We start from the raw sequence: 112,201 nt of genomic DNA on the forward strand, positions 1-112,201 counted from the left end.
ACCGGTCGCCGTCCCACTCCGCCCGGATCGGGACGGACGCCGTACCGCCGCGGCGCACGGCCTCGGCCGTGAACTCGGCCGGGGAGCCGCCGGCGAGCAGCCGGCCGCGGACGGAGATCCGGTCCCAGCGCAGGTCGAAGGCGATCAGCTCGGCGCCGAGCCGGGGGCCGGTCACCTTGATCATGGACTGGCCGTCCACGGACCGCATGGGCCGGAAGACGGCGCCGGAGGAGGGGCTGGGCGGCGAGGAGAGGGTGGGGCCGTCCGCCGCGTAGGCGGGCGGGGCCGTGATCCCGAAGCGGGCCTTGCGGCCCTTGGTGTCGGATATCTCGACCGTGAGACGCCACACACCGTCCGTCAGCCGCGGGCCGGAGGCCTCCGGGGCGTCGTGGCGGGCGTGCCGCAGCCCGGTCGTCGCGGTGAGCAGGACCGGGCCGTGCGGCGGGGACTCCAGCTCCATCGCGACGATGTGCCGCTGGTCACGCCGCTCGAATATGAGGAACGCCTCGGCGACTTCGCCGGACCGCCGGGGCGAGGGCACGGCGAGGTTGAAGGTGCGCCCACCGAGTACGGAGAGGTGTACGGGCTTCAGGGTCGGGCGGGCCCGCCCCCTTGTACCCAGCGCCGGGACCGTGTTGATCCGCTCCACGCGACGGCGGATGCGGCCCGCCGTGCGCCGAGCGCGCTTGACCGCCCCCACCGCATGGGACAGCAAGGTTTCACTCATGGCGCTCCAACATCTTTCCTGTGCCGGGCAGGCAGGACGGCCCGCTCAATTCTGGTGACCCATGACCACCACTAGAATGCGGAGAAATCCCGCTGCGTCCCACTCTCCGAGCGGCACTGTGACGGGTTGCATTTCCATGGGGTTTTCTTGACTCTTACCTCGCGCATGGGTTTCCTTTAGCTCTGCATGATATGCGACGGTGGGGTTCACCGAGGAGCAGGGATGAGGCGCAGCACATCGTGACCGTACCGTCGCTGAAGCAGGAGACGGCCCCCGCGAAAGCGGCTGCCGCGCCGGTCGGCGGAACCGGGCGTCCCAACGCCGAGGGGTCCGCTCTCGTCGGCGTCTACCGCAAGGTGATGCCCACCCGCCTGCGCCGCGTGGTCGCGGCCCGCTACTCCCCCGAGACCCGCCGCCGCATCAAGCAGTCCATCGGTTCCGGCGGCGTCGGCCAGATGCCCGGCAAGGTGCGCGGCGCGAGCCTCGCCACCCTGCGCCGCTCCCTCGTGGCCAGTTCGGGCGCCCAGGTCATATCCGTGGCCGGACGCCCCCGCATAGCCTTCGTCGACGACGGCCTCTCGCCCGAGAGCGCCCGCCGCGCCGGGCTCGGCGCGGTCACCGCGGCCCTGGACACAGCGGGAGTCGACTACTTCTGCGTACGCAACCAGGACCGCCGGGCCACCACCGTCGCCGTCGCCGCCGCCGACCGCGCCCGCGTCGTCACCGCCCTCCAGGAGCTGAGCCGGACGCTGCCGGCCTACTTCGGCCCCCGAGGCCCGGAGAGCCGGCGCATCGTCCCCGCCTACCAGCCCGCCAACTGGCGCCGGTTCGGGCGCGCCCGCACGCTGCGCCTGTTCTGGTACCGGACCGACCCGGGCCGGCACGTGGTCCTGGGGCCCGAGCACGGCTGCGACATCGAGTTCTGGGCCGCCGAGGGCGACCGGCTGGTCGCACCGCGCCGCAACTCCATCACCGAGTCCGTGCCGGCCGGCCGGCTCTCCGTGGAGGTCCCGGTGACCACCTTCACGGCGCCCTGGGGCACCCACACCCCCACCGCCATGACGGTGCGCACCCGCCCCGAGTTCACGGCCACGCTCCCCCGCGACATCTCCTTCCCCATCGACGTCGTCTACACCTGGGTGGACGGCGCCGACCCGCAGTGGCTGCGCCGCCGGTCCCGGTTCACCGGCGCCGACTACCACGCCGAAGCGGCGAACGCGGCGCGCTACGCCAACCACGACGAACTGCGCTACTCCCTGCGGTCGCTGGCCACGTACGCCCCCTGGGTGCGCACCATCTACCTGGTCACCGACGACCAGACCCCCGAGTGGCTGGACACCACCCAGCCCGGGATCAAGGTCGTCAGCCACCGCGAGATATTCGCCGACCAGTCCGCGCTGCCGACCTTCAACTCGCACGCCATCGAGAGCCAGCTGCACCACATCGAGGGCCTCGCGGAGCACTTCCTCTACTTCAACGACGACGTGTTCCTGGGCCGCGAGATGGCCCCGGGCGGGTTCTTCCTCGCCAACGGCCTGACCCAGTTCTTCCCCTCCCCCGCGCTGGTGCCCCTCGGCCCGCCGTCCACCGACGACGTGCCGGTCTCCATCGCAGGCAAGAACAACCGCGCCCTGATCCAGGAGCGCTTCGGCACCACACCGGTACAGAAGATGCGGCACGTCCCGCACGCGCTGAGCCGCGCCGTCCTGGCCGAGATCGAGGACGAGTTCGCGGAGCAGCACCGGGCCACGGCCGCCAACCGGTTCCGCAGCCCGCAGGACATCGCCATCCCGTCCTCGCTGTACCACTACTACGCGTTCCACACCGGGCGGGCACTGGCCGGCGACCTGGAGTACGTGTACATCGACGTCTCGCTGCCCAACGCCGGTCACCGGCTCGACCGGCTGCTCCTCGCCCGCGACCGGGACGTGTTCTGCCTCAACGACACGCTGTCCACGGAAGAGGACTTCGACACCAGCACCAGGCTGCTGAAGCCGTTCCTGGACTCGTACTTCCCCATACCCAGCCGGTTCGAGCGGCCCGCGTAACCACGAGAGAAGTTCCGTGACCGTACGACCCCCCAAACGGCGCACCGTTGTCGCCGGTCTCCTCGCCCTCGCGGCGGCGGGATGCACCACCGACAGCCACACCGGCACAGACGGCAAGAAGCCCGCCCCGAAGGCCCCGGCCCCGGGGCGGGCCGCCGTTCCCGCGGGGAAGGACGGTATGAGCGGCGCGCGGATCATGCAGATCGTGGCCCATCCGGACGACGACCTGTACTTCATGAACCCGGAGCTCCAGCAGTCGATCAGCGACAACGACCGGCTGGTCAGCGTCTACGTCAACTGCGGTGAGAGCTCGGGCGTCAACAAGGTCCCCGGCGAGAAGACGCGCCCCAAGCCGGACGTCCCGGGGTACGCGGGCGCCCGGCGCCAGGGCCTGCGCCAGGCGTACGCCCTGATGGCCACGGGCAAGGAACAGGCGCCCTGGACGGTCGAGGCCAAGGCCCTGCCCGACGGCACGCTCGTCGAGGTGGACACCCTCAAGGGCCACTCCGGCATCCAGCTGGTCTTCCTCGGCGTCCGGCAGCACTCCACGGGCGGCAGCGGCCCCAGCAACGCCCTTCCGGTGCTGTGGTCCGACCCGGCCACGTCCACCAGCACCCTGGCCAGCACCGGCTCCCCCGTCACCTCCTCCCACGAGGTGACCCGCGAGAGCCTCATCGCCAACCTGGCCGCGCTGCTGAACGAGCACAAGCCCACGCTGGTGCGCACCCTGGACCCCGACCCCGACATGCAGGTCCACGACTCGAAGAACCGGCCGCACCACGACCAGCCCGGTTACTCCGACCACCCGGACCACACGGCCGCAGCTCTCTTCGCGTACGCCGCCCTGGAGCGTTACAAGGGGCCCGGCGAAGGCCGTTCGTACTCCGTCGTGAGCTACCGCGGCTACTTCAACGAGCGGTGGCCGCACAATCTGCCGCGCCAGATCCAGCGCGCCAAGGCCGACGTCCTCAACGCCTACGGCGGCGCCCCGGACCGCTGCGACTTCGTGGCCGGCTGCGGCGACTACGACGTCGGCCAGGACCGCTCGTTCGGCCCCGGCTGGCTCCAGCGCACCTCCCAGCGCCAGCCCACCGCCGGGCCCCGCGTCCAGCAGGCCCCCGACGGCCGGCTCACCGCGTTCGGCGTCCTCGGCGGGCAGGCCGCCATGTGGCAGGAGTCCGCGCCCGGCAGCGGCAGTTGGGGCAAGCCCACGCTGCTCGGCGGCGACGGACTGCTGCCCGGCCTGGCCGCCGTCCTCACCAAGGACGGCCGCTGGCAGCTGTTCGCGCAGCGCGTCGCCGGTCTCGGCGCCAAGGCCGAGGAGAACCTGCGCGAGCTCGTCACCACCGAACAGCAGGCCGCCGGCGGCGCGTTCCGCGCCTGGACCTCGCTCGGCAATCCCGAGAAGGACCCGGAGCGCGGCCGCCGCGTGGGCGCCCCCGTCGTGGCCCTCGCCGGCGACGGCACCCTCCACCTCTTCGCGCGCAACTGGTCCAAGGGCGTCTCCACCCGCCGCCGCGGCGGCGACGGCACCTGGACCGGCTGGCGCGACCTGGGCGGCGCCGAGGTACAGGAAGGCCTGACGGCCGCCACCGACACCAAGGGCCGCGTGCACGTCCTGGCCGCCGCGCACGACACCGTCCACCACTGGACGCACGAGAAGCCCGGCCAGGAACTCGCCCTCGTCGCCACCGGCCTGCCCGCCCCCGCGGACCCGCCGACCGTGCTGGCCCGCCCCGACGGCTCGCTGCTCCTGGCGTTCCGCGAGGCGAAGACCGCCCGCCCCCAGCTGTACCGCAGCTCCACCGACGGCGGGGCCTGGACCGACGCGAAGCTCGACCTCGCGGGCCGGGGCTACGGACCGCTCACCCTCCACCCGCTCCGCGAGGGGGTGCTGCTCGCCGCCCGCAACAACGACGGCGGCACCAGCCTGGCCACCCTCGAAACCAGCGGCACCCCCCGCTGGACCAGCATCAAGGGCGCCGTCGTCGGACAGGCGGCCCTGGCCACCGACTCCGCCGACCGCCCCTTCCTCGCCCGCCTGGCACCCGACGCGACCCTCGCGACGAGCGCCATCCCACAGAACAGCCGATGATGACTACTCAGGCCGTCTCTCCCCACATACCCGCCCAAGCCGCGGCGCCGGCCGCCGGCCGCCCCGCCCGGGGCGGGCGGCTGTACACGCTCGACGGGCTGCGCCTGGTCGCGGCACTGATCGTCGTCGCCTTCCACTTCATCGCCTTCGACGACTGGGCGACGCCGCTATGGGGCAAGTCCACCTCCGCGATCTTCCCCACCGCGCACCCGATCGCCTCGTACGGCTGGCTCGGCGTTCAGCTGTTCTTCCTGATCAGCGGCTTCGTGATCTGCATGTCCTGCTGGGGACGCACGGTCAAGGACTTCGCGATCTCCCGGGTGATCCGGCTCTACCCCGCGTACTGGTTCGCCGTACTGCTCACCGCCGGCGTGATGCTCTGGTCCCACGGGATGAAGCAGACCGGGTACACCCCCACCAAGATCCTGTCGAACCTGACGATGCTCCAGGAGCCGATGGGCGCGGGCGACATCGACCCCGTCTACTGGACGCTCTGGACCGAGCTGCGCTTCTACCTGCTGTTCGCGATCGTCGCCGCGCTCGGCGTGACCTACCGCCGGGTCGTCGTCTTCTGTGGCATATGGCTGCTGATGTCCGTACTGGCACCGCACTCGGGCATCGCCCTGATCCAGCTCATGGCCATGCCCGAGTCCGCCCCGTTCTTCGTCGCGGGCGTGGTGATGTTCCTGATGCACCGGTTCGGCACCAAGCCCGAACTGTGGCTGCTGCTCGGCACGTCCTGGCTGCTCGCCCAGAACCAGCTGCCCAGTCTGATGAAGACGGCCGAGGGCTCGGTCAAGCACCAGCTCTCCTGGACCGTCTGCCTGGCCGTCATCACGCTGTTCTACCTGCTCGTCCTGGGCGTGGCCCTCGGCCGCCTGCGCTTCTTCAACCGCAAGTGGCTCACCACCGCCGGCGCCCTCACCTTCCCGCTGTACCTGCTCCACGAGGAGCTGGGCTGGGAGATCATCCGGCGCCTGCACACCGACATCGCGCCCTGGCCGCTGCTCGGCGGCATCCTCGCGGTCATGCTGATCGCCTCCTGGCTGGTGCACCGCTTCGTCGAGCGTCCGAGCGCGAAGGCCATGAAGAAGTGGCTCACCGGAGCGGGCCCGGGCGCCGGCCGGCGCTGAGGGGCCCGGGAGGCGACGTACGCGACGTACGCGCCGGGGCGGGACGGGAAACCGTCCCGCCCCGCACTCGTTCCCGCACTCGTTCCCCGCACTCGTTCGGAGCAGTCGGCGCCCCGCGCGCCGTCCGGCGAGAATGGGGCCATGACCAGCGACAGCGATGTGACCCCCGGCGACGTGACCCCCGACTGGCCCGACTGGGAGAAGCGGTTCCGCGCACCGCGCGTCGGGCTGCCCGACTGGGCCGAGGACGCCCCGGACCGCGCGCTCTTCGTCTCCAACGCGACCGGAACCTTCGAGCTCTACGCCTGGGACCGCGCCACCGGCGAGCAGCGGCAGGCCACCGACCGCCCCAACGGCACCACCGACGGCACCCTCTCCCCCGACGGCGAGTGGATCTGGTGGTTCTCCGACACCGACGGCGACGAGTTCGGCACCTGGGTGCGCCAGCCCTTCGCGGGCGGCCCCGACGAGCCGGCCACCCCGGGGCTGGAGCCCTCGTACCCCGCCGGGCTGGCCATCGGGCGGGACGGCACGGCGGTCGTCGGGCGCTCCACCGACGAGGAGGGCTCCACGATCCACGTCGTACGCCCCGACGGCTCGGCGCCCGCCGAGATCTACCGGCACCGCGAGTCGGCCGGCGTGGGCGACCTGTCCCGGGACGGGACCCTGATCGCCATCGAGCACACCGAACACGGCGACGCGATGCACTCGTCCCTGCGCGTGGTCACCCTCGACGGGACCACCGTCGCCGAGCTGGACGACTCCAGGGCGGGCACCGAGGAGCTCGGCCTGGAGGTGCTCGGCTTCGCGCCCGTCTCCGGCGACACCCGGCTGCTGATCGGCCACCAGCGGCGCGGCCGCTGGGAGCCGATGGTGTGGGACGTGGCCTCCGGCGCCCAGGAGGACCTGGCGATCGATCTGCCGGGCGACGTGAGCGCCGAGTGGTACCCGGACGGGTCGGCGCTGCTCATCGCGCACGGCTTCGAGGCGCGCAGCGAGCTCTGGCGGTACGACCTGGCCGCGCGGGAACTCGTCCGCGTGGACACGCCGCCCGGGACGGTCTCGGGTGCGACGGCGCGGCCCGACGGGACGGTGGAGTACCAGTGGTCCTCGGCGGCCGAGCCCTCGGCCGTACGGTCCACCGCGGGCGGGGTCGTCCTCGATCCCCCCGGGTTCCGGCCGCCGGGCTCGGTGCCGGTGGAGGACGTGTGGGTGGAGGGCCCGGGCGGGCGGATCCACGCCCTCGCGCAGCGGCCGGTGGGCCACGGCGACGGCCCCTTCCCGACGGTCTTCGAGATCCACGGCGGGCCCACCTGGCACGACAGCGACGCCTTCGCGGCGGCCCCGGCGGCCTGGCTGGACCACGGCTTCGCCGTCGTCCGCGTCAACTACCGGGGCTCCACGGGCTACGGCCGCGCGTGGACCGACGCCCTCAAGCACCGGGTCGGGCTGATCGAGCTGGAGGACATCGAGGCCGTCCGGGAATGGGCGGTGGCCTGCGGCCTCGCGGACCCGGCGCGGCTGGTGCTCTCAGGTGGCTCCTGGGGCGGATACCTGACGCTGCTCGGCATCGGCATGCGGCCCGAGGCCTGGGCGGTCGGGCTGGCCGCCGTACCGGTGGCCGACTACGTGACCGCGTACCACGACGAGATGGAGGCGCTGAAGTCCCTGGACCGCACCCTCTTCGGCGGCACGCCGGAGGAGGTCCCGGAGCGCTTCGAGGTGTCCTCGCCGCTCACCTACGTGGACGCGGTGAAGGCGCCCGTGCACATCGCGGCGGGCGTCAACGACCCGCGCTGCCCGATCCGGCAGATCGAGAACTACGTCGACCGGCTGGCCGCGCGCGGGGCGGTGCACGAGGTGTACCGGTACGACGCCGGGCACGGTTCGCTCGTCGTGGAGGAGCGGATCAAGCAGGTCCGGATGGAGCTGGAGTTCGCGCTGAAGCACCTGCCGCACTGAACCCCGCCAGGAACCCCGCCAGCCGTTCCCCGGTGCACCCCCCGTACGGTGGTGGGGTGCACCGGTTTCTCCTGACCCCGCGCTGGTGGGGGATCAACGTCTTCGTCGCGCTCGGCGTCCCCGTCTGCCTGTTCATGGGGTCCTGGCAGCTCGGCCGGTTCGAGGACCGCGTCGACAGCCACCGCGAGGCGAGCGCCGAGCGGCCCGCCGACCAGAGCGCCGCGCCGCTGGACTCACTGCTTCCGGTGGACAAGCAGACCTCGGGACGGCTCGCCTCCGCCTCCGGCGAGTACGGCGAACAGCTGCTGGTCCCGGAGCGGACGCTCGACGGGAAGTCCGGCTTCTACGTCCTGACCCTGCTGCGGACCGACTCCGGCAAGGCCGTTCCGGTGGTCCGGGGCTGGCTGCCGGGGGCGCCGGACGCGGGCCGGGCCCCGGCCGCGCCGACCGGGCGGGTGGAGGTCACGGGCGCGCTCCAGGCCTCGGAGAACTCCAGCACCAAGGGCGTCTACGCGGCCGGCGGTCTGCCGGCCGGGCAGCTCGGGGTGATCGGGGCGGCCTCGCTGGTCAACATCGTGCCGTACGACCTGTACGACGCCTGGCTGACGGTGCAGAGCCCGGCGGACGGTCTGACTCCGGTGCCCGCGCGGGCACCGTCCAACACCGGGCTCGACCTGAAGGCGTTCCAGAACCTCGGCTACACGGGCGAGTGGTTCGTCTTCGCCGCGTTCGTGCTGTTCATGTGGTTCCGGCTCTACCGGCGCGAGGTCGAAACCCTCCGGGACGCCGAGGCGGGCCTTCTCCCGGACGAGGCGAACGCGGCGGACGCTCCGGGAACTCCGGCCGAGACCACGCCGGACCAGGCCGCGCGCGCCCGCTAGGGGGATCCCACCAGATGGAGGCCGGGGGGCACCTTCAGCCTCGCCGGCGGCACCTTCAGCCTCGCCGGCGTTTGAGGCGCGGGTCCGGGCGGAGCCCGGTGCCCGGCGGAGCCGGGTTCCCTGGCATCCCGCCGAGGTCGGCCGCGCCCACCGGCGGGTTCCGGCGTAGCCGGCGGCCGGCATGTGGGCCGCCTGGGCCCGCCACAGTCGCCCGGCCAGGGCTACGGCTTCGGCGCGTCCAGCGGGATGACGCCCGTCCGGTAGACCGTCCCGCCGCAGGCGCTGGGGATGGTGGTCTGCGTGGTCGGCGCGCCCGCGACCGGCGTGTGCGACACCGCCAAGCCGTTCGGGTCCGGCGAAGGCGCTCCGCCCGTCTGCGGATCCGCGGCCGCGTCCGTGCCGGCGGCGGCGCCCGTCTCGACGGACCCCGACTCCGCGCCGGTGCCGTCCGACGGCTTCGCACCCGGGTCCGGGCTCGTCGCCGGACAGGGCTCACCCGACGGAACCCAGGCGAACTGGACCTCGTACGCGGAGTTCGGCGCGAGCATCAGCACCGGCACCTCCGCCGCCGGCTCGGTCAGCAGCCCGCTGGCCGGGTCCCCGGCCCGGTGGCCCACCACGCCCACCGCCGAGGAGGGGCCGCCGGTCGCGGGACCGGGCGCCACCGCCGCCGTCACGGAGTCCGGGCCGGTGACGGCGCAGCCCTTGCCCGAGACGTTGGTGACCTTGAAACTGCCGAACACCTTGCCGTCGGCCTCGGGGGCGCGGGCACTGGCCCGCACGCCCAACTGCGCGGCTCCGCACCCGGGCACACCCGACGGCACGACCGGGGGCTGCGGGTTCGTGCCGGTCGCCGCGCCGGGGCTGGGCTGCCCCGCCACCGCGCCGCCGCTCGGGGAGCCGGCGGCCTCGGGGTCCGGCTGCGCGCCGGCGCCGTCCGCGTCCCCGCCGCCCTTCCCCGGGGGCTTCGTGGAGGTCGGCGCGAGTCCGCCGGAGCCGTTCTGGTGCGGGTCGGAGTCGGCGCCGTGCTTGCCGGCCTGCTCCTGCCCGTGCCCGGCGATGGCCGAGTGCCCGGCCTCGGTGCCCTCGGCGCCCGTCAGACGCATGGCGGCGGGGACCGTCGTACCCGCCAGCAGCGCGACGGCGGCGGCGCCGACGAGCACCCGCCGCTTGCGCGCCCGGCGGGCGGGGACGGCGTACCGCAGCCGCTCCAGCGCGCCCTCGGCGGGCTTGATGTCCTGGACGGCGCCGCTGAACAGGCTCCGCAGCGCCTGCTCCTCGCGGGCCCCGGCGTCCTCGCGGGCCCCGGCCTCGGCCTCGGCGTCGTCACCCGGCGGGTTCTTGTGGTCGTCCCTCATGATTGCGCAGCCTCCATCGCCACCCGCAGCGCGGCAATGCCCCGCGATCCGTACGCCTTCACCGAGCCGAGCGAGACGCCGAGCGTCTCGGCGACCTGGGCCTCCGTCATGTCCGCGAAGTACCGCAGCACCAGTACCTCACGCTGGCGACGCTGGAGTCCCCGCATCGCCTTGATCAGATCGTCCCGCTCCAGCAGGTCGTAAGCGCCCTCCTCGGCACTGGCCATGTCCGGCATCGGCTTCGACAGCAGCTTGAGGCCGAGGATCCTGCGGCGCAGCGCGGAGCGCGAGAGGTTGACGACGGTCTGGCGCAGGTACGCCAGCGTCTTGTCACGGTCCCGGACCCGGTTGCGGGCCGAGTGCACGCGGATGAAGGCCTCTTGGACGACGTCCTCGCAGGACGCGGTGTCGTCGAGGAGCAGCGCGGCGAGTCCGAGGAGGGAGCGGTAGTGCGCCTGGTAGGTCTCCGTGAGGTGGTCCACCGTCGTGCCGGCCACCACGGCCTTCTCCGCCTTCTCCGCCTTCTCCGCCTTCTCGGCGGTGGCCGCCCGGGCGTTGCTCCCGTCGCCTTGCGAGCTATCGCGGGGCGAGGGCACGCGGCCGCCCCGGATCGGTACCACGGACAGCGGCGGGACGGGAGAGGCGCCGGCGGGCGGGACGGGCATGATCACCGGGAACCCGCCGGGCACACGCGAGCCCACGCGAGAGCCCGGGCGCGACGGAACGATTCCGGAGCGCGCCGGTACAACGGCGATGTCGAGCAATGCCTCGGCCACGCCAGTTGGACACGCGTCCCCCCGTCAGGGTTGTACGCGCGAGGCAGAGTCTCCAGCAATATCCCCATTGCCCTCATGCGTACCCGCTCTTCCCGATTGCCCCGTCTTTCGAGACGGCAGTCGGGCCATCACCTTGATCAAGGGATCGACACCGATCCTACAAAGTGAATTACGCGTTTTCGACTGCGATCAGTTCCGAGATCTGAGTCGCGTTCAGGGCCGCGCCTTTGCGGAGGTTGTCGGCGCACACGAAGAACTCAAGGGAGCGGCTGTCGTCGAGCGAGGCCCGCAGCCGCCCCACCCAGGCCGGATCCGTCCCGGCCGCGTCCGCCGGCGTCGGGAACTCGCCCGCCGCCGGATCGTCCACGAGGACCACCCCGGGCGCCGCCTCCAGGATCTCCCGGGCGTGCGCGGCGTCCACCTCGTTCTCGAACCGGGCCCGGACCGTCAGCGAATGCCCGACCAGCACCGGTACTTGTACGCAGGTCACCGCCACCGGAAGGTCCGCCAGCTCCAGGATCCGCCGGGTCTCCGCCCGTACGGCCAGCTCGTGCGAGGACCAGCCGCCCTCGCGCAGCTCACCGGACCACGGCACCACATTGAGGGCGAGCGGGGCCGCGAAGGGGCCGGTGTCCTCGCCCACGGCACGGCGTACGTCCCCGGGCTTCTCCCCGAGGTCGGTCCCGGCGACCAGCGACAGCTGGCGGCGCAGCGCCTCCGAACCGGCCCGGCCGGAGCCGCCCGCCGCCTGGTACGAGGAGACGGCGAGGTCGGCCAGCGCGTACTCGGCGTGCAGCGCGCCCAGGGCCGCGATCATCGCGGCGGTGACGCAGTCGGGGCCGGCGACGATCCCGCGCGGCCGGATCCGTACGGCGTGCCCGTTCACCTCGGGCACCACGAGGGGCACCTCGGGGTCGTCCCGGAAGGCGGCCGACTGGTCGACGACCACGGCGCCGCGCGCGGTGACGACGGGGGCCCACCGGGCCGAGACCTCGGCCGGGGTCAGGAAGAGCGCCACGTCGCCCACCCCGAGGCCGTCGAAGGCGTCCTCGGTGAGGGCCAGCACCTCGGTCTCCACCCCGCGCACGGCCAGCACCCGGCCGGCCGAGCGCGCGGAGGCGATCAGGCGTATGTCGCCCCAGACGTCCACCCGCTGGGACAGGATCTGGAGCAGAACGGAACCGACTGCCCCGGTCGCCCCGACCACGGCGAGCGCCGGGCCGGAGGACCGGTCGGCGGTCATCGTCCGGTGCCTCCGTAGACGACGGCCTCGTCGCTGTCGGAGTCGAGGCCGAAGGCCGTGTGCACGGCGCGGACCGCCTCGTTGACGTCGTCCTGGCGGGTCACGACCGAGATCCGGATCTCGGAGGTCGAGATCAGCTCGATGTTGACGCCCGCGTCGGACAGCGCCTGGAAGAACGAGGCGGTGACGCCCGGGTTCGTCTTCATGCCCGCGCCGACCAGGGAGATCTTGCCGATCTGGTCGTCGTAGCGCAGGGATTCGAAGCCGATGACGGCCTTCGCCTTCTCCAGGGCCTCGATGGCCTTGTGGCCCTCGGTCTTGGGGAGGGTGAAGGAGATGTCCGTCAGGCCCGTGGAGGCGGCCGACACGTTCTGGACGATCATGTCGATGTTGATCTCGGCGTCCGCGATGGCGCGGAAGATCGCCGCGGCCTCGCCCGGCTTGTCCGGAACGCCGACGACCGTGATCTTGGCTTCGGAGACGTCGTGCGCGACTCCGGAGATGATGGCGTGCTCCACCTGCGCGTCCCCTTGCGGATTCTCGTTGCTGACCCAGGTGCCCGGCAGTCCCGAGAAGGACGAGCGGACGTGGATCGGGATGTTGTAGCGGCGCGCGTACTCGACGCAGCGGTGCAGCAGCACCTTGGAACCGGAGGCCGCCAGCTCCAGCATGTCCTCGGAGGAGATCCAGTCGAGCTTCTTGGCCTTCTTCACGACGCGGGGGTCCGCGGTGAAGACGCCGTCGACGTCGGTGTAGATCTCGCAGACCTCGGCGTCCAGCGCGGCCGCGAGCGCGACAGCGGTCGTGTCGGACCCGCCACGCCCCAGGGTGGTGATGTCCTTGGAGTCCGCCGACACGCCCTGGAAGCCGGCGACGATGGCGATGTTGCCCTCGTCCAGCGCGGTGCGGATGCGGCCCGGCGTGACATCGATGATGCGCGCTTTGTTGTGGACCGAGTCGGTGATGACGCCTGCCTGGCTACCGGTGAACGACTGGGCCTCGTGGCCCAGGTTTTTGATCGCCATGGCCAGCAGGGCCATGGAGATCCGCTCTCCGGCGGTCAGCAGCATGTCGAATTCGCGCCCGGCAGGCATCGGGGATACCTGCTCGGCGAGATCGATCAGCTCGTCCGTCGTGTCGCCCATCGCGGATACCACGACGACCACCTGGTGGCCGTTCTTCTTGGCATCCACGATCCGCTTGGCGACGCGCTTGATGCCCTCGGCATCCGCTACGGAGGAGCCTCCGTACTTCTGCACGACAAGGCCCACGTGCGCTCCTCGCTCAGTCCGTTACTGCGGTCAGTCACGCAGTCTAACGAGCGCCCGCCATCCGACCGCCACGTACCACATCATGAGACATTCTGTTCGTCCCATGATCACGCCCAGTCGGCGTACTCCTTGAGCCTCTCGGTCTCCAGCGTGACCTTGACCGGCTCGGGCAAATCGATCACCGCCCCGAAGGGCCGGGCCGTGATCGCGCGGTACTTCCCGCCCTCGGGCTCGGCATGCACGACGACGGAGAGGTTTTCCCGGTCGATGAGCAGATAGACGGGAATCCCGGCCTGCGCGTAACCCTCGGGCTTCTCCAGCCGGTCCCGTGCGTCGGTATCGCGATCGTGCGAGGTGACCTCGACCGCCATGAGCACACCGGTCGGATCGATCCAGTCCCCCCGGCCGACCAAGTGCTCTTCCGGCACGAGCACGGCGTCGGCGCGCGCCCGGCCATTGCGGTAGGCCTCGACCTTGAGCCCCTGCTCCCCGTACAGCTCCAAGTCCGGACGCTGCCGCATGCACTGCTTCAGCAGCCACATGACGATCGTCTGGTGATTTCCGTCCGGCACGGGCTTGACCTGCACCCGTCCCCGGATGAACTCCAGCCGCACCAGCCTGGGCGCGTTGCGGGCGAGTTCTTCGAATTCCTCGGTGGACATCTGGGCGTGCACGTTCACGCCCGGCGCTTCGGAGGGAGGCCTGCGGCCGCGCGGAGGCCGTCCGCGAGGGCCGGGACCTCCGCCTCGGCGGGCTGGTCGGGGTGGACGCGGGGCCAGTCAGAGATCGAGATTGCGGAGAGGATCTTCTCCCAGTCTTCGTCATTCGGCACCGCGCTATCGTCGCCGTCGCCCTCCAGGCATTCCTCGCAGAGGCCGTTGACGATCTTCGACGTCTGCTCGGTCTCCTCGCAGAACATGCACATCAGCAGGGACTGCTCGACGGTCTCGGGCGCGGGAGTGGGCTTCGGGGGCATCTTGTCCTCCAGTCGTTTGCGGATGAGCGCCGCCGGGTTGTGCAGCGGCTTGGGAAGTCCAGCGGTCAGGGCGTGCGTGAGCTGCCCTACGTCACACCCGCGCTCCAGCCACTCGGCGGCCAGCGGCGTCAGCGACGCGCAGTCGGCGGCGGACAGGATCGCGTCGGGGTCGGCTTCCTTGAGCTTGGCGAGGGTCCGGTAGGCGGTGGTCTCCTCCACGGGCGGAACCTCGGCAGCCCCCATGTCGTCCCCCGGCGCGGGTGCTTCGGTGCCCTCCCCGGGCCCGGCGGCCACCGGCACCAGCCGGGCGCCGACCGAGCGGCAATAGGCCCGCCACCAGTCGTCGTTCCGCACGGTCCGGGAGAAATACGTACGGGTCACCCAGCGCGAGCTGCCCTCGCGGACCACGCGCTCCTTGAGCCGTCGGAGGTGGCCGGCGACGGTGAGGTTCTGGAGCACGCCGCGCGTCCCGGCCTGGCCGATCCCGGGGATGTGCGCGGCCAGCGTCTTGTGGTCCATCGCGGCGCCTTCGGGCAACCAGTCGATAAACGCGGCGAACGCGGCTTCACACTTGGTCAGATGTCCGAAATCTTCGGCCGTGCGGGCCAGTTGGCCGGGCGCCTCGCGCTTTCCGAAACCGGGATTGGCCATCGGGTGCGCTGCGGAGGGCATGACAGGGATAAAGTCGGCAACAGCCACGAGATCACGTTCCTGATCTTGAAGGTCAGACCCCGGCACGGTGTTGGTAGCACCTGTCGGGGTCGCTTTATATGCCGAACGCTAGACCCTCCACCACGCCCCGTGTCAAGTCGGTCACGAATAGTCATCTCGGCTGTCATGAACGGACGTTGGGTTGGGTGGTTGGGTTTTAACCAACCACCCAACCAACCAACCCAAAAGAGAGCTCGGGGCTCGGAGCTCAGAGCTCGGAGCTCAGGAACGCCGCCCAGGGGGCACCCGTGAACACCAGTTCCGGTCCGGCGACGACCTTGGAGTCCCGGACGTGAACGGCGACGGGGCAGGCGGCGACCTCGACGCAGTTGTCACCCTCGGCGTCGCTGTAGCTGGACTTGCGCCAACCGAGGGCGACTTCGACGCAGGCGCCGCCCTCCGAGTTGCTGTAGCTCGACTTGAACCACCGCAGCGCAGGACTCATAACTGATCCACCATCCGCTTGATAAACAGGGCGGATTCTTCCGCACCGAGGGACTCCGCGCGGATCATGCTAAGTCGCTCAGTGTGTGAACTCACCACCTCCGGATCAGCGGTCAGCTGACTCACCGAAGGACCCTCCGTGAAGGCCAGGCGCTCGTGCTCGCGCGTCTCCAGCAGCACCATCGGCCCGAGCACAGCAGCCGGAATGACCCGCTCGAAGGGCAGCACCTGGAGAGAGACATTCCGGAGTTCCCCCATTGCCAGCAGGCGGACCAGCTGCTCCCGATGTGCCTCCCGTCCGCCCCACTCGCAGCGCAGCGCCGCTTCGAAGAGCACGAAACTGAGATTCACCGGCGGACTCCCGTAGAGGAGTGACTGCCGCTCAAGCCGGGCAGCCACCCGCTCCTCGACGGTGCCCTCGTCGAGCGTCGGGCAGTGGTTCCCGATCAGCGCACGGGCGTGGTCCTCGGTCTGCAACAGGCCCGGGATCAGCGCGACCTCGTACCACCACAGGCTCCGCGCCTCCCGCTCCCGCTGCATGAAGTCCTGCGCCCGTGCGGGGAACTTCTCGCGCCGCAAATAGCCCGCGGCAGCGCTCAGTAGGCCCTCCGCCTGGCACAACGCGTCGGCCGCGTCCAGCAGTTGCGGCGTCGGCATCCGCACGCCCTGCTCCATCGCCTTGATGGTGTCCGGGGAGTAACGGGCGGCCCTGCCCAACTCCTCGCGGGTCACGCCCGCCTTCAGCCGCCAGCGCTTGAGCTGGTCACCGGCGTAGCGCCAGGCGGGAGGTACAGCGGGATTCGGGACTGACACAGCGGCCACCTCCGGCAGCTACAGCACGCTTTGTATCCGCTCGGTCACTGTCGAGCGTAGACCCGGCGCGCCAGGCTACGGGCATGAACCGCACACGTCGGCCCGATTGGGTCCCCCTCCTCGGCCACCAGCTGCACCGCACCGGCATCCACTTCGACGCCGTACGCATTCAGGGCGTACGCGGGGAGGCGGTGGCCGCGCAGCTGATCGAGGCGACCGGCGGGCGGGCGGGGCCGGTCGTGTGCGAGGCCAGCGGCTTCCGGTGGATGTACTTCCTGCTGCCGCCCGGGACCTCCCGGACGTACGCCTGGCCGCTCGGCGTGCAGCGCTTCGGGGCCGGGCAGCGGACCGTCGCCTACGTCGGCGTACCCGCCCTGGACGGAAACACCTGGCCGCTGCTGTGGCAGTCGCGGCCCTCCGCCCTGGCCCCCTTCGTGGACCCGGAGGCCCTGCACGCCCTCCTGGCGCCGGAGGCGGGCGTTCCCGCCCCCGTGTGACACGTGACGCGAGGCCGTCCGGATCAGGCGGGGCTCGGGCGGCGGCGGCCCAGTCCGCCGAGTTCCTGGGCCATGACCTGTCCGGCCTGCTCCGCGAGGTCGTCCTCCGCCAGGTCCTCGTCCGTGTCCAGGCCGTCCAGGGCGGCCAGCGGCTGGTCCAGCCGTACGTGGGCCACCAGCGACTGGAGGGCGCGCAGGGTGGCCGAGGCCGTCGGGCCCCAGTTGGTGAAGTACGAGAACTGCCACCACCACAGGGCCTCGGTGGTCCGGCCCGCCCGGTAGTGCGCCAGCCCGTGCCGCAGGTCCGCCACCACGTCGGCCACGTCGTCGGAGATCCGGTGCGCGACCGGGGTCTTGCGCGGCTCGTACGGGTCGAAGACCTCGGAGTACACGTCGACCGGTTCCAGCATGTACGCGAACCGCTCGCGCAGCTCGTCCACGTCCTGCTCGGGGCCGCTGTCGGGCTCGTAGCGCTCGTCGGGCAGCACGTCCTGGTACGCGCCCAGCCGGCCGCCCGCCAGCAGCAGCTGGGACACCTCCAGGAGGAGGAAGGGCACCGCGCTGTCCGGGTCCTCGCCCTTGGCCACCTCGGTGACCGCGACGATGAAGGACTCGATCTGGTCCGAGATCTGGACGGCGAAGTCGTCCGGATCCTGGCCCAGGGCGTGCAGCGTTGCGTCAGACATCGAGAAGTCGCCTTCCTTCAAAGGCCCGCCCGAGCGTGACCTCGTCCGCGTACTCCAGATCTCCCCCGACGGGGAGCCCGCTGGCCAGGCGGGTGACCTTCAGGCCCATGGGCTTGATCATGCGGGCGAGGTACGTGGCGGTGGCCTCCCCCTCCAGGTTCGGGTCCGTGGCGAGGATCAGCTCGGTGACCGTGCCGTCCGCGAGGCGGGCCAGGAGCTCCCGGATCCGCAGGTCGTCCGGGCCGACGCCCTCGATCGGGCTGATCGCGCCGCCGAGGACGTGGTACTTGCCCCGGAACTCGCGAGTCCGCTCGACCGCGACGACATCCTTCGGCTCCTCGACGACACAGATGACCGTGAGGTCGCGGCGCGGATCGCGGCAGATGGTGCACCGCTCCTCCTGCGCCACGTTCCCGCAGACCGCGCAGAAGCGGACCTTCTCCTTCACCTCAAGCAGCGCGTGCGCGAGGCGGCGGACGTCGGTGGGCTCGGCCTGCAGGATGTGGAAGGCGATCCGCTGCGCGCTCTTGGGCCCGACGCCGGGCAGCCTGCCCAGTTCGTCGATCAGGTCCTGGACCACGCCTTCGTACAACGGACTGCCTTCTTTCGCTGTGGATTGTGTAGGTGGGAAGTACTAGAAGGGAAGCCCGGGGATGCCGCTGCCGCCGCCGAGCCCGGCGGTCAGGGGGCCCAGCTTCTCCTGCTGGAGCGCCTGGGCATTCTCGTTGGCGGCCTGCACCGCGGCCACCACCAGGTCGGCCAGGGTCTCGGTGTCCTCGGGGTCAACGGCCTTCGGGTCGATCACCAGCGCCCGCAGTTCGCCGGAACCGGTCACCGTCGCCTTCACGAGGCCGCCGCCCGCCTGGCCCTCGACCTCGGTCTGCGCGAGGGCCTCCTGGGCCGCCGCGAGATCCTGCTGCATCTTCTGGGCCTGCTGAAGCAGCTGCTGCATGTTGGGCTGGCCACCACCGGGAATCACTGGTATTCACTCCAATGCCGTCAAACGCTTGGTCAATCCGAGCCTACGTGCTCCCCGCGCGGCGCGCCCTACGCCGAGAGGACCAACTCTTTCGAGTGAGCGACGGGGCGTGCGCGTACCTGCTGGGGACCTCCTTGCGAGCGGAAAACCGGGGATTCGCCGCCCATCGCTCGTCAATCGAAGGTAGGAAGGGCATGCGCATCATTGCGCACACGCGCACCACCACACGTCAGCGCAGGCAGAGGGAGTGCCGGGTGAGCCAGCCGGAGATGCAGCCCGAGGGGCCACCCCGGGATCCCCGGGAGGAGGGCGGCGGACCGATGGCGGCGGGCGATCTGACCGGTGGGCCGTTCCCCCTGGGAGACTGGGGCGAACCCGCGGAGCGGCTCGACGAGCTCTACCGGCGGGTCGAGGCCGACGCGCTGCGCACCGCGGAGTGGTACCTCTCCGACCGGGCGTGGAAGCGCCGCGGCGCGCGGATCCTGCGGGCGGGGGCGGCGGGGGGCGCCGTCATGGGCGCCGCCATGCCCCTCCTGGAGCTGACGGGCTCGGTCCCCGGGGCGGCCTCGTACGGCTACCTGTCCCTCCTGCTGGGCGCGGCCTGCCTGGCCTGCGACCGGTTCTTCGGGCTGACCTCGGGCTGGATGCGGGACGTGGCGACGGCGCAGGCGGTGCAGCGCCGCCTGCAGACGTTGCAGTTCGACTGGGCCTCGGAGAACGTACGGGAGGTCCTGGGCCCGACGGAGGGCACGGCGAGCGAGGCGGCGGAACGCTGCCTGACGGTGCTGCGGCGCTTCTCGGAGGACGTGACGGAGCTCGTCCGCTCCGAGACCGCGGAATGGATGGTGGAGTTCAGCTCCGGCCCCGCACCGCTGGTGATGCAGTCCCTGGGCGCCACCACCGGCCGCACGGACGCCGGCATCCCCCCGTCCCGCTTCCCCCTCCCCCCAGGCACCCGCCCCAACATGCCCCGCCAACGCCCCCCAGAACAACCCCGCTGAGCCCTTCCTGACGCGCCGCTCGCACCGCTCGGCCCTTGCGGACCTCCCCGGCTTCACGCCGCTGCGCCGAACTCCGTCCGGCGGGGCCGGACCTCCCAGCTCCTCTGCCCCACACCCAGCCCCGCCGGCGCTCCCTTCCAGCCCCGCCGCCCCACCCAGCCCCGCCGGCGTTTGAGGCGCGGGGTCTGGGGCGGAGCCCCAGGTCCTTCCAGCCCCGCCGGCGTTTGAGGCGCGGGTCCGGGCAGAGCCCGGGAAACGGAGAAAGGGCGGGGCGGGGACCAGCTCCGCGCAGCGGCCCCACCCCCGCCCCACCGCACCGGCACCCGCACCGCCACGAACCCAGGGCACCGGCCCCGGCCCCGGCAGGGGACCCGGCAGCGACCCGGCAAGGGCAAGGGCACGGGTCAGCTGAAGATGATCATCGACCCCTGCCCCAGACTCCGCGTAGCAGCCGCGTGCAACCCCAGCCACACATGCCGCTCCCGCGCAAACGGACTGTCGTCGTACGGAATCGGCCCCGCCGACTCCTCCAGCGACGTCGGCCGCCCCGGCGGCACCGGCGCGGCCGGCGGATTCCCCGGGTCTATCCCGATCGCGGGCGCGACGAAGGCCAGCTCCCGCAGCAGCCCCTGCGCGGACCCGAGCGGCCCGCCCCCCGCCAGCAGCTCCTCGTTGGCCAACGGAACCGCGAAGTCCACCGGCACGTACGCGCCCGCGTGGTCGTAGTGCCACACCAGGTGCGACTGCTGCGCCGTGGCCTCGAACATCTCCAGCAGCTGCTCGTAGTCGCCGCCCAGCTCGTCCACCGGCGTCACCGGCAGCCCGCAGACCTGCAACAGGTACGCCCGCCGCAGGAAGTGCAGGGCGTCGTAGTCGAAACCGGCCACCGGGGCGACGTCCCCGGACAGCCCCGGCATGTACGCGAACACGGGCACCGACGGGAGTCCCGCCTCGCCCAGCGCCTTGTCGTACGAGGCGATCTCTTCCGCGAAGGGATTGTCGGGGCTGTGGCACAGCACATCGACAAGGGGGACCAGCCACAGGTCACAGGCCACGCGGGCTCCGATCAGTCGTTGCCGCCGATCGGGCCAGCGTAGTGCGCCGAACACCCTCCGCGAAGGGCTGCGCAAAACCCGACCGGTCCCCGACCCTGGCCCCGGTCTCAGAGCCCGCCGGCCCAGTCCAGCGCGTGCCGGTTGTACGCCTGCACCAGACGGCGTACCTCTTCCGGTTCCGCCCGCGTCACCGCCTCCACCAGCTCGCGGTGCCCGTCCCAGAGCCCGTCCCGCATCAGCTGCGGATCCCGCTGGAGGTGCGGCACGGCGAAAGCCCAGCACTGCACCCGGATCCGGTGCAGGAAGTCGGAGATGTACGGGTTCCCGACCAGGCCGCTCAGCTCCCGCCAGAACCGCAGGTCGTAGCCGATCAGCACTTCGAGCGAACCGCTCCGCACGGCCCGCCGCGCCTCCTCCGCCCGGCGCCGCACCGACACCAGCATCTCGGACGCCCCCGGCGAGACCCCGCGCTCGACGAGCTTGCGGAAGATCCCGTCCACCACCAGGGAGCGGGCCTCGATCATCTCGACGAAGTCGGCGACGGAGAAGACGCGGACCCGGAACCCCCGGTGCTGGACGGATTCCAGCAGCCCCTGGGCCGAGAGGTCCACGAGGGCCTCGCGTACCGGGGTCGCGGAGACCTCGTACTGCTCGGCGATCTGCCGGACCGAGAACTCGGTCCCCGGAGGCAGGCGTCCCGCCAGCACCTCGTCCCGCAGCGCGTCCGCGATCTGCTGGCGAAGTGTGTTGCGGGTGACAGCGCCGCTGCCTGACATCGGGGTCCGTCTCCTGTCGTAGGACTTCGGACACCTTAAGGCCAGGCAGCGAGGCTGAAACCGATCGATATACGACCGCTATACGACCGCTATGCGGCCGATGTGCGACCGCCATGCGGACAAACTGCCCGTTATCCGGCGACGGCGTGCCGGTCCGCGACCGTCAGCGCCGCGTCGAGGAGCGCCAGGCCCTCCTTCGCCTCCGCCTCGGTGACGGTGCACGGCGGGACCACGTGGGTGCGGTTCATGTTGACGAAGGGCCACAGGCCGGACTTCTTGCAGGCCGCCGCGAACTCGGCCATCGGCGCGTTGTCGGCGCCGGCGGCGTTGTACGGGACGAGCGGCTCGCGCGTCTCCTTGTCCCGTACGAGTTCCAGCGCCCAGAACGTGCCCAGACCGCGGACCTCGCCGACGGAAGGGTGCCGCTCGGCGATCTCGGCGAGCCCCGGGCCGATCACGCTCTCCCCGACGCGGGCGGCGTTCTCGACGATGCCCTCCTCCTCCATGACGTTGATCGTCGCCACGGCGGCGGCGCAGGCCAGGGGGTGACCGGAGTACGTCAGTCCGCCCGGGTAGGGGCGGGTGGCGAAGGTCTCGGCGATGGCGGCCGAGATCGCGACGCCGCCGAGCGGGACATAACCGCTGTTCACGCCCTTGGCGAAGGTGATCAGGTCCGGGGTGACGCCCCAGTGGTCGGCGGCGAACCACGCGCCGGTCCGCCCGAACCCGGACATGACCTCGTCCAGGACGAAGACGATGCCGTGGCGGTCGCAGAGCTCGCGCACGCCCGCGAGGTACCCGGCCGGCGGGGTCATGATCCCGGCGGTGCCGGGCACGCTCTCCAGGATGATCGCGGCGATGGTCTGCGGACCCTCGAACGCGATGGTGTCGGCGAGGTGGGCGAGGGCGCGGGCGCACTCCTCGGCCTCGGTGGTGGCGTGGAAGGGCGAGCGGTAGAGGAACGGGCCCCAGAAGTGCACTACACCGGCCGCGGCCGTGTCCGAGGGCCAGCGGCGCGGGTCGCCGGTCAGGTTGATCGCGGCGGCGGTGGCGCCGTGGTACGAGCGGTACGTGGACAGCACCTTGGAGCGGCCGGTGTGCAGCCGGGCCATCCGTACGGCGTTCTCCACGGCCTCGGCGCCGCCGTTGGTGAAGAAGATCTTGTCGAGGTCGCCGGGGGTGCGCTCGGCGATGAGGCGCGCGGCCTCGGAGCGGACGTCCACGGCGAAGCCGGGGGCCAGGGTGCAGAGCGTGGCCGCCTGCTCCTGGATGGCGGCGACGACCTTGGGGTGCTGGTGCCCGATGTTGGTGTTCACCAGCTGGGAGGAGAAGTCGAGGAAGCGGCTCCCGTCGTAGTCCCAGAAGTACGAGCCCTCGGCCCCGGCCACGGCGAGCGGGTCGATCAGGGCCTGGGCGGACCAGGAGTGGAAGACGTGAGCGCGGTCGGCGGCCTTGACGGTCGCGCCGGTGACATGAGGGGTCATGCCGTCACGCTAAAAGTGCGCAGGTGGAGAGGGATATCGGCGGACTGTATGGGGGTCGGGCACCGCCCTCGGCACTCTGTCTGCGCGACGCACTCCCTGAGGGACATTGACAGCATCCTGCCCACATGACAGCCTTCTGTCATACCGGCGATCTGCCGACCTGCCGATCTGCCGACCTGCCGATCTGCCGACCTGCCGACCTGCCGACCTGCCGACCTGCCGATCTGCCGACCTGCTGATCTGACGCTCTGGAGGCGAGCACCCCATGAGGAGCGAGACCCCGCGCAAGCCCGTCCACCTCGCGGTCTACGACACGTACGCGGACTGGGAGACCGGCCACACCACCGCCCACCTGACCCAGCGCGGCCACACCGTCCGTACGGTCGGCTTCGCCGCCGGAGCGCCGGTCACCACCATGGGCGGCGTCCGCATCCAGCCCGACCTGGCCCTCGCGGAGCTGCGGCCGGAGGACTCGTCCCTGCTGATCCTGACGGGCGCCTCGCTGTGGGACACGAGCGAGGAGCTGGCGCCGTTCGCGGCGAAGGCGAGGGAGTTCCTGGCGGCCGGGGTGCCGGTGGCGGCGATCTGCGGAGCCACGGCCGGACTGGCCCGCGAGGGCCTGCTGGACGACCGCCGGCACACCAGCGCGGCCTCCTTCTACCTCGCGGAGCAGCCCGGCTACGGGGGCGCCGAGCGGTATGTCGAGGCCGACGCGGTCACCGACGGCGACCTGATCACGGCGGGCCCGACCGAACCGGTGGCGTTCGCGCGCGAGGTCTTCGCCCGCCTCGGCGTCTACAAGCCGGACGTCCTGGACGCCTGGTACCGCCTCTTCCACGACTCGGACGCGAGCGCGTACCCGGTGCTGATGGCGGCGTCGGAATCCGGCGACGCCTGATGCCTGAGCCGTTGTCCCTGAGGGAAAAGCAGGACCTGCTCAGCCGGACGGCCCTCGGGGTGTTCCGGCTGAACGGCCAGTTCCTCGCCGTCTCCGAGGAACTGGCCAAACCGGCCGGGCTGACCGCGGCCCGCTGGCAGGTGCTGGGCGCGGTACTGCGGGAGCCGCTGCCCGTCGCGGGGATCGCCCGGGCCATGGGCATCACCCGCCAGAGCGTCCAGCGCATCGCCGACCTGCTGGCCGCGCAGGGACTCGCCGAGTACGTCCCGAACCCGGCCCACCGGCGCGCGAAACTCCTCCGCCCGACGGACGCGGGCCGCGCCGCGATCGCCCGCATCACCCCGGGCCACGCCACCCTGGCCACCCGCCTGGCGGCAGAACTCGGCGACACGGCCTTCAGGGAAGCCACCCGCGCCCTGGAACGCCTGTCCGCCGCCCTGGACACCTTGTCGCAACCACCCGCACCCCCACCCCCCAGCCCCGCCGGCGCTTGAGGCACGGATCTTTCAGCCCCGCCGGCGTTTGAGGCGCCGATCTTTCAGCCCCGCCGGCGTTTGAGGCGCGGGGCGCGGGGCGGAGCCCCGGAGGCGCGCCCGCAGGACACGCACCCGGCCCAGCCATATCGGGATGGCCGAGACCCGCTCAACCGTCCACCCCCGCCACCCGTCTTCCCCCGCGGAGCAACCCGCCCTCCGAGGGGGAGGACCCGCCATGGAACCACCGCACCCCGACCCCGACCCCGGCCCCGGCCCGGGAAACGGCCACCCCCACCCCGCCACCACCGCGTTCCTCCTCGCCGTCGCCCTGATCGTCGCCATCGCCGCCTGCGGCTCCGTCTACGCCGTGATGACCGGCGAGCGGCACGACCCCCGCACACCCCCTCCCACCCCACCCCCCACCCCGTTTGTGTCGAAGTCAATAAGCCTGCAAGCAAAGCTTGTTGAGCCACGCACCCCCATCGCACACTGCGGCACATGGAGCCGTTGAACGTAGTGGCACGACTGTGGGAGCGGATCGAGGCACGCGACTGGGACGGCGTGGCCAAGCTCATCGCCGAGGACGCGGTCATCGAATGGCCGGTGAGCGGCGAGCGCATCGTCGGACGCGCCAACTTCATCGCCGTGAACAGCGACGACTGTTACACGGACGAAAGACCCGTCGAACTGCTCCGCATCCTCGCGGACGGGGATCACGTCGTCACCGAGGTGGAGATACCCCGGGACCACGTGGTCTACCGGGCCGTCTCCCTCTGGACCGTGCGCGAGGGGGAGGTCGTAGGGGCCAGGGAGTACTGGACCAGCCCGGGCCAGGACCCGGCTCCCCGGTGGCGTGCGGGCTACGTCGAGCCCCTGGTGGCAGACTGAGCCGCGTGCTCACGCAACTCATCACCGCGACGGGGATATTGGCCCTTCTGACCCTCGTCCCGGGTCCGGACATGGCGATCGTGACGAAGCGCGCCGTCTCGCGCGGCCGCGCCGACGGTCTGCGCACGGTCGGCGGGATCGGCCTCGGCCTGCTGCTCTGGGGCACCCTCACCGTGGCCGGACTGGCGGCGCTGCTCGCCGCCTCGGCCGAGGTGTACCTCGTGGTGAAGCTCGCGGGAGCGGCGTACCTCGGCTGGCTCGGCATCCAGGCCCTGCGAGAGGCGGGCGCGGACGCGCCCCCCACCGACTCCGGCACCAGCGCAAAGACCGGCGCAGACGGCAACGCCTGGCGTACCGGCCTCGTCGCCAACGCCCTCAACCCCAAGATCGCCGTCTTCTACACCGGCCTGCTGCCCACCCTCGCCCCGTCCGGCCTCCGCCCGGCGGCGGGCATGGCCCTCCTCGTACTGGTCCACGTACTGCTGACCCTGGTCTGGCTCGGCTCGTACGTGTACGTCCTCTCGCGCGCCCGGCACTTCTTCGCGCGCCCGCGCGTTCGCCGGACCCTGGACCGGGTGACGGGCGTGGTCCTGATCGGCTTCGGCATCCGCGTGGCGACGGCGGCCTCGTAGCGGCGGCGGCCTCGTAACCGCGGCGTTCAGCCGGCCAGGGCGTCGAGCTCCTCCCCGATGGCCGCCCGCACGGCGTCGTGGCGGGGGCTCAGCGCGTGCCGGTCGCCACGCCAGTACTCCACCTCCTCGTACCGCCAGACCGGCAGCCGGACGAGGTCGGCGGGCTCCCAGTCGTAGCGGGGCCAGATATGGGCGTGGAGATACGGGTCGGTGTTGCCCAGGATCTCGATGTTCACCCGGCGGAAGGCCGGGTCGAGCCGCGCGCAGGCCCGCTCGACGGCCTCGGCCAGCCGCTCCATGTCGGAGAGGTACGCGACCCTGCGCGGCCGGGGCAGCTCCGACAGCCGGGTGACGGCGGGATCCCCCGTCAGCAGCACCGAGTACCCCGGCAGGAACTGCCGGTCCCCGATCACCGCGAATCCGGAGCCGAGGCGGCGCATCACGGTCGGGTTCTCCCCGCGGTGCGCACTGCCGATGCGGTCGCGACGCCAGTCGGTATCACTCATCCCGGGACCGTAACCGACGGCGGCGGTCAGGGGCAGGTCTCACCGACCTTGACCGTGTTGAACACGAGCTTGCTGCTGGGGTCAGCCTTCGTGCCGGCGGCCGGAGTCTGCGAGCACACCTTCCAGTTCCGGTCCAGAACCTGCATGCGGCTCTGGCCGGTGGCGTCGGTGGAGCCGAGGAGGTAGAAGCCGGCGGCCTGCGCTTCGTCCTGGGCGGTCTGGAGGATCTTGCCGACCATGTTGGGCACGGTGGCCTGGGCGGCGGGGACCGGGGCGGCGGGGACCGGGGCGGCCGGGCTCGCGGGTGCGGGCGCGGCGGGGGCCTTGCTCGCCGGGGCGGGGGCTGCGGAGGACGGAGCGGCAGGCTGGGTGCTGGGGGTAATGGGGGTGATGGGCGCGGGCTGGCCGGTGCTGTTGCCGGCCTGCGGGTTGCAGGCGGTGAGGGTGAGGATGCCCGCTGCGGTGAGGAGGGTGACGGTGCGGTGTGTGCGCATCGCGCCACTGTGCCGGGGCGGGGAGGGTTGCGTGGTGCCAGTGACCTACCTGTGACGCGCGAAAGCCCCGCGCGGTGGCGGCGGTTGCGGCGAACCGGCCACGAACAGGCCGACCCTGACTCTCAGGTAACCCCTGTCATACCTGAGAGCTACAGGGAAAGGCGGCTCCCCAGCGTGACGCCGACGATGGGCGGTGATCCCTAACTTCGGTACCAGAGACGAACACCCGAGCACCCCTCCGGACCGAAGGAACACACCATGCCCCGTGCCCGCCTGCGCCGCACCCTGCTGGCCGGTCTCGTCGCCGCAGCCGTCGTGTTCCCCGTGTCCGCCGCCTCCTCCTCGCCCAACACCCCTTCCCCCGAACCCGTTTCCTTCGGCGCGCACACCCCGCCCCAGGCCCGGTACGCCGAGAACCTCGCCAACCTCGGCGAGGCGGCCCGCATGGCGCAGGACGCCGGCCGCACCCGCCGGGCCGCGAAGCTGCGCGCGATGGCGGCGGGTACTCCCGGCGCCCCGGAGTCGGGCGGGCCGACGCCGCGATTCCTCGCCATCGACGGCCGCGGGAAGGGCCGCGCCATAGAGGTGTTCGGCGATCTCGACACCGCCGACCGGGTCACCGTCCTGGTCCCCGGCTCCGACACCACGCTGGACACCTACCAAAGGTTCCGTGCCGGGGCTGTCGCCCTTCAGCAGCGCCTCCAGGCCGAGCATGCGCGCTCCGCCGTGGTCGCCTGGCTCGGGTACGACACCCCCGGCACGGTCAGTACGACCGTCCTGACCACCGGTCGCGCCGATGGCGCCGCCTCCGAACTGTCCCCGTTCCTCGCGTGGCTGGGGAAGGTCACCCCGCCCGAGGCCCACCTCTCCCTCCTCTGCCACTCCTACGGTTCTGTCGTCTGCGCCCGGACCGGGACCGGCCCCAAGGTCACCGACGTGGTCCTGTTCGGGAGCCCGGGCACCGGGGCCGCCGACGCCCGTGCGCTGCGGACGGGCGCCCGCGTGTGGGCCGGGCGGGGCAGCGCCGACTGGATCGGGCGCGTCCCGCATGTCCGGGTCGCCGGCATCGGCTTCGGTACCGACCCCGTCGATCCCGCCTTCGGGGCACGGAAGTTCGCCGCCGGCAGCGCCGGGCACAGCGACTACCTCAAGCCCGGCACCGCGTCCCTCGACAGCCTGGCCCGCATCGTCCTCGGCACCGCCGCAGCGACCACCCCCGCACAGGAGGCCTCTCATGCGTAAGCTCCGCGCCCGCTGGTCCGCCCTCGCGGATCGCATGGACGCCGCCACTCCGGCGGAGCGGGACCGCTCGGTGGACGCGCTGCGGGCCCTGGCGATTCTCGGGGTGGTGCTGGGCCACTGGCTGGTCACCGCGCTGACCACCGCCAACGGCGGTCTGAGCGCCACCAGTCCGCTGGCGTCCATGAGCTGGCTGGCGCCGGTCTCGTGGGTGTTCCAGACCCTGGCCGTCTTCTTCCTCGTCGGTGGCCATGTCGGGACCCGGAGCCACGAGTGCGCGCGGGCGCGCGGGGTCTCGTACGGCGCCTGGGTCCGGCAGCGGCTGAGCCGGCTGTTCCGTCCGGTCGCCGCGGTGCTCGCCCTGTGGGCCGTCGCGACGGTCGGGATGCTGCTCGGTGGCGTGGAGCTGGACACGGTCCGGACCCTGCTCAAGCTCGTCCTCTCCCCGCTGTGGTTCCTGCTGGTGTTCGCGGCGCTGACCGCGGCCACTCCGCTGGTGGCGCGCCTGCATCCGGTGTGGCCGCTGGCGGTGGTGGCGGGTGTGGACGCGTGGCGGTACGGCTTCGGCGGGCCCGAGTGGATCGGCTGGGTCAATGTGGCGGCCGGCTGGCTCGTCCCCTACACCCTGGGGGCTGCCTGGTCGCGCGGGGCGTTCACCCGGCGGGCCCCGGCCGCGCTGCTGCTCGGCGGGGGCACTGTCGCCACCGCCGCGCTGGTCCTCTGGGGCGGATACCCGGCGTCCATGGTGGGTGTGCCCGGGGAGCCGATATCGAACCTGAACCCTCCGACGCTGGCCGCGGTCGCGTTCGGCCTGGCCCAGTGCGGGCTGGCCCTGCTGGTGCGCGAGCCGCTGGCCCGGGCCGTGCGCCGGCCGAGGGCCTGGGCGAAGGTGGCCCTGCTGAACCTGTCTGCCATGACGGTCTTCCTGTGGCACCAGACCGCGATGATGGCCGTCACCGCCCTCGGACTGCTGGCCTCCTTCGACCTTCCCGGACTGCACACCGTGCCCGGCGGTCCGGAGTGGATAGCCGCCCGGCTGGTGTGGCTGCCGGTGTTCGCCGCCGCCCTGGCGGTCTGCTGGGCCGCGTTCCGCGCGTACGAGCGGGGCAGCCGCCCGAAGCAGGAAGGCGCCACCCGCATCGTCACCGGCTCCCACCACCGGGCGCCCGCCCCCGCCGAGGAGATCACCCATGCCTAGGCTGGAGGCCGTGAACGAACAGAGCGACTCCCCGGTTACCGCGCTGCGCGGCCTGGCCCGGGAGCTGGTCAGCCTGGAGCGGGATCCGCTCCCCCGGATGTCGCGGCCGCGCTGGCTGGCCTGGCTGCCGCATGTGGCCGTCGGCTACGCAGCGGTACTGTCCTGCGCCCTCACGGCCGAGCAGCTCGGGGACCACTACGACATCACGGGCGGCCCGGTCGCGGCACTGGCGGTCCTCACCGGTGTGTCCATTGTGCTGGGGTTGTTCCGGCCGCTCGCCGGCTGGTGGCTCGGCCTCATCGCCGCGGCCCTGGTCGCGTGGACCATCCACGGCCACGTCGGCCAGGGGCAGTCCTGGCCGTGGACACCCGCCGGGGCCTTCACGTTCGCACCACTGATCCTGCTGGTAGCCCTGCGGGTGCCGCCCCGGGTGACGGTCGGGGTCGTCGGCATCTCGATCGTCTACTCCGGGCTGACCGAGGCCTCGTTCAGCCCACCGGGCAGCCAGACGGTGTTCGCGGGCGTGGCCCTCCTCTTCGGCTTCGTCGGCCTCCTCGGTTACGCGCTCCGCGCGACCCGTCTGGCCCGCGGCAAGCTCGTCGAGCAGGAGTCCCTCACCGAGGAGGAGCGCGCCCGTCGGACCCTGCTGGAGGAGCGCAGCCGGATCGCCCGCGAGCTGCACGACGTGGTCGCCCACCACATGTCGGTGATCTCCATTCAGGCGCAGGTCGCCCCGCACCTCGTGGAGAACCCGTCCGAGGAGCTCAAGGAGAACCTGGCCGGCATCCGGGAGAACGCGCTGGAGGCCCTGACCGAGCTGCGCCGCGTCCTGGGCGTGCTGCGCTCCGAGAACCCCGACGATCCGGCGAACCCCCACCACCCCCAGCCCACCCTCGCCGAGCTGGACGGCCTCGTCGACAACGTGCGCGGGGCCGGGCTGGAGGTCACCACCGAGATCGCGGGCATCCGGCGGCCTCTGACCCCGGGCGTCGAGCTCACCGCGTACCGGATCGTGCAGGAGGCGCTGAGCAACTGCTTGCGCCACGCACCGGGTTCGCGGGTGGAGGTCGGCATCGCGTACGGGCCGCGCGAGCTGCACCTGTGCGTCGCCAACAGCGCGCCGACCCGGCCGGCCCCGCCGTCGCCCGGAGCGGGGCACGGGCTGCTGGGGATGCGCGAGCGGGCGGGCATGCTGGGGGGCGAGCTGGCGGCCGGCCCGCGCCCCGACGGCGGTTACGAGGTGAGCGCCGTCCTCCCGATAGATCCGCAGGGGACCACCTCACCCGCCGCGGGCCCGGGTTCAGGCCCCTCCCCCGAAACGAAGAAGGACACATGAGCACCCCGATCAAGGTGATGATCGCCGACGACCAGATGATGGTCCGGCAGGGCTTCACCGTGCTCCTCAACACGCAGCCCGACATCGAGGTGGTCGGCCAGGCCGTGGACGGGGCCGACGCCGTGGCCAAGGTCGCCGAACTCTGCCCCGATGTGGTCCTGATGGACATCCGCATGCCCGGCATGGGCGGTATCGAGGCCACCTCCGTCATCACCGGCGTCCCGGCCTCCACCGTGAAGGTGCTGGTGCTGACCACCTTCGACCTCGACGAGTACGTGTACGAGGCGCTGCGCGCCGGGGCGTCCGGGTTCCTGCTCAAGGACGCGTCGGCCGAACAGCTCGCGGAGGCGGTACGGGTGGTCGCGGCCGGTGAGGCGCTGCTGTCGCCGAACATCACCAAGCGGCTTATCACGGAGTTCTCCCGGATGGGCGCTCCCCGGGGCCCGTCGAAGGCGCGGCTCGGCGAGCTGACGGAGCGGGAGACGGAGGTGCTGTCGCTGATCGCCCAGGGCCTGTCCAACGCGGAGATCGCGGGGCATCTGATCGTGGCCGAGCAGACGGTCAAGACCCATGTGGGCCGGATCCTGGTGAAGCTGGGCCTGCGGGACCGCACGCAGGCGGCGGTGTTCGCGTACGAGACGGGGCTGGTCCGTCCGACGGGCTACTGACTGGCCCTCGTAGTACTTGAGAGGGATGCGGGGAAATCCCCATCAGCGGCGACGCGGATGACGGGGCGGCGGACCTACGGTTCTGTATGTGAGCGAGACGACCACCGGGGGGACAGCCCGGACACCGGAATTCAGAATGGCCTCGGGATTGATTCAGACCCTGCGCCATGACCTCATCGACGATGCCTTCGCCTATCGGCCGCTGCCGCCCTCGGAGGGCGAGGGCCGACTGGCCCGGCTGCTCCCCAAGGGGATACGCCGACATGCCATATGGCGCGGTCATGCCGCGGTGGTGGCGCTGGCCGCCTTCGTCGTGATGTTCACGGGGGCCACGCAGTACACCTTCATCGGTCCGGTGGGCCGGCTCGCCACGGGGCTGGTGGCGGCGGCCCCGATTCTGATGACCTTGGTCCGGCCGATCGCCGCGTGGTGGGCGGCGGTGGCGATGACGCTGCTGCTGGCCATTCTGAACGGCCCGTCGATGACCTGGCCGTGGACTCCGGGCAGCTTCGTCTCCTATATCGCGGTGACGGTCCTCGTGACCCTGCGGACCGGGCCGAGGGTGGCGGCATGGATGTGGTCGCTCACCTTGGTGATCGGCCTCGGATTCTGGGTGCTGTTCGGCGACAGCTACGGCGTCAACTTCGCGCAGATGTCAGTGGCCTCGGCGTTCGCCCTGGCCATCGCGAGCAGCATCCAGATACGGCGGCACGCGAAGGCGGAGGTCTCCGCGCAGCAGGAGGTCACGGCCGTCGAGCGGGACCGGCGGACGCTGCTGGAGGAGCGGACGACGATCGCCCGGGAGCTGCACGATGTGGTGGCGCACCACATGTCGGTGGTGGCGATCCAGGCGGAGGCCGCGCCGTACCGGGTGAAGAACCCGCCGCCGGAGCTGGAGGCGGCATTCGTCACCATCCGGGAGAACGCGGTGGCGGCCCTGACGGAGTTGCGGCGGGTCCTGGGCGTGGTGCGCTCCTCGGACTATGAGGCGCCGGACGCCCCGCAGCCGACGCTGGCCTCGCTGGACGGGCTGCTGGCCAACGTGCGGGAGGCCGGGCTGAGTGTGGAGAAGACGGTGACGGGCGCGGTGCGGGAGCTGCCGCAGGGCGTGGAGCTGTCGGCGTACCGGATCATCCAGGAGGCCCTGAGCAACACGCTGCGGCACGCGCCGGGCGCGGCGGCCGAGGTGGAGGTGTCGTATGTGCTGGGCGGCCTGGGGATACGGGTCGTCAACGGCGCGGCGACGGGGGATGTGCGGCCCTCGCCGGGCGCGGGGCACGGGCTCACCGGGATGCGGGAGCGGGTGGCCATGCTGGAGGGGGAGATGACAGCCGGGGAGACGGCGGCGGGAGGATATGAGGTCGCGGTGTTCATACCCGTCCGCAATCGGCCCGAGCAGAGGGACGAGCCGGCGGAGGGGGCGGAATGACGATCAGGGTACTGATCGTCGACGACCAGATGATGGTCCGCGAGGGCTTCTCGGTACTGCTGAACGCGATGGACGGCATCGAGGTGGCGGGCGAGGCGGTGGACGGCCGGCAGGCCATCGCGCAGGTCGCGGCCCTGAAGCCGGATGTGGTGCTGATGGACATCCGGATGCCGGAGATGAACGGGCTGGAGGCGACGCGGGAGATCGTGGCCGCCGACACGGACGCGAAGGTGCTGGTCCTGACGACCTTCGACCTCGACGAGTACGTGTACCAGGCGCTGCGCGCCGGGGCCTCCGGGTTCCTGCTGAAGGACGCATCGGCCCGCCAACTGGCCGAGGGGGTACGGGTGGTGGCTTCCGGCGAGGCGCTGCTGGCTCCCTCGGTAACCAAGCGGCTGATCTCCGAGTTCTCGAAGCTGTCGGAGTCGCCGAAGCTCGCGGACCCGGCGTCCGTGGGGGAACTGACCGAGCGGGAGACGGAGGTGCTGGTGCTGATAGCGCAGGGATTGTCCAACGCGGAGATAGCGGACCGGCTCATCGTCGCGGAGTCCACGATCAAGACGCACGTGAGCCGGATCCTGGTGAAGCTGGGCCTGCGGGACCGCACGCAGGCGGCGGTGTTCGCCTACGAGACCCGGCTGGTGACGCCGGCTTGACCAAGGAGGGCGCGGTGGGGGCCTGACCGGCTGGGGGCCGCCTGGACCCTTAAGGTGCCGGGATGGGCTTTGATCCGTGGGATGCCGAGTTCGTAGCCGATCCGTACCCCGCCTACCGGGAGTTGCGGGAGCAGGGGCGAGCCGTATGGTCGGAGGCGACCGGCCAGTGGCTGGTGCCGCACTACGCCGACGTGAGCGCGCTGCTGCGCGACCGCCGGCTCGGGCGGACGTACCTGCACCGCTTCACCCACGAGGAGTTCGGGCGGGAGGCGCCGCCGCCCGAGCACGAGCCGTTCCACGTGCTCAACGGGAACGGGCTGCTGGACCTGGAGGACCCGGCGCACGCGCGGGTGCGGCGGCTGGTGGCGAAGGCGTTCACCCCGCGCACGGTGGAGCGGCTCGTGCCCGCCGTGGAGCGGATGGCCCGGGAGCTGGTGGCGCGGCTGGTGGCGGACGGGGGCGGGGATCTGCTGACCGCCGTCGCCGAACCGCTGCCGGTGGCGGTGATCGCGGAGCTGCTGGGGGTGCCGGAGGCGGACCGGAAGCTGCTGCGGCCCTGGTCGGCGGACATCTGCGGGATGTTCGAGCTCCGGCCGGACGAGGAGACCGCGCGCCGGGCCGTACGGGCGAGCGTGGAGTTCAGCGACTATCTGCGCGGGCTGATCGCCGAGCGGCGGGGACGGCCGGGCTCCGATTTGATCTCCGGTCTGATCGCCGCCCACGATGAGGGGGGCCGGCTCAGCGAGCAGGAGATGATCTCCACCTGCGTGCTCCTGCTGAACGCCGGGCACGAGGCCACGGTCAATACGACCGTCAACGGATGGTGGGCGCTGTTCCGCCATCCCGGCCAGCTGGCGGACCTCCGGCGGAATCCCGAAAAGTTGTCCACAGCTGTGGATGAACTCATGCGCTACGACACACCGCTCCAGATGTTCGAGCGCTGGGTGCTCGACGACATCGAGATCGGGGACACCGCGATCCCGCGCGGGGCCGAGGTGGCGCTGCTGTTCGGCTCGGCCAACCGGGACCCGGCGCGCTTCGCGGACCCCGACGTTCTGGACCTCGCACGGGCCGACAATCCGCACCTGGCCTTCGGGGCCGGTATCCACTACTGCCTGGGCGCACCGCTGGCACGGCGGGAGCTGGAGGCCTCGTTCGGCGCCCTGCTGGCAGACGGAGTCCCGCCACCGCGGCTCGTTCGCGAGCCGCGGTGGCGGGACGGGTACGTCATCCGGGGGCTGGAGGAACTGCTCGTGGAGTTCTGAGCGCCGCCTCGGGCCGTGTCGCCCGCTACCCCGCCCGCTACGTCGCCAGGTCCCGGCGGCGCAGCGCGGCCAGGCCGGCCGCCAGCAGGGCCGCCGCCAGGGCGGTCAGTGCCGCCGCCGGGGGCCAGGACAGGGCCTCCGCGCCCGGCAGTTTGGGCAGGTGGGCGAAGGGCGACAGGTCCATGACCGCCTGCGGGAGTTCCAGCGCCGGGCCGACCCAGCCCAGGGCCAGCGAGACCCCCGCCACCGCCCAGGCGACGGGGGCGAACCTCGGGGCCGCGCCGTGCAGGAGGGCCGCGAGGGCGCCGATCACCCACACCGCCGGGAGCTGGGCGAGCGTCGCGCCCACCGCCCCGGCCGCGCCCGCGGCGGACCCGCCGTGTCCGGCGCCCAGGCCGAGTCCCGCCAGCAGCAGGATCAGCGCCGAGCCGCCGTAGGCGACGGCCAGATGACCGCCGGCCCAGCGCAGTCGGCCGACCGCGTTCGCGAGCAGCGGTTCGGCGCGCTGCTCCGACTCCTCGCCGCTCAGCCGGAGCACCGCCGAGACGATGTACAGGGCGGCGACCAGGCCGAACATCCCGGCCATCGTGGCGAGGAAGGCGTCGGCGAGCCCGCCCTGCCCGCCCTGCCCGCCCATGCGCTCGATGATCTCGCGGGTCTTCTCGTTGTCGCCGACCAGCTCGGTCGCACCGTCCGTCATCCCGCCGAACACCACGCCCGCGACAAGGAATCCGAGGCTCCAGCCGGTCAGGCTGCCGCGCTGGAGCCGCCAGGCGAGCGCCCCGGCCGAGCCGAGCCGGCCCTGCGCCGGGCCCGGCCGGGCCGGGAGGAAGCTCATGCCCACGTCGCGGCGGGCGGCCAGCGCGTACGCGGCCGCGGCCTGCGCCGTCACGGCCGCGGCGAACAGCGCGAGCACCCACCAGCGTTCGGCCGCGAAGGCCCGTACGTGCTCCAGCCAGCCCAGCGGCGAGATCCAGGTCAGCGCCGAGGCTCCGTCGGGCGTGCCCGCGTCCCCGGCGGCCCGCAGCACGAACGCCGCGCCGATGAACGCTCCCGTGAGCCCCTTCGCGAGCCGGGCGCTCTCGGTGAGCTGCGCGGCCAGGGCGGCCAGCGCGGCGAACAGCATGCCGGTGGCGCCGATGCCGAGCCCGAGGGCGAGCGCACCGCCCGTGCCGCGCCCGGCGAGGCCGGTGGTGACGAGGAGGGCGACCAGCGCGTTGGCGGTGAGGGCGGTGAGGAGGGCGGCGGTCAGCGGGGCGCGGCGGCCCACCATGGCGGCGGAGAGCAGTTCCTGACGGCCCGACTCCTCCTCCTCGCGGGTGTGCCGGACCACGATGACCAGGCTCATGATCCCGGCGAGCAGGCCGGCGAAGAGTCCGCCCCGCCATGCGGTCAGGGCGCCGATCGAGTCGCCGAAGACCGGCCCGTACAGGGCGCGGAGCGAGCCGTTGGTGGTCATCGTGGCCAGCAGGCGGGCCCGTTCGGCGGGCGTCCCGTACACCGATTCGAGTGAACCGGGCAGGCTGAGCACCGTCATCGACACGACCAGGATCCAGACCGGCATGATGACGCGGTCGCGGCGCAGCGCGAGGCGCAGCAGGGCGCCGGTGCCGGCCAGTTGGTTCGACGTCACGCGGTTCCTCATCGCGACGCGCCCGCCTTCGCGGTCGTGTCGGCGGCGGCGGCGTCCGCGTCGTCGGCGTAATGGCGCAGGAAGAGTTCTTCGAGGGTGGGCGGGGTCGAGGTCAGCGACCGTACGCCCGACTCGGTGAGGGAGCGCAGTACGGCGTCCAGCTTGTCGGTGTCGGCCTGGAGGCGGATCTTGTGGCCGCGCACGTCCACGTCGTACACGCCCGGCAGGTGGGCGATCCCGTTCGGCGGGCCGGCGAGTTCGGCGCTGATCGACGTACGGGTGAGGTGGCGCAGATCGGCGAGGGTGCCGGTCTCCACGGTGCTGCCCTTGCGGATGATGCTGACCCGGTCACAGAGGGCCTCGACCTCGCTGAGGATGTGCGAGCTCAGGAGGACGGTGCGGCCGGCGGCGCGGGCCTCGACCACGCAGCTCCGGAAGACCTCCTCCATGAGCGGGTCGAGGCCCGAGGTGGGCTCGTCGAGGATGAGCAGCTCGACGTCGGAGGCGAAGGCCGCGACGAGGGCGACTTTCTGCCGGTTGCCCTTGGAGTACGTACGGCCCTTCTTGGTCGGGTCGAGTTCGAACCGCTCGATCAGCTCGGCCCGGCGGGCGCGGTCGAGGCCGCCGCGCAGCCGACCGTAGAGGTCGATGACCTCGCCGCCGGAGAGGTTGCGCCACAGCGTGACGTCCCCGGGGACGTAGGCGACGCGGCGGTGGAGCGCGACGGCGTCGGCCCAGGGGTCGCCGCCGAGGAGTTCGGCGGTACCGGAGTCGGCGCGCATCAGACCCAGCAGGACGCGGATCGTCGTGGACTTGCCGGCGCCGTTGGGGCCGAGGAACCCGTGGACCTCGCCGGTGGCGACCGAGAGGTCGAGGCCGTCCAGTGCGTGGGTGCGGCCGAATGCCTTGTGGAGGCCGGCAACGCTGATTGCCTTCATCATGTTTCTGAACGTACGTTAGTTTCATAAATTTGTGAAGCTTGGAAACCCCGTAAAGTACGGGGGTATGGATGTGGGTATGGACGTGGACGTGGACGTGGAGCGGAACGAGGAAGCGGTCTCACGCTTCGTGGAGCGGTTCGCCGCGCAGCTGACCGAGGCGGGCATGCAGCGCATGGCGGCCCGCGTCTTCGCGCAGCTCCTCGCCAGCGACGGCGGCGCGATGACCTCGGCGGAGCTCGGCGAGGCACTGCGGATCAGCCCGGCGGCGGTCTCGGGGGCGGTCTCGTACCTGACGCAGGTCAGCATGGTCAGCCGGGAGCGGGAGCCGGGCTCGCGGCGGGACCGCTACGTCCTGCACAACGAGCTCTGGTACGAGACCTTCACCCGGCGGGACCAGATCCTCACTCAGTGGGAGAAGACCCTCCGGGAGGGCGCGGCCGGGCTGGGTACGAACACCCCGGCGGGAGCGCGCGTCGCGGAGACGGCGGCGTTCTTCGAGTTCATGCAGGGCGAGATGCTGCGCATGATGGACCGCTGGAAGGAACACAAGGCGACGCTCGACCTCGGGTAGACCGCACGGGGCCGGGGGCCAGGGGCCGGAGAGGCCGGGGACCGGAGAGGCCGGGGACCGGAGAGGCCGGGGACCGGAGAGGCCGGGGGCCGGAGAGGCCGGGGACGGGAGAGGCCGGGGACGGGAGAGGCCGGGGGCCGGAGGGGCCGGAGCCCTGGAAGCCCAAGCCCCGGGAAACCCCCTGCCCCTGCCCCGGCCCCCGGCCCGGGCGTCAGCGGGGCAGGGTCAGGCTCCAGGCCGCCGGGCGCAGCGTCCAGGTACGCCGCCGGATGGGCCCCGTCTGCGCGTGGTCCGCGCGGTAGCGGAAGTCCGAGCCCGACACCGTCACCGTGGCCGCCCGCCGCGTCACCCGGCGGGCGCCGGACAGGCGGATCACCACCTCCGCCGGCGCGCCCGGCTCCCGCGTCGTCACCGAGACGTCCTCCACCTCGTGGTCCACGTCCGCCAGGACCGCCCCGTCCGCCTCCACCCGCAGCCGGTGCGCCATCCGCACGGTGGCACCCCCGGCGGGCGACAGCAGGGTGCGCAGCAGCGACCGACGTACCGTCCTCGGCCCCAGCGGCGGGATGAGCAGTCCGCCCAGGACCACCCCGTCGCTGTCGTCCACCAGCAGGTCCCGCGCGTGCACCGCGCCGTCCAGGGCCGCCCGCGCCGCCATGACCGCCGACAGCGGGACGCCCAGGGACCGGGCCAGGCCGAGCGAGCCCACCGGGCCGACGGGGATCAGGGAGAGCGCCTCCTCCCCCGACAGGTCCCGGGACCGGTGCAGCAGGGTCACCGCCCGCACGAGCGCCCCGTCGTCCCCCACGATCACCGGCCTGCGATGACCCCGGCGGGCGAGCGCCCGCGCAAATTCCTCCGGCGAGTCGGGCAGGCAAATCTTCGCCGCCGCCCCGGCTGACAACACATCTTTCGCGATCCGCACAGACTCGCCGTCCAAACGGCGGGCGACCGGGTCGACGAGCACGAGCAGGCCGCCGACCGGCGCGCCCGCATGGCTCATGGTGGGCTCTGGAGCCGACACCTCGGTCCTTCCTCGGGTAGCATCTTTGTGCAAGAGGCCCTTGCGCTATTGCGCCAGGGCCTTCGTCTATTCCGGGGTACCGGTCCGACGGCTCAGCCTGCGGTGTACATCGTCGTACGCCCCCTGACCTTGGACATGCCCCATCCGGAAGAGGTGTACGCCTGTGCCCGCTCTTGTGCTGCTCGGAGCTCAGTGGGGTGACGAGGGCAAGGGAAAGGCCACCGACCTGCTCGGTGGATCCGTTGACTATGTAGTGCGCTATCAGGGCGGCAACAACGCCGGCCACACGGTTGTCGTAGGCGACCAGAAGTACGCACTGCACCTTCTCCCTTCCGGCATCCTCTCCCCCGGATGCACCCCGGTCATCGGTAACGGTGTCGTGGTCGACCCGTCCGTACTGCTCTCCGAGCTGCGCGGTCTGAACGAGCGCGGAATCGACACCTCCAAGCTGCTCATCAGCGGCAACGCGCACCTCATTACGCCGTACAACGTGACGCTGGACAAGGTCGGCGAGCGTTTCCTCGGCAAGCGGAAGATCGGGACCACTGGTCGCGGCATCGGCCCGACCTACGCGGACAAGATCAACCGCATCGGTATCCGCGTCCAGGACCTCTACGACGAGTCGATCCTCACCCAGAAGGTCGAAGCGGCGCTCGAAGGCAAGAACCAGCTGCTCGCGAAGCTGTACAACCGCCGCTCGATCGACGCCGCGCAGATCGTCGAGGAGATGCTCCAGTACGCGGAGCAGATCAAGCCGTACGTCGCCGACACCACCCTGATCCTCAACAACGCGCTGGACGAGGACAAGGTCGTGCTCTTCGAGGGCGGCCAGGGCACCCTGCTCGACGTCGACCATGGCACGTACCCCTTCGTCACCTCCTCGAACCCGACCGCCGGCGGCGCCTGCACCGGTACGGGCGTCGGCCCGACGAAGATCAGCCGCGTCATCGGCATCCTGAAGGCCTACACCACGCGTGTGGGTGCGGGTCCGTTCCCGACCGAGCTGTTCGACCAGGACGGCGAGGACCTGCGCCGCATCGGCCACGAGCGCGGCGTGACCACCGGCCGCGACCGCCGCTGCGGCTGGTTCGACGCGCCGATCGCCCGCTACGCGACCCGCGTGAACGGCCTGACGGACTTCTTCCTCACCAAGCTGGACGTGCTCACCGGCTGGGAGGAGATCCCGGTCTGCGTCGCGTACGAGATCGACGGCAAGCGCGTCGAGGAGCTCCCGTACTCGCAGACGGACTTCCACCACGCGAAGCCGATCTACGAAAACCTCCCCGGCTGGTCCGAGGACATCACGAAGGCCAAGACGTTCTCGGACCTCCCGACGAACGCCCAGGCGTACGTGAAGGCCCTGGAGGAGATGTCGGGCGCCCCGATCTCGGCGATCGGCGTCGGCCCCGGCCGCACCGAGACGATCGAGATCAACTCGTTCCTCTAGGCGCGGTTGCAGGACCCTGAAGGGGTGAGGCGCGGAAGCGCCTCACCCCTTCGTCGTACCTGGTCACAGGCCTTTTTTGGCTGTTGCAGTGTGGTGACACAGCAGCGATGGTTCCAAGATCGACGGTGGGCGAGGATAAGCACATCGCAGCGGCCCGGGGGGAAGAAAAACACCGGCCGGGAACGACACACCGCACCACACCGCACCACATCGCACCGCCCGGCCCGGCGCTCTGCCGAGGCCACGCCTTCTCCGCCTTTCGGCACCTTCTCCGTCTTTCTTTCTTTCTCGGCCTGCTGCCCCGCCCGCCGCACGCCCTTGTTGATTCCTTGGGGGGAGTCCACCATGTCCGCTCGCATCGCCAACCGCCGTCACCTTCGCTCCGCGGCCGCCACCGCCGTCGTCGCCGCCGTCGCCGGTACCGTCCTGATGCCGCTGTCGGCCTACGCAGCGTCGGTGGAGGACTCCAGGCCCGTGCTGCGGATCGCGCTGGGCGCCCCCGTCCCGAGCGGCCCGCTGACCCGCGGCGGTGCGACCGAGACCTTCGACCTCACGGTCTCGAACCCCACCGCCAAGGCCGCCCCGTTCCACCCGTGGCTCCTGGGCAACGTGGGCAGCCCGATCTCGCTCAAGAAGAGCGACGTCGTCTTCAAGGTCGAAGAGGTCAACGCGCCGGACACCGAGTCCTTCATCGGGCAGCAGGACGGCGGCTGGCAGGGTCTGTTCTTCCCGGCGGGCAAGGAGATCTCCGAGGGCTTCGAGGTCCCGGCGAACTCCAAGCTGACGTGGAAGGTCACCATCGGGCTCGGCGAGAGCTACCCGACCAACAGCAACGCGTTCGAGCTGCGCGCCGCCACCACCTCCCGAGAGATCGCGCCGGGCGGCGGCGCCTCCCTCACCTTCAAGGCCACCCCCTCGGCCAAGCCGGCCGAGCCGGCCACGCTGAAGACCCACTTCGAGAACAACGGCTCCTGCGACGGCACGAACGACGAGAGCCTCTGCAAGCAGCTGACCCTCTGGTACAAGCACGAGGGCGGCCCGTTCACCTCCGACCTCGTCACCCGCCTGACGGTGAAGGTCCCGAGCGACGTCAAGCACCCCGACACCCAGGTACGCGTCATGATCGACGGCAAGTGGACCGACGTACGGCCGGACCGCAACGGCGACTTCATGCTGCCCCTCATGCCGAAGGACTTCCAGGGGATGCCGGGCGACCTGTTCGCCCTCCAGGTCAAGCTCGGCCCCAAGACGCAGATCACGAAGCCCACCCTCGTCACCCTGCAAGCCGGCGTCGCGCTGGACGAGAACAAGCCCGGCCTCATCTCGACCACCACCACCGACTTCAAGCTCGCCCCGGCCAAGCCGGCCACCACCAAGCCCGCCAACCCGACCGCCCAGCCGTCCGCGACCGCCTCGCCGACGAAGACGTCCGCGTCCTCATCCTCGTCCGCTTCCTCGTCCTCTTCCTCGTCCATCACCCCGGTGACCGCGCCCGCCGGCAACACCCCCAAGGCCACGGGCTCCCTCGCGCACACCGGCTCCGACTCCCGCACCGGCCTCTACTCCGGCCTGGCCGCCGCCCTCATCGCCCTCGGCGCGGGCATCGCCTGGCTCGGCGCCCGCCGCCGCGCCAGCAGCACCCGCGCCCGCGTCTGACCCTGACCCGAGCCGACGCGGGCCCTCCGACACGCCTCTGCCCCGCCGAGCTGACGCCCGGCAGGGCAGAGGCGTGAGGTGCGTGCGGTGTCAGTTGCCTACGGCGTCCGGGGTCAGGTTCCGCAGTACGACATGGTCCGGACGTATCCGCCGAGGTTCTCGTCGTCGGAGCCGAGGACGGCCTCGGCGGACCCGGGCAGACACTCCACCGCCTCGATCTTGTACTGCGGGAAGGTCCCGAGCACGGTCGCGGGCGCCGCGAGGGTGACCCGTACCCGGCCCGCCGCCGACACGTTCACCCGGCCCGCGTCGCTCACCGCGGAGTCGAACGGGCCGTCGTCGCCGGCGTCCGCCGCCGAAGTCACGATGATCCGGCCGGAGTCGGTCACCGAAATCTCGGAGATGTGCCGCGCGCCGTCGTCGGTGGGGTAGGGCGCCCGGTAGGCCCGGCGCGTCACAGCGCCGAACAGCGGCTGCCCCCACGAGGCGAACGTCAGGGGCGCCGCGTAGAGCGTGGCGGGACGGTCCGCGCCCGCTCCCCGGTCCGCCCACAGGGCAGCGAGTTTCCCGTTCTGGGCGACGAGCGCGAAGCTCTCGAAGTCGTCCCCCTCGCCGATCGCCGGCAGCGGCGTGTAGTCGACGACCGTGGCCGTGCCGCCGGTGACCTTCAGGCGGTAGACGATGCCGCGTCCGGTGAGCGCCAGGTACTCCCCCGGCATCCCGGGGATGGCCTCGATGGCCTCCAGGTCAACGGGCTCCGCGCCGTCCCAGGTGATCGGGGAGATGCCGTCGGAGCCCTCCCAGTGGGTGATCCGCGACAGACGCTGCTGCCCGGTCCGCTTGTTGTCGTGCACGACCAGCACGTGCACCCCGGCTCCGTCTCCGGTACGGCCCTCGTACGCGAGGCCGCCGCGGTGAGCGAGGCCATACGCTGCAACATCGGGAGTTCCACTGGGGTCGCTCGCCTTCTCTTGCCGGCAGACGCGAGGTCACGCGCCGGCGCCAGGCTATTGATCATGCTGAGCGCGCCCCTACCCCCGCTTAGCCCATCCGGCGGAGCGCACAGTCGCACTCGGCGAACACGCGCGCACGGCGCAACGCGGCACAACACCCGTCCCGGTTACCGGTTACCGGTTACCGGTTACCGGTTACCGGTTACGGGAGGTCCGTGCGGCCCAGCCGCTCCGGGCGGGCCGGTACGTCCCCTTTACTGGCCCCTGGATTCATTGGGCCGGGCGGGTTCGAAGGGCGGGGTTCCATCCGAACGGAAGCAAAAGGCTGAGGTGTTGGGGCCGCCCGCCAGTCAAGGGTGTTCACCGGTCCGCCCCGTCCCGTCAAGGGCGCTCGCTGCGCTCGCGTCGCTTCGCGATGGCCTTCGGCCACCCTTGACCGGCCGCGCCGGCCCGGCAGGCATAAACGCCTGGCGGGCAGCCCCAACAAAGGACGCCCAGGGGGGACCTGTTCCCGCGTCCGGCGTCGCGTCATGCCAACCCCCCGCTGGGCCGCCCCAGATCGCTACCCGCCTGCGACCAGCTTGGCGGCTGCAGCCCGTCTGGGGGTGGGCGAGGGCGCCGAAGTTTTTTTCCTGCTCGCGGTCACACTTCCGTGCGGCCATCCGTCAGTGCTGTGAGGACCACAACCTGAGGGAGAGCAGCCATGACGAACACCACCACCCCCCGCATGCCGAACCCCATCGACCTCGTCCCCGAGCTCGCTGATGTCAGCGCCAGCCTCTTCCGGGCCACCGGCAACCGCTCGGTGCCGCGCGCCACGATCAGCCTTCTCCAGCTGCGCGCCGGCCAGATCGTCGGGAACACGTACCTGACCGTCCTGCACTCCAGCTTCCTCCGCAAGGCCGGCGAGTCCGAGGAGCGCATCACCGCCGTCGCCTCCTGGCAGGACGCCCCCTACTTCACCGAGGCGGAGCGCGCCGCGCTCGCCCTCACCGAGGCCGTCCTCCAGCCCGCCCCGCACGGCACCGAGCGCGTCACCGACGAGCTCTACGCCGAGGCCGCCAAGCACTACGACGACAAGGCGCTCGCCACCCTCACCATCGCGATCGGCCAGGTCAACTTCTTCATCGCCCTCGCCGTCATCGGCAAGCCCACCCCGGTCAGCTCCCTCGCCGACCAGCAGTGGGACTGAGGCGTAGGACACCGCCCCGGCCGCTTCACGGCCGGGGCGGTGTGTGCGGGTCAGTGGACCCCGACGACCTGGAAGTCCCAGTTGCTCGTGGTGTCGATCCAGGCGGTGCGGGTGGAGATGCGACCGCCACCACAGTTGTTGTAGCTGTACGCGGTCACCTGGACGGAGTTCTTCCACCACCAGCCACCCAGCGGCGTGGACGAGTCCGGAGTCACGTTGAAGCAGTGCCCCACGGTGACGCCGTTCTGGTTGGACCGTTCCTAGTCAGTGATCAGGAGTGAGTCTTGGACCCACTGCCCGGCACTGCGCGCATCCCGAACGGTTTTGGATGCACTGGTCGCCCGCGTTCTCTGAGTTGTCCCCGTTCGGGCACGTGCATCGTGTGCACGCTCCGTGACGGGGTGGCGGGTTCCCTCACGCCCTCGGGTACCCGGTCCGGCCTGGACGGTCCGATGCCCACGACGATCGCTCTGGTCGTCGCGGGGCGGTGCCGTCCGTCGCCGGATCGGGTGCCCGAGGGCACGTCTGCCAATCGCGACCGAGGCCGCGTCATGGCGAGTCATCTTGCGAGTCTTGGTGGTGAGGGGCTTGCGCCAGTGCTCGTCGCCCCACATCGACGTGTATGCCGGGTCCACGGCGACAATGCTGAGGCCGGCCTCGGCGGCCATGGAGACGAGTCGGGCCTTGAGCTTGCCGGTGGGGATGCCGGAGATGATCTGCCGGAACCGCTTCTTGCGGCCGTGCTTCTCGCGGGTCTTCTCGGCGGTGAAGTCAAGGTCCTCGATCGCGATCGCGGCGACGCCGACCCGCTTGGCCCAGTGCACTACCTGGGCGATGGCATGCCGGATCTGCGCGTCGCGGTGGTCAGCGGTACCGGACAGGTCGTAGAAGAAACGTCGGGGTTCGCCCATCGGGTTGCCGTGGGCATCGAGTGGCGAAGTGGTCGGCGTTCGTATCGACACCGATCATGCCCTTGGTCCGCGCCGTCTCCAGCGGGAGCGTCTGGACCACGGGACGCTGCCAGGATGCGGTCAGGTACCAGCGCCCGCGCGGGGCGTCGTAGTGGACGCGGTAGGCGACAGCCCGGTTGGCGTCGATACGGTCCCGCCATTCCTGGCCCCGGTGCTGGAATCGCACCTTGGAGGCGAGGATGTACCGGCCGTGCCCGCTGTTGGCCAGGTGCGCCAGTGGCGCGGGGAGCTTGATGGAGACTTCCCCGTCCGGGGTGACGCGGATCGTCTCGTTCCCGTACCGCTTGCCCGACTCGCCGTCGGCGGCGAGGAACCAGCGTTCGGCCTCCCAGCGTTCCCGCCATTCGGTCTCGGTGAGCTGCGCTTCGGCCAGGTTGTGCCGGGTGTTGAGCAGGCGTCGGCCACCGCGCACGACGTGCACGACGCCGTTCTCCCGGTCAGTACGAGCGACGTCGAGACGGTGCTCCAGAGTGTGCAGGCGACGCGACTTGTGGAACCACTCGCCCTTCGACCGGTATCCGCCCGGAGCCCGCTTGCTGCCCTTCTCCCCGATCGGCCGAGACAGCCGCTGCTTCAGCGTGCGGACACCGGCCTCAAGGTTTTGGATGTACGCGAGCTGACAACGGCGGGAGAGCGCCCACTGATCGTGGCTGGCCTTCGTGATCGACCCGGCCCAGCGCGACGACGATGCGGCGGTCAGGCCCTGCTTACGGGCAGCCCACCTCTGCGCCTCATGGTCGTTGCCATCCGCGCAGCGGACCGCCAGGTCGAGGGACGCCAGGTGTCCAAGGTGCTCACCCACAAGCCGCAACACCTTCTCGTCCTGGGGCGTGAGGTGCCCCAGGCGGTCGCGGATCGCCACCCCGGATGGGCCGAGGGCCACGAACGGCGCGTCGATGGTGCGGAGCTGCTTCTTCTTCGGCTGCTCAGTCATCGGCAGCCGCCGCTTCCAGAGCCTTCTTCGCCCGGTTCTTCGCAGAGCGGCGGCCGTACAGGCGGGCACAGAAGGAGGTCAGTACCTCAACCATGTCCCGTACCAGGTCGTCTTCGGCTTCGCCCTCGTTCAGGACCACCAGGCGGCGGCCGGTCGCGGACAGGGCGGCTTCGACGAGTTCGACGTTCATCCGGCCCGAGGCGGTCCTTGTGCTCCACCACCACAGTGGTCACCGCGGGGTCGGCCAGCAGACGACGCGCCTTTGCCCGGCTGCCGTTCATGCCCGAGGCGATCTCGGATTCGACCCGCACCACCCGGTGCCCGGCCTTCGCCGCCCACTCGGTCAGCCGGGCAACCTGACGTTCCAGATCCTGCTTCTGATCGTGGGAGGAAACGCGGGCATACAGGCCTACGCCACCCGTCACGGCCGGTGACGAGTTCGCCTCGACGTTGACCAGGATCGTGCGCGGCCCCACTCGTTCCGCAGGGACCGGCAACGCGCCCTCACGGAACCAGCGATACGCGGTCTGCGGATGCACACCCTGCGCCTTCGCCCACTCCTTGAGGTTCATGCACCCGACCGTAACGACACTCACACAAATGCACTATCACTCACACGAGCGAACCAAAGGACCAATAGTGCCCAACCCCTTGATGTAGACCGACTGGGTGCCCATGCCCGTGGGCGAGCATCGAGGGGGATCATGAGACGGATCTGGGTGCTGGTCGCCGTACTGGCACTGCCGCTGGCGTTCGCAGGCTGGGTGGCCTGGAAGTTCATCACCGGCATGACGGACGGCACCCCAACCCGGCGATCGGTCGCGTGCGCGGAGGCCATGCTCTACGCGGACCAGAGCCAGTTGCCGACCGGTGCGCACGACGCCACATGTGAGGTCATGACCTGGCTGGACACGACCTACGACGTCACCTTCCGGATCAACCGCACCGACCTCGACACCTGGCTGGCTTCGGCCTTTCCCGGCACGGAGCTGACTTCCGACTTCTGTCATCCCGACGCCGTTGACGCCGCCCGCAGAGGGTGGCGCGGAGGCGATCGACATCACCGTGGCGTACGAGGAAGGGGACACCGCCTTCGTGCACTTCCGGCCCTTCGACGTATGAAGCCCCACGGACGGGCGGCGGACGCCGATTGGCGGGGAGCACGTAGCGATCGTGGGCGGCTTATGCCCAGCCCCTGACGGGCTGCAGCCGCCAAGCTGCTAGCAGGCGGGTAGCGATCTGGGGCGCCGCGACACAAAGGGTGCGGGAGGGGACGGCGGACGGTACAGGCGGTCGTGTCGCCCTGCCCGCTCCCCCCTCCCCCCGGGGGACCGGACAGTCTGTGGCATTCCGGGGCGGTGGTCGGGGTCAAGGGTGGCCGAAGGCCATCGCGTAGCGACGCGACCGGAGGGAGCGCCCTTGAGGCCGGCCGCCGACACGGGAGGACACTCGGACTGACCGGGCGTCCGGGGGGTCCTGTGCGACCCCGGGTCCTGGGACCCCGTTCTCTACCCCGAACAGCCGGGCGTGCGGCTCGCGTGCGACGCCCCGAGTGCCTCGCGCGCCGTGGTGGGCCTCCGCCGGTCGTGTCCTCGACCGGGCCACGATCAGTCGGTCGGACCTGCCGCCGAGCGCTTGGGAGCCCCGCGCACTGTCAACTCCTCTCCGCCTCCCCGATCAAGAGACGTGCCGGACTGCTGGCAGCACTCGCCGCCCTGCTGGCGGCTCCGCCGGCCGTCGCGGGGCAGTCTCGGGCGCAGACCCGGGCCCGGGTCCTGGAGGGTGAGGAGGTCCGCCTCCTTCCCACCGAGCAGCGCGTCGTCGCCCTCACGTTCAACGCCGCCTGGAACGAGGACGGCCTCGACAGCGTCCTGACCGTACTGCGCGGCCATCGCGCCCCGGCGACGTTCTTCGTCACCGGCCGGTTCGCCGAAGCCCACCCCCAGGCGCTCCGCGCCATCACCGCCGCCGGGCACGGGATCGGCAACCACTCCCACAGCCACCCCGACTTCCGGGAGATCACCCGTCGGGAGGCCGAGCAGGAGATGGACCGCGCCGATCAGGCCATCCGCGTCGCGAGCGGCTCCACCCCCGCGCCGTTCTTCCGCTTCCCGTACAGCGAGACCACCGAGCAGGGCATCGCCGCCGCCAATGCCCGTGGCTGGACCAACGTGGAGTTCACCACCGACACCCGCGGCTACGTCGGCACCGAGGGCGGCATGACCACGGCCGAGGCCGTCACCCGCGTGGCCGACACCTTGACCCCGGGCCAGATCGTGCAGATGCACGTGGGCACGCCGGAAGGACGCGGCGACGTCATCGACGCCCTTGCCCTGCCGGGCATCATCGACCTCGTCCGCTCACGCGGCTACGAGATCACGGATCTCCGGACCGCGTTGGCCTCGCCGCCGGGGCCCCTCGAAAGGGGCCCCGGCCGGCGAGCCGAAACGGCTTAGTCGCTGTCACCCGGCTTGACGTCGGTGAAGGCGGTGTCCGTGTTGTTGTCCTCGTTCGGGTCCGCGTCGTCGCCGAACACCTTGGCGGTGTTCTTCACGGTGGTGGGCTCCAGAACGTTGGCCGCAGTGCCGGTCACTTCGATCTCCACGCGGTCGCCCTTCTCCAGCGGACCACCCGTGCAGGAGAGGAGGCCGTCGGTGATCTGGCACCCTTCGGTCGGCGTGGTGGGCGACAGGATCTTCGCCGGCAGGTCGTCGATCAGCGACCAGCCGGAGGAGCGGACCTTCCCGTCGTTCTTCCCGTCGTTCTTCCCGTCGTTCTTCCCGTCGTTCTTCCCGTCGTTCTTCCCGTCGTTCTTCCCGTCGTTCTTCACGGTGATGCGGTAGGTGACTGCGCCGCCCACCTCGACACTCTTGGTGCCCTCCTTGCGCACCGCCAGGTCGGCGGACGAGTCGAGGAAGCAGGAGGTGGCGTCGAGGTTCGTCGCCGGGGTCGTGGTCTGCGTCGAGAGCACGATGAACCGCGGGTTGGAACCGGTCGCATTCTTCACGTGTACCCGGATGAGCTGTCCGGAATTGCGGAAGAATCCGAGATCGCCATTCCCGTACGTGAAGACGCCGCCGAAGTCCTCACCTCCCGGAAGAACACCCGGGAAGAAGTCCACGCTCTCATTGGCGATGTCGATCCGCGTGATGGCGCCGTCATCGGTCGAGCCCCACAGGAATCCGTCACGGAACGCGATGTCGAAGACGTCGAGTTCCGGGTCGGCCAGCTCCGGGACGTTGATGACATCCGTGACCGAGCGGGAGTTGACGTCGATCTGATAGATCTCCCCCGTATCGTCGGCCAGGACGTAGTAGTTGCCCTCGTCGTCGAACGTTCCCGAGATGTAGAGGGCGAGCGGCAGACCGGCAATGGCACCAAGGTTGGTGAAGTCTCCATTGCCGTCGAAGCGAACCAGGTCGTTGTTCGCGTTGCCGAACGTGGTCCCGTAGAGGAAGCGATCGCGCGGGTTCACTCCGATGGCGTTGTAGAGGAACGGTGTGGGGTCGCCCAGTGGCGTGAACTGGACCGTTCCGGGCCCTCTGCCGGCGGTGTAGAGCTGGTTCGGGTCACCGAACGAGACGTAGACCTGCCCGTCGCACGCAACCCCGTTCCCGTCGGGGTGCTTCTGCGCGACAGCCGCCGCAGGGGCCGGGACGGCACCGGCCGGTGACGCCGGCAGGCTGGAAGCGAGCCCTGCGACGATACCCACCGCGCCCAGCGCGGAAAGCGCGCGCAGCCGCCGCTTTCCGTGGTTCGGCCTCTTTGTTCCTCGAATCACGAACATGCACCTTTCACGCTCAAGGCGGACAGGGCCCCATGACGGAGCCCCTCAGTGTGTGCCGGATGTGACGGACAAAGATCAGCACAAGGGTTGTCGGGTCGGATATCACGGCTCGGGCCTTGGAATGGATTTCGCCCCAATGCACGCAGGACACAGCCTGCGCCATTTCTTTCAGATCATCAGAAAGTTGGCCCGGTCGTGCCCATGCCAGTGCATGACCGCGCGTCGAGCGGGCTGAACGGGCCGCCAGCGATAGGTTCAGGCGCCATGGCTGAACCCATTTATTACGTTGACCGCTCGGACATCCGCGAGGGCGAGCTCGCGGAGGTCAAGAGCGGGATGCGCGACCTGGCCGCGTTCGTCGAGGGGCGCGAGCCACAGCTGATCGCCTACCGCTTCTACATCGACGAGTCCGAGTCCACGATGACGACCGTGGCCGTACATCCCGACTCGGCGTCGATGGAGCTCCACATGACGCTCGGTGGACCCAAGTTCCGCGCGTTCGGTGCGCTCATCCGCATGCGATCCATCGACGTGTACGGCCAGCCGGACCCAGTGGTCGTGGACCAGCTCCGCCAGAAGGCCGCGATGCTCGGCGGAGGCACCGTCACCCTCCACACCTTGCAGGCGGGCTTCAGCCGGAGCGTCGGCTGAGACCCGCCCAGCCGGCGAAGTCCGCCCAGGCGGTGGGGGCCACCGCGAAGGCCGGGCCGAGGTTCTTGGAGTCCCGCACGTGCACGGCGTGCGGGCACTCCGCCACCTCTACGCACTGGCCACCGCTGCTGTCGCTGTAGCTCGACTTCCGCCAGGCGTACGCCACCTCGACACAGGCTCCTCCGGCGTCGGTGCTGTAGTTCGACTTGAACCACCGCAGGGTGTTCGTGCTCATCTACGCTCTCCTAATCAACTGCTCGATGAAGTCCAGTGATTCACGAGGCCCCAAGGCCTGTGCGCGGATCTTCGCATACCGCTGCGAGTAGAGGTTTACCTTCGCCGGGTCGCTGATCAGCATGCTCTCGTCCTGTTGCTCCATGTAGACGAGCCGCTGATGGTGAGGGGTTTCGACGAGAGTCAACCCTCCGCCCGTGCCCGCATGCTCACCGGCCAATCCGCAGTCGAGCCGCAGAACCTGAACGGTGACATTACGCCGTCGTGCCAGCTGCGCCAGGTGGGCGAGTTGGTCGCGCATGATGGCCTTACTACCGATGTCGCGGATCAGCACCGACTCGTCGACGATGAACTCGATGAGCGCCATCGGGTCGCGGTCGAAGAGCGCTCTCCGTGCCATGCGCCCCTCAACGAGCTCTTCGATCCGCTGCTCTGAAAGAACGGGGAAACCACCGGCAAACAGCGCACGAGCGTAGTCCTCAGTCTGGAACAACCCGTTGATCACCCGCGACTCGAACAAGTACAGGATGAGGGCCTGCTGTTCCAGGTCGAAGAAGTCCTGGAAGTGGGGTGGGAACTTGTCCTTCTGGACGAGCTCCCGAGCCACCTCGAAGAGTCCCATCCCACCGCCGATCACCGCCTCCAGCTTGATCAGCATCTCGTCACTCGCAGGCTGCGCACACGTCTCCACCGCGCTGATGGCGGCAGCCGAGTACCCGAGCATCGCGCCGAGTTCCTTCTGCGTCAGCCTCTCCCGCTCCCGGAACGCCCTCACCAGGTGCGCGACCAGACGGGTCGCTCCCCCCGCCGTCGCCTTGTTGGCTGCCTTGGCCATGCAGGACACCACCCCACTCAACCGGACTCAACCGAACACAACCAGCGCAGCCCGAATTTCTACCGTTTCGGCGGTCGAGTCAGCGCTCTGGAAAACGGTAGACCTGACCCATCAACCTGATCTCATGAACACCGAAAGTGACGCCCCCCACACCCCCAGCTGGCTCCCCACCACCGGTATCGGAATCCGCAAGGCAGGAGTGCTGTTCGACGCGCTACGCGTGGACGGTGACACCGGACGGAACCTCGCCGATCTCCTCGTCACGCTCACCGGCGGTGATCCCGGGCCGATCCTCACCCAGAGCAACGGCCGGCGGCCCGTCTACTTCCTGATTCCCGTCGGCAGCGCCGCGTACCGGATCTGGCCGCCCGGGTTCACCCGGCTCACCTCTGGGCCGCGTCGGGCCACGTACATCCCCGTACCCGCCCTCGACGGGGCCTGGCCCCTGGCCTGGCGCTGCGCGCCCACCGCCGAGGACCGGTTCGTGCACGCCCTGCTCCTGCACCGCGCCGCCGGGCTCTACCAGGCCAGTTGCGAGATCTCCTCGCAGACCACCGCGCACGCGTCCGCCGCCGGGTCGATCAGCGGGAAGTGGCCCACCCCGTCCAGCAGCGTCAGCCCGACCAGCTCGCCCGCCTGAGCCGCCGCGCCGACGTACGCCTCCGCCACCTGTTCCGGGACCACGATGTCCTCCCGTCCCTGCACGATGGCCGTGGCGATCCCCGTCGGCAGCAGCGCCGCCGGATCGGCGTACGGCAGCCGCCCGGCGAAGTACTCCTTCCCGCCCAGCAGTTGCCCGGACGCCCCGCCGCAGACGCCCAGATCCTCCGCCACCGTGAAGTCCGCGATGGGGGCCAGCGCCACCACGCCGCGCAGCCGCGGCGGGGAAGGCAGCCTCCAGCCGGCCGGAGCGTCGGGCGGCAGGAGGTGCCGGGCCGCCGCCCACAGCGCGAGGTGGCCGCCCGCCGAGTGGCCCGTGACGACGACCCTGCGTACATCGGCCTGCGGCAGCGCGCTCCCCGCCAGCCCGGGAAGGGCGTCCATCGCCGCGGCCACGTCGTCGAAGGTCTCGGGCCACCGCCCGGCGATCGGGCCCTCCGCCGCCTCCGCCCCCTGGCGCGGTACGGAAGAACTCCCCCGGCGGTACTCCACATTGGCGACGGCGAAACCCCGCCGGGCCAGGAAGTCCGCGAAGGGGGTGACGTGCTGCCGGTCGTACGGGGCGCGCCACGCGCCGCCGTGCAGCAGGACCACCAGCGGGACGGCGGCCGCGTGGGAGGGGCCGCGCGGGGCGTAGAAGTCGACGACCTGGTCGGGGTGTTCCCCGTACGCGGCGCTCACGTCGGGCTCGACCGGCGGATGGGAGAAGGCCGAGGCGGCCTCGGCGGCGTCCCGTTCGACTGCGGGGTCCGTCATCGGCTCAACCTCTCGGTAACGCGTGGGACAGGGGGTACCGCAGGGACACTTGTTCCGGTGTTCCGGCAGAGCGGGACCGTATCAGGCCGGAACACGCCGTTCCGTGGCGGGCCGGGCGGGTTCGCGGGCCCGACGGGGGGCGCGGACGGGCCCGGACGGACGCGGGCGGAGCCCGTAGGCCCCGCCCGCGCCGGTATCACTCCGCATCACCCCGTGAGGTGACGTTTCGCCGCTACGTCACCCGAAAATGTGACCCAGTGTCCGGGCGGCACGCTCCGCATCGGCGAAACCGACGTAGAGCGGGGTGAAGCCGAAGCGCAGGATGTCCGGGGCGCGGAAGTCCCCGACGACGCCGCGCGCGATGAGCTCGGCCATGATCTCGCGGGCGTTCTCGGTGCGCAGCGAGACCTGACTGCCGCGCCGGCCGTGCTCGGCCGGGGTGACCGACTCGACCTTGCCCTCCGGGACGTACGCCGCGACGCACTCCAGGAAGAAGTCCGTCAGCGCGAGGGACTTGGCCCGGACGGCCTCGACCGACACGCCGTCCCAGGCGTCGAGCGCGGCCTCCAGGGCGAGCATGGACAGGATGTCGGGGGTACCGACCCGGGCGCGGACCGCGCCGTCGGCCGGGGTGTAGCCCGTGGTCATCGCGAACGGGTCCGCGTGGCCGTTCCAGCCGGGGAGCGGGGAGTCGAAGGCGGCCTGGTGGCGGGCGGCGATGTAGAGGTACGCCGGGGAGCCGGGTCCGCCGTTCAGGTACTTGTACGTACAGCCGACCGCGAGGTCCACGGAGTGGGCGTCGAGGCCGACCGGGAGGGCGCCCGCGCTGTGGCAGAGGTCCCAGACGATGATGGCGCCGGTCGCCCGGGCCGCCTTGGTGAGGGCGGGGAGGTCGTGGAGCCGGCCGGTGCGGTAGTCGACGTGGTTGAGGAGGACGACGGCGGTGTCGTCGTCCATCTCCTCCGCCGCGGCGGAGGGGTCCACGGGGACGACGCGCAGGCCCGTCATCCTGGCGGCCGACGCGGCGATGTAGCCGTCGGTGGGGAAGGTGTTCCCGTCGACCAGCATCCGGGTGCGGCCGGGCGGCGCGAGGCGGGCGGCGCCGACGAGGGCCTTGAAGAGGTTGACGCTGGTGGAGTCGCCGACGACCACCTGGCCGGGGGCCGCGCCGATGAGGGGGGCGAGCTTGTCGCCTATCCGCTCGGGGGCGGTCCACCAGGCGGACTCGTCCCAGGAGCGGATGAGGAGTTCGCCCCACTGGCGGTGTACGACGTCGGCCGTGGCCGCCGCGACGCCGGCCGGGAGGGCTCCGAGGGAGTTGCCGTCCAGGTAGACGATGCCGTCGGGGAGGGTGAAGCGGTCGCGGAGTTTGGCGAGGTCGTCGGTGGCGTCGAGGTGCGCGGCCCGCGCCTGGAGCCCCTGGAGCCCGGAGGTCGTGTCAGACATGGCTGCGCGCCGTCCAGAGCTCGGGGAAGACGTTCTTCTGGGCGCGCTTCTCCAGCCACGTCACGCCCGCCGAGCCGCCCGTGCCCGTCTTCGCGCCCATCGCGCGGCGGGTCGCGACCAGGTGGTCGTTGCGCCAGCGCCAGATGAGCTCCGCGACGTCCGTGAGGACCTCGCCCAGGCGGTGCAGGTCGTGCTGCGCGTCCGGGTCCGCGTACAGGGCGGTCCAGGCGGCCTCGACCTGCGGCGACGGCTCGTAGCGCTGGGAGAGGTCGCGGTCCAGGACCTCCGCGGGGATCGAGAAGCCGCGGCGGGCGAGGAGGCGCAGGACCTCGTCGTAGAGGCTGGGCTCCTGGAGGGCCTTCTCCAGTTCCGCGTGGACGCGGGGCGCGCCCCGGTGCGGGACCAGCATCGAGGCGGACTTCTCGCCGAGCAGGAACTCCATCCGGCGGTACATCGCCGACTGGAAACCGGAACCCTCGCCGAGGGCCGCGCGGTACTGGTTGAACTGGCCCGGGGTGAGCTGGGCGAGCGGGCGCCACGAGGCGTTCAGGGCTTCCAGTTCCCGGAGGGAACGTTTCAGCGCATCCATCGCCACCTGCACGCGGTCCTCGCGCAGCGCCTTGGCGGCGGTCTCCCATTCGTGGACGATGACCGTGAACCACAGCTCCATGACCTGGGTCGTCACCAGGAAGACCATCTCGCCCGGGTCGTCCGAGCGGAGGTGCTGGAGGTGGGTGAGGACATCCGCCTGGACGTAGTCCTCGTACGGGGTCGTGCCATCGAAGTCGAGGTTCGGGGTTTCCGAACCGGCTCCGGAGGCATCAAGGTTTTGCGACATCGCTGTCTCCTCGACACGTGCTTCCGGGTAGCGGTCCGCTCCTTCCGGTTGGGTAAGTGGAGCCCCGGTCCCCTGCCCGCATCATAAACACGACAAGGCGGAGCCCTCTAGAGCACCGGGCTGGAGCACCTGGCTGGAGCGCCGGACTGGAGACCGGGCTGGAGACCGGGCCTGGGCGAACGGCCCAATGGCAGACTGGCGCCATGAACAGTCACAGGAACCTGCTGGGCGGACCGGACCCGACGTACCTTCAGGAGAACGAGGCGGCGTACGCCCTCTTCCAGGAGAAGACCGGCGCGCCGGCCGAGGTCGCCGCCGCCTTCCCCACCTTCTCCCTCGCCTGGGCCGCGCTGGCCGAGGAGGCCTTCGAGGCCGGCCGTGTGATCGAGTCGTACGCCTACGCCCGTACCGGCTACCACCGCGGGCTGGACTCGCTGCGCCGGGCAGGCTGGAAGGGCCACGGCCCGGTGCCGTGGGAGCACGAGGCCAACCGCGGGTTCCTGCGCTGCCTGGCCGCCCTCGCCCGCGCGGCCGGCGCGATCAAGGAGACCGAGGAGGAGGAGCGCTGCTGGCAGTTCCTCAAGGACAGCAGCGAAGAGGCTTACACGGAGCTCAAGGGCGTCCAGGGCTAACCAGTCCTTCGGTCCCCTTCCGGTCCCCTTCGCCTCCCCGGTCGGCGCCGGCCGGGGAGTTGGGTGAGTCCGTCAGGTTTCGCGTACCGCGGGGTGTGTGCGGCGCACCACCCCGCGGGGGGACGGCGGTGTCCAGCCGGATCGCCACGGCCGGGACCACGATGTTGGGCATCACATGCGTGTACAGCGCCGCGACCTGCTCGTCCAGGTCCAGATCGAGCACCTGGGACATCATGTTCAGCCCCGCGTACGCCCCGACGATCATGCGCGACGGCACCACCGGGTCCACGTTCGGCAGCAGCTCGCCGCGTGCCTTTGCCTCCGACAGCACGGCGACGTGCAGGTCGATCCACGCCTGGTACGGGCCCACGTGGTCCAGGGTCGCCCGCCCGGCCTTCTCTTAGCAGGACACGGCAAAGAGGCCCGCAGGTCCGTGACGGACCTGCGGGCCTCTTCGGGCAGCGGCTCTTACTTCAGCTTGGTGCCGGTGGAGCGCAGGTCGGCGCAGGCCACGGTGACGCGCGCGGCCATGCCCGCCTCGGCGGACTTGCCCCAGGTACGGGGGTCGTACTTCGACTTGGTGCCGACCTCGCCGTCGACCTTCAGGACGCCGTCGTAGTTGCGGAACATGTGGTCCGCGACCGGGCGGGTGAAGGCGTACTGGGTGTCGGTGTCGAGGTTCATCTTCACGACGCCGTTCTCCAGCGCGGTGGCGATCTCCTCGGCCGTGGAGCCCGAGCCGCCGTGGAAGACGAAGTCGAACGGGGACGCCTTGCCGTACTTCTCGGCGACACCGGCCTGGAGGTCCTTGAGGAGCTCGGGGCGCAGGACGACGTTGCCCGGCTTGTAGACGCCGTGCACGTTGCCGAAGGAGGCGGCCAGCAGGTAGCGGCCCTTCTCGCCCAGGCCCAGGGCCTCGGCGGTGCGGATCGCGTCGTCGACGGTGGTGTACAGCTCGTCGTTGATCTCGTGGCTGACGCCGTCCTCCTCGCCGCCGGTCGGGGTGATCTCGACCTCAAGGATGATCTTCGCCGCGACGGCCTTGGCGAGCAGTTCCTGGCCGATGGCCAGGTTGTCGGCCAGGGTCTCGGCGGAGCCGTCCCACATGTGCGACTGGAAGAGCGGGTTCAGGCCGCGGGCCACGCGCTCGGCGGAGATGTCGAGCAGCGGACGGACGTAGCCGTCCAGCTTGTCCTTGGGGCAGTGGTCCGTGTGCAGGGCGACCGTGATGTCGTACTTGGCGGCCACGACGTGGGCGAACTCGGCCAGGGCGACGGCGCCGGTGACCATGTCCTTCTTGTACTGGCCACCCAGGAACTCCGCACCACCGGTGGAGATCTGGATGATGCCGTCGCTCTCGGCCTCCGCGAAGCCGCGCAGCGCAGCGTGCAGGGTCTGGGACGAGGTCACGTTGATGGCCGGGTAGGCGAACTTGCCTGCCTTCGCCCGGTCGAGCATCTCGTTGTAGACCTCGGGGGTTGCGATGGGCATCTGTCCGCTCCTTGGATGTGCGGGGAGTGTGCTTATTGCGGGCCCTGACCTGGGGGCGACGTCACCGTCGCGCCCATCTTTCCAGACTCCGCCCGACACTCCACCCCCGTCTGCGCCCCGGATGGCGTGAACCGGGCGGAGCGTTTCACGTGAAACACTCCGCCCGCCCATAAAAGCGCAGGTCAGGGCCGACTCAGGGAGGTCCGGGACCTTCGCCGCCAGTTGGTTCGGACCATGTCCGAGGGCCGGACACCCCGCCCGGCGGGGGGCTCAGGAGAGGCCCAGGTCCTGGAGGTGGTAGCCCGTGAGGTACGGCAGACCGGCCTCGGCGATGGCGTCGGACGCCCCGCGGTCCACGATCGTGGCGACGGCGACGACCTCGCCGCCGGCCTCCCGGACCGCCTCGACGGCGGTCAGCGGGGAACCGCCGGTGGTGGAGGTGTCCTCGACGACCAGGCAGCGCTTGCCCTTCACGTCGGTGCCCTCGATCCGGCGCTGCATACCGTGCGCCTTCTGCGCCTTGCGGACGACGAAGGCGTCCATGCGCTCCCCGCGTGCGGCGGCGGCGTGCAGCATGGAGGTCGCGACCGGGTCGGCGCCCAGGGTCAGGCCGCCGACGCAGTCGTAGTCGAGGTCGGCGGTCAGGTCGAGCATGACCTGGCCGACGAGCGGGGCCGCCTCGCCGTCGAGGGTGATCCGACGGAGGTCGATGTAGTAGTCGGCCTCCCGGCCGGAGGAGAGGATCACCTTGCCGTGCACGACGGCCTTGTCCTTGATCTGCTGCAGAAGCGCATCGCGTACATCACTCATGGTCCTGAGCTTAATTGCGCGCTAGCCGAGCCGTCGCCAGGTCCACGTCGTGGAGATCTCCAGGGGATCGACGGGGGTGACCAGGCGCGGGTGGGTGTTCAGCCCGTTCGGCGGGCCGGACTGCGGCTCCACGCAGAGGGCCTCGGGCTGCTCGTCGTAGATCACCACCCATTCCTCGCGGCTGGTGATCTTCAGTTCCAGCGCGCCGGGCCAGGTGAGAGTGACGTCGACGCCGTCGGGCATGCCGAAGCAGTCGTCCCAGGGGCCGGGCTTGGGGTCGATGCGGTGGCCGGTGGGGAGGTGGTCCGCGCCGCGCTCCTCCTGCCACGCGGGCTCGAAGTCGAGCCGCGCGTCCTCGCCGGTGCCGAGGTTGCGGCGGAACCAGGGGTGCCAGCCGGCCTGAGCCGGGAAGGAGTCGCCGTACGTCTCGACGGCCATGGAGAGCGTCAGTCCGTCGGCGGTCAGCTCGAAGCTCTGGGTGACCCGGCCGGTCCACGGCCAGGGGTCGGTGAGGTCGAAGAAGAAGGCGGCCTCGGTGTCCGTGAGCCGGGCCCGGCGCCAGGCGGTGTCGCGGCCGAAGCCGTGGATGGCGTGCGGGGGGTGGTTGACCGGGAGCTGGTGGACGACCGCGCCGTCAAGGAACCGCCCGTTCGCGGTGCGTCCGCACCAGGGGACCATCGGGAAGACCCCGAAGTGCGGGCCGCGGCGCAGCAGCTCGGTCCCGTCGACGCGCAGACTGCTGATCCGGCAGCCGTTGTCCTGGTCGATCCTCAGCTCGGCCCCGCCGGCCCTCAGTTGCGTACTCATGTGATCGAGATTAGGCCAGCGGGCGGCCGGCTCGGCCGGACAGGGCCTGAGCGGCCTCGGGGAGACCGCTCAGTGGCGGCGGCGTAGGGCGCGGCCCAGGACGACCGCCGAGGCGATCGCCAGGGCGGCGGCCGGGGCGATCCAGCGCAGGTTCTGGCCGGCGGTGGTGGCGCTGGGCGCGGGGACCGGGGCGTAGCGGCCGCGCGGGGGTGCGTGGTCCACCTCCTCGGCGCTGCGGCCGATCATGGTGCGGCGGGCGTGGGCGGCCTCGGCCGGGGGGCGCGGGGTGCCGCCGAGCTCGTCGAAATCGCCCTCCAGGAAGGGGTCCAGGGACGGGGGCGGCACCTCGGTCTCGAACACGGAGGCGATGATCTCGTCGGTGTCCTCGGCGTCGGTGTCCTCGGCGTCGGCCGCCTCCGCCTCGGCGACGGGGTCCGGCGCGGCCGCGGCGGCCAGATGGGCGGCGGCCCGGTCCAGGAGGCGGCGTACGGCGGTCTCGGTGGCCCCCGGCTCGAAGGCGGCGGCCCGCCCGTCGGCGGTGGCCCCGGCGGTGATGGCCAGCCGGGTCCCGTGCCCCTCCGGGGTCAGCCGCAGGGTGAGCGCGAGCTTGACCGTCCCGCTGCCCCGGATCTCCGTCCCCTCGCCGTCGACGGCGAACCGGTCCGGGTCCCGCTCGGTGACGGCCAGCGCCCCCCGGTAGGTCACGGTGTGCCCGCCGACCCGCAGCTTCAGCCGGCCCGACAGGGGTCCGGACGCGGCGTCGGCGTCCTGCTGGAGTCCCGGCACGCAGCGGGCCACCCGGGCGGGGTCGCGCAGCACGGCGCGGAGGCTGTCGACCGGTACCGGAACGAACACCTGATGCTCCATGCGGCCGAGCCTACCGACGAGTCGTGCTCCCGCGCCCGGTCCGGCGCGAACCACTTCGCTCCGGGCCCGGCGCCACTGCTGGGGCTCCGCCCCGGACCCCGCGCCTCAAACGCCGGCGGGGCTGGATGTGGCTGGCGTCGGCCCAGAAGTGCGCGCAGCGCAACCCTGGGCCCGGCAGGCTGGATGCGCGCCGCGCAATTTCCAGCCTCGCCGGCGTTTGAGGCGTGGGGGTCCCCCCGGACGGAGTCTGGGGGAGGTAGCTGGGGGAGAAACCCGGCTCCGCCGGGCACCGGGCTCCGCCCGGACCCGCGCCTCAAACGCCGGCGAGGCTGGATGTGGCGACGAGGAGGCTGGATGTGGGGCTCAGGAGTATCGCGGGTGCGGCAGTGTGGATGGGGGGAGGTCCGGGACTCTGGTCCGTTCCGCGTCGCGGGCCGCGTCTCGTAGGGATCCCGTGGACAGCGAGCGCAGCGCGGGGGTGTCTCGGTCCACGCGCAGTTCCGGGACCCGGCCGCGGGCGGCCAGGACGAAGCCCCAGTCCCGCGGCGGCACGGTGCCGGAGCCCTGCGCCCGGTCGGGTCCGGCGGCGAAGCCCGAGAGGCGGCCGCCCGCGCTGTACGGGGCGGTCCGCAGCCCGGCGGCGCGCAGCGTCGACTCGACCGTCCAGTACGTCTGCGGCCGGGTCGCCAGGGGCCCCGCGTGCACCGCGAGCCGCCCGCCCGGGCTCAGGGCGCGCGCGGCCAGCCCGTAGAACTCCTGCGAGTACAGCTTCGTGCTCGGCGTGATGCCCGGGTCGGGGAGGTCGGAGACGATGACGTCGAAGCGGTCCCGCGCGGCCGGCCCCCGCAGCCAGCGGAACGCGTCCTGCGTGACGACCCCGAGGCGCGGGTCCTCGTACACCCGGCCGTTGAGCGCCGACAGCATCGGGTCCGTGCGGGCGAGCTCCACCACGCCGGGGTCGAGCTCGACGACGGTGACGGAGGCGACGTCCCGGTAGCGCAGCACCTCGCGCGCGGCGAGCCCGTCGCCGCCGCCGAGGACCAGGACCCGGGCGTGCGGGCCGGTCATGGCGGGGTGGACGAGGGCCTCGTGGTAGCGGTACTCGTCGTATCCGCTGACCCGCAGCCGCCCGTCGAGGAACAGGTCGAGCGAGCGCGGGGAGCCGGTGGAGGGCCCGGTGAGCACCAGTTCCTGCACCCCGCTCTGGACGGCGACCCGCACCTCCCCGCCGTAGACGGCGCGGCGGGCGACCCGCTCGAAGTCGTCGGCGAGGACGGTGGCCGAGCAGAGCACGGCCAGCACGGTCAGGTTCGCGGAGATCAGCAGCCAGCGGCAGCGCCGGCTCAGGTCGCGGCGGAACAGCCACAGGACGAGTCCGCCGCCGACGACCACGTTGACGCCGCCGGTGAGCATGGCGCCGGTCAGCTGGCCGAGCACCGGCAGCAGCAGGAACGGAAAGGCCAGCCCGCCGACCAGCGCGCCCACGTAGTCGGCGGCGAAGAGGTCGGCGACGGCGCCGCCCGCGTCCTGCCGGCGGATCCGCTGGATGAGGACCATCAGCAGCGGGATCTCCGCGCCGATGAGCACTCCGATGGCGAAGGAGAAGGCGACGAGGGCGGGCCGGGACTCCCCCAGCCAGGCAAAACTCGCGTACAGCGCCATGGCGGAGAGCCCGCCGACCAGCGCGAGCCCGGCCTCGATGGCGCCGAAGCCGAAGGCGGGCCGGTGTCTGAGCCGTTTGGCGAGCAGGGAGCCGACGCCCATGGCGAAGACCATGACGGACAGCACGACGGACGCCTGGGTGACGGAGTCACCGATGAGGTACGAGCCGAGGGCGAGCAGCTCCAGTTCGTATACGAGCCCGCAGGCGGCGCAGACGAACACGGTGGCCAGGACGAGGAGTCGGCCGGTCCGGGGCCGTACGGGCAGGGCGGCGGCCGGGACGGTCGCCACGCCCCGCGGCTCCGGTGCCGGGAGCACCCCGCCGGGGGCGGAACGGTCGATCATGAGGGGAACCGTACGTCACCGCCCACCCGCACCCCGTCACCCACATGGGTGCAAGTGGCTTGCCGTTTCGGCCAGTTGGCGTATCAATGACCGGCCCGCGCGCCCCTCCCGAACCCGGGCGGTTACAGCGCCGCGGACTCCAGGGCCTCGGCCTGGGCGCCCATCCGTACGCCCACCCGGGTGCGGGTGGCGACCAGTTGACCCTCCTGCGGATACGCGTGCCAGGTCCGCCAGCGCACCTGCCCCTCGTAACGCTGCGCGAGCATGGCGGTGAAGGCGTGCGGGCTGCCCGGAAAGGTTCCGGCGAGCCCGTTCGGGTGATCCGCGACGAGCGCGAGCAACTCCTGCGCCCGCCCGGCGAAGGAGCCGCGCGACAGGTTCTCGACCCGCGCGGCGAACTCGTACTCCCAGCCGCCCAGCCGCTTGGCCACGCCGAGCGGCAGCGGCGTACTGCTGCCGGGCATGCAGGCGACCGTCTCCGAGCAGAGCACCTCGCCCTCCTCCAGGAGTACCTGATGGGAGGCTCCGAGCAGGCGCAATTCCACCTTGGCGCCGGACAGTTCGAGGTTCAGCACGGCCAGGGCGGGCAGCGGCTCCCGTCCCAGGGCCCAGGCGAGATCGGCGGCACGCGTGTCGGTGTAGGTGGTCTGGAGGGTCGTGAGCATGAGTCGGCTCCGCAAACGCGCGAGGGAGATGGGCCGGGGCCCGCCAGCGGTAGTCAACGGGTGGGGGGAACCCGGCACGGGTCCACAGGAAGTCCAGGAAGGTCCGAGGACTGGTCTACTCAACCGAGGGAATCATGAAAGGCACGGCACTCACAGCGTTTTTACCCAACTTGACGGGGTTTACATCCCCCCGGGGGCTCCTCGGTTCACGTGTTCAACAACATCCGAATTGGGGTCCGAACAAGAAGACGCCCGACGGAAGTTGTGCCCGCCGGGCGCCTTCCCTACGCGGTTCCGGGCTGCCCCGTGTCAGCTGGAACCGCAGCCCCCGCCGCCACCGCACGAAGACGATCCCCCGCAGGACGAGGAGGATCCGCAGGAGGGCGATGAGGAGGACCCGCAGGAGGAGGACGAGGAACCGCCGTCCGACCACCAGCTGCCGCCGCGCCGTCCGCTCCGTCCGCTCGAACCGGACCGGCGGCCGGACGAACCGCCGCTCCTGGAGCCGACGGCCAGCAGGCAGACGAGAACCACCACACTCACGAAGATCACGATGGCCAGGATCATGTCCTCGCCCCCTCTCTCACACCCCGGTCCCCCGGGGAGCGGGATCCCCGCGTCCCGCGTGATGGGGGGATGCCCCCGGGCCATCCGCGCCAAAGCACACTTGAGCAACTCCAGAGGTTCGGCACAGGATGGCGCCCATGAGCGCACCCGCGGGCAACAGCCGCCCCTTCCTCAACCGCCGCCTCGCCGCATTCGGTACGACGATCTTCGCGGAGATGTCGGCGCTGGCCGCCCGCACCGGGTCGATCAACCTCGGCCAGGGCTTCCCTGACACCGACGGCCCGGCCGAGATCGCCGAGGCCGCCTCCCGCGCGGTCCTCTCCGGCCTCGGCAACCAGTACCCGCCCGGCCCCGGCATCCCGGAGCTGCGCACCGCGATCGCCGCCCACCAGCAGCGGTTCTACGGCCTCCGCTACGACCCGGACACCGAGGTGCTCGTCACGGCCGGCGCCACGGAGGCCATCGCCGCCGCGCTCCTGGCCCTCCTCGAACCGGGCGACGAGGTCATCGCCCTCGAACCCTTCTACGACTCGTACGCGGCCTGCATCGCCATGGCCGGCGCGGTCCGCGTCCCCCTCACCCTGCGCGCCCCCGACTTCCGCCCAGACATCGACGCCCTGAGCGATGCCATCACCCCGCGCACCCGCCTGCTGCTGCTGAACACCCCGCACAACCCGACCGGCACGGTGCTGACCCCCGCCGAGCTCGCGGCGATCGCGGAACTGGCCGTCCGCCACGACCTCCTGGTCATCACCGACGAGGTCTACGAACACCTGGTCTTCGAGGGCTCCCACACCCCGCTGGCCTCGCTGCCCGGCATGCGCGAGCGGACCGTGACCATCTCCAGCGCCGGCAAGACCTACTCGTTCACCGGCTGGAAGGTCGGCTGGATCACCGCCCCGCCGGAGCTCGTGGCGGCCGTCCGCTCGGTGAAGCAGTTCCTCACGTTCGTCTCGTCCGGCCCGTTCCAGTACGCCGTCGCCGAGGCCCTCGCCCTCCCCGACACCTACTACGAGGGCCTGCGCGCCGGCCTCGCCGCCAAGCGCGACCTCCTCGCCGACGGGCTCGCGGCGGCCGGCTTCCGCGTCTTCCGCCCCCAGGGCACGTACTTCATCACCACCGACATCGCGCCCCTCGGCGAGAAGGACGGCCTCGCCTTCTGCCGCGCCCTCCCCGAGCGCTGCGGGGTCGTCGCCATCCCGAACCAGGTCTTCTACGACGACGAGTCCGCCGGGGCCACCCAGGTGCGCTGGGCCTTCTGCAAGAAGACGGACGTCCTGCACGAGGCCGTCGAACGCCTCCAGCGGCTGACATGACCACTGTTTCCGTACGGGCGGTCGGCACGGCCACGCCCGCGGCCGTCGTCGCCCTCGGGGTGTTCTCCGCCGTGCGCGGCGCCGGGGTGCTGGTGCTCGCCGTCAGCGCGTGGTGGGCCGGGAAGAGCCCGGTCAAAGTGCTCGGCGCGTCGTGGGACTCCGTCTGGTACCTGCACATCGCCGCCCACGGCTACGGGCGCACCCAGATGTGGTCCGCCACCGGGTCCGTGCAGAGCGACTACGCCTTCTTCCCGCTCTACCCGTACCTGGTGGGGCTGGCCGGCGGCACCCCCGCCGCCGCGCTGCTGATCGCCTGGGCGGCCGCCGCGCTGGCGGCCGTGGGGGTGTACCGGGTCGGGGAGCGGCTGCTCGGGCAGCGGGCCGGGCTGCTGCTGGTGGCGCTGTGGGCGGTGCTGCCGCACTCGGTGGTGCTGACCCTCGGCTACACGGAGGCGCTGCTGGCCGCGTGCGCCGCCTGGAGCTTGTACGCCCTGCTGACCGGGCGCTGGCTGTGGGCGGCGGGGCTCGCGGTGCTGGCCGGGCTGACCCGGCCGACGGGGATCGCGGTGGCCGCCGCCGTCTGCGTCATGGCCCTGCGCGAGGTGGTCGTACGAAGATCCCGCGCGCCCGAGGTGTGGGCGGCCGGGCTGCTCGCCCCGGCGGGCTGGGCCGCGTACGTCGTGGCGGTCGGCGTGCGCGTCGGGGACCCGCTGGGCGGCTACTTCGAGGTACAGCGCCGCTGGGGCTCCCGCTTCGACTTCGGGGGCGGGGCGCTGCGCTCGGCGGAGAAGGTGGTCACCGGCGGGAGCGTGCCACTGGCCACCACGGTGACCGTGGCCGTACTGGCTGCGGCGGGGCTGCTGGCGGTGCTGCTGGCCCTGGACCGCATGCCGCTGGCCGTGCTCGTGTACACGGGGGTGCTGATGGTGATCACCTACGGCGGGGCCGGGTTCTTCGACTCCAAGCCGCGCTTCCTGGTCCCCGCGTTCCCGCTGCTGCTGCCGGTGGCCGCCGTCATGGCGAGAGCCCGGCACGGCACCGCGGTCGTACTGACCGCGGGGCTGGCCGGGCTCTCCTACGGCTACGGGGTGTACTTGCTCCTCGTGGCCAAAGTGCCGTTGTGACGCCTGTGACGTCTGTGACGTCTGTGACGTCTGTGACGCCTAGTTGGTCGCGTCGCCTTCGTCGTCACCCGTGTCGTCGCCGTCGGTGGAGTCGATCTCCTGCTCCAGGCCGAGCTGCTCCACGAGCCACTTGTCGAACTCGATGGACGCGCGGACCCAGCTGACCGTGGAGGAGACGAAGTGCTCCAGGCTGACGCCGGTGCCGATCAGCATCTGCGCCTCGCCGATCAGGCGGACGGATCCGTCGTCGTGCGTGTGGCTGTAGACCTTGGGCCACAGGGTGCGGCGGTTCCAGTCGTCGATCGACTCAAGGAGCTGGGGCTTCTCGTCGATCTTGTGCGGACGGTCGTAGAAGGTCCGCACGGAGAAGACCTGCTGCTCGTCTTCGCCGCGGAACATGAAGTACGTGCGGAAATCCTCCCACGGCGCCGCGAGGTCGCCCTCGTCGTCGACGACGTACTTGAGCTCCATCTGGTCCAGCAGCTGCTTGACCAGCTCCTGGTCGGGGACGACGGGGCCCGCCGGTCCTGTGGCCTGCGGATCGGGCTGCTGCCCTCCGAAGTTCGGAATCGAGGCCGGGTCGATGCTCACCGTGTACTTCCCTTCGTGCGGATTCCTTCATCCTCCCCCATCGCGCCTACCCCGTGTCCACCCCCGCACGTGCGATCCGCTGCGGGCGGACACACGCAAGGAGCCGGTAGGAGCCGGATGAGCCGCACTTACAGGGCCTTGCCGACCAGCAGATCCTCGCCCGCCACGTCCACCCGGACGGTGTCGCCGTCCTTCACTTCGCCGGAAAGGATCTCCTTGGCCAGCCGGTCACCGATCGCCGTCTGGATCAGGCGGCGCAGCGGCCGGGCTCCGTACGCCGGGTCGTTGCCCTTGTCCGCCAGCCAGGCCAGGGCGTCGGGGGTGACGTCCAGGGTCAGGCGGCGGTCGGCCAGGCGCTGGGCCAGGCGGCCGATCTGGAGCTCGGCGATGTGCGCCAGCTCGTCCCGGGTCAGGGCGGAGAAGACCACGAGGTCGTCCAGGCGGTTCAGGAACTCCGGCTTGAAGGTCGCCCTGACCACCTCCAGAACCTGCCGCTTCTTCTCGTCCACAGGTGTGGACGGATTCATCAGGAACTGACTGCCCAGGTTCGAGGTCAGCACCAGGATGGCGTTGCGGAAGTCCACGGTGCGGCCCTGGCCGTCCGTGAGGCGGCCGTCGTCCAGGACCTGGAGCAGGATGTCGAAGACCTCGGGGTGGGCCTTCTCCACCTCGTCCAGGAGCACCACGCTGTACGGGCGCCTGCGCACCGCCTCGGTGAGCTGGCCGCCCTCCTCGTAGCCCACGTACCCGGGCGGGGCGCCGACGAGCCGGGCCACGCTGTGCTTCTCGCCGTACTCCGACATGTCGATCCGGACCATGGCCCGCTCGTCGTCGAAGAGGAAGTCCGCGAGGGCCTTCGCCAGCTCCGTCTTGCCGACGCCCGTGGGGCCCAGGAAGAGGAACGAGCCCGTCGGGCGGTCCGGGTCGGCGATACCGGCCCGGGTGCGGCGTACGGCGTCCGAGACGGCCCGTACGGCCTCCTCCTGGCCGATCAGGCGGCGGCCCAGCTCGGCCTCCATGCGCAGCAGCTTCTGGGTCTCGCCTTCGAGGAGGCGGCCCGCCGGGATGCCCGTCCAGGCGCCCACCACGTCCGCGATGTCGTCGGGGCCGACCTCGTCCTTGACCATCGTCCCCTTCGACGCCTCGGCCTCGGCCTCGCTGGCCTCCTCCAGCTCGCGCTCCAGCGCCGGGATCTCCCCGTAGAGCAGCTTGGAGGCCGCGTCGAAGTCGCCGTCGCGCTGGGCGCGCTCCGCCTGCCCGCGCAGGTCGTCGAGGCGCTCCTTGAGCTCGCCGACCCGGTTGAGGGACTGCTTCTCCTTCTCCCAGCGGGCGGTGAGGCCGCGCAGGTCCTCCTCCTTGTCCGCGAGGTCCTTGCGGATCTTGTCGAGGCGTTCGAGGGAGGCCGGGTCGGACTCGTTCTTCAGCGCCAGCTCCTCCATCCGCAGGCGGTCCACCGCACGCTGGAGCTCGTCGATCTCCAGCGGGGAGGAGTCGATCTCCATGCGGAGCCGGGACGCGGATTCGTCGACGAGGTCGATGGCCTTGTCGGGGAGGAAGCGGGAGGTGATGTACCGGTCGGAGAGCGTGGCCGCGGCGACGAGCGCGCTGTCGTTGATGACGACCTTGTGGTGGGCCTCGTAGCGGCCCTTGAGGCCGCGCAGGATGGCGATGGTGTCCTCGACGCTCGGCTCCGCCACCAGCACCTGCTGGAACCGGCGCTCCAGCGCCGCGTCCTTCTCGATCCGCTCGCGGTACTCGTCGAGCGTGGTCGCGCCGACCATGCGCAGCTCGCCGCGGGCCAGCATGGGCTTGAGCATGTTGCCCGCGTCCATGGCGGAGTCCCCGCCGGCGCCCGCACCGACGACCGTGTGCAGTTCGTCGATGAAGGTGATGATCTGGCCGTCGCTGGACTTGATCTCGGCGAGGACCGTCTTGAGCCGCTCCTCGAACTCGCCGCGGTACTTGGCGCCGGCGACCATGGCGCCGAGGTCGAGGGAGACCAGGCGCTTGTTCTTGAGGGACTCGGGGACGTCGCCCTTGACGATGCGCTGGGCCAGGCCCTCGACGACCGCCGTCTTGCCGACGCCCGGCTCGCCGATCAGCACCGGGTTGTTCTTCGTACGGCGCGACAGGACCTGGACGACGCGCCGGATCTCCTGGTCGCGGCCGATGACCGGGTCGAGCTTGCCCGCGCGGGCGGCTGCCGTGAAGTCGGTGCCGAACTTCTCCAGGGCCTTGTACTGGCCCTCGGGGTCGGGGGTCGTCACCCGCCGTCCTCCTCGTGCGTTCTCGAAGGCGGCCAGCAGCTTGCCGGCGGTCGCGCCCTGGGCGGAAAGGACCTCACCGGCCGGTCCGCCCTTGGCGGCCACGGCGATGAGGAGGTGTTCGGTGGAGAGGTACTCGTCGCCCAGTTTCCCGGCCTGGGCGTCGGCCTCGGCGAGTACGGCGAGGAGGTCGCGCGTGGGCTGCGGGGGCGCGACGGTCGAGCCGGTGACGCTGGGCAGGGCGGCGAGCAGCCGCTCCGCGCCGTCGCGCACGGCGGCCTGGTCGGCGTCGGTGGCCGCGAGGAGGTCGGTGATGTTCTCGTTGTCCTGGCCGGCGAGCAGCGCCAGCAGCAGGTGCGCGGGGGTCAGATCCGCGTGCCCGCCCTTGACGGCCCTGCTGGTGGCTGCGTTCAGCGCGTCCCGGCTCTTGTTGGTCAGCTCGGCATCCACGTGCGACTACTCCTCTCCCTGCGGTTCATACGTCTGTCCTGCACAACATGCGTCCTGCACACACTCTGATATCGGCAACCTGCACAAAGTTGAGTCTATTCCACTCAAGGCAGCCCGCCGTACGCTTCGGCCATGCGTGTTTCGAACCCAGGCCATGACGTACTCAACCCGACGCCCGAGTACCTCGCCTTCTGGCGGGAGCGGCACATCTGCACCCTGACCACGCCGCGCCCCGACGGGAGCCCGCACGTGGTGCCGGTGGGAGTGACGTACGACCCGGAGGCCGGACTCGCGCGGGTGATCAGCAACAAGCACAGCAAGAAGATCCGCAACGTCCTGGCGGCGCAGGGGACCGAGCCGGACGGCTCGGCGCGGGTTGCGGTCTGCCAGATGGAGGGACGCCGCTGGGCGACGCTGGAGGGGCGCGCGGTGGTCCGTACGGACGAGGCCTCGGTCGCCGAGGCGGTGGCGCGCTACGCGGAGCGGTACGGGCGGATGCCGTCGCCGAACCCGGACCGGGTGGTCCTGGAGATCACCCTGGACCGGGCGCTGGGGCGGGCGTAAGAGACCGGCAGGCGCAAGAGGGCGTAAGAGACCCGCAGTAATTGTCCGGTTCAACCACTGGACGCGGACATCACAGCGGCGCCATCGTGGTCAGGTCCACGATGGCGCCGCTGTGTGGGGGAAGCGCCTGAGCGATCTGCAACGACGGGGGAATCGCGTCAGGCACTGCGGGGGGTGGCGGTGGTGATATCGGGTTCGAAGAGCTGGTGGTCGCGCTGATCGAGATTGACGAAGACCATGCCGTACCGCACCTCACAGCGGACGGGCTGCGGCGCGCCGCGGGGGCGGCGCAGACAGCGGTAGGCGCGGACGTCCTCGTCTTCCTCGCGCACGACGACGATGGGCTGACCGAACAGGGTGACCATCAGCGAATCGCCCGTGTGGGGAATCGCCGTGGCGAGGTCGATGAACTGCCATCCGGACCGGTACGCCGAGGCCATTTCGCGCCGGAAGTCACGGTCGTCGGGGGTCATCAGACGGCCTTCAGGGGCGCGGCGTTCCAACCACTGTCCGCCTCGCCTGCCGGCGTGGCGTTCCAACCACTGTCCGACTCTCCCGTCGGCGCGGTGTTCCACCCACTGTCCGACTCCCCTGCCGGCGTGGTGTTCCAACCGCTGTCACTGGCCAGAGCCCTCCCCGCATCACCATTGACGACGCTGACTGCCCCAAAGACCGCGACAGCGGAGAAAACAACGGCAAGCGCCGAGCGAAGCATTCTCTTGTACATGGTCGGCTTCGTCCTCACTTGATGGAATCTTCTCCCCCGCACGTCAGACCATGGCTCATTCAGGCACGTTACGGCCACAGGGACGATGCATCATGTTCTTGCATGTTCAGGACCCTGGGGGGTGGAGATTTGCCAATAAACAACACAAACCCGACACATCCCCACCTCGTCACGGCCATGTGCGACGAGGGGGCGCGCCTGTACGCGGCGGCGCTGAGCACGGGCCGGGTGCCACGGGGAGAAGTGGCGAACGCCCCCTGCCTGCTCGAATTCGGTCTGCTGCGACCCGACCCGGATGACGCGAACCAGCTCCGGGCGGTTCCCCCGTCCGTCGCTCTGGCCCAACGGCTTCATCCGCTCGAACGCGAGATCCAGGACCGCAGGCGCACGGCCATCGATCTCACCGATGCATTCGAGCCTTTCCTCGCCATCAGCGCCCAGAGCTCGGCGAACACCCACTCCATCACCGTGCTGGAGGGGTTCGACCAGATCAACGCCGCCCTGGACCTCGCCACCGCCGCGTGCCACACGGAGATGCTGACCGTCCAGCCGGGCGGCGCCCGGCCGTCTTTCGTCCTCAGCGAGGCCCTGGAGCGCGACGCGCCGCTGATCGACCGCGGCGTGAGCATCCGGACCCTCTACCAGCACACCGCCCGGCACAGCCAGGGCACGCTCGCCTACGTGGACCGCATCTCCACGGGGAAGGTGGAGATCCGCACGCTGGAAGAGCTGATCGAGCGCCTCATCATCTTCGACCGGACGGTGGCCTTCATCCCCGTCAGCGAAGACCGGCGGGTGGCGCTGGAGCTGCGGCATCCGGGGCTCGTGCAGTACCTCATCAAGGTGTTCGAGCAACTCTGGCGCCGTGCCGTGCCGTTGCGCGACGAGGTGACGTACACGCACATGCCCGAGGGCATCTCCGGCGTGCAGCGCTCCATCGCCCAGCTCCTCATCGAGGGGCATGTGGACGAGGCGATCGCGCGCCGGCTGGGGATGAACGTACGGACCTGCCGCGCGCACATCGCGAAGCTGGCCACCGCCCTGGGCAGCGGGAGCCGGGCCCAGCTCGGCTATCTCATCGCCCAGTCGGGGATCCTGCACGGGGACCCGTCACAGCTGCCGAAGTGCTGACGTACGGCGGTACGGCGTACGACGAAGGCCCCGCCCGGGGATGCTTGGGATCCGGGGCGGGGCCTTCGTCACGCGTGCTCGCGGGCGGGCGTCAGTCCGCCTGGCGCTTGGGGCGCCAGACGACCAGGGCGTTGCCCGGCACCGGCGGCTGGTACGGGACCAGGTCCCGGCGGTACGAGGCGTGCACCTGGGCCTCGCGGGCCCGGAGGGTGGCCGCGGCCCCGTCCACGGCGGCCGAGAGCTCGGCCACGCGCTGTTGGAGCGCGGCGACCTGGTTCTCCAGTTCGATGATGCGCTTGATGCCCGCCAGGTTGATGCCCTCGTCCTGGGACAGCGCCTGCACCGTGCGGAGCAGCTCGATGTCACGGGCCGAGTAGCGCCGGCCGCGGCCGGCCGTACGGTCCGGGGAGACCAGGCCGAGGCGGTCGTACTGGCGGAGGGTCTGCGGATGCAGACCCGAGAGCTGGGCGGCCACCGAGATCACGTAGACCGGGGTCTCGTCGGTGAGCTGGTAAGGATTCCTGCGGCGGCCGTCCATGTCATGCTCCCTTCGCGGACTCGAACAGCGCGGCGCGCGGGTCTTCCGACTCGGTTGCGACGCGGTACATCTCCAGCGCCTCACGTGCCTTGTCCGACAGCTCCGCCGGAACGGCCACCTCCACCGTCACCAGCAGGTCGCCGCGGGTGCCGTCCTTGCGGACCGCGCCCTTGCCGCGGGCCCGCATCGTACGGCCGTTGGGGGTGCCCGGCGGCAGCTTCAGCGTCACCGCCGGGCCGTTCAGGGTCGGGACCCTGACCTCGGCGCCGAGGGCCGCTTCGGCGAAGGTCACCGGGACCGTCACCGTGAGGTTGTCGCCCTTGCGGCCGAACACGGGGTGGCTGTCGACGTGGACGACGACGTACAGGTCGCCCGACGGGCCGCCGCGCTCGCCCGGCGTGCCCTTGCCGCGCAGCCGGATCCGCTGGCCGTCGGAGACGCCGGCCGGGATCCGGACCTGCATGGTGCGGGAGCTGAGCGCCCGGCCGCTGCCCTTGCAGACCTCGCAGGGGTTCTCCGCGATCAGGCCGCGGCCCTTGCAGTCCGCGCAGGGGTCGGTCAGGGAGAAGCCGCCGCCGCTGCCCCGCGACACCTGGCCGGTGCCGACGCAGGTCGGGCACACCCGGGGGGTGCCGTTCTTGTCGCCGGTACCGGAACAGGCCTTGCAGGGTGCCTGCGAGGACATCCGGAGCGGGACGGTCGCCCCGTCCACCGCCTCCGTGAAGGACAGCGTGACCTCGGACTCGATGTCCTGGCCGCGGCGCGGCTGGATACGGGTTCCCGCACCGGCGCCGCCGCGGTTGAACAGGCCGCCGAACACATCGCCCAGGCCGCCGCCGAAGCCGCCGCCCGCGCCGCCCGGCTGCGTACCCCCGAAGAGGTCGCCGAGGTCGAAGTTGAACGAACCGCCCCCGCCCGGCCCGGGGCGGAAGCCACCGTTGCCGAACAGGGCGCGCGCCTCGTCGTACTCCTTGCGCTTCTTCGGGTCGCCGAGGATGTCGTTCGCCTCGGAGATCTCCTTGAACCGCGCCTCCGCCGAGGCGTCGCCCTTGTTGGCGTCCGGGTGGAACTCGCGCGCGAGCTTCCGGTACGCCTTCTTGATCTCGGCCTCGGTGGCGTCCTTCGGGACACCGAGGACCTTGTAATAGTCCTTCTCGACGAAGTCCTTTGTGCTCATCCTCGGCGACCCTCCTCTCGTTCCTCTGCTGGTACGTCTACTCGTACCTCAGGTACTGCGTCAGCCCTCTTCGGGAGCATCCGTTTCCTTGTCGGACGGCGTGTCGCCCTCCGAGGACTCGGACTTCGCGGCGGGGGCCGCACCCGGCTGGGGCTCGGCCACCGCGACCCGCGCGGGGCGGATCGTACGCTCGCCGATCCGGTACCCCGGCTGCAGGATCGCCACGCAGGTCGTCTCGGTGACGTCCGGCGCGTACGAGTGCATCAGGGCCTCGTGGATCGTCGGGTCGAAGGGCTCGCCCTCCTTGCCGAACTGCTGGAGGCCCATCTTGGCCGCGGCCGTCTCCAGCGATTCGGCCACCGACTTGAAGCCGCCGACCAGCTCGCCATGATCCCGCGCCCGGCCGATGTCGTCCAGGGTCGGGAGGAGCTCCGTCAGGAGGGACGCGACCGCGATCTCCTTGACGGCGATCCGGTCCCGCTCCACACGACGGCGGTAGTTCTGGTACTCCGCCTGGAGCCGCTGGAGGTCCGCGGTGCGCTCGTTGAGCGCGGTACGGGTCTGGTCCAGCTGCGCCAGGAGAGCCGCGTCCGCCGCCGGGGCGGACTGTGCTGCTGCGGAGTCCCCGGCCGGGGCCGCGGCCTCCTCCTCGGAGGAAGCCGCGGCCGTCGGCTCGACGGCGTCGTCAGGCGTGGCGCCGGCGGGGACTTCGGGCTTCTCCTCGAAGCCCGGCGTCTCCTCGGACATCAGGCCACGCCGCCCTTCGGCTTGTCCTCGTCGACGATCTCGGCGTCGACGACGTCGTCGTCCGCCTTCGCCTGGCCCGCGTCACCCGCGGCGCCGGCGGCACCCTGGGCGGCCTGGGCGTCGGCGTAGATGGCCTGGCCGAGCTTCTGGCTGACCGCGGCGAGCTTCTCGGTCGCGGTGCGGATCTCGGCCGCGTCCTCACCCTTGAGCTTGTCCTTCAGCTCGGTGATCGCGGTCTCGACCTCGGCCTTGACCTCGGCCGGAACCTTGTCCGCGTTCTCCGAGACGAACTTCTCCGTCTGGTAGACGAGAGCCTCGCCCTGGTTGCGGGACTCGGCGGCCTCCTTGCGGCGCAGGTCCTCGTCCGCGTACTGCTCCGCCTCCTGGCGCATGCGGTCGACCTCGTCCTTGCCGAGCGAAGAGCCGCCGGTGACGGTCATCTTCTGCTCCTTGCCCGTGCCGAGGTCCTTCGCGGTGACGTGCATGATGCCGTTCGCGTCGATGTCGAAGGAGACCTCGATCTGCGGGACGCCACGCGGGGCCGGCGGCAGGCCGGTCAGCTCGAACATGCCGAGCTTCTTGTTGTACGCCGCGATCTCGCGCTCACCCTGGTAGACCTGGATCTGCACGGACGGCTGGTTGTCCTCGGCCGTCGTGAAGATCTCCGACCGCTTGGTCGGGATCGTGGTGTTGCGCTCGATGAGCTTGGTCATGATCCCTCCCTTGGTCTCGATGCCGAGGGACAGCGGGGTCACGTCGAGGAGCAGGACGTCCTTGACCTCACCCTTGAGCACACCGGCCTGGAGGGTGGCGCCGATGGCGACGACCTCGTCCGGGTTGACGCCCTTGTTGGCGTCCTGACCGCCGGTGAGCTCCTTGACGAGCTCGGCGACGGCCGGCATACGGGTGGAGCCGCCGACCAGGACCACGTGGTCGATCTCGGACAGCTGGATGCCGGCGTCCTTGATGACGTTGTGGAACGGGGTCTTGCAGCGGTCGAGCAGGTCCGCGGTCAGCTGCTGGAACTGGGCACGCGTGAGCTTCTCGTCCAGGTGCAGCGGGCCCTCGGCGGACGCCGTGATGTAGGGCAGGTTGATCGAGGTCTCCGTGGAGGAGGACAGCTCGATCTTCGCCTTCTCGGCGGCCTCGCGCAGACGCTGGAGCGCCATCTTGTCCTTGGACAGGTCGACGCCGTGACCGTTGGCGAACTGCTTCACCAGGTAGTCGACGACGCGCTGGTCCCAGTCGTCGCCACCGAGGTGGTTGTCACCGTTAGTGGCCTTGACCTCGACGACGCCGTCACCGATCTCCAGGAGGGACACGTCGAACGTGCCGCCACCGAGGTCGAAGACGAGAATGGTCTGGTCGTCCTTGTCCAGGCCGTAGGCCAGCGCGGCGGCGGTCGGCTCGTTGACGATGCGCAGGACGTTCAGGCCCGCGATCTCACCGGCCTCCTTCGTCGCCTGGCGCTCGGAGTCGTTGAAGTAGGCCGGGACGGTGATGACCGCGTCCGTGACCTTCTCACCCAGGTAGGCCTCGGCGTCGCGCTTCAGCTTCTGCAGGATGAAGGCGCTCATCTGCTGCGGGTTGAAGTCCTTGCCATCCAGGTTGATCTTCCAGTCAGTGCCCATGTGGCGCTTGACGGAACGGATGGTGCGGTCCACGTTCGTGACCGCCTGGCGCTTGGCCACCTCGCCGACGAGGACCTCGCCGTTCTTGGCGAAGGCGACGACGGACGGCGTGGTCCTGGCGCCTTCGGCGTTGGTGATGACGGTGGGCTCGCCGCCTTCGAGAACGCTGACGACGGAGTTAGTGGTGCCCAGGTCGATGCCGACCGCACGTGCCATTTCAATTCCTCCAGCTGACTTGAGTGCAACGGACTCAACCATGCCGTATCGCTGCGCTTGCGTCAACAGAGCTGAGTCGGCTCGACTCAACTTTTATCGCGACCTTACGCGCACCCCATGCATCCCATTCAGCCTCGCCGGCGCTTGAGGCGTGGGGGTCCCCCCGGACGGAGTCTGGGGGAGGGTCTGGGGCGGAGCCCCAGCGGCGGCGCCGCACCCGAACGGGTCACCCCCGCCGCGCGCCACCCCAAGACCGCCGGAGGCGTACGGCACGGTGCTGGCATGCCTCTGCTGCTGCACCAGCTGCCGCACCTCCCCGTCCCGCGGCCGGCCAGGCCACAGGCCAAGCGGGTGCTGGACCTCCTCGGGGCGCTCGCGCTGCTCGGAGCACTCGCCGCGCCGCTGCTGCTGATCGCCGGGCTGCTGTACGCGACCCAGGGCGGACGGGCCTTCGTCCGGGAGCCGGCGGTAGGGCGGGGCGGGCGGCCGTTCCGGACCTGGCGACTGCGGACGGACGCGGGGGCGGGGCGGCTCGGGACGGCGGTGGAGCGGTGCGCCCTGGACGCGCTACCGCAGCTGATCAACGTGGTCCGAGGTGAGATGTCCCTGGTCGGGCCGCGCCCGGGGCCCTGTACGGACCGCCCCGAGAGGCTCTTCGTAAGGCCTGGGATGACCGGCTTGTGGCAAGTGAGCGCGCGCTCCGATCTCCCATGGGAGGAGATGGCGCTTTTGGACCGACACTATGTGGAGAGCCACTGGCTGGGGATGGATCTCGCGATCCTGGCCCAGACCCCTCGGGCGGCCTATCGGCATAGGCAAGCCTGAGCGACACAGATCACCGCGCGCTCAGCTACATTGCGGCGTCGGGAGTGGGTAACCTCAAGCCTTGACTCAATAAGTTACCGCTTAGTAAGTGCCGCCCGAGGAGCCCTCCCATGCAACTCGCCGCGATCATCGTGTCGCTGGTCATCACGGTGGTAGCCGTCGCGCTGTTCGGCCGTGCCATCGCGCAGATCTACCACTTCGTGCGCCTCGGCCAGCCAGTGCCCGCGGGCACGCGCACCGGCGACCCCACGCAGCGCACCATCACGCTGGCCAAGGAGTTCCTCGGCCACACCCGCATGAACCGCTGGGGCATCGTCGGGGTGGCGCACTGGTTCGTGGCGGTGGGCTTCTTCTCGCTGCTGCTGACCATCGTCAACGCCTTCGGTCAGCTCTTCCAGGCCGACTGGCTGATCCCGATCATCGGTGACTGGCTGCCGTACGAGATCTTCACCGAGTTCCTCGGCCTGATGACCGTGCTCGGCATCGGGACCCTGATCGTGATCCGGCAGCTGAGCCGGCCGGGCAAGGCGGGACGCAAGTCGCGCTTCGCGGGCTCCAAGACGGGCCAGGCGTACTTCGTCGAGGCCGTCATCCTGATCGTCGGCGTATGCATCATGACGCTGCGCGCGCTGGAGGGGGCCCAGCACGGCGTCGACGGCTGGGAGCCCAGCTTCTTCGCCTCGTACCCGCTGATCGCCGCCTTCGACGGGCTGAGCCTGAGCACGCTGCAGCACCTCACCTACTTCTTCGCGGCGCTCAAGATCGTCACGTCCTTCACCTGGATGATCACGGTCTCGCTCAACACCAACATGGGTGTCGCCTGGCACCGCTTCCTCGGCTTCCCGAACATCTGGTTCAAGCGCAACGCGGACGGCGCGGTCGCGCTCGGCGCGCTCCAGCCGATGACCAGCGGCGGCAAGGTGATCGACTTCGAGGATCCGGGCGAGGACGACGTCTTCGGCGTCTCCCAGGTCGAGCAGTTCTCCTGGAAGGGCATCCTCGACTTCTCCACCTGCACCGAGTGCGGTCGCTGCCAGTCGCAGTGCCCGGCCTGGAACACGGGCAAGCCGCTGTCGCCGAAGCTGCTGATCATGTCGCTGCGCGACCACGCGCACGCCAAGGCCCCGTACCTGCTGGCCGGTGGCGGCAAGGACATGGAGGGCAACGAGAAGGCGACAGCGGAGCAGCTCGCGGACGTCCCGGCGGCCGCCCTGGCCGAGGCCGAGCGCCCGCTGATCGGCACCGTCGAGGAGAACGGCGTCATCGACCCGGACGTGCTGTGGTCCTGCACGACCTGCGGTGCGTGTGTCGAGCAGTGCCCGGTGGACATCGAGCACATCGACCACATCGTCGACATGCGGCGCTACCAGGTGATGATCGAGAGCGCGTTCCCGTCCGAGGCGGGCACGATGCTCAAGAACCTGGAGAAGAAGGGCAACCCCTGGGGCCTCGCCAAGAAGCAGCGCGTGGAGTGGACGAAGGAGGTCGACTTCGAGGTCCCGATCATCGGGAAGGACGCGGAGGACCTCTCCGAGTTCGACTACCTGTACTGGGTCGGCTGCGCGGGCGCCTTGGAGGACCGGGCCAAGAAGACCACGAAGGCCTTCGCGGAGCTGCTGCACATGGCGGGCGTGAAGTTCGCGATCATGGGCGGCGACGAGAAGTGCACGGGCGACTCGCCGCGCCGCCTCGGCAATGAGCCGCTGTTCCAGCAGCTGGGCCAGGAGAACGTGGCCATGCTGAACATGGCGTTCGGCGAGGACGACGACGACCCGTCGACGAAGAAGCCGAAGTCGGCGAAGCGGATCGTCTCGACCTGCCCGCACTGCTTCAACACCATCGCGAACGAGTACCCGCAGCTGGGCGGCGAGTACGAGGTCATCCACCACACGCAGCTGCTCCAGCACCTGATCGACGAGGGCCGGCTGCTGCCGGTGACGCCGGTCGACGGGCTGATCACGTACCACGACCCGTGCTACCTGGGCCGGCACAACAAGGTCTACACGCCGCCGCGCGAGATCATGTCGGCCGTGCCGGGCCTGCGGCAGCAGGAGATGCACCGCCACAAGGAGCGGGGCTTCTGCTGTGGCGCGGGTGGCGCGCGGATGTGGATGGAGGAGCGGATCGGCAAGCGCATCAACAACGAGCGTGTCGATGAGGCGCTGTCCCTGAACCCGGACATCGTGTCGACGGCGTGCCCGTTCTGCCTGGTGATGCTGACCGACTCGGTGAACGGCAAGAAGAACGAGGGCCAGGCCAAGGAACACGTCCAGGTCGTGGACGTGGCGCAGCTGCTGCTGGAGTCGGTGAAGACCCCGGAGCCCACGGAGGCGGAGCTGGCGGCCGCCGCTGCTGCCGCAGAAGCGGAGGCGGCGGCGGCGGAGGCCGAGGCCGAGGCGGCGGCAGCTGCGGAGGCCAAGGCGAAGGCCGAGGCGGCGGAGGCGGAGGCCGTCGAGGCCGTCAAGGCCGAGCCTGAGGCGAAGACCGCGCCTGCGGCCGAGGCCGAGCCCGCGGTTGCGGCGGCGGAGCCCGCCGAGGCGGGGGCCGAGGCCAAGGCGGCACCTGCGGCCGAGCCGGAGGCGACGGCTGACGCGGAGCCCGAGGCCACGGCGGCGGAGCCCGCCGAGGCGGAACCCGAGGCCAAGCCGGAGGCATCGGCCGGCAGCGCGAAGTAGCCCGCACCACGACGGAACGGCCGGTACCCCGCCCAGGGGGACCGGCCGTTCCGCGTTTACGGCTCCGCGTTACTGCTCCGCGCAGCGGCCCGGCAGCGGCCCGGCAGCGGCCCGGCGGGGTCAGGGGCGGGAGCGGCGGAGGAGGGCGAAGCCCAGCCCGGCCGCGCCGACCGCCGCCATGCCACCGCAGGCGGCCACCAGCACCGCGCGTCGTTCTTCGGCGCGACACCCTCCGCGCCGGCCTTCACGCCGCCCTGCGGGACGACCCGCTTCGCACCGTCGGCCACGGCAGCCGTCGGCGCGGCCTTCTTCTTCGGTGCCTCCGTGTACGTCTCGATCAGCTTGCCGCTGCCGAACTCGTACACCCAGCTGTCGCCGCCGATCTTCCCGTCGATGACGACGAACGTCACGCGCTTCCCGTCAGGTCGATCCTCGCGAGCACGTTGCCGTTCGAGCCGTCGATCAGCTTCGCGATGCGCCCGTCGGGCATGGTGATCCGGACCGAGGACTCCGCCTCCAGCCACGAGGTCACGGTGCCGTTCGGCTGGCCGCCCTTCGCGACCGACCCGTCGGCCAGCTTCACGGCGGTGACGAAAGCCCGTACCAGTCCGATCGGCGGCGTGACCTGCGGGGTCGGGCCCGCCGACGTCGCGGGCGGAACGGTCGGAACCGTCGGGGAGTCGGCGAACGCGGACCCCACCGGGAGGGCGAGGACGGCGGCAGCGACCTTGGCGAAGCTACGCGTCTGATATCTCCGTATTCCATTGGCAAGGTAACGAACCCTCGCAGACTGCCCCGCAGCCGGGTAAACCCGACACCGCCCCGGAATGAGCGGTTCCCCCCTGCGGATCCCCTAGGGGATGTCACAGGTCAGCCGCAAAGGGCCCCGGTTCGGGCCGCCCGTCCACCGGGTCCCGCCGGACCAGGTACTTTCGATCACGTGGCTGGATTCAGGATCGGACGCGGCCGGGACAACAACCGCACCCCGCAACACCCCTCGCGGCAGCAGCCGTACGGTCAGCAGCAGCAACCGCCGCAGGCGCCGTACGGTCAGCAGCCCTACCCACCCGCCGGGTCTCCCCCGCAGCAGCAGTGGCCCCAGCAGGCCGCCGCCGGGGGGCACGGCGAGCCCGAGTACTTCGACCCGTACGGGCAGCAACCCCAGGCTCAGCCCCCGTACGGCCAGGGCAACGGCGGCGGCTCGTACGCGGACAACCCCGGCTACACCCAGGCCTTCGCCATCGGCGAGGACCCGTACGGCCAGGCCGCGACGTACCACGCGGGCGCCGCCTCCGCCCCGGCCGGCCCGATCGGGCCCCGGCTGCGCTGGAAGGAGCTCCTGCGCGGCCTCGTGATGCGGCCCGGGCCGACCTTCCTCCAGATGCGCGACTACGCCGTCTGGGGTCCGGCGCTGACCGTCACCTTCCTCTACGGCATGCTCGCGGTCTTCGGCTTCGACAAGGCCCGCGAGGACGCCATCAAGGCGACCCTCGCCCAGGCCGTCCCGATCGTCCTGTCCACCGGCGTGGCCTTCGTCATCTGCGGGCTGATCCTGGGCGCGGTCACGCACACCCTCGCCCGCCAGATGGGCGGAGACGGCTCGTGGCAGCCGACGGTCGGCCTGTCGATGCTGGTCATGTCCGTCACGGACGCGCCGCGGCTGCTCTTCGCGGTGTTCCTCGGCGGCGACAACATGGTCGTCCAGGTACTCGGCTGGGCCACCTGGCTGGCCGCCGGCGCCCTCTTCACCTCGCTGATCAGCAAGTCGCACGACCTGCCGTGGCCGAAGGCGCTCGGCGCCTCCGCGATCCAGCTGATCGCCCTGCTGTCGATCATCAAACTGGGCACCCTCTAGCACTGCGACGAGCCCCGCACGACACAAGCACGACACAAGAGGGGCCCACCACGCGACATCCGCGCGGCGGGCCCCTCCCTCACTTCTCGGCTCTCACGTCTCGGCTAGGCGTCGAGGACCTGACCCTCACGCTTCACCACGGGCGGCTCGACCGACCAGGGGAAGTTGATCCACTCGTCGGTCTTCTTCCACACGTACTCGCACTTCACGAGCGAGTGCGACTTCTCGTAGATGACGGCCGAGCGCACCTCGGCGACGTGGCCCAGGCAGAAGTCGTGGACGAGCTTGAGCGTCTTGCCCGTGTCGGCCACGTCATCGGCGATGAGGACCTTCTTGTCGGTGAAGTCGATCGCCTCGGGCACGGGTGCCAGCATGACCGGCATCTCCAACGTGGTCCCGACGCCCGTGTAGAACTCCACGTTCACCAGGTGGATGTTCTTGCAGTCGAGCGCGTAGGCCAGACCGCCGGCCACGAACACGCCGCCCCGGGCGATGCTCAGGATGATGTCGGGCTCGTAGCCGTCGTCGGCGATGGTCTGGGCCAGCTCGCGCACGGCGCGCCCGAAGCCCTGGTAGTCCAAGTTCTCGCGTACGTCGCTCATGCGTCGTGCCTCACCTGAGTACGGTGGAAGTTCTGGAAGGAGCGCGAGGCCGTCGGGCCGCGCTGGCCCTGGTACCGCGATCCGTACCGCTCGCTCCCGTACGGGAACTCCGCGGGCGAGCTGAGCCGGAACATGCACAGCTGCCCGATCTTCATGCCCGGCCAGAGCTTGATCGGCAGGGTGGCGAGGTTCGACAGCTCCAGGGTCACGTGACCGGAGAACCCGGGGTCGATGAACCCTGCGGTCGAGTGCGTCACCAGCCCCAGCCGGCCGAGGCTGGACTTCCCCTCCAGTCTGGAGGCGATGTCGTCGGGGAGCGAGATGACCTCGTACGTCGAGGCGAGCACGAACTCACCCGGGTGGAGGATGAACGCCTCGTCGCCGTCCGGCTCGACCATGCGGGTCAGGTCCGCCTGCTCGATCGCGGGATCGATGTGGGCGTACCGGTGGTTCTCGAACACCCGGAAAAACCGGTCGAGACGTACATCGATGCTGGAGGGCTGCACCATCGAATCCTCGAACGGGTCGATGCGAACCCGTCCGCTGTCGATCTCGGCCCGGATGTCTTTGTCAGAGAGAAGCACGCCCCGAGGATACGCAGAGCGCGCGAGCCACCCCCAATCGGAGCGGATCCCGCGCGCCTCGCCTCGCCTCGTCTCCGTCTACCGCTTCACGGCACCCACTGGCACGGCGTGCCGCAGCCGCGCGCAGCGCGGACAGCGCAGCAGCCGCCCCGGCCCGATCCGGCCGGCCCCGAGCCGCTGCAACGGAAACGAAGCGGTGCTGAATACGTGCCCCTCGGCACAACGGACGACGGTCTGCTCCATCGAGTCCCTTTCCCCTGCAAGCCGCACTACGACGAATCGCCACATTAGGGGATGATCAGGACCCACCCAAGCCGCCGCTCCGAAGCGGTACGTTACGCCCAACTCCCGCCCCCACGAGCCTTGCTGCACCCCACACACGACAACGACCCCGCGGTGAATTCACCCGGGGTCGATCATGAGGTAGAGTATGCAACGCTACGAATCCAGGAAACTGGAACGCTGCGCGGATGTAGTTTAATGGTAGAACATGAGCTTCCCAAGCTTATAGCGCGGGTTCGATTCCCGTCATCCGCTCCATGACAAAGCCCCAGGTCACAGACCTGGGGCTTGTTTTTGTTGTCCAGATCTCTCTGGGCCCTCATGTCATTCGCGTGCCACAAGTGCCCTCGTGGGGAGTCAGGTTGAGCCCCGGGCGCTACTCGATGTCGACTGGCTGCCGTCAGTCGCCTTTCACGGTGAGGCCGACGGGCGGGGTGGGGCGTCATCCGTGTGCCTCGCTTCGCAGTCGACATGATGCAGACCGTCGCTGTGCGTGTCAGCGTGATCCGAGAGGAATCCGTACCCCACGCATCAAGAGGAGTTGCCGTCATGGACGGTAGGCAGGACAAGCGTCAGCAGCCGGGCAAGGGCCGCGAGGCGCAGGAACACCATCGCCCCGGAGACCCCGCGCAGCCCCAGCCGGGCAAGTCGTCCCGCGAGAAGGGACAGAAGCCCGGCCAGAAGGAAACCTCGCGCCGCCGCGAGGACGACCTGCTGCGCGAAGAGGACCTGCACGACGAGGGGCTCTGACCAGAGCACCACTCGCCCAGAGCCCGGCCGGTCCACAGTCACTCCGGCCGGGCTCTGTTGCATCCCGCCCCATGCCGAAGGAGACCGGGCCGCCCGCCACGGTGGCACCGCGCTCTCGGCTCGGCCGCTGAGGATTCGGGGTCAGCCTGCCGCATCGGCGGCGCTGTCCTCGGGTTCGGGTGTGGTCGCGATGAGGATCTGAGCGGCCTCGGTGATGTTGTCGGCGCGGACGGCGCGGGCCATAGCTTCGCGGGCGGCGTCGGCTGTGGTGTCCGGGGGAACCACCAGCAGGGCGAAGTGGTCGTTGTGGCCGCGGGTGATGAGGACGGTGTCGTCGCCGACCGGGTCGGAGTCGAGGTGCACGACCTGGTCGTCGATGACCAGGCGGGTGGGGAGGCCGTTCCAGGCGGATGCGTCCACGCCGACCCGGGTGATGGGCCCGAGGTACTCGGTCAACGTGCTGATCAGCCCGGGCAGCTCGGTCTCGATGTCGCGCGTGCGGGGCCACCACGCGCCGTCCAGGAGCCCCTCCCGGGACTGCGTGGTCTCCAGCCGCAGCCAGGCTATGCCAGGTTTGAGCACCTGGTGGATCGCTTCCGGCAGGAGCAGTGGGGGCCTGTGGGGGGTGTCGGAGTCAGCCATGTGGGTCCGCCCGTCTACGGGGTGCGGCCGTGCCTCGCCGCAGGCCGGCACCGGTGCCGACCTGCGACGTACGCGAGCCCGCCGTCGTTTCACGGTACTCCCGCCGCCCGCACCGCTGCTCTCCACAGCGCCTCCGCCGGAAAATACCTGGTCACACCGGTCATCGCCCATCGAACAGGCGTACAGTGAAAGCACCGGAAGTACTTCGCGCACCCGCTTTCACGCGGGTGTCATTTCCGGCGATCGCCTAAAAACCGGACTGCCGACGGGCAGTCCGGGGGCAGGTCCGCATCATGACCACGACCCTCGGCCGGACCGCGCCCCGCGACCTCGCCGCAGAGCTCCCGGCACGCTTGTCCCTCACTCCGAAGACCACGCTCGTCGGCCGGCTGGACGGGGCCTGGTGGCCCTACTCCCGCGACCTCGAAGCCGAGCTCCCACCGCTCGCCGCCGCCCTGGAGGAACCCTGGGGCCGCGTCACCCGCGTCACCGTCAACCCCACCCGCTGGCCGGTCGTACCGCACACCGTGCCCGTGGACGGGCGCACGCTGCACGTGGGCTGGTTCACCGAGCAAGACCCCGACAAGCTGATCCTGCTCTCCTACACCGTGGGGCGCTGGGATCTCCTCGTCATCCCGCCCGAGACCGAGCCCGCCGCCGCGGCCCGACTGATGGCCGCCGCCGCGATCCCCGGCAGCGTCCTCACCGCCGAAGTCCTGATGGCCAACGAAGCCGCCATCGGGCGCGGCATCCGCGACGCCATGCGCCGGGAAGACACCTGGGAGGGCGAAGGCGGGGCCTGCATGTCCCCCTTCGGGAACCCGATGGACCGAAGCGCCCTCCCGCTGCCCGGAAACGGCTGGAGGTGAGCTCCATGGGGAGCCTCGTCCTCATCGCGGTGATCGCCCTCGCGATCGGCATCGGAATGCGCCTGATCCACCTGCTCAACGCCCAGCACGACGCCCGGATCGCGGCCCACCACTTCAGCGACCCCCTGCCGAGACCTCCCGGCCTGCCGGACGACACCAGTCGTCGAGCCCACCACACGGATGCCGACCGGTGAGGAACAGACCTTCCTCCGACCGGGGGCAGCGGGCGGGGCGCCACGGCGCCCCCACCCGCCGGCTTCTCACCCACCCCGAAGGGAACACGCCCACGTGAAGTACATCGAGACCCAGACACTGCCCTCGCTCGGACACGCCGAGGTGCGGATCATCGCGCACACGCCCGAAGCCGCCCGAGCGGTCGCGGAGGCGCTTCGCCACTGCTTCGCGGGCACGGAACAGCGCAGCTATCCCGGCCTCGACGGCGACACCCGCCTCCACCTCACCGTGGACACTGCAACACCCGCCGGCCCCGCTCGCTCCTGGCTGGCCGCCAGCAGGACGCCCGCTGGCACCGGCGCCCACTCCGACGAGACCTGAGAGCCCCGACGGGCCCCGGAGCCCACTCCCGCACACGAGAGGACGCGGTCATGGCGACACTGCACGAACGCAAGACCTACCGCGAACAGGTGCTCCGTGTCCTGTACGAAGCCGTCGAAGGCAACCGGCTCCTCGGCATCACCGGAGCACAGCTGCGGCGCGACCTCCACGTACCGGAACAGGACCTGGCCGCCGCCTGCACCTACCTGGCGGGCGAAGGCCTGATCACCGTCGACTGGGAACCGGGCAACACCCCCGCGATGGTCACCCTCACCCACGCGGGAATCCGGCGCATGGAGGCCGAGGAGGAAGAGCACAGCTGAAATCCCCTCGCACACGCGAACAGGGCCTGGCGCCTCCGTACCAGCGCTTCAGTTGCGCGCCCCCGGCACAGCAAGAAGGTTTCACGGCGTCATGCCGACGGGTGCGCGCCCCATCCGTGCCCTTGGGCGGAAGCGTCGCCACGGGCGCGCTACTGCCAGGGTTCTCACGGCGATAGGTGGCCTGTACCGCCGCGAAACACACTGGTGCCGGAGAAGCGCCAGGGGCATACCATGATGAATGGGTCGGTGCACTCTCACGTGCAGCGCCCGGAAGGGCGGCCCCGGCGTGTGAATGTGCCGGGGCCGTTGTATCACCCTCGTCGCGCCGCAGGGAGCGGGACATGATCCATTCAGCCGATATCCGCGAGTGGCGCGACTGCGACGTCGTCGACCCAAAAGGACACAGGATCGGCTCGCTGGAAGCGATCTACGTGCACACCGCTACCGACGAACCGGCCATGGCCACGGTCCTCACCGGCTTGCCCACCCGCCGGCGCCTGGTCTTCGTTCCTCTCGACGAGGCGATCGTGGGACCCGGCTACGTCAAGGTCGCGCACGCCAAGGCAGTCGTGAAGAAGGCCCCGGCCATCGGCACTGATGACATCCTGCCCGCCGAGCAGGAAGAAGCGATCTTCAAGCACTACGAGATGGCCTACCAGCCCGGCGCCCACGGCGAACGGAAGCTCGCGCGCCGCTGACCGCCCCGAGCCCCGTGCCAGAGGAGGTGTTCGCAATGGCGATCTTCCTGTTCCTGCTTCTCGTGGCCGTCATCCTGGGACTCATCGGCGCGGTGGTGGAGGGCATGCTCTATCTCCTGATCATCGCCATCCTGCTGGTCGTGGCCGACGTGGCCTTCATCGCCACACGACGGTTCCGACGCTCGCATCGCAGCCACCTTCGGTAGTACTCGCAGGGGCCTTCCACCCGTGCCCCATCCGTGCCCTTCGGAGGGGTGAACAGCGGCCGACAGGGGTACAGAGGCACCCTCGCTCCGCTCGGTGCCGGCAGCCGTGGCACGAGCTGATGCACGGCCGCGACCGCAGTCCTCTCCGGACGCCGGTCCCCCTGGGCTCGCTGGCGGCGGACGTCGGCGTCGATGTTGTCGGCGAGCGTGCGCTGGTGCGCCTTGGTGGAGTGCTGATAGATCAACTGGGCTCCCTCGGACGACTGGCCCGCGCGGACCATAAGGTCCTTCAGCTTGGCGCCCGTGTCGGCCGCGAGGATGTTGCCGGTATGGCGCAGGTCGTAAAAGCGGAACTCCTTCGGCATGCCGACCGCGTCACGGGCCTTGCGCCACTTGCGGCCGAAGGTGGTGCCACGCAGGGCCGCGCCCTTCTCCCCCACGAACACGAGGCCGTTCGGGCCGGGCTGGGCGAACCAGTCCAGGTGTCGGCGGACGTCGCGGAGGACGAAGCCGGGCAGCATGATCTACCGTTTGCCCGCCCGGGACTTGGGGTCGCCGATCACCCGGCGGCCGGTGTTCAGCTCGGGAGCCGCCCGTCGGACGCGGACGGATCCGGTGTCGAGGTCGATATCGCCGCGGCGCAGCTCGGCCCCGGTCTGGCCGGCGGGGGCTTCTCGAATGGGTGGGGTAGCAGGTCAGGCGCGGGCGGCTTCGTGGGCCAGGGCGCGGCGCATCAGAGTGAGCGCGACGTCCGGGGCGTCGTCGGTGCGGTCCAGGTAGACGTACACGCGCTGATCACTGTCATTGCTGCCGCGGCCATTCTTGAAGCGGGTGGCGGGGTGTCCGTGGAATCCGGTGACGTGATCGTGGGGGATGAGGATTTCGACGCGTCCGGATCCGTAGATCAGGTAGGCGGCATTACGGGTCTCGTCGCTCTTGTTGCTGATCGCTATGTACTGGTGCGGGTCGGTGTTGCCGGGGCGCGGGGTACGCAGGTCGGCAGTGACATGGCGGTCATCCAGGACCCGGCACAGCCATTCCCACGAGGTCAGGCAGGCGCCGGGGTTGGCGGCGGTCCGTTCGGCGACGGCCGCGAACAGGGCGGCTCGCTCGGAGATGCTCAGGTGCTGCATGGGGGTGGTTCCTTTCGGGGGTGGGCCTGCCGTTCGCCGGCAGAGCTCGAGTAAAACGGGTTCGGTGGTGTGGTTGGGTGGGGCCGGCGGCCGGGCGGTGGTTGGTGCACCGGCGGCCGCCCCGTCTTCACGGGCAGGTCTCATCCGTCTTGACGGTGTCGAACGTGACGCGAGTGGTCAGGTCGTACGTGCCCGCCTTGGGGGTCTGGCTGCACACCTTCCAGTTCCGGTCCAGGACCTGCATGCGACCGGCGCCGCTCGCGTCGGTGGAGTCGAGGAAGTAGAACCCGGCGGCTTGGGCGCCGTCCTGCGCGGCCTGGAGCTGCTGGCCGACGAAGTTCGGCAGGGTGCCGGTCGCCGGAGCGGGGGCCGGGGCCGGGGTGTCGGCGGGCTTGGGGGCGTCGGACGGCTTCGCTTCCGGCGCCGGCGCGGCGGCCGGGGTCGCTGTCACGGTGACGGTGGGGCCGGGGACGGTCTTGGTGACGGTGGCCGTGACGGTGGGTGCGGGCGTCGGGGTGCCGCTGTCGCCGGTCGCTGCGCCTATCAGGGCCAGCACGAACACGATGCCGAAGGCGCCGCCGCAGCCCACGCCGACCTTCTGGCCGGTGTTCCACGTCTTGAACTTTCCGACGGGGCCGGTCTGAGTCGGGGCAGGCTGGCCCCATGAGGGGGCTTGCGGCTGCGGGCCCGGGTAGCCGTAGGCGGGGCCGGGCTGCTGCTGGTTGGGGTCGTACGTCACGGGGTGGTGCTCCTTCTGGTTGGGTGGTGGTGCGGCCGCCGGTACTTCCTTTACCGGCGGCCGTCTGCGTGGGCGGGGTCAGTTGGCGCTAGCTCGAACGGGGTGGCGGGGGGCTGCGCGAGTCAGGGTTTGCGGCGGTACTCCACCGGCCACAGCCACAGGACGATTGCCGTGGACAGGGATCCGAGCGGCAGCAGGACTGCGGCCCAGGCGAATGCGTCTCCCGCGTCTTCGCCCCGGCATGCCTGCGTGTCGGCGAACAGGCCATCGCACTGGGTCAGGTCCGGTCCCTCGGCGGAGAACCCAACCACCAGGGCGATGATGGCTCCGACCAGGGTCACGCCGCTCAGCACGAGCCAGGGGATCACTTCGGCGGCTGCGATCGTCCAGGTGGCGCGGTAGGCGACGTAGGCGACGGGGCCGCCGTCGGACGTCCGGCGCACGTCGGTGGTCTGGTAGACGGATACGCCCGGCTTCGAGGCGTCAGATGTGGGTATGCCGGGGGACTCGTTCTCGGTCATGGTTTTCCTTCTCTTTCTGTTGCTGTTGAGGGCGTACGGGGTCAGCTGGTGCTGGCCAGCAGTCGCTGGGTCTCGTACGCCAGGGCGCGGCGGCCCAGTTCGATGGCGACGGCCGGGGCGTCTGGCGTGCGGCCGAGGTGTACGTGGACCTGCATGGTGGCGTTGTGGGTCTTGAACTCCACGGCCTGGTGCCCGTCGTAGTCGGCGGCCAGGGCTGCGGGCAGCCAGAGCTCTACCCGCGCGGACCCGAAGATCAGATAGACGACGCTGTTGGCCTTGGGCAGGGACGGCAGGATCCTCACGTACTGCTCCGCCTGCGTGGCGTCGGGGTTCTCCTTGCGGCGCAGCACGCTGACCTTGTCCGAGTCCGCAACGTTGCCCAGGTACTCCCAGGACAGGGTCACGGCCTCGGGGTTGGCCTCGATCCGCTCGGCGAACAGCCGCAGCAGTTCCGCGCGCTCGGCAAGAGGCATGTGGTGCATGGGTGTGCCTTTCTCAGGGCGGCACCGCCGGTCGTTCGCCGGCAAGAGCTCGAGTAACGGGTTTGTGGTGGTGGAGGCTGTCGGCCTTGCATGGGACCGCGCGGGGGCGTGTGTCACTGCCGGGCCGGGGTCATCCGGGCCAGGGCTGCGAGGACTGCGCCGTAGTCGGGGCTGGGGGCGTTATCTGCCCGCTCTACCCGCAGTCGCTGGGCGCGCCGGTCGGCGGCTTCACGACGGACCTCCGGAAGGTTACGCGCCGGCACTGGCGCGCTTTGCCACGGGTCTGCGGTACGGCGCAGAGCGGCCGCGACGCCACCCGCAGCAGTGACCACCCGTTCCACGACGGTGGAGACGATCCGGTACACGTAGCTCTTCTTATGCCGGTCGTTTCGCACCGCTCTTCGACAAGTCCGGCGATCTCGGCCTCCACCCCGATCTGGACGAGTGCCTGGTGAACGGCACCCACATCGTCATCATCGATCGGGCCCGGATCGCGCCGGCGTGGCGTGGGCTGGGGGGGTGTAGGGCGGCTGCTGATCAGCCACCTGCTCCGCTGGGTCGCCGGTCGGGCAGCGCTCGTGGCAACGCACCCCTACCCGATCGACATCCCCATCGGCGAACGGGATGACGAGGCAAGGGAGGCTCGCGAGAAGGCGCTTGTCCAGCGCTGCTGGCAGTCCTTGGGGTTCGCGCCATTTTCGTGAGGACGTGTGGGTGATGCAGCCACACCTTCGCGCTCATGAAGATGCAGTCAAGCGCCTGGAAGCAGCGTTCTCCCCATACCTCTGAGCCCAGGCTGCACCAACCGTGCTGCCGACGAGGGGCAATCAGTACGCGATGAACGAATTCACCCACCACAAAGCGGGGCAGCGGCTTGGCGTTCGGCAAGTCCTGCACTTGGAGACCCTGGAGTTCTCGGGCTGACGACCCATTGCCGGTTGCCGTCGCTGAAGCCCAGGTCCTGCTGGGCCGACGGTTGGGCGATGTTCACGATGATGGGGTTGGGGTCGGCGGAGCCCTGCCCGAGCGGGCGGGATACGACCGCGGCCGGGCGGTCATCGAGGTCTGCGGCTCGTCCCGCGTGGGGCGCCCGCCGCCGCCGCCGGGGCGAGGTGGATCATGCCCGCCGGGTTCTGGCGGGCAGCGTCTGCCTTAGGGGCGCAGGGCGTTCATGACGAAGTCGGCGATGGTGTCGGCGTACTCGTCGATGCGGTCGGGCGCGAGTGGTGCGGCGGTGAAGAGGCGTTCGGTCTGGGCACGGCTGGCGTACATCGCGCCGCCGCCGGAAGTGATCATGTAGAAGATGACTTCGGCAGGAACGGGACGGATCTCGCCGTGGTGGACGAGTTCGTCGCGGACCGGCAGGAAGCGTGCGACGACGGGGGCGGTGTAGGTGTCGGAGATGTAGTCGAGTCGCTCGCCGGGCTGGCCTCCTTCGATGTTCATCAGGCGCAGGAGTTCGGGGTGGTGGCCCGAGAAGCGCGCAAAGGTGCGGACGAAGGTACGCAGGCGGTCCCGCAGCGGCGCGGACTCGTCGTCGGAAGCGTAGAGCTCGGCGACCACGAGCCCGAAGCCCCAGTCGACCGCGGCCTTCCACAGGGCTTGCTTGGAGCCGAACCTCTGGTGGAGCAGGTTGTGGCTGACGCCCAGCTCCTCGGTGAGGGTGCGCAGCGACACGCCTTGGAACCCATGGGTGGCGAACGCGTGCAGCGCGGCCTGGAGCACCTCTTCCGCGGGGGCGGGGGCCTCGTCCTTGCGCGGGCGACCCCGGGTGCGTGCTGCCTTGACCATGGCTTCATCGTATGCACGTGATGGCTGGGTCCGGGAATTGCGGGCAGTCGTCATTCGATCTCGATCACGATCTTCCCCTTGGCGCGGCCGCTCTCGGAGTACTCATGGGCCTCGGCCATCGCGGACAGGGGGTAGGCGCGATCGATGACCGCCTGGACGGTGCCCTTCTCGGCCAGCTCGGCGAGCAGCTCAAGAGCCGCGCGGTCGGGGCGGAACAGGCTCCAGGCGTACGCGCGACGGTGGCGCTTTTGACTGCTTCGCTCCCGCAGGAAGATGCGGACGGCCTGGATTCCACCGCGCAGCAGGCCTTTGGCGTCGACCAGGCTCATCAGGGGATGGACGAGCGTGGCGTATCCGGTGCCGGGCCCGGGACGCAGGATGGAGATCATCTTGGCCTCTTCGGACTGGTCGGCCAGGCAGATCGCGAAGTCGTAGCGGTCCAGGTGCCGGCTGAAGTCCTGGGTGCGATAGTCGAAGACCTCGTTGGCGCCCAGGCGGCGGCACAGGTCGATGCCCTGCGGGCCGGCCGTGACGGCAACGTGGGCGCCGAGCGCCCTGCACACCTGGAGGGTGACGACGCCGGTGCCACCGGTGCCGCCCTGGAGGAAGACCCGTCGGCCTGTGGCGGCTTCGGCGCGGAAGCCCGCGTCGGTGAGCCCCGCCCACGCGGACAGGAACGCATAGGGCAGAGCGGCTGCTTCGGCGAAGGAGAGCGAGGCAGGTTTCCGTACGACTTCGGCAGCCTTGACCAGGCAGTACTGGGCGTAGGTGCCGTGGATGGACGGGCTTTTCGCACCGAACACCGCATCACCCGCCTGGAGTTCACTCACTCCGGGGCCGACAGCCACGACTTCGCCGGAAATATCGCTGCCGAGGATCTGCGGGAAGCCTCCGATGCCGCGAAGGCGCAGGAGGGCGCGGCCGTAGCCGCCGCGGCGCCGGCAGTCGATCGGATTGACCGAGGTGGCCCGCAGGCGTACCAGGACTTCGCCCTTGCCCGGCGGGCGCGGGACTGGCACGTCGGCGTATTCGAGGACGTCTTCGGCAGAGCCGAACCCGCTGATCCGTACCGCTTGCATCGCTCTCTTCATCTCTTCTTCCGTTCCTGGTTCAGTGCTTGCCGAAGTACATGAGCTCCCACAGGGCCGGTGCGTCCAGGCGCTCGGGAACCGTGCCGGGGGTGAGGTGTTCGACGCTGACCTGGCCGGTGAACCGCAGGTAGGCGCCGTTGAACCCGGCGACTGTGGCCAGCAGGCGCTTGGGTCCCTTGAGGGACTCGATCATTCGGTCCTGGACGATCGTGGACTGGCGGCGGAAGGTCACCCGGTAACGGTCACCGCCGGCCTGGGTGGCGTCGTAGTCGTAGACGCCGGTGTTGGCGACGGGCTTGCCGGTGACCGGGTCGATCTGCTCGTCACTCTTGGTGAAGCGGACCAGTGAGCCCTCGTCGGCGAGAATCTTGCCGTTCTTGGCGAGTACGAAGATCGGGACCTCGGCGGAGTCGAACTTCTTTGCCGCGGTGATGTACGAGGCGATCACCGTGTACGGGCCTGCTTCTGCGCGCATCCAGTACCAGTGGTGCATGAGGCGGGCCATGTCGGCGTCGCCCCAGTTGTGGTCGTGGTAGCCGGTGCCGGTCCGGGTCTCGGTGACGCCGTCGAGGGTCAGCGTCGCCTCCACCGTGCCCTGCGGTACGGACGGTAGCCAGGCGAAGTACTTCTGCTTGTCCCCGTCGCCGAAGAGGATGTGCCCGGTCTCGGGACGCCAGGCGGGGACCTGCCCGGTCAGGGTGACATCGGCGGTGATGCCGTCGAGGTCCACGTGAATGCGGTAGGTGTGCAGGTCGCCGGCGAAGGTGTTCTTCCCGATCCGCAGGTCGCACCGGTCGGTGGCGAAGGAGAAGTCGTCGGGGTGCGGCTTCGAGGTGTGCTCGATGCGGGTGCCGTCTGGCCGGTTGAGTTCGAAGGTGACGACCGGTGCCGCGGGCTGGTTGACGCCCTTGGCGCTGCGGAAGTCCTTGGCCATGAAGTTGATCACCAGGGTGGAGCCGTCGTCGAGGACGTAGTCGGAGTACCACCACTCGAAGGTGCCAGGGCCGCCCGGGGCGGAGAAGCCGTCCTCCCACTGGGCGATATCGCCCTTGGCCAGGCCGAGGCGCTGGTAATCGGCGGGCTTGTCCGCCATGCGGCACGGTCCGGTACGGGGCATGGTCTGCGCCTCACTGTCAGGCGACATGCGGCGTGCACGTCGATTACGGGTCCTCGGTCGGTCACCCCCGATCCCATTAATGGGCAACTGTCAATTAAAAGCAAGTCGGGACCACGGCCACCCTGAGCGAACGGCCACCGCCCGAGCCGGCGTCGCGATCGGCGAGGCCCGCACGCCGGAGGCCATCCCGCGGGCGCAGCCCTGTCGGGGCTACGCCAGGCCTCGCGGGAAACCCCGGGTCCTTGGTGGCGCCGCGCCTGGTCACCGACACCCTCGCCCGGCAGCATGAGCTCTCACGGCAGGCGCGTGCCCCAGTCGTGCCCTTAAGGGCAGTAAACAGCGGTCAAAATCGGCGCACAGAAGCTGTCCGGACGGGGGCCGTCCGGACGGAAAACAGCAGGTCAGAAGCCATGCGGCCCACCCGCGCGTCACAGATTCCCAAGCTAATAGCGCGGGTTGGATTCCCGTCATCCGCTCAATGACAAAGCCGCAGGTCACAGACCTGGGGCTTGTTTGTTGTCTAGCCCCTTCCAGGTGCCGCGCGCCACTTCCGTGCCACTTCCCGGCTCACGTCACCTATGACAACTATGAGAGTTACCTTACGCTGGAGGCCATGGAGACGAAGACGTATACAACCATCGACCTTCGCAAGGGGATGGGAGAGATCCTTGACCGGACCCGGATCGCCGGTGAGGCCGCGGCCATCACCCGCAAAGGGAAGACCGTCGCCTACCTGGTGCCTACCGAATGGTTCGAGCAAATGACCGGTCGGCAGCGGCCACACGAGGCCCAGCAGGACGCGGCCTGACCCTCCACTCCAAGGAGCCCGAACCATGCCCGCCCATGCACTCCACTTTGAGCAGTACGAGGGGGAACCCCGGCGGTTGCCGCCCATGCCCGAACGAACCCCCCAGGCGCTCCGGTTGGCAATCCAAGAGCACGCTCCGCACCTCCTCCCAGACTTCGAAGCCCACTGGAAGCGCGTCATCGGCAACGCCTTCAGCGTCACCCCGGTGCCTGCCTTCATGCGCCTGTGGTGGACCCAGTACGCCATAGCGCGAGATCCCGTCCTCGACTCCCATATGCGCGATCTCGAAGCTCGCGCCGCCAAGTCCGAAGACCCCGGTGAGTCCTTGCGGCTCCTGGAGGAATACAGCCGTCTTCGGCACGAAGCCGGCGAGAGGGAGCCCGGCGAGTGAACGACGAACCACCCCGGCCACCCTGGCAGATGGACTGGACGAAGCAGGCACAGCATGCCTTCCAGAACATGCCCGCCGAAGGCAGCGACCTGATCATGAGTGCCCGCGCGGAGCTGGTCACGGCCGAGGACCCGTATTTCCGGGGAATCGACGCCGATGCCGCGCTTCCGCATTGGATGACCGTCCGGCCGCTCGCCTCCACCAATCCCGGCGGCCCCCACATCGTGGACCTGGCCGGCGGACGCGGCTGGCTCATCTACACCTTCATACGCCGCCACGCCGAACCACAGATCGTTGTCACCGAAGCCTTTTGGGCCTGATCCGGCATCACCGCAGCGCCTGAACCACGGGTGCCATCCGCTCTGGTGCTTCTACTGGAGGCCGTGCCACAACGTGCCAGTCGGACCGGTATCGAGCGGTCAACAGCGGTTTCCCAAGGGGCGCACACATGACGCCGTCACAGAACGATTCCCCAGGTCAGTGGCTACGCGAACCCTCAAGTGCCGGGTGATTCCCAAGCTTATAGCGCGGGTTCGATTCCCGTCATCCGCTCTTGAACGAACGCCCAGGTCTGTGACCTGGGCCTTCTTCGTTGTCTAGACCTGCTCACGAGTCCCGGACCACTTGCCACCACTTGGCCCCTGCTGGGCCTGCTCGGCGGCCTTCTGCCGAGCAGGCCTGCATCGCGCGGCGGCTACGACCGGGTGCCGGTGCGCTCCGACAAGCGGGTGGACAGCACCTGGCCCAGCGCCAGCACGCTCAGGCCGAACATCAGGATGCCCAGGGGGACATGGAGCGACGGCATGTGCGCGATGCCCAGCACCACCTGCACCGAAGCGAGCACGAGGAAGCCGGACGCGTACAGGATGGGGCGGGGTGACCCGCCGCCCGGCCGCCACGCCAGGATCGCGGCGAGCACGTACAGCATCGACGCGCCGTACATCACCTTCGATCCGGCGTCGTGCAGTACGTAGCCGTGGGGCGAGGACAGCAGCATTCCGGCGGTGACCGCCTGGAAGAAGAGGGCCAACGTCTGCATGGCTATCGCGACCTGCGGGAACGTGACTCTGCCCTGTACTGCCGTCGTCTGTGTGGCCATGACCCGGTCCCCTCTTCTGCCTCGCGGCGGTGGATCAGTAGTGTCTCGGTGGTCCGACGACGCAGCTCCTCGAAATGTGAGGCGAAGCGCCGACCTCACACTCCGGTGCGGTGTTTCGTCGAAGTGTCGAGAGCGGAATCGGACGAGAAGAACCAAGGAGCGGTCGCAACCATGAGCACCCCATCCGAGCCAGGGCACGAACGGTCCGAGCCGGGCCTGAGCGCTGTCGTCGACGAGCGGCGCCAGCTGATCAATCTCGCCTACCGGCTGCTCGGTTCGCTGGCCGAGGCCGAGGACGCCGTGCAGGAGACCTACACCCGCTGGTACGCGATGTCGCGCCAACGGCAGGAGGCCATCGAGTCTCCCGGTGCCTGGCTGACGACGGTGGCCAGCCGCATCTGCCTGGACATGCTCGGCTCGGCGCGGGCCCGGCGCGAGCGCTACGTCGGCGCATGGATACCCGAGCCGCTGCCCGACCGTACGGAGTGGTTCAGCGGACCGGCGAGCGGCGGCAGGACCGAGCCGGCCGACCCCGCCGACCGGGTCACCCTGGACGAGTCGGTGAACATGGCCTTCCTCGTCGTGCTGGAGTCGATGACGCCGGCCGAACGCGTGGCGTTCATCCTGCACGACGTCTTCCGGTATCCCTTCGCCGAAGTCGCCGAGATCGTCGGCCGGACGCCCGCGGCCTGCCGGCAGCTGGCGTCCTCGGCCCGTCGGCGTATCGGCGCCGCGCAGGCTCCGGCGGCTGCGACGGCCGGGCAGGCCGGTCTGGTGCGGGATTTCAAGGAGGCGTGGGAGGCCAAGGACATCAAGGCCCTCATCGACCTCCTCGACCCCGGCGCCACGATGACCGCCGACGGCGGCGGCATGGTCGGCACCGTCCTGCGCCCGGTCGAGGGCAGCGAGCGCATCGCCCAGTACCTGATCCACATCGCCGACAAAGCCCCTGGGCTGACGCTCCTCGAGCGGACGGTCAACGGCCAGCCCGGCCTGGTCGCCCAGCACGCCGGCGTCACCGTCACCGTGGCGGCATTCAGCCTCACCGGCGGCCGCATCACTCGCATCTGGGCGGTCCGCAACCCGGAGAAACTCCGTCCGTGGACCGAGAACGGACAGAGCTGACCCGGCGCCATGAATTCGGTGACGCACCACAGGTCTGGCTCGGGTCCTCCCTCGCCTTCACCACTCAGGCCCGTCGACCGGACCTGGCCCCACAAGCACCCCTGACACGCGGCCGCGCCCGGCTGATCGCGGGTACGGGCCCGGCTGGGTCCGGGCCTGCGTCCCGTGCGTCACCTCCGTCGAGCAGCTCCGCTTGGGGTCCGCTTGCGGGAGCAATTCCAGGCGACAGCGGCCCTACCGGCGGCGCAATTCGCAGGCGTTCCGGGCGACTCACACTCCTCCTGAGGCACCAACATGAGGGGCGTGCCCCAACCGTGCCCTTAGGGGCGGTCAACAGCGGTCAGAACCGGAGCACGGATAGGCCCCGATAGAAGCCCAGCAGGGCCGATTTTCGCAGGTCAGGAGCCATGCGAGAACGTTCCGCGCATAGATTCCCAAGCTTATAGCGCGGGTTCGATTCCCGTCATCCGCTCTTGAAAGAAGGCCCAGGTCAACGACCTGGGCCTTCTTCATTGTCTAGACCTCTCGGGCCTCGCCGCGCCCTGCGCGTAGCCGCGCGGAGCGTCCAGCGTCCTGAGTGACGGCAAATGCAAGCGCCATGAGCGAACCGCGGGCCCAGCGTGATCCACGCGTGGGCCCGCGAGAACGGCTACGACGTGCCGGACCGAGGTCAGTGGCTATGGGACGTATGGCCATCCTCCGCCGGCTCGGCGGGTGCCTTGGCCGGGGGATCCTGCTTAACGGGAGCCTGGTCCGGCTTTGCTGGGGTTCCGGTCGTGGAGCCGTGGTCGTGACTGTGGCCGTCGGAGCCGATGGTGCCGGCGAGGGCGGTCATGCCCAGCCAGGCGAGGGCCGCGAGGACGACGACGCCGCCCGCGAACGGGGTGACGAGGTGCCGCCAGCGGCCCTTGGAGTCCTTGGCGACGAACGCGACGTACGACATGAGCAGGCCGATGGGGGTCATCCAGGCGCTGCGCTCGGGGAACTGCTCGAAGTGCTGGATGCCGCCGCCGACCAGGCCGACTCCGAAGGACAGCAGCAGGGAGAACATGACCAGCGAGACTGCCTGGCTCAGCGCCGGACGCTCCTCGGCCAGCACGAACTCGTTGACGATGGTGCCGAGGAGGAACACGAAGGCGCCGACGACGCAGATGATCGCGTACAGCGACGGATTGATCGGGTAGTGGACGACGGCGCCGGCGATGAGGGCGGCGCCCAGGAAGTAGAGCATCTGCCCGCTGTAGCGAGCCGGGAGTGACTTCTTGTCGAAGGCCGGGCGGCGATGTTTCGAGGCAGGAGTCTGGTGGCGCTCGGGCTCGAGAACGGTGGTCATGCGGGTAAGGCCTTTCGGATCTTGATGGGTGAGAGCAGGCAGAAGCCGCGCCGGCACCAGTGGTGCGGCGCCACGCTGATGCAGCTCTCAGCAGCGCAGGATCGAAAGTCGGTGCAGGCACGGCGGGTCGCCGGTGCGGCTGATCCAGGAGCGCGCGCGTGCTGCCCAACGCTGGAGGACGCGGTTGGAGAGCCCGCGCCTGATGGCGAACGTGAACAGGGCAGCGACGATGCACAGCAGCGCCAGACAGCTCTCTCCGACTCCGCCGTGGTCGCAGGGGGATTCACCGTCCGGGCTGCCCAGTGTTCTGGTGGTGACATCCCCGGGGGCGACGTCCGAATGAGCGTGCTGAGCCTTGTGTCCCGCGTCGACGAGCGGGAACGCGGCAGCGTGCCCGCTGTGGTCTGGCTGATGTGAGGCCAGGACGTGCATCGCGAAGAGGGCAAGCACCACCGCGAGGAGCGTTGCCCGCAGCAACGCTCCCGAGTGGCGGTCGCGACGGACCTTGCCTGACATCACGTTTCACGACCGTAGGAGGGCTTGGTAGCGGGAAGGCCAACAGGGCCTTCCACCCGGGACGGGGAGGAAGATAGCACCAGCTGTGAATGTGTCTGCGCGGCGTCCACAGCCTGGGCCGCACCGTCGCGGTCGTCTTCGAGTTCGGCGGCGGAGAACGAGCAGATGGTCAACAAACTCGCGTCCGCGCCTCCGCTGGCGGGGGTGCGGGCGCCGCTGTGGAGGCCGGCGCCCGCACGGGTTCAGCCGACGCGCAGGGTCATCGCAGCGGTGTGGAGCTTTCCTCCGGTCTGGAACTGCAGGAACAGCCGCCAGTTGCCCGCGGTGGGCAGTTCGGCGTGGAAGGTGAGGTCCGGCCCGCCGTTGTTGCCGGTGACCTCGGTGGTGGGGTGGAGATGGGCGAACGCCTGGTCGCCTTCGTGGAACGCGGTCAGATGGGCGTAGGTGTCCGACATCAACGCCCAGCGCGGTGAAGTTGGCGTCGGCAAGGGTATGCGGCCGAAGCCTGCGCCTTGGGCCACGAGGTGACCCGAAAAAGTTCCCGGCTCAAGGCAACCCTTTGCGGGGCCTGTGACCACAAGGAGTCGGATCCGGCCCTTCGGCAGCCGGATCCACCTTTCCTCTGGTGAACGGCATGCAAGGAGAGCACCTCCCCATGAAGAACCCCACGAACGGCGGGCGCCGCGGGCGTCACCGCCGTCGCTGGACCGCGACCGGTCTGCTGCTCGGCGCGCCCGCCCTCGTCGTGCCGTATCTCCTGTTCGTGCAGGAGGACTCGCAGGCCGCGACGGTCGACGGCAATGCCTACTACCGGCTGCTTTCCGTACGCAGCGGCAAGGCTCTGGACGTCAACGCCTTCTCCACCGCCGACGGCACCCGCATCCAGCAGTGGACCGACCAGAACACCGCCAACCAGCAGTGGAAGCTGAGGCCCACCGGGGACGGCTACTACGAGCTGGTGAACCGCAACAGCGGCAAAGTGCTGGGTATAGCTGGCAATTCGACTGCCCAGGCGGCCGCCGCCGAGCAGCAGACCGACAGCTCCTCCACCTCCCAGGAGTGGCGGATCGACGGTGTGAGCGGTTCCGACGCCGTCACCTTCACCTCCCGCAGGAGCGGCCAGGTCCTGGACGTCTCCGGAGGCTCCAAGGCCGACGCCGCGGGAGTCATCCAGTATCCCGGCAAGGGCGGCACCAACCAGCAGTGGAAGCTGGTGAAAACGGCCGAGACCCAGGCGGCCGGGACCGGCGGGGCTCAGACGGTCGCGGCCGGACCGTACGTGTGGAACAACGCCCAGGTGGTGGGCGGCGGTTACGTCACCGGGCTGGTGTTCAACCCGCGGGAGAAGGGCCTGCTGTACGCGCGCACCGACATGGGCGGCGCTTACCGTTGGGACGCCGCGGCCGAGCAGTGGATCCCGCTGACGGACTGGCTCGGCGAGAAGGACTGGAACCTTCTGGGCATCGATTCGCTGGCCACCGACCCCGTCGACCCCGCGCGGCTCTACCTCGCGACGGGCACCTACACCAACAACTGGGCGGGCAACGGCGCGATCCTGCGCTCCACGGACCGGGGCCGCACCTTCCAGCGCACCGACCTGCCCTTCAAGCTGGGCGCCAACGAGGACGGCCGCGGGGCGGGCGAACGGCTGGCGATCAACCCCGCGGACCACGGCACCCTGCTGCTGGGCACCCGCAAGAACGGCCTGTGGCGCAGCACCGACCACGGCGTGACATGGAGTCAGGTCTCCTCGTTCCCCGTCAAGGACGGGGCGAGCAGCGGCGCGGGCATCTCCTTCGTGACGTACGGCCCGGCCGGAAGCAAGACGGTCTATGTCGGCGTCGCCGACAAGTCCGCCTCCCTGTACCGCTCCACCGACGGCGGCAGCACCTGGCAGGCCGTCTCCGGGCAGCCCACCGGCCAGATGCCGCAGCACGGCGTGCTCTCCGGTGACGGCTCGCTGTACCTGACGTACGCCAACACCGTCGGACCCAGCGGCGCGACGGCGGGTTCGGTGTGGAAGTACACACCGGCGGGCGGGGCGTGGAAGAACGTCTCCCCGTCCAGCGGCAGCTACGGGTTCTCCGGTCTGGCCGTCGACCCGCAGAAGCCGTCCACGGTGATGGTCACCACCCTCGACCGCTGGTGGCCCGAAGACGAGCTCTACCGGACCACCGACGGCGGCACGACCTGGAAGGCGCAGGCCGCGAAGTCGGCGCGGAACGCCTCCGCCGCTCCTTACGTCGGTACCGGAACCGGGCACTGGATGACCGCCCTGGCCATCGATCCCTTCAACTCCGGGCACGCGCTGTACGGCACCGGCAGCGGCATCTGGCGCAGCAAGGACGCCACCGCCACCGACAACGGCGGCACCAGCCACTGGACCGCGGGGGCCCGCGGGCTGGAGGAGACCGCGCTGATGGACGTGATCGCCCCGCCCGGCGGCGCCACCGCCATCACCGCCATGGGCGACCTGGGCGGTTTCCGCCACGACTCCCTGACCGCGGTGCCCGCCGGGCGGCTGGAGAACCCGATGATGATCACCAGCACCGACATCGATTTCGCCCAGTCCAACCCCTCAGTGATGGTCCGCGTAGGCCGTGGCGGCGCGAAGGACGGTGCCTACTCCACCGACGGCGGCAGCAGCTGGAGCGGCTTCACGGCAGAGCCGGTGGGCAGCGCCGACAGCGGCCGTGTCGCGCTCGCGGCGGACGGCTCCGCCATCGTCTGGACCGAGGCCGGTCAGGCCCCGTATCGCTCGACCGACAAGGGGGCGAGCTGGTCGAAGGTCAGCGGCCTGGTCACCGGCGCCGTGGTCGTCGCCGACCGCTCCTCGGCCAAGTCCTTCTACTCACTGGTCGGCGGCACGCTCTACGCCAGCACCGACGGCGGCGCGACCTTCACGGCCCGTGCCACCAACCTGCCCGCCGGCCGGCTCGCGGCCGTCCCGGGCATCGCCGGGGACCTGTGGATCGCCGACGGCGCCAAGGGGCTGCTGCACTCCACCGACGGCGGCCGCACCTTCACCACGCTCGGAACGGTGGGGTCCGCCTCCACCCTCGGCTTCGGCAAGGCCGCGCCGGGCGGCGCCTACCAGGCCCTGTACCTGATCGGTACCGTCAAGGACGTCACCGGAGTCTTCCGCTCCACCGACAAGGGCGCCACCTGGCTCCGCGTCAACGACGACGCCCACCAGTGGGGCAGCATCGGCGGCGTCGGCGTCATCTCCGGCGACCCCGACACCTACGGGCGCGTCTATGTCGGCACCAACGGGCGCGGCCTCCAGTACGGCGACCCGTCCTGACCCCACCGCCCGAGCGGGGCCGCAGGCACTCAACGGCCTGCGGCCCCGCCATGGCGGAGGGACCTCGCTTCGTCCTGCACGAGCTCCTGGGGCTGTCCGGACGATGCGCGACGAGGCGACCCCGCATCGTCAAGGCGAGGAGCGGCACCAGCACATGGAAGCGACAGCAGCGAGCCGTGCCTCGCCCGCTCTGCGGCTCCCTGCCCTTGGCGTGCCCATAAGGGCGGTCAACCTCGGCCAACAGGGTGTGATCCGACCGAGACAGTCCCTTCCGCACAGCGCATCCCCGCAGGTCAGAGCCAGAGGGGCCAGAAAGGCACCATCGCTTCCCAAGCTTATGGCGCGGGTTCGATTCCCGTCATCCGCTGAGAAGCCCCAGATCAGAGACCTGGGGTTTCGTCATTTCTAGACCCCTCAACGCCTCTCGCGCCGCCCCTTGTTTCCCTGGCCGAGATCAGGACGGCGAAGAGTCGCACCATGGAACCTCGGTCACGGGCACGAGAGGCCAGTCGCCGGATAGAGGGAGACGTCTTCGGCCCGCATGCGGACGGCGTGCTCGGCAGAGAAGCGCCCCCGCTCGGGGGAGGGGTCCCACACCCACAGCTCAGTTCCTTCCCGAGGAAAGACCAGGACCGGCCGGCTCATCGGAGGCGGGCCCGGATGGACGGAAATCGGTTTGCCCGGCTCGACCGGTCGCACGCATACCAGCCGCCCGTTGATGCCGAAGTAACCCGGCGGCTGCTCGCCCCTGACGGCAGCCGAGTACGTACGCTCCGCAGCGGCCTGAACCTCCTTCAAGGTCAGCTCCGCCACCCCGAGGACGGCGAGCAGAACGAGAAAGGGGAACACCACGTTCACCATGGCGCTCTGCGAGACATGCAGGTTGAAGTACTTGGCCCATCCGTAGAGGGACACGTAGAACAGCGTGATCGCAACGGTCAGCACCACCGGCTTGAGCGCCACGAAATAGCGCCAGTAGAAGGCGACGTGCACCGCAGGCTCGGGGATTCCCAGCACCTCTTCGACATAGGCGGTGTGGAGAAACGAACCGACCCAGGGAAGAACGAACGGAAGCGGCGCGATGAGCGCGGGCAGAAGCAGCAGCAGATTGCGGCTAAGCCACGAGCGGGAGAAGGCGTGCCAACAGCCAACGGCAGTCGCCATCAGCAGCAGTGCCTGGACCACCCCCCAGACCTGTGCCGCGAGCCCGCCAGGGCTGTTCACCAGCCACTGGTACGACACCCAGGTGAAGCCGCCCACGACAAGCGCACCCGAGGCGAGGCGCAGCAGCCGGGGCCGCGGCTCGTTCGAAGTGATCCAGTAGCCCACCGGCCCGAAAGACACGAGGGGCGCCAGCAGCGCCAGGAATCGCCATGGCGAGGAGATCGAAGCGAGCGTCCAGGCGCACACCAGCAAAAGAGGTACGGCAAGGAGTGACAACGCCGCCGGCCGGAAGCGCCGAAGGCCGGTGCTCGGTGACGATGGTTCTTCTGTCTGCGACCTCGATCTGGGGCCGACAGACAGCCGGAGGTCGTGGAGTTCGTCGTCGAACGCTGCGGCCCCCTGCGTGAGGTCCGCCCACTGCTCCTTCACCCTGGCCTTCAGGTGCTCGCCGTCCTCCCCGTGGACGAGCGGAACGGTCAGCACATGGCCCGTGTCGGCTCCACCCAGAGCTTCCAAATGACGTCCAAGCCAGCGGCGAAGCCTTCCAGCGCCCGGCGGCGTCCGACGCACCACCCGCACCAGGGTGGTGCATGGCTCTTCCTCGTGCCGGACGAGCCTGGCCTCTCGAATCCGGAACTCGACCGGAGGTTTTTTGAGCAGGCGGACCACCTGTTCGCGAACCGCGTCAACCGCCGTCCTCCGCTGACCGTACGCGAGGGCGTCCACCACTAGAGCGACACGCCCGTCTGCCACCCTCACCCTGTCGAACGACTGCGCGGGCCGCACCTTCCAGCCCTGCTGGGACCCGAGTGCCTCAACGGCGCGCTCCGTCTCATCCGGGTCGTCCGACCCCTCTACGATCAGCCGGACGCGCTGGGTGGCAGCGGTGAGCGTTCCGCTCGCCGGTCCGCCACCGCCGTCGGGGGGACCCGCATCCACGCCGACCGTCCTGGCCTCACCTCTCTGCGTCGGCACCGCCGCTGACAGGTACGCCCGACCCGAACGTCGTCTCTGTACCAAGGTGTTCAGAAGTCCCGCCACCGTCTTCCTCCTGCTCCATCGAGGCAAGGGGAGGAATACTGACAGTAGGCACTGACAACGCAGGGAAACCCAGCAGCCCGCCTTCTACAGTTTCCAACCAAAGGTCGTGCCACAACGTGCCAGTAGGGGCGGCGAACAGCGGTCATCAAGGGGGCGAACTAGACTGCCGTACAGGGCTGGGAAGCAGGCATTTCCGCAGGTCAAACGCCCCGCGTACGCTCAAGTACCGGGGTTCTAGACCTACTCAGGGGTAACGCACCACTTGCGCACCACCTGGACGGCGACCAGGTCAACGGACCTTCGGACGTCCTCACGTCATTGCGGACGGAGACAAGAACGCGTACATGGCCTGGCCGTCCGCCCGAGCACCATCGTCGGCCAGTTGGCGCCAAGCGGCATGCTGTGGATCGTGCAGAGCCTTCGCCAACGCGAGCTTCTTACGGTCACCCTTGTCGAGCTCAGCCCTGAGTTGCAGCGGATTGGCGGGCAACGAGAGCAAGAACGCCAGATCGCGGTAGTGCCGCTCCGGTGAAGCAGTCTTGATGCTCACCGCTGCAGCCTTCGCCACGATCGCCCCCAACAGGCTGGGGCGACGGATCCGGCCGGTCCGCGGCCCCAGTTGCACACTCACAGCCTCGGTCCTCTGCGCAGCCTGCCGACCCCCTGGCACCTCCAGTGTGCGGCCGGGCGGCGTCGTGACAGGTCGAACAGCACGCTCCACAGCTCCACCAGTGGACCGGTGAACAGGTCCGACTCCAGTTGCGCTTCGGGCACTTCAGCCACCGTGATCACGCCCTCCGAGGCTGTGCGTAGCGAGCCAGTAGAGACTCGAGCAATCCAGCTGCGGCAGCGTCGGCTCGGCCCTCGTGGAGGTCCAGAAGGTCGGCCGCCACTACCGAGGCCGGGGCGTCGTGGCCCTGCCCACACGTTTCAGACCTTGAGGTCAGGAACGACCACATCTCCGCTGGGGGAATTCGGAGCGAGACATTGCCCCGCTCTTCATCGCGGACCATGCCGAACTCGGCTTCCAGCTTGTCCACCCTGTCCGGATGTACGTAGATCTCCGCACGCCCGAGAGCGACGTAGTCCGCCCCCGCCTGCGCCGCAGCGCTCGCTCCCCCCTCACCACACCCTGGGCGGCGAGCAACACCGGAAGCACGCCCCCTGTGGCCGCCACCCCAGCCTGGGCTGAGCTGTGCGCGGCCTCCAGCCACCGGCCACCGGCAGGCGGGCCCACCCCCGCACCGCCTGCAGCACGTCGTACGGATCATCCGTGACATGCCCGGCACCCACCTGGCCTGGATGCTCGCCTCCGACCGCTACCAGTAGACGAGCCTGGGCCGCATTTCTACGGCAACACAGCCAGAAGGAGGTCCCCCGGCGACCCACTTCTGCTGCTCATGGTCAGAGCCTCTCCCCCCAAAACGGGAATGGGGTCGACCCGTTGAGGCTCCTATGCAGTCAGTTCCAAGGGCGAAAGCACGGTTCGCCCGCCGTCGTCGATCAGGGCAGCCAGGTGTCGACATAGCTGTGGCCGGCCCTCGCCGTACTGGCGGCGCGGATCGGCCGCCGCAGCCCCGGACGTCCGTCCGTGACCCGCCGCCTCATCGAGGAGCCGGTTCCAGGCCCTCGCGAAGTAGGCCAGGTAGGGCCGGCCCTGTTGACGGCCGGCCCGCCACCGTCCGCCGCGCTCTCCTGCGGCCGGGGAAATGCCTACGCCGTTCGGTTCGATGCGGGTCCAGAGATTGGAGTTCGCGGATCGTCGATGTCGACGGCAATCTCGAACCCGGCGGTCGAGCTAAAGGTAGCGACGTTTTCGGACAACTGAATCCGATCAAATGGATTGGATTCCATGAAGAACATCGCCCAGATGAGAGCACGGTCAACAGTCAAACGTGCGATGAACCCCTCCGACCCGTACGAACCCTCGCCGCCCCACAGCAGCCCCTTCTCTCCCAGGTCTACAGCGGCAAGCCCATCGACCGAAGACACCCAAGACGGATCGCTTTCCAGCATCTCATTGAGGTCGAAGGGGGCGAGCACCGTGAAACCCCTCGGTGCGGCGGGGTCGAGGGCGACATCGTAAGAGTGCCCGTCGGCGTAGTGGAGTGCATCCTTGACGGGAAGCTCAAAGTCTTCCCATAGGCGTTCGATCGCGGTCATTTCTTCTCACATTTCCCGTTGCGCACGTGCTCCGGCCTCTCCTGGAGTCCAGTCGGAGGAACTGGCTCACCTAGTTGCTCCGCCCATGTCAGTCCGGTTGTCGAATCAGGGTGAACCGCGTTCGGGTCGACGCGCTCGATGACCACCGGACCCTCCTCCGTCTCTCAGACCAAGAAGCCGGGCTCGTCAGGGCGTTGGAACCAGCCCCGATGGCTTGAGCCGACGCCGCTCGCACCTGCGGCGCACCCTCGCGGACGCCTCCGACAGCGGACCTCTCCAGACGTCTTCGTCGCGCACTCCTCGCTCACCGGAGAGCACTGACTCCCCGCCGTTTCCCTGGGGCGCCTAGGATCGCGAGCATGGCCCTGATCATGAGTGACGTGGACCGGTTCGAGACCGCCAGGCCCCGGCTGGAGGCGATTGCCTACCGGCTGCTCGGCTCGGCGAGTGAGGCGGAGGATGCCGTGCAGGAGACGTTCCTGCGCTGGCAGGCAGCCGACGTCGAGCGGATCGAGGTGCCTGAGGCCTGGCTGACGAAGGTCCTCACCAACTGGTGCCTCAATACGCTCACTTCGGCACGCGCCCGGCGCGAGACGTACGTGGGGAGGTGGCTGCCCGAGCCGCTGCTCGCCGGGGACCCGATGCTCGGCCCGGCCGACACCGCCGAGCAGCGCGAGTCGGTGTCGTACGCCGTCCTCGTCCTGCTGGAGCGCCTGTCGCCGGGCGAACGGGCGGTGTACGTGCTGCGCGAGGCCTTCGACTACCCGCACCGGGAGATCGCCGAGATCCTGGAGATCACCGAGGCCGCCAGCCAGCAGATCTACCACCGGGCCAAGAAGCACATCGCGGACGGCAAGGCACGCACCGAGATCGACGAGGTCGCCGCCCGGAGGATCGTCGAGGAGTTCCTGGCCGCGGCGACCAGTGGCCGTACCGAACCCCTCGTACGCCTGCTCACCCAGGACGCCGTCTCGGTCGGCGACGGCGGCGGGAAGGTCCCGGCCCGCGCAAAGGCGTTCGAGGGCGCACTCGCCGTCGCCACGTTCCTGCGCGGCCTGTTCAAGCCCAGCAAGGCCAAGCGGGCCCATGTCGGCGGCGTGCCCCAGATCTACGCCACGACCGCCAACAGCGGGCCCGCCATCGTGGCGGTCGTGGACGGCCGGGTCGTCGGGATCACGTGCCTGGAGGTCACCGCGGAGGGCATCGCCGCGCTCCGCAGCCAGGTCAACCCCGACAAGCTCGTCCGCGCGACCGAGCAGTGGGCCTCCGCGGACCACGGTTCCCCGCTCCACACCCTCTGACCCGATGTGACGTGCTTCACACCCCAACCCTGTCAGGAAACGCCGGGCTGTCCGGTTCAAGTGGCGAAACCGCGCAGAGACAACGGCGGAACCCTCGCAGACAGGAGCACGGACATGCAGCACCGCATCGTCGTTCTCGGAGCCGGCTACACCGGAGCCGTCGTCGCCGGCCGCCTCGCCAAGCGACTGCACCACGAGGACGTCACCATCACCCTCGTCAACCCCGAGCCCGACTTCGTCGAGCGCGTACGGCTGCACCAGCTCGCGGCCGGCCAAGACCTCAGGCCCCGGCCGTTCGGCGAGATGTTCGCGGGTACGGGCGTGGCACTGAAGCTCGCGAAGGTCACCGCCGTGGACGTGGACCGCAAGAGGGTGGCGGTCACCGCCGCGAACGGCCCCGAGCAGGAGGAACTGGGGTACGACACTCTGGTCTACGCCCTCGGCAGCGGCTGGAACGACGGGGGCGTCCCCGGCACCGCCGAACACGCCCACGAGATCTCCAGCCGCCCCGGCGCCCTCCGCCTCCGCGATCGCCTGGCCGTCCTGGACGCCGGCCGGCCCGTCGTCGTGGTCGGCGGCGGCCTGACCGGCGTGGAGGCCGCGACCGAGATCGCCGAGACCCGCCCGGACCTCGACGTCGCCCTGGCCGCCCACGGCGCCCTCGGCGACTGGCTCTCGAAGAAGGGCCGCGCCCACCTGCGGAAGGTGGTGGACGGGCTCGGCATCACGGTCCACGAACACACCGCGGTCAACGCCGTGGAGGCGGACGGCGTGACGACCGCCGACGGCCGGACCATCCCCGCCGAGGTCACGGTCTGGACCACCGGCTTCGCCGTCCACCCGATCGCCCGGGCCACCGCCCTGGAGCTCACCGACCGCGGCCAGATCGTGGTCGACACCACGATGCGCTCGGTCTCCCACCCGGACGTGTACGCCGTGGGCGACGCGGCGATGGCGATCGGCCCGGGCGGCAAGCCCCTGCGCATGTCCTGCGCCTCGGGCGTCCCCATGGCCTGGCAGGCCGCCGACGCCATCGCCGCGCGTCTCGCCGACACCAAGGTCCCCCGCGTCTCCATCCGTTACTTCCAGCAGTGCGTCTCCCTCGGCCGCAAGGAGGGCCTGATCCAGTTCGTCACCGCCGACGACCGGGCGGTCGACCGCGCCCTGACGGGCCGCGTGGCCGCCCTCTACAAGGAACTGATCTGCAAGGGCGCTGCCTGGGGCGTCGCCAACCCGACAGCGGGCATGCCGTCCCGGCGCCGGCGTGTCGTACGGCAGGAGACCAGGAGCCGCGCACGGGCAGAGGCAGCGGCCACCGGGTGCCTGGGCTCCTCCCGCGGGTGAGAACTGGGTGAGGTGTCGCGCTTCTGTCCTGGGACGAGGCCCGCGCGTCAGGCACGACCTGGTCCTGGCGGCGAGGCCGAAGGGGGACCTCCGACGGCTGCACGAGGAGCCGGTGTCCCGCCTCGCACGCCACTGCCCCGGCGCCGCGGACCGGGCGACCATGGTCGGCGACCCCACCCTGGACCGGCTCCTCGCGTCGGTCCCCCACCGCGCCGACTTCCGCGATGCGCTGGGAACCGGGCATCGCAGACTCATCGTCGAGGAGGAGTGGCTCTCTGCGGCCGCCCCTCATGGCGCGGCTTGCGCCCCGGTGTGCTCACCTGATCGGGTCACCCCGGGTGTAGGCCGGCGGGTCCCGATGTGGACTTGGCGCGTCAGTCAGGTGTGCGGATCGACGTGATCGTGCCAAGCGGAGGAATGTACGGATGACACCGAAGAAACCGAGCATCGTCTTCGCCCACGGCCTGTGGGCCGACGGCTCCTGCTTCAGCAAGCTGATCCCCACGCTGCAGCGCGAGGGCCACGAGGTGATTTCCGCCCAGAACACCCTGGACTCACTGGAAGGAGACGTCGACGCCGTCCACCGCGCCCTGGAGCGAGTCAGCGCGCCGGCGATCCTCGTCGGCCACTCCTGGGGCGGGTTCGTCATCAGCGCCGCAGGCAACCACGAGAAGGTGGCCGGGCTGGTCTACCTCGCCGCGCTCAGCCCGGAGGCCGGCGAGAGCGTCCAGGAACTGATCGGCAAGTTCACCCAGCCCGAACTGTTCTCCCACCTACAGGAGGAGAACGGGCGAATCTGGATCGCTCGCGACGGCATCTCCCATTTCTGCGGTGACCTGTCCCCGGAGGACCAGCAGCTCGTATGGGCGACCCAGGGCGCCCCGCGCGCGGAGGTGCTCACCTCCACAACCGACAACCCCGCCTGGAGGTCCAAGCCCACCTGGTACCTCCTCACCACCCAGGACCACGCCGTCCACCCCGACCTGCAACGCTTCGTCTCCCAGCGCATGGACGCCACCACCGTCGAGGTCAACAGCAGCCACGTCCCGATGCTCTCCCAGCCCGAGGTCGTCCTCGGCCTGATCCGCAAGGCGGCCGACACCGTGGCCTCAGCGTAGGTTTCACTCGCCGAGAGCCCGGCGCTCGCGGGTTCGATTCCCGTCATCCGCTCCACGACAAAGCCCCAGGTCACAGACCTGGAGCTTGTTGTGCGCGCAGCGCGAGAGTGGTCGCGCACGGCGGTCGTCGCGCTCACCGCGACACTGACCATCGCCGCTTCGGCCGCCGGGGCGACCGCCGAGCCGCAGCCCGGCGTCCCGCCCACGGCGAGCAGCCCCTCTCAGCCGGACGTCGGGGTGCGGGAGAGGCGGGTACGGCCGGACGGCCAGGTGGACGTGCGGACCCTGCCCAAGCCGCGGCGCGGCGCCGGGCAGGAAGCGAAACCCTTCCGGCCCGCCCCGAAGCTCGCGCGGGCGGTGCCGAGGGTGCCCAGTGGACCGGTCACGACCTCGGGGGTGATCCCGAAGGCGGCCCCGGGCACCGCGTCCCCGAAGGCGGTGCCGTCCACGGCCGTCCTTGAGCGGCTGAAGACCTTCAGGACGCTCGGGAACGTGATCGTCGAGATGATCAACCGCAACGGTCAGATCTACGACAAGGCCGGCAACGCCGTGTGCAGCCCGTTCGACACCTCGACGTTCGGCTCGCACACCTTCACCGTCAACGCCCGAACATCACGCTGACGCCGAGCGCGATCGTCGGTCCGACCACGGTGCCGTTCACGACCCCGTTCCGGTACGACGCCAGGCTCGCCGGCTACATCGTCAACGTCCCGACGAGGGGACTGACGGCCGGTAGCTACTACCTGCGGTTCACCATCAGCGGGGCGGACACCACGACCCACGTGGCACCGTTCACCGTGCGCTGACACCATCGGCGCGCACCGGCCCGGATCTATCGGAAGGCCGGCAGGTTGCGCGCGACCCAGTCGCCGAAGGGCCTGGCCGGGCGGTGCAGGACGCGCTGCACGCCGGGGCTGATCTCGCGCTCGTCCGGCAGCGGGAGTCCGAGGATGTCCAGGGTGCCGCCGATCACCTCCTCCGGCATGAACTGCGCCATGTGGAGATGGGCATCCTCGCGGGACAGTTCCACGAACGTCACGTCCTCACCGAGGGCCTCGGAAATCACCGCGGCCTGCCGACGCGGGCTGATCACTTCCGGCCCTGTCAGCTCGTACGTACGGCCCGCGTGACCGTCCTCGCGCAACGCGGCCGCGGCGACCTCGGCGATGTCCGCCGGGTCGACGACGGGGAGCGCCACATCAGGGAACGGGGCGAAGATCGTGCGCTTCGCGCGGACCGACTCGGCCCAGGCGAAGGCGTTGGAGGCGAAAGCGCCCGGGCGCAGGATGGTGAACTCCGGTCCGGACGTGCGCACGGCGGCTTCGAACGCGCGCAGTCGGGTGTGGGAGAGGGCCTCGGGGCGGGTGGAGTTGATCTGGGAGGAGAGGAGGACGATCCGCTTGACCCCCGCGTCCTGCGCAACGTCCAGCAGGGCATTCGGGCTCTCGCCGCGGCCGTTGAGCTCACCGCCCAGCAGGATGAAGAACGCGTCGGCACCTTCGAGGGCCGGCCGCATGCTCGCGGCGTTCCCGACGTCGGCCTGGGCGTGCCGGGCCCCGGTCGCAGGCACCTCGGAATGTGGACGCCGGGAGACGGCCACGACGTCCTCGCCCGCCTCGGCCAGCACCCGCACCAGCGTCCGTCCGATGTTGCCGGTCGCACCCGTCACGACGATCATCTCGATCCCCCTGAGTTAGTAAGCTGACTGACTTACTCGCTTGAGGCGACCGTAACATGACCGCCTGGGGGGCTGCCTATAGTTGGTTGGGTGACTAACTCAGGAACGCCCCGGGCACGGGCAGCCGACAAGCGCCGACGGCTCACGGCTGCGGCGGCCCGGGTCCTCCACGAGCAGGGCGTCGAACGCACCACCCTCGCCGACATCGCGCGCGTGGCCGACGTCCCCGTCGGGAACGTCTACTACTACTTCAAGACCAAGGACGAGCTGGTCCGGGCCGCACTGTCCGAGCACAGCGAGCACCTGGACGAACTCACCCGGCGGCTCGACGAGTTGTCCGACCCCCGCGACCGCCTCAAGGCCCTGATCGAAGCCTGGGTCGACCAGCGCGACGTCGCCGCCCGCTACGGCTGCCCCACCGGAACCCTGGCCGTCGAACTGGACAAGCGCGCGGACAGGACCCTCGACATGGAGGCGGGCGCGGTGATCCGGCGACTGCTGAGCTGGGCCGGGCACCAATTCCGCGCCCTCGGCCTGCCCGACCCGGACGGCCTCGCCATCACCCTCGTCTCCGGCTATCAGGGCATGTCTCTCCTGGCCAACGCCCTGCGCGACCCGGACATC

The 112,201-nt window shown here is 70.5% G+C and carries 112 protein-coding genes, 1 tRNA gene and 3 pseudogenes (2 of these 116 only partly in view); 50 read left to right on the forward strand and 66 right to left on the reverse strand.

Translation table 11 applies throughout. From position 1 onward, the window contains the following. Positions 1–727, reverse strand: the 5' portion of a protein-coding gene (locus tag MTF65_RS13560) for a hypothetical protein (protein ID WP_243628910.1). Its footprint begins 260 nt before the window's first position; 727 of the gene's 987 nt are visible here — the first part of the coding sequence; the start codon lies at positions 725–727; the stop codon falls past the left edge of the window. A 359-nt stretch (positions 728–1,086) separates the two neighbouring features. Here MTF65_RS13560 and MTF65_RS13565 point away from each other — a divergent pair, with 359 nt between their 5' ends. From MTF65_RS13565 to MTF65_RS13585, 5 genes are all read left to right on the forward strand, one after another. Then, positions 1,087–2,775 carry a stealth family protein gene (locus tag MTF65_RS13565; RefSeq protein WP_243629070.1) on the forward strand — a complete coding sequence of 563 codons (1,689 nt, stop codon included), beginning with the start codon at positions 1,087–1,089 and terminating at the stop codon, positions 2,773–2,775. Positions 2,776–2,791: 16 nt separating this feature from the next. Next, entirely contained in the window at positions 2,792–4,870 is a 2,079-nt protein-coding gene (locus MTF65_RS13570; RefSeq protein ID WP_243628911.1) for a PIG-L family deacetylase, read from the forward strand. Continuing rightward, the gene (locus MTF65_RS13575; RefSeq protein WP_243628912.1) at positions 4,867–6,003 is read left to right on the forward strand and encodes an acyltransferase; all 1,137 of its coding nucleotides are present in this window, start codon (positions 4,867–4,869) and stop codon (positions 6,001–6,003) included. The genes MTF65_RS13570 and MTF65_RS13575 overlap by 4 nt, the downstream gene beginning before the upstream one ends. A gap of 141 nt (positions 6,004–6,144) precedes the next feature. Next, entirely contained in the window at positions 6,145–7,965 is a 1,821-nt protein-coding gene (locus MTF65_RS13580; RefSeq protein WP_243628913.1) for a prolyl oligopeptidase family serine peptidase, read from the forward strand. Positions 7,966–8,021: 56 nt separating this feature from the next. Continuing rightward, positions 8,022–8,846: an SURF1 family protein gene (locus MTF65_RS13585; RefSeq protein WP_243628914.1), complete on the forward strand. Its 825-nt coding sequence runs from the start codon at positions 8,022–8,024 to the stop codon at positions 8,844–8,846. A gap of 221 nt (positions 8,847–9,067) precedes the next feature. Here the strand turns inward: MTF65_RS13585 and MTF65_RS13590 are convergent, their stop codons facing one another. The 8 genes from MTF65_RS13590 to MTF65_RS13625 form a co-directional block, all read right to left on the reverse strand. After that, positions 9,068–10,204 carry a hypothetical protein gene (locus MTF65_RS13590; RefSeq protein WP_243628915.1) on the reverse strand — a complete coding sequence of 379 codons (1,137 nt, stop codon included), beginning with the start codon at positions 10,202–10,204 and terminating at the stop codon, positions 9,068–9,070. Then, complete coding sequence (locus MTF65_RS13595) at positions 10,201–10,980, reverse strand: SigE family RNA polymerase sigma factor (RefSeq protein WP_374207225.1); 780 nt, start codon at positions 10,978–10,980, stop codon at positions 10,201–10,203. The genes MTF65_RS13590 and MTF65_RS13595 overlap by 4 nt, the downstream gene beginning before the upstream one ends. A 169-nt stretch (positions 10,981–11,149) precedes the next feature. Next, entirely contained in the window at positions 11,150–12,223 is a 1,074-nt protein-coding gene (locus MTF65_RS13600) for an aspartate-semialdehyde dehydrogenase (RefSeq protein ID WP_243628917.1), read from the reverse strand. Next, a complete protein-coding gene (locus MTF65_RS13605; RefSeq protein WP_243628918.1) occupies positions 12,220–13,494 on the reverse strand; it encodes an aspartate kinase in 1,275 nt (424 codons plus the stop codon). Before MTF65_RS13605 ends, MTF65_RS13600 begins: the two co-directional genes overlap by 4 nt. Before the next feature lie 107 nt (positions 13,495–13,601). Beyond that, positions 13,602–14,156: a Uma2 family endonuclease gene (locus tag MTF65_RS13610; protein WP_243629071.1), complete on the reverse strand. Its 555-nt coding sequence runs from the start codon at positions 14,154–14,156 to the stop codon at positions 13,602–13,604. A gap of 14 nt (positions 14,157–14,170) precedes the next feature. After that, entirely contained in the window at positions 14,171–15,142 is a 972-nt protein-coding gene (locus tag MTF65_RS13615) for a hypothetical protein (RefSeq protein WP_243628919.1), read from the reverse strand. 247 nt (positions 15,143–15,389) lie between these two features. Then, entirely contained in the window at positions 15,390–15,626 is a 237-nt protein-coding gene (locus tag MTF65_RS13620) for a DUF397 domain-containing protein (protein WP_243628920.1), read from the reverse strand. After that, complete coding sequence (locus tag MTF65_RS13625; RefSeq protein ID WP_243628921.1) at positions 15,623–16,447, reverse strand: helix-turn-helix transcriptional regulator; 825 nt, start codon at positions 16,445–16,447, stop codon at positions 15,623–15,625. The genes MTF65_RS13620 and MTF65_RS13625 overlap by 4 nt, the downstream gene beginning before the upstream one ends. A gap of 74 nt (positions 16,448–16,521) precedes the next feature. Between MTF65_RS13625 and MTF65_RS13630 the strand changes: the two genes are divergently transcribed. Beyond that, the gene (locus MTF65_RS13630; protein ID WP_243628922.1) at positions 16,522–16,935 is read left to right on the forward strand and encodes a hypothetical protein; all 414 of its coding nucleotides are present in this window, start codon (positions 16,522–16,524) and stop codon (positions 16,933–16,935) included. A gap of 23 nt (positions 16,936–16,958) precedes the next feature. Here the strand turns inward: MTF65_RS13630 and MTF65_RS13635 are convergent, their stop codons facing one another. From MTF65_RS13635 to MTF65_RS13645, 3 genes are read right to left on the reverse strand one after another with little or no spacing between them, the layout of a single operon-like run. After that, complete coding sequence (locus tag MTF65_RS13635) at positions 16,959–17,621, reverse strand: DUF5063 domain-containing protein (protein ID WP_243628923.1); 663 nt, start codon at positions 17,619–17,621, stop codon at positions 16,959–16,961. Continuing rightward, positions 17,614–18,213, reverse strand: a complete 600-nt coding sequence (gene recR, locus MTF65_RS13640; RefSeq protein WP_243628924.1) for a recombination mediator RecR — start codon at positions 18,211–18,213, stop codon at positions 17,614–17,616. Before recR ends, MTF65_RS13635 begins: the two co-directional genes overlap by 8 nt. Before the next feature lie 42 nt (positions 18,214–18,255). Further along, complete coding sequence (locus MTF65_RS13645; RefSeq protein ID WP_243628925.1) at positions 18,256–18,600, reverse strand: YbaB/EbfC family nucleoid-associated protein; 345 nt, start codon at positions 18,598–18,600, stop codon at positions 18,256–18,258. A 254-nt stretch (positions 18,601–18,854) separates the two neighbouring features. On the opposite strand from MTF65_RS13645, the gene MTF65_RS13650 reads away from it, so the two are divergent. Then, a complete protein-coding gene (locus MTF65_RS13650) occupies positions 18,855–19,601 on the forward strand; it encodes an SLATT domain-containing protein (RefSeq protein WP_243628926.1) in 747 nt (248 codons plus the stop codon). A 404-nt stretch (positions 19,602–20,005) separates the two neighbouring features. Here the strand turns inward: MTF65_RS13650 and MTF65_RS13655 are convergent, their stop codons facing one another. The 3 genes from MTF65_RS13655 to MTF65_RS13665 all read right to left on the reverse strand — a co-directional run bounded on the left by MTF65_RS13655 (position 20,006) and on the right by MTF65_RS13665 (position 22,916). Beyond that, positions 20,006–20,656 carry a hypothetical protein gene (locus MTF65_RS13655; RefSeq protein ID WP_243628927.1) on the reverse strand — a complete coding sequence of 217 codons (651 nt, stop codon included), beginning with the start codon at positions 20,654–20,656 and terminating at the stop codon, positions 20,006–20,008. Positions 20,657–20,763: 107 nt separating this feature from the next. Beyond that, on the reverse strand, positions 20,764–21,432 hold the full coding sequence (locus tag MTF65_RS13660; RefSeq protein ID WP_243628928.1) for a GntR family transcriptional regulator: 669 nt from the start codon (positions 21,430–21,432) through the stop codon (positions 20,764–20,766). A gap of 131 nt (positions 21,433–21,563) precedes the next feature. Next, complete coding sequence (locus tag MTF65_RS13665; RefSeq protein WP_243628929.1) at positions 21,564–22,916, reverse strand: aspartate aminotransferase family protein; 1,353 nt, start codon at positions 22,914–22,916, stop codon at positions 21,564–21,566. A 265-nt stretch (positions 22,917–23,181) separates the two neighbouring features. Between MTF65_RS13665 and MTF65_RS13670 the strand changes: the two genes are divergently transcribed. The 4 genes from MTF65_RS13670 (at position 23,182) to MTF65_RS13685 (ending at position 25,810) form a co-directional block, all read left to right on the forward strand. Next, positions 23,182–23,814, forward strand: a complete 633-nt coding sequence (locus MTF65_RS13670) for a DJ-1/PfpI family protein (RefSeq protein ID WP_243628930.1) — start codon at positions 23,182–23,184, stop codon at positions 23,812–23,814. Further along, the gene (locus MTF65_RS13675) at positions 23,814–24,308 is read left to right on the forward strand and encodes a MarR family winged helix-turn-helix transcriptional regulator (RefSeq protein WP_243628931.1); all 495 of its coding nucleotides are present in this window, start codon (positions 23,814–23,816) and stop codon (positions 24,306–24,308) included. The genes MTF65_RS13670 and MTF65_RS13675 overlap by 1 nt, the downstream gene beginning before the upstream one ends. A 480-nt stretch (positions 24,309–24,788) precedes the next feature. After that, a complete protein-coding gene (locus MTF65_RS13680) occupies positions 24,789–25,178 on the forward strand; it encodes a nuclear transport factor 2 family protein (protein WP_243628932.1) in 390 nt (129 codons plus the stop codon). Positions 25,179–25,183: 5 nt separating this feature from the next. Next, entirely contained in the window at positions 25,184–25,810 is a 627-nt protein-coding gene (locus tag MTF65_RS13685) for a LysE family translocator (protein ID WP_243628933.1), read from the forward strand. 26 nt (positions 25,811–25,836) lie between these two features. Here the strand turns inward: MTF65_RS13685 and MTF65_RS13690 are convergent, their stop codons facing one another. Together MTF65_RS13690 and MTF65_RS13695 are read right to left on the reverse strand one after the other, a co-directional pair. Further along, positions 25,837–26,316, reverse strand: coding sequence for a diadenosine tetraphosphate hydrolase (locus MTF65_RS13690; RefSeq protein WP_243628934.1), 480 nt, complete (start codon positions 26,314–26,316; stop codon positions 25,837–25,839). Between the two features lie 26 nt (positions 26,317–26,342). After that, positions 26,343–26,810, reverse strand: a complete 468-nt coding sequence (locus MTF65_RS13695) for a PASTA domain-containing protein (protein ID WP_243628935.1) — start codon at positions 26,808–26,810, stop codon at positions 26,343–26,345. Between the two features lie 258 nt (positions 26,811–27,068). Here MTF65_RS13695 and MTF65_RS13700 point away from each other — a divergent pair, with 258 nt between their 5' ends. The 7 genes from MTF65_RS13700 (at position 27,069) to MTF65_RS13730 (ending at position 34,601) form a co-directional block, all read left to right on the forward strand. Then, positions 27,069–28,052, forward strand: a complete 984-nt coding sequence (locus MTF65_RS13700; RefSeq protein WP_243628936.1) for an alpha/beta hydrolase — start codon at positions 27,069–27,071, stop codon at positions 28,050–28,052. After that, a complete protein-coding gene (locus MTF65_RS13705) occupies positions 28,045–29,247 on the forward strand; it encodes an acyltransferase (protein ID WP_243628937.1) in 1,203 nt (400 codons plus the stop codon). Before MTF65_RS13700 ends, MTF65_RS13705 begins: the two co-directional genes overlap by 8 nt. Positions 29,248–29,257: 10 nt before the next feature. Beyond that, positions 29,258–30,583 (forward strand): sensor histidine kinase, encoded by a 1,326-nt coding sequence (locus MTF65_RS13710; protein WP_243628938.1) that lies wholly within the window; start codon positions 29,258–29,260, stop codon positions 30,581–30,583. Beyond that, positions 30,580–31,251 carry a response regulator transcription factor gene (locus tag MTF65_RS13715; protein WP_243628939.1) on the forward strand — a complete coding sequence of 224 codons (672 nt, stop codon included), beginning with the start codon at positions 30,580–30,582 and terminating at the stop codon, positions 31,249–31,251. Before MTF65_RS13710 ends, MTF65_RS13715 begins: the two co-directional genes overlap by 4 nt. A gap of 136 nt (positions 31,252–31,387) precedes the next feature. Beyond that, the gene (locus MTF65_RS13720; protein ID WP_243628940.1) at positions 31,388–32,680 is read left to right on the forward strand and encodes a sensor histidine kinase; all 1,293 of its coding nucleotides are present in this window, start codon (positions 31,388–31,390) and stop codon (positions 32,678–32,680) included. Beyond that, positions 32,677–33,336: a response regulator transcription factor gene (locus MTF65_RS13725; protein WP_243628941.1), complete on the forward strand. Its 660-nt coding sequence runs from the start codon at positions 32,677–32,679 to the stop codon at positions 33,334–33,336. The genes MTF65_RS13720 and MTF65_RS13725 overlap by 4 nt, the downstream gene beginning before the upstream one ends. A 62-nt stretch (positions 33,337–33,398) precedes the next feature. Next, on the forward strand, positions 33,399–34,601 hold the full coding sequence (locus MTF65_RS13730; RefSeq protein WP_243628942.1) for a cytochrome P450: 1,203 nt from the start codon (positions 33,399–33,401) through the stop codon (positions 34,599–34,601). 37 nt (positions 34,602–34,638) lie between these two features. Here the strand turns inward: MTF65_RS13730 and MTF65_RS13735 are convergent, their stop codons facing one another. Both MTF65_RS13735 and MTF65_RS13740 read right to left on the reverse strand, forming a co-directional pair. Continuing rightward, positions 34,639–36,165, reverse strand: coding sequence for an ABC transporter permease (locus tag MTF65_RS13735; RefSeq protein WP_374207230.1), 1,527 nt, complete (start codon positions 36,163–36,165; stop codon positions 34,639–34,641). A 77-nt stretch (positions 36,166–36,242) separates the two neighbouring features. After that, positions 36,243–37,175: an ABC transporter ATP-binding protein gene (locus tag MTF65_RS13740; protein ID WP_243628944.1), complete on the reverse strand. Its 933-nt coding sequence runs from the start codon at positions 37,173–37,175 to the stop codon at positions 36,243–36,245. A 64-nt stretch (positions 37,176–37,239) separates the two neighbouring features. Between MTF65_RS13740 and MTF65_RS13745 the strand changes: the two genes are divergently transcribed. Beyond that, positions 37,240–37,746: a GbsR/MarR family transcriptional regulator gene (locus MTF65_RS13745; protein WP_243628945.1), complete on the forward strand. Its 507-nt coding sequence runs from the start codon at positions 37,240–37,242 to the stop codon at positions 37,744–37,746. 211 nt (positions 37,747–37,957) lie between these two features. On the opposite strand, the gene MTF65_RS13750 is transcribed toward MTF65_RS13745, so the two are convergent. Further along, positions 37,958–38,749, reverse strand: coding sequence for a diacylglycerol kinase (locus tag MTF65_RS13750; RefSeq protein ID WP_243629072.1), 792 nt, complete (start codon positions 38,747–38,749; stop codon positions 37,958–37,960). Positions 38,750–38,933: 184 nt separating this feature from the next. Between MTF65_RS13750 and MTF65_RS13755 the strand changes: the two genes are divergently transcribed. Then, complete coding sequence (locus MTF65_RS13755; protein WP_243628946.1) at positions 38,934–40,217, forward strand: adenylosuccinate synthase; 1,284 nt, start codon at positions 38,934–38,936, stop codon at positions 40,215–40,217. A 345-nt stretch (positions 40,218–40,562) separates the two neighbouring features. After that, a complete protein-coding gene (locus MTF65_RS13760) occupies positions 40,563–41,873 on the forward strand; it encodes a hypothetical protein (protein WP_243628947.1) in 1,311 nt (436 codons plus the stop codon). Positions 41,874–41,986: 113 nt separating this feature from the next. Here the strand turns inward: MTF65_RS13760 and MTF65_RS13765 are convergent, their stop codons facing one another. Continuing rightward, entirely contained in the window at positions 41,987–42,742 is a 756-nt protein-coding gene (locus tag MTF65_RS13765) for a hypothetical protein (protein WP_243628948.1), read from the reverse strand. Between the two features lie 787 nt (positions 42,743–43,529). On the opposite strand from MTF65_RS13765, the gene MTF65_RS13770 reads away from it, so the two are divergent. Next, on the forward strand, positions 43,530–44,018 hold the full coding sequence (locus tag MTF65_RS13770) for a carboxymuconolactone decarboxylase family protein (protein ID WP_243628949.1): 489 nt from the start codon (positions 43,530–43,532) through the stop codon (positions 44,016–44,018). Between the two features lie 50 nt (positions 44,019–44,068). On the opposite strand, the gene MTF65_RS13775 is transcribed toward MTF65_RS13770, so the two are convergent. The 3 genes and pseudogenes from MTF65_RS13775 to MTF65_RS13785 form a co-directional block, all read right to left on the reverse strand. Continuing rightward, positions 44,069–44,233 carry a hypothetical protein gene (locus MTF65_RS13775; RefSeq protein WP_243628950.1) on the reverse strand — a complete coding sequence of 55 codons (165 nt, stop codon included), beginning with the start codon at positions 44,231–44,233 and terminating at the stop codon, positions 44,069–44,071. Positions 44,234–44,278: 45 nt separating this feature from the next. Continuing rightward, a pseudogene (locus MTF65_RS13780) lies at positions 44,279–45,923 on the reverse strand (IS200/IS605 family accessory protein TnpB-related protein). Then, positions 45,916–46,495, reverse strand: a pseudogene (locus tag MTF65_RS13785) (IS607 family transposase). Before MTF65_RS13785 ends, MTF65_RS13780 begins: the two co-directional pseudogenes overlap by 8 nt. Positions 46,496–47,509: 1,014 nt before the next feature. Here MTF65_RS13785 and MTF65_RS13790 point away from each other — a divergent pair. After that, on the forward strand, positions 47,510–48,379 hold the full coding sequence (locus tag MTF65_RS13790) for a polysaccharide deacetylase family protein (protein ID WP_243628951.1): 870 nt from the start codon (positions 47,510–47,512) through the stop codon (positions 48,377–48,379). Here MTF65_RS13790 and MTF65_RS13795 read toward each other — a convergent pair. Then, a complete protein-coding gene (locus MTF65_RS13795; RefSeq protein ID WP_243628952.1) occupies positions 48,376–49,635 on the reverse strand; it encodes a DUF11 domain-containing protein in 1,260 nt (419 codons plus the stop codon). The genes MTF65_RS13790 and MTF65_RS13795 overlap by 4 nt on opposite strands. Positions 49,636–49,974: 339 nt before the next feature. Here MTF65_RS13795 and MTF65_RS13800 point away from each other — a divergent pair, with 339 nt between their 5' ends. Further along, a complete protein-coding gene (locus MTF65_RS13800) occupies positions 49,975–50,361 on the forward strand; it encodes a hypothetical protein (protein ID WP_243628953.1) in 387 nt (128 codons plus the stop codon). Here MTF65_RS13800 and MTF65_RS13805 read toward each other — a convergent pair. The 5 genes from MTF65_RS13805 to MTF65_RS13830 all read right to left on the reverse strand — a co-directional run bounded on the left by MTF65_RS13805 (position 50,342) and on the right by MTF65_RS13830 (position 55,130). Continuing rightward, positions 50,342–50,596, reverse strand: coding sequence for a DUF397 domain-containing protein (locus MTF65_RS13805; protein WP_243628954.1), 255 nt, complete (start codon positions 50,594–50,596; stop codon positions 50,342–50,344). The genes MTF65_RS13800 and MTF65_RS13805 overlap by 20 nt on opposite strands. Beyond that, on the reverse strand, positions 50,597–51,430 hold the full coding sequence (locus tag MTF65_RS13810; protein WP_243628955.1) for a helix-turn-helix transcriptional regulator: 834 nt from the start codon (positions 51,428–51,430) through the stop codon (positions 50,597–50,599). Positions 51,431–51,949: 519 nt separating this feature from the next. Then, on the reverse strand, positions 51,950–52,846 hold the full coding sequence (locus tag MTF65_RS13820) for a S9 family peptidase (RefSeq protein WP_243628956.1): 897 nt from the start codon (positions 52,844–52,846) through the stop codon (positions 51,950–51,952). A gap of 237 nt (positions 52,847–53,083) precedes the next feature. Further along, positions 53,084–54,292, reverse strand: a complete 1,209-nt coding sequence (kynU, locus tag MTF65_RS13825; RefSeq protein ID WP_243628957.1) for a kynureninase — start codon at positions 54,290–54,292, stop codon at positions 53,084–53,086. Next, positions 54,285–55,130 carry a tryptophan 2,3-dioxygenase family protein gene (locus tag MTF65_RS13830; RefSeq protein WP_243628958.1) on the reverse strand — a complete coding sequence of 282 codons (846 nt, stop codon included), beginning with the start codon at positions 55,128–55,130 and terminating at the stop codon, positions 54,285–54,287. The genes kynU and MTF65_RS13830 overlap by 8 nt, the downstream gene beginning before the upstream one ends. Before the next feature lie 203 nt (positions 55,131–55,333). Between MTF65_RS13830 and MTF65_RS13835 the strand changes: the two genes are divergently transcribed. Next, complete coding sequence (locus MTF65_RS13835; protein ID WP_243628959.1) at positions 55,334–55,762, forward strand: DUF3151 domain-containing protein; 429 nt, start codon at positions 55,334–55,336, stop codon at positions 55,760–55,762. Here MTF65_RS13835 and MTF65_RS13840 read toward each other — a convergent pair. From MTF65_RS13840 to MTF65_RS13870, 7 genes are all read right to left on the reverse strand, one after another. Further along, on the reverse strand, positions 55,743–56,132 hold the full coding sequence (locus MTF65_RS13840; protein ID WP_243628960.1) for a hypothetical protein: 390 nt from the start codon (positions 56,130–56,132) through the stop codon (positions 55,743–55,745). The two genes, MTF65_RS13835 and MTF65_RS13840, sit on opposite strands and share 20 nt — an antisense overlap. Positions 56,133–56,230: 98 nt before the next feature. Beyond that, positions 56,231–57,253 (reverse strand): class II fructose-bisphosphate aldolase, encoded by a 1,023-nt coding sequence (gene fbaA / locus MTF65_RS13845; protein ID WP_243628961.1) that lies wholly within the window; start codon positions 57,251–57,253, stop codon positions 56,231–56,233. A gap of 270 nt (positions 57,254–57,523) precedes the next feature. Beyond that, positions 57,524–58,063, reverse strand: a complete 540-nt coding sequence (gene pyrE / locus MTF65_RS13850; RefSeq protein ID WP_243628962.1) for an orotate phosphoribosyltransferase — start codon at positions 58,061–58,063, stop codon at positions 57,524–57,526. Between the two features lie 21 nt (positions 58,064–58,084). Beyond that, positions 58,085–58,870 carry an aldose 1-epimerase gene (locus tag MTF65_RS13855; RefSeq protein ID WP_243628963.1) on the reverse strand — a complete coding sequence of 262 codons (786 nt, stop codon included), beginning with the start codon at positions 58,868–58,870 and terminating at the stop codon, positions 58,085–58,087. A 69-nt stretch (positions 58,871–58,939) separates the two neighbouring features. Next, positions 58,940–59,737, reverse strand: a complete 798-nt coding sequence (locus MTF65_RS13860; RefSeq protein ID WP_243628964.1) for an SRPBCC family protein — start codon at positions 59,735–59,737, stop codon at positions 58,940–58,942. A gap of 363 nt (positions 59,738–60,100) precedes the next feature. Beyond that, a complete protein-coding gene (locus MTF65_RS13865; RefSeq protein ID WP_243628965.1) occupies positions 60,101–61,744 on the reverse strand; it encodes a polyamine aminopropyltransferase in 1,644 nt (547 codons plus the stop codon). Positions 61,745–61,866: 122 nt separating this feature from the next. Beyond that, positions 61,867–62,409 (reverse strand): DUF2617 family protein, encoded by a 543-nt coding sequence (locus MTF65_RS13870; RefSeq protein ID WP_243628966.1) that lies wholly within the window; start codon positions 62,407–62,409, stop codon positions 61,867–61,869. Between the two features lie 695 nt (positions 62,410–63,104). Between MTF65_RS13870 and MTF65_RS13875 the strand changes: the two genes are divergently transcribed. Both MTF65_RS13875 and MTF65_RS13880 read left to right on the forward strand, forming a co-directional pair. Further along, a complete protein-coding gene (locus tag MTF65_RS13875) occupies positions 63,105–64,292 on the forward strand; it encodes a pyridoxal phosphate-dependent aminotransferase (RefSeq protein ID WP_243628967.1) in 1,188 nt (395 codons plus the stop codon). Beyond that, positions 64,289–65,416: a glycosyltransferase family 39 protein gene (locus tag MTF65_RS13880; protein WP_243628968.1), complete on the forward strand. Its 1,128-nt coding sequence runs from the start codon at positions 64,289–64,291 to the stop codon at positions 65,414–65,416. The genes MTF65_RS13875 and MTF65_RS13880 overlap by 4 nt, the downstream gene beginning before the upstream one ends. A gap of 39 nt (positions 65,417–65,455) precedes the next feature. Here MTF65_RS13880 and MTF65_RS13885 read toward each other — a convergent pair whose 3' ends face one another. Both MTF65_RS13885 and clpB read right to left on the reverse strand, forming a co-directional pair. Further along, positions 65,456–66,007 carry a YbjN domain-containing protein gene (locus MTF65_RS13885; protein WP_243628969.1) on the reverse strand — a complete coding sequence of 184 codons (552 nt, stop codon included), beginning with the start codon at positions 66,005–66,007 and terminating at the stop codon, positions 65,456–65,458. A gap of 128 nt (positions 66,008–66,135) precedes the next feature. After that, positions 66,136–68,721 (reverse strand): ATP-dependent chaperone ClpB, encoded by a 2,586-nt coding sequence (gene clpB / locus MTF65_RS13890; protein ID WP_243628970.1) that lies wholly within the window; start codon positions 68,719–68,721, stop codon positions 66,136–66,138. Positions 68,722–68,853: 132 nt separating this feature from the next. On the opposite strand from clpB, the gene MTF65_RS13895 reads away from it, so the two are divergent. Then, positions 68,854–69,285 carry a pyridoxamine 5'-phosphate oxidase family protein gene (locus MTF65_RS13895; RefSeq protein ID WP_243628971.1) on the forward strand — a complete coding sequence of 144 codons (432 nt, stop codon included), beginning with the start codon at positions 68,854–68,856 and terminating at the stop codon, positions 69,283–69,285. 158 nt (positions 69,286–69,443) lie between these two features. Here the strand turns inward: MTF65_RS13895 and MTF65_RS13900 are convergent, their stop codons facing one another. Further along, complete coding sequence (locus MTF65_RS13900; protein ID WP_214931074.1) at positions 69,444–69,758, reverse strand: (2Fe-2S)-binding protein; 315 nt, start codon at positions 69,756–69,758, stop codon at positions 69,444–69,446. 356 nt (positions 69,759–70,114) lie between these two features. On the opposite strand from MTF65_RS13900, the gene MTF65_RS13905 reads away from it, so the two are divergent. Beyond that, a complete protein-coding gene (locus tag MTF65_RS13905) occupies positions 70,115–71,143 on the forward strand; it encodes a helix-turn-helix transcriptional regulator (protein ID WP_243628972.1) in 1,029 nt (342 codons plus the stop codon). A gap of 91 nt (positions 71,144–71,234) precedes the next feature. Here the strand turns inward: MTF65_RS13905 and MTF65_RS13910 are convergent, their stop codons facing one another. The 4 genes from MTF65_RS13910 to dnaK are packed head-to-tail and all read right to left on the reverse strand — an operon-like array spanning position 71,235 to position 75,452. Then, entirely contained in the window at positions 71,235–71,681 is a 447-nt protein-coding gene (locus MTF65_RS13910) for a heat shock protein transcriptional repressor HspR (protein WP_243628973.1), read from the reverse strand. A 1-nt stretch (position 71,682) separates the two neighbouring features. After that, positions 71,683–72,858, reverse strand: a complete 1,176-nt coding sequence (gene dnaJ / locus MTF65_RS13915) for a molecular chaperone DnaJ (RefSeq protein ID WP_243628974.1) — start codon at positions 72,856–72,858, stop codon at positions 71,683–71,685. Between the two features lie 60 nt (positions 72,859–72,918). Beyond that, positions 72,919–73,605 (reverse strand): nucleotide exchange factor GrpE, encoded by a 687-nt coding sequence (gene grpE, locus MTF65_RS13920; protein WP_243628975.1) that lies wholly within the window; start codon positions 73,603–73,605, stop codon positions 72,919–72,921. Further along, positions 73,605–75,452: a molecular chaperone DnaK gene (gene dnaK, locus MTF65_RS13925; protein WP_243628976.1), complete on the reverse strand. Its 1,848-nt coding sequence runs from the start codon at positions 75,450–75,452 to the stop codon at positions 73,605–73,607. Before dnaK ends, grpE begins: the two co-directional genes overlap by 1 nt. A 282-nt stretch (positions 75,453–75,734) precedes the next feature. Here dnaK and MTF65_RS13930 point away from each other — a divergent pair, with 282 nt between their 5' ends. Continuing rightward, complete coding sequence (locus MTF65_RS13930; RefSeq protein WP_243628977.1) at positions 75,735–76,277, forward strand: sugar transferase; 543 nt, start codon at positions 75,735–75,737, stop codon at positions 76,275–76,277. Between the two features lie 110 nt (positions 76,278–76,387). Continuing rightward, complete coding sequence (locus tag MTF65_RS13935; protein WP_243628978.1) at positions 76,388–78,952, forward strand: (Fe-S)-binding protein; 2,565 nt, start codon at positions 76,388–76,390, stop codon at positions 78,950–78,952. Positions 78,953–79,008: 56 nt separating this feature from the next. On the opposite strand, the gene MTF65_RS13940 is transcribed toward MTF65_RS13935, so the two are convergent. Next, the gene (locus MTF65_RS13940; protein WP_243628979.1) at positions 79,009–79,362 is read right to left on the reverse strand and encodes a hypothetical protein; all 354 of its coding nucleotides are present in this window, start codon (positions 79,360–79,362) and stop codon (positions 79,009–79,011) included. Next, complete coding sequence (locus MTF65_RS13945; protein WP_243628980.1) at positions 79,359–79,652, reverse strand: hypothetical protein; 294 nt, start codon at positions 79,650–79,652, stop codon at positions 79,359–79,361. Before MTF65_RS13945 ends, MTF65_RS13940 begins: the two co-directional genes overlap by 4 nt. Positions 79,653–79,892: 240 nt before the next feature. Here MTF65_RS13945 and MTF65_RS13950 point away from each other — a divergent pair, with 240 nt between their 5' ends. Further along, positions 79,893–80,807 carry a Yip1 family protein gene (locus MTF65_RS13950; protein ID WP_243628981.1) on the forward strand — a complete coding sequence of 305 codons (915 nt, stop codon included), beginning with the start codon at positions 79,893–79,895 and terminating at the stop codon, positions 80,805–80,807. A 104-nt stretch (positions 80,808–80,911) separates the two neighbouring features. Here MTF65_RS13950 and MTF65_RS13955 read toward each other — a convergent pair whose 3' ends face one another. Both MTF65_RS13955 and dcd read right to left on the reverse strand, forming a co-directional pair. Further along, complete coding sequence (locus tag MTF65_RS13955; RefSeq protein WP_243628982.1) at positions 80,912–81,409, reverse strand: phosphoribosyltransferase; 498 nt, start codon at positions 81,407–81,409, stop codon at positions 80,912–80,914. Further along, a complete protein-coding gene (gene dcd / locus MTF65_RS13960) occupies positions 81,406–81,993 on the reverse strand; it encodes a dCTP deaminase (RefSeq protein WP_243628983.1) in 588 nt (195 codons plus the stop codon). Before dcd ends, MTF65_RS13955 begins: the two co-directional genes overlap by 4 nt. A 466-nt stretch (positions 81,994–82,459) precedes the next feature. On the opposite strand from dcd, the gene MTF65_RS13965 reads away from it, so the two are divergent. Both MTF65_RS13965 and MTF65_RS13970 read left to right on the forward strand, forming a co-directional pair. Further along, positions 82,460–82,533: transfer RNA gene (locus tag MTF65_RS13965), tRNA-Gly, on the forward strand. A gap of 291 nt (positions 82,534–82,824) precedes the next feature. Further along, positions 82,825–83,025, forward strand: coding sequence for a hypothetical protein (locus MTF65_RS13970; protein WP_243628984.1), 201 nt, complete (start codon positions 82,825–82,827; stop codon positions 83,023–83,025). Between the two features lie 141 nt (positions 83,026–83,166). Here MTF65_RS13970 and MTF65_RS13975 read toward each other — a convergent pair whose 3' ends face one another. Continuing rightward, positions 83,167–83,667 carry a DUF5994 family protein gene (locus MTF65_RS13975; protein WP_243628985.1) on the reverse strand — a complete coding sequence of 167 codons (501 nt, stop codon included), beginning with the start codon at positions 83,665–83,667 and terminating at the stop codon, positions 83,167–83,169. Between the two features lie 293 nt (positions 83,668–83,960). Here MTF65_RS13975 and MTF65_RS13980 point away from each other — a divergent pair, with 293 nt between their 5' ends. From MTF65_RS13980 to MTF65_RS14000, 5 genes are all read left to right on the forward strand, one after another. After that, on the forward strand, positions 83,961–84,536 hold the full coding sequence (locus MTF65_RS13980; RefSeq protein ID WP_243628986.1) for a DUF5994 family protein: 576 nt from the start codon (positions 83,961–83,963) through the stop codon (positions 84,534–84,536). A 5-nt stretch (positions 84,537–84,541) separates the two neighbouring features. Beyond that, complete coding sequence (locus MTF65_RS13985) at positions 84,542–84,730, forward strand: hypothetical protein (protein ID WP_243628987.1); 189 nt, start codon at positions 84,542–84,544, stop codon at positions 84,728–84,730. A gap of 94 nt (positions 84,731–84,824) precedes the next feature. After that, positions 84,825–85,091, forward strand: a complete 267-nt coding sequence (locus tag MTF65_RS13990; protein ID WP_243628988.1) for a hypothetical protein — start codon at positions 84,825–84,827, stop codon at positions 85,089–85,091. Positions 85,092–85,141: 50 nt separating this feature from the next. Then, positions 85,142–85,414, forward strand: coding sequence for a hypothetical protein (locus tag MTF65_RS13995; protein WP_243628989.1), 273 nt, complete (start codon positions 85,142–85,144; stop codon positions 85,412–85,414). A 341-nt stretch (positions 85,415–85,755) separates the two neighbouring features. Next, complete coding sequence (locus tag MTF65_RS14000) at positions 85,756–86,112, forward strand: PRC-barrel domain-containing protein (protein ID WP_243628990.1); 357 nt, start codon at positions 85,756–85,758, stop codon at positions 86,110–86,112. Between the two features lie 361 nt (positions 86,113–86,473). Here MTF65_RS14000 and MTF65_RS14005 read toward each other — a convergent pair. The 8 genes and pseudogenes from MTF65_RS14005 to MTF65_RS14040 form a co-directional block, all read right to left on the reverse strand. Then, positions 86,474–86,968: pseudogene (locus MTF65_RS14005) on the reverse strand (tyrosine-type recombinase/integrase); the annotation flags it as partial. 45 nt (positions 86,969–87,013) lie between these two features. Beyond that, a complete protein-coding gene (locus MTF65_RS14010) occupies positions 87,014–87,451 on the reverse strand; it encodes a hypothetical protein (protein WP_243628991.1) in 438 nt (145 codons plus the stop codon). 127 nt (positions 87,452–87,578) lie between these two features. Beyond that, complete coding sequence (locus tag MTF65_RS14015) at positions 87,579–88,190, reverse strand: hypothetical protein (protein WP_243629076.1); 612 nt, start codon at positions 88,188–88,190, stop codon at positions 87,579–87,581. A 122-nt stretch (positions 88,191–88,312) separates the two neighbouring features. Continuing rightward, a complete protein-coding gene (locus tag MTF65_RS14020; protein ID WP_243628992.1) occupies positions 88,313–88,711 on the reverse strand; it encodes a hypothetical protein in 399 nt (132 codons plus the stop codon). A 41-nt stretch (positions 88,712–88,752) separates the two neighbouring features. Beyond that, positions 88,753–89,193: a hypothetical protein gene (locus tag MTF65_RS14025; protein ID WP_243628993.1), complete on the reverse strand. Its 441-nt coding sequence runs from the start codon at positions 89,191–89,193 to the stop codon at positions 88,753–88,755. A gap of 1,152 nt (positions 89,194–90,345) precedes the next feature. Beyond that, positions 90,346–90,984, reverse strand: a complete 639-nt coding sequence (locus MTF65_RS14030; protein ID WP_243628994.1) for a TetR/AcrR family transcriptional regulator — start codon at positions 90,982–90,984, stop codon at positions 90,346–90,348. 50 nt (positions 90,985–91,034) lie between these two features. Beyond that, a complete protein-coding gene (locus tag MTF65_RS14035; RefSeq protein ID WP_243628995.1) occupies positions 91,035–92,075 on the reverse strand; it encodes a zinc-binding dehydrogenase in 1,041 nt (346 codons plus the stop codon). Between the two features lie 19 nt (positions 92,076–92,094). Next, complete coding sequence (locus MTF65_RS14040) at positions 92,095–93,192, reverse strand: hydroxyneurosporene dehydrogenase (RefSeq protein ID WP_243628996.1); 1,098 nt, start codon at positions 93,190–93,192, stop codon at positions 92,095–92,097. A gap of 613 nt (positions 93,193–93,805) precedes the next feature. Between MTF65_RS14040 and MTF65_RS14045 the strand changes: the two genes are divergently transcribed. From MTF65_RS14045 to MTF65_RS14055, 3 genes are read left to right on the forward strand one after another with little or no spacing between them, the layout of a single operon-like run. Beyond that, entirely contained in the window at positions 93,806–94,000 is a 195-nt protein-coding gene (locus tag MTF65_RS14045; protein WP_243628997.1) for a type II toxin-antitoxin system Phd/YefM family antitoxin, read from the forward strand. A 25-nt stretch (positions 94,001–94,025) separates the two neighbouring features. Continuing rightward, on the forward strand, positions 94,026–94,391 hold the full coding sequence (locus tag MTF65_RS14050) for a hypothetical protein (protein ID WP_243628998.1): 366 nt from the start codon (positions 94,026–94,028) through the stop codon (positions 94,389–94,391). Next, positions 94,388–94,711, forward strand: a complete 324-nt coding sequence (locus MTF65_RS14055; protein WP_243628999.1) for a hypothetical protein — start codon at positions 94,388–94,390, stop codon at positions 94,709–94,711. The genes MTF65_RS14050 and MTF65_RS14055 overlap by 4 nt, the downstream gene beginning before the upstream one ends. Before the next feature lie 374 nt (positions 94,712–95,085). On the opposite strand, the gene MTF65_RS14060 is transcribed toward MTF65_RS14055, so the two are convergent. Further along, complete coding sequence (locus MTF65_RS14060) at positions 95,086–95,490, reverse strand: hypothetical protein (RefSeq protein ID WP_243629000.1); 405 nt, start codon at positions 95,488–95,490, stop codon at positions 95,086–95,088. Positions 95,491–95,661: 171 nt separating this feature from the next. Between MTF65_RS14060 and sigJ (MTF65_RS14065) the strand changes: the two genes are divergently transcribed. Beyond that, positions 95,662–96,615, forward strand: coding sequence for an RNA polymerase sigma factor SigJ (gene sigJ, locus MTF65_RS14065; RefSeq protein ID WP_243629001.1), 954 nt, complete (start codon positions 95,662–95,664; stop codon positions 96,613–96,615). 670 nt (positions 96,616–97,285) lie between these two features. On the opposite strand, the gene MTF65_RS14070 is transcribed toward sigJ (MTF65_RS14065), so the two are convergent. From MTF65_RS14070 to MTF65_RS14080, 3 genes are all read right to left on the reverse strand, one after another. After that, on the reverse strand, positions 97,286–97,948 hold the full coding sequence (locus MTF65_RS14070) for a hypothetical protein (protein ID WP_243629002.1): 663 nt from the start codon (positions 97,946–97,948) through the stop codon (positions 97,286–97,288). 87 nt (positions 97,949–98,035) lie between these two features. After that, positions 98,036–98,464: a DUF6153 family protein gene (locus tag MTF65_RS14075; protein ID WP_243629073.1), complete on the reverse strand. Its 429-nt coding sequence runs from the start codon at positions 98,462–98,464 to the stop codon at positions 98,036–98,038. 242 nt (positions 98,465–98,706) lie between these two features. Beyond that, positions 98,707–98,919, reverse strand: a complete 213-nt coding sequence (locus MTF65_RS14080; RefSeq protein WP_243629003.1) for a hypothetical protein — start codon at positions 98,917–98,919, stop codon at positions 98,707–98,709. 200 nt (positions 98,920–99,119) lie between these two features. Between MTF65_RS14080 and MTF65_RS14085 the strand changes: the two genes are divergently transcribed. Next, a complete protein-coding gene (locus tag MTF65_RS14085) occupies positions 99,120–101,768 on the forward strand; it encodes an RICIN domain-containing protein (RefSeq protein ID WP_243629004.1) in 2,649 nt (882 codons plus the stop codon). 489 nt (positions 101,769–102,257) lie between these two features. Here MTF65_RS14085 and MTF65_RS14090 read toward each other — a convergent pair whose 3' ends face one another. From MTF65_RS14090 to MTF65_RS14100, 4 genes are all read right to left on the reverse strand, one after another. After that, positions 102,258–103,871, reverse strand: a complete 1,614-nt coding sequence (locus MTF65_RS14090) for a hypothetical protein (RefSeq protein WP_243629005.1) — start codon at positions 103,869–103,871, stop codon at positions 102,258–102,260. A gap of 412 nt (positions 103,872–104,283) precedes the next feature. Next, entirely contained in the window at positions 104,284–104,604 is a 321-nt protein-coding gene (locus MTF65_RS14095) for a hypothetical protein (protein WP_243629006.1), read from the reverse strand. Between the two features lie 157 nt (positions 104,605–104,761). After that, a complete protein-coding gene (locus MTF65_RS30715; protein WP_374207226.1) occupies positions 104,762–105,253 on the reverse strand; it encodes a type IV toxin-antitoxin system AbiEi family antitoxin in 492 nt (163 codons plus the stop codon). A 433-nt stretch (positions 105,254–105,686) separates the two neighbouring features. Next, positions 105,687–106,136 carry a hypothetical protein gene (locus MTF65_RS14100; protein ID WP_243629007.1) on the reverse strand — a complete coding sequence of 150 codons (450 nt, stop codon included), beginning with the start codon at positions 106,134–106,136 and terminating at the stop codon, positions 105,687–105,689. Between the two features lie 359 nt (positions 106,137–106,495). On the opposite strand from MTF65_RS14100, the gene sigJ (MTF65_RS14105) reads away from it, so the two are divergent. The 5 genes from sigJ (MTF65_RS14105) to MTF65_RS14125 all read left to right on the forward strand — a co-directional run bounded on the left by sigJ (MTF65_RS14105) (position 106,496) and on the right by MTF65_RS14125 (position 110,705). Next, positions 106,496–107,437: an RNA polymerase sigma factor SigJ gene (gene sigJ, locus MTF65_RS14105; protein ID WP_243629008.1), complete on the forward strand. Its 942-nt coding sequence runs from the start codon at positions 106,496–106,498 to the stop codon at positions 107,435–107,437. A 114-nt stretch (positions 107,438–107,551) separates the two neighbouring features. Beyond that, entirely contained in the window at positions 107,552–108,781 is a 1,230-nt protein-coding gene (locus MTF65_RS14110; RefSeq protein WP_243629009.1) for an NAD(P)/FAD-dependent oxidoreductase, read from the forward strand. Between the two features lie 425 nt (positions 108,782–109,206). After that, the gene (locus MTF65_RS14115; RefSeq protein WP_243629010.1) at positions 109,207–109,899 is read left to right on the forward strand and encodes an alpha/beta fold hydrolase; all 693 of its coding nucleotides are present in this window, start codon (positions 109,207–109,209) and stop codon (positions 109,897–109,899) included. A gap of 90 nt (positions 109,900–109,989) precedes the next feature. Next, a complete protein-coding gene (locus MTF65_RS14120; RefSeq protein ID WP_243629011.1) occupies positions 109,990–110,520 on the forward strand; it encodes a hypothetical protein in 531 nt (176 codons plus the stop codon). Between the two features lie 29 nt (positions 110,521–110,549). Continuing rightward, complete coding sequence (locus tag MTF65_RS14125) at positions 110,550–110,705, forward strand: hypothetical protein (protein ID WP_243629012.1); 156 nt, start codon at positions 110,550–110,552, stop codon at positions 110,703–110,705. Positions 110,706–110,731: 26 nt separating this feature from the next. On the opposite strand, the gene MTF65_RS14130 is transcribed toward MTF65_RS14125, so the two are convergent. Next, on the reverse strand, positions 110,732–111,577 hold the full coding sequence (locus MTF65_RS14130) for an SDR family oxidoreductase (protein WP_243629013.1): 846 nt from the start codon (positions 111,575–111,577) through the stop codon (positions 110,732–110,734). A 90-nt stretch (positions 111,578–111,667) separates the two neighbouring features. Here MTF65_RS14130 and MTF65_RS14135 point away from each other — a divergent pair, with 90 nt between their 5' ends. Further along, a protein-coding gene (locus MTF65_RS14135) for a TetR/AcrR family transcriptional regulator (RefSeq protein WP_243629014.1) crosses the window boundary here: on the forward strand, positions 111,668–112,201 show its 5' portion. It continues 117 nt past the right edge of the window; 534 of the gene's 651 nt are visible here — the first part of the coding sequence; the start codon lies at positions 111,668–111,670; the stop codon falls past the right edge of the window.

It is taken from the genome of Streptomyces sp. APSN-46.1, assembly GCF_022815725.1.
GTDB lineage: Bacteria > Actinomycetota > Actinomycetes > Streptomycetales > Streptomycetaceae > Streptomyces.

Coding starts and splice junctions, on each gene's coding strand:
- MTF65_RS13630 (WP_243628922.1), top strand. CDS start 16,522: ATGAACCGCACACGTCGGCCCGATTGGGTCCCCCTCCTCGGCCACCAG.
- sigJ (WP_243629008.1), top strand. CDS start 106,496: ATGGCCCTGATCATGAGTGACGTGGACCGGTTCGAGACCGCCAGGCCC.
- MTF65_RS13730 (WP_243628942.1), top strand. CDS start 33,399: ATGGGCTTTGATCCGTGGGATGCCGAGTTCGTAGCCGATCCGTACCCC.
- MTF65_RS14080 (WP_243629003.1), bottom strand. CDS start 98,919: ATGTCGGACACCTACGCCCATCTGACCGCGTTCCACGAAGGCGACCAG.
- MTF65_RS14075 (WP_243629073.1), bottom strand. CDS start 98,464: ATGTCAGGCAAGGTCCGTCGCGACCGCCACTCGGGAGCGTTGCTGCGG.
- MTF65_RS13930 (WP_243628977.1), top strand. CDS start 75,735: ATGCCTCTGCTGCTGCACCAGCTGCCGCACCTCCCCGTCCCGCGGCCG.
- MTF65_RS13970 (WP_243628984.1), top strand. CDS start 82,825: ATGGACGGTAGGCAGGACAAGCGTCAGCAGCCGGGCAAGGGCCGCGAG.
- MTF65_RS13770 (WP_243628949.1), top strand. CDS start 43,530: ATGACGAACACCACCACCCCCCGCATGCCGAACCCCATCGACCTCGTC.
- fbaA (WP_243628961.1), bottom strand. CDS start 57,253: ATGCCCATCGCAACCCCCGAGGTCTACAACGAGATGCTCGACCGGGCG.
- MTF65_RS14100 (WP_243629007.1), bottom strand. CDS start 106,136: ATGACCGCGATCGAACGCCTATGGGAAGACTTTGAGCTTCCCGTCAAG.
- MTF65_RS13590 (WP_243628915.1), bottom strand. CDS start 10,204: ATGAGGGACGACCACAAGAACCCGCCGGGTGACGACGCCGAGGCCGAG.
- MTF65_RS14070 (WP_243629002.1), bottom strand. CDS start 97,948: ATGACCACCGTTCTCGAGCCCGAGCGCCACCAGACTCCTGCCTCGAAA.
- MTF65_RS13875 (WP_243628967.1), top strand. CDS start 63,105: ATGGCGCCCATGAGCGCACCCGCGGGCAACAGCCGCCCCTTCCTCAAC.
- MTF65_RS14045 (WP_243628997.1), top strand. CDS start 93,806: ATGGAGACGAAGACGTATACAACCATCGACCTTCGCAAGGGGATGGGA.
- MTF65_RS14130 (WP_243629013.1), bottom strand. CDS start 111,577: ATGATCGTCGTGACGGGTGCGACCGGCAACATCGGACGGACGCTGGTG.
- MTF65_RS13675 (WP_243628931.1), top strand. CDS start 23,814: ATGCCTGAGCCGTTGTCCCTGAGGGAAAAGCAGGACCTGCTCAGCCGG.
- MTF65_RS13855 (WP_243628963.1), bottom strand. CDS start 58,870: ATGAGTACGCAACTGAGGGCCGGCGGGGCCGAGCTGAGGATCGACCAG.
- MTF65_RS13580 (WP_243628913.1), top strand. CDS start 6,145: ATGACCAGCGACAGCGATGTGACCCCCGGCGACGTGACCCCCGACTGG.
- MTF65_RS13820 (WP_243628956.1), bottom strand. CDS start 52,846: ATGACGGACCCCGCAGTCGAACGGGACGCCGCCGAGGCCGCCTCGGCC.
- MTF65_RS13830 (WP_243628958.1), bottom strand. CDS start 55,130: ATGTCGCAAAACCTTGATGCCTCCGGAGCCGGTTCGGAAACCCCGAAC.
- MTF65_RS14040 (WP_243628996.1), bottom strand. CDS start 93,192: ATGCCCCGTACCGGACCGTGCCGCATGGCGGACAAGCCCGCCGATTAC.
- MTF65_RS13870 (WP_243628966.1), bottom strand. CDS start 62,409: ATGCTCACGACCCTCCAGACCACCTACACCGACACGCGTGCCGCCGAT.
- MTF65_RS13600 (WP_243628917.1), bottom strand. CDS start 12,223: ATGACCGCCGACCGGTCCTCCGGCCCGGCGCTCGCCGTGGTCGGGGCG.
- MTF65_RS13995 (WP_243628989.1), top strand. CDS start 85,142: ATGGCGACACTGCACGAACGCAAGACCTACCGCGAACAGGTGCTCCGT.
- MTF65_RS14000 (WP_243628990.1), top strand. CDS start 85,756: ATGATCCATTCAGCCGATATCCGCGAGTGGCGCGACTGCGACGTCGTC.
- MTF65_RS14025 (WP_243628993.1), bottom strand. CDS start 89,193: ATGCACCACATGCCTCTTGCCGAGCGCGCGGAACTGCTGCGGCTGTTC.
- MTF65_RS13725 (WP_243628941.1), top strand. CDS start 32,677: ATGACGATCAGGGTACTGATCGTCGACGACCAGATGATGGTCCGCGAG.
- MTF65_RS13665 (WP_243628929.1), bottom strand. CDS start 22,916: ATGACCCCTCATGTCACCGGCGCGACCGTCAAGGCCGCCGACCGCGCT.
- MTF65_RS13660 (WP_243628928.1), bottom strand. CDS start 21,432: ATGTCAGGCAGCGGCGCTGTCACCCGCAACACACTTCGCCAGCAGATC.
- MTF65_RS13900 (WP_214931074.1), bottom strand. CDS start 69,758: ATGACCCCCGACGACCGTGACTTCCGGCGCGAAATGGCCTCGGCGTAC.
- MTF65_RS13565 (WP_243629070.1), top strand. CDS start 1,087: ATGCCCACCCGCCTGCGCCGCGTGGTCGCGGCCCGCTACTCCCCCGAG.
- MTF65_RS13635 (WP_243628923.1), bottom strand. CDS start 17,621: ATGTCTGACGCAACGCTGCACGCCCTGGGCCAGGATCCGGACGACTTC.
- grpE (WP_243628975.1), bottom strand. CDS start 73,605: ATGTCCGAGGAGACGCCGGGCTTCGAGGAGAAGCCCGAAGTCCCCGCC.
- MTF65_RS13740 (WP_243628944.1), bottom strand. CDS start 37,175: ATGATGAAGGCAATCAGCGTTGCCGGCCTCCACAAGGCATTCGGCCGC.
- MTF65_RS13980 (WP_243628986.1), top strand. CDS start 83,961: ATGACCACGACCCTCGGCCGGACCGCGCCCCGCGACCTCGCCGCAGAG.
- MTF65_RS13910 (WP_243628973.1), bottom strand. CDS start 71,681: ATGGACGGCCGCCGCAGGAATCCTTACCAGCTCACCGACGAGACCCCG.
- MTF65_RS13745 (WP_243628945.1), top strand. CDS start 37,240: ATGGATGTGGGTATGGACGTGGACGTGGACGTGGAGCGGAACGAGGAA.
- MTF65_RS13905 (WP_243628972.1), top strand. CDS start 70,115: ATGTTCAGGACCCTGGGGGGTGGAGATTTGCCAATAAACAACACAAAC.
- MTF65_RS30715 (WP_374207226.1), bottom strand. CDS start 105,253: ATGTCACGGATGATCCGTACGACGTGCTGCAGGCGGTGCGGGGGTGGG.
- MTF65_RS14030 (WP_243628994.1), bottom strand. CDS start 90,984: ATGGTCAAGGCAGCACGCACCCGGGGTCGCCCGCGCAAGGACGAGGCC.
- MTF65_RS13705 (WP_243628937.1), top strand. CDS start 28,045: ATGCGTAAGCTCCGCGCCCGCTGGTCCGCCCTCGCGGATCGCATGGAC.
- MTF65_RS13805 (WP_243628954.1), bottom strand. CDS start 50,596: ATGAGCACGAACACCCTGCGGTGGTTCAAGTCGAACTACAGCACCGAC.
- MTF65_RS13865 (WP_243628965.1), bottom strand. CDS start 61,744: ATGATCGACCGTTCCGCCCCCGGCGGGGTGCTCCCGGCACCGGAGCCG.
- MTF65_RS14060 (WP_243629000.1), bottom strand. CDS start 95,490: ATGGCCACACAGACGACGGCAGTACAGGGCAGAGTCACGTTCCCGCAG.
- MTF65_RS14020 (WP_243628992.1), bottom strand. CDS start 88,711: ATGACCGAGAACGAGTCCCCCGGCATACCCACATCTGACGCCTCGAAG.
- MTF65_RS13670 (WP_243628930.1), top strand. CDS start 23,182: ATGAGGAGCGAGACCCCGCGCAAGCCCGTCCACCTCGCGGTCTACGAC.
- MTF65_RS13880 (WP_243628968.1), top strand. CDS start 64,289: ATGACCACTGTTTCCGTACGGGCGGTCGGCACGGCCACGCCCGCGGCC.
- MTF65_RS14050 (WP_243628998.1), top strand. CDS start 94,026: ATGCCCGCCCATGCACTCCACTTTGAGCAGTACGAGGGGGAACCCCGG.
- MTF65_RS13800 (WP_243628953.1), top strand. CDS start 49,975: ATGGCTGAACCCATTTATTACGTTGACCGCTCGGACATCCGCGAGGGC.
- MTF65_RS13750 (WP_243629072.1), bottom strand. CDS start 38,749: ATGAGCCATGCGGGCGCGCCGGTCGGCGGCCTGCTCGTGCTCGTCGAC.
- MTF65_RS13835 (WP_243628959.1), top strand. CDS start 55,334: ATGAACAGTCACAGGAACCTGCTGGGCGGACCGGACCCGACGTACCTT.
- MTF65_RS13700 (WP_243628936.1), top strand. CDS start 27,069: ATGCCCCGTGCCCGCCTGCGCCGCACCCTGCTGGCCGGTCTCGTCGCC.
- MTF65_RS13615 (WP_243628919.1), bottom strand. CDS start 15,142: ATGCCCTCCGCAGCGCACCCGATGGCCAATCCCGGTTTCGGAAAGCGC.
- MTF65_RS13955 (WP_243628982.1), bottom strand. CDS start 81,409: ATGAGCGACGTACGCGAGAACTTGGACTACCAGGGCTTCGGGCGCGCC.
- sigJ (WP_243629001.1), top strand. CDS start 95,662: ATGAGCACCCCATCCGAGCCAGGGCACGAACGGTCCGAGCCGGGCCTG.
- kynU (WP_243628957.1), bottom strand. CDS start 54,292: ATGTCTGACACGACCTCCGGGCTCCAGGGGCTCCAGGCGCGGGCCGCG.
- MTF65_RS13735 (WP_374207230.1), bottom strand. CDS start 36,165: ATGCCGGTCTGGATCCTGGTCGTGTCGATGACGGTGCTCAGCCTGCCC.
- MTF65_RS13860 (WP_243628964.1), bottom strand. CDS start 59,737: ATGGAGCATCAGGTGTTCGTTCCGGTACCGGTCGACAGCCTCCGCGCC.
- MTF65_RS13680 (WP_243628932.1), top strand. CDS start 24,789: ATGGAGCCGTTGAACGTAGTGGCACGACTGTGGGAGCGGATCGAGGCA.
- dnaJ (WP_243628974.1), bottom strand. CDS start 72,858: ATGAGCACAAAGGACTTCGTCGAGAAGGACTATTACAAGGTCCTCGGT.
- MTF65_RS14085 (WP_243629004.1), top strand. CDS start 99,120: ATGAAGAACCCCACGAACGGCGGGCGCCGCGGGCGTCACCGCCGTCGC.
- MTF65_RS14115 (WP_243629010.1), top strand. CDS start 109,207: ATGACACCGAAGAAACCGAGCATCGTCTTCGCCCACGGCCTGTGGGCC.
- MTF65_RS13720 (WP_243628940.1), top strand. CDS start 31,388: ATGGCCTCGGGATTGATTCAGACCCTGCGCCATGACCTCATCGACGAT.
- MTF65_RS14110 (WP_243629009.1), top strand. CDS start 107,552: ATGCAGCACCGCATCGTCGTTCTCGGAGCCGGCTACACCGGAGCCGTC.
- dnaK (WP_243628976.1), bottom strand. CDS start 75,452: ATGGCACGTGCGGTCGGCATCGACCTGGGCACCACTAACTCCGTCGTC.
- MTF65_RS13895 (WP_243628971.1), top strand. CDS start 68,854: ATGCGTGTTTCGAACCCAGGCCATGACGTACTCAACCCGACGCCCGAG.
- MTF65_RS13620 (WP_243628920.1), bottom strand. CDS start 15,626: ATGAGTCCTGCGCTGCGGTGGTTCAAGTCGAGCTACAGCAACTCGGAG.
- MTF65_RS14035 (WP_243628995.1), bottom strand. CDS start 92,075: ATGAAGAGAGCGATGCAAGCGGTACGGATCAGCGGGTTCGGCTCTGCC.
- MTF65_RS13985 (WP_243628987.1), top strand. CDS start 84,542: ATGGGGAGCCTCGTCCTCATCGCGGTGATCGCCCTCGCGATCGGCATC.
- MTF65_RS13575 (WP_243628912.1), top strand. CDS start 4,867: ATGATGACTACTCAGGCCGTCTCTCCCCACATACCCGCCCAAGCCGCG.
- MTF65_RS13610 (WP_243629071.1), bottom strand. CDS start 14,156: ATGTCCACCGAGGAATTCGAAGAACTCGCCCGCAACGCGCCCAGGCTG.
- MTF65_RS13935 (WP_243628978.1), top strand. CDS start 76,388: ATGCAACTCGCCGCGATCATCGTGTCGCTGGTCATCACGGTGGTAGCC.
- pyrE (WP_243628962.1), bottom strand. CDS start 58,063: ATGAGTGATGTACGCGATGCGCTTCTGCAGCAGATCAAGGACAAGGCC.
- MTF65_RS14010 (WP_243628991.1), bottom strand. CDS start 87,451: ATGCAGCACCTGAGCATCTCCGAGCGAGCCGCCCTGTTCGCGGCCGTC.
- MTF65_RS13810 (WP_243628955.1), bottom strand. CDS start 51,430: ATGGCCAAGGCAGCCAACAAGGCGACGGCGGGGGGAGCGACCCGTCTG.
- MTF65_RS13975 (WP_243628985.1), bottom strand. CDS start 83,667: ATGGCTGACTCCGACACCCCCCACAGGCCCCCACTGCTCCTGCCGGAA.
- MTF65_RS13760 (WP_243628947.1), top strand. CDS start 40,563: ATGTCCGCTCGCATCGCCAACCGCCGTCACCTTCGCTCCGCGGCCGCC.
- MTF65_RS13690 (WP_243628934.1), bottom strand. CDS start 26,316: ATGAGTGATACCGACTGGCGTCGCGACCGCATCGGCAGTGCGCACCGC.
- MTF65_RS13715 (WP_243628939.1), top strand. CDS start 30,580: ATGAGCACCCCGATCAAGGTGATGATCGCCGACGACCAGATGATGGTC.
- MTF65_RS13695 (WP_243628935.1), bottom strand. CDS start 26,810: ATGCGCACACACCGCACCGTCACCCTCCTCACCGCAGCGGGCATCCTC.